Source organism: Helicobacter trogontum (genome assembly GCF_000765905.2).
Lineage (GTDB): Bacteria > Campylobacterota > Campylobacteria > Campylobacterales > Helicobacteraceae > Helicobacter_A > Helicobacter_A trogontum.
On the sequence record NZ_JRPL02000002.1, the window covers coordinates 57,672 to 173,014 of the forward strand.

Genomic DNA, 115,343 nt, shown 5'->3' on the forward strand with positions numbered 1-115,343 from the left:
TTAAATGATACTACGCTTGTTACAAGAGATGGTAATGTGTGTGTTGGAATGAAGTTGGAGGGTGCAAGTTATGCAAGTATTACACAAGCAAGAGAAATTGACTTAGCTCAAAATCGCTCTCAATTTTTTAATACACTAGATTCTAGCATTGAACTCAATATAATATGTAAAAAAGAACTGATTGATTTAGAATTTCATGAATGCACAATCAATAATAAATATGCTGAAACTATTATTAAGAAATGGGAGTGTGGAACAAAAGCCTATAAAATAAATTATTATCTCATTTTTTCTACAAAAACAAAGCGAGTTACAGGCTTTTTTGAATCCAAGAAGCGTGCTTTGACAGAAGAAGAAGCTGAACATGAAAACAAAATACAATCATACAAAGATAAAGTTGCAAAACTCACTGAAGTCATTGAAAATACAAAAGGTAGCTTAACAGAATTTAATCCTGCTGTAATGAAAAGTGATGAATTATTAAATCTTTATGCTACCTATTCTAATATGAGTGAAACAAGGCTTAAATATAGTTATGATTTAATCACTGATTGCTATATGACAAGTGATGTTGAGTTTAAAAAAGATTATATGATTTTTCACACAAATACAAATGAAACAATCTATGCAAGATTTATAAGTATAAAAGCTTATGAGACAGAATCTGTATCAAGTATTATTCCAACAGGTATTTTAAGAGAAAATACAGATTACTACTTTTTATTTAGTGTTGAAGCCTTAAAAAAACAAGATGCAATCAACAAAATAAAAAGAGTAAGAACTTTTGCAGTAGATATAGTGCAAAATAACTTAGATAATTTAGTGCAGTTAATGCAAAGTGATAGAGAAAATATTATGAAAATTTCTCTTTCCATTTTATTGATTTCTAAAGAGAGTTTAAATGACTTAAACGAAAAAACAAATAGCATGAAAGCTCTATTAGAACGACAAAGTTTAAGCACAGTGAAAGAAACACTCAATCAAAAACCTTTGTTTTTTAGTTTCTTTCCAAGCAGAAGCAATCTTAATGCTAGAAAAAGACATCAAACAAGTGCTGTATTATCTACATTATGCACATTTGAAAATGATATTTTAGGCAATAAAACAAATAGATGGGGCAATCAACCTATCACAATTTTTAAACATTTAAGCGGTAGCCCATATTTTTTTAATTTTCATGATAGTAATTCAAATTCTAGTGTGGGACATACTTTAGTGATAGGCGGCACAGGCTATGGAAAAACTACACTCATGCAATTTTTAATACTTAATCTCTTTAAATATGATATTAATATCTTTGCGATGGACAAACTAAGAGGTATGTGTGCTTTCACCGAATTTATTGGTGGAGAATATCATGATTTAGAAAAAGGTAGCTTTAGTCTCAATCCATTTTCACTCAAAGACACAAAAGAAAATAACATGTTTTTACGCATGTGGCTTTGTGAAATGGCTGGTATAAATGATAATGAACATGATTTAAAAGATATAGTAACACATACTCTAAAGCAACTAAGAGATATAGAAAAAGGTTTTATAGAAACAAATAGAGATCATGTTGTAAGTTTAAAGGATTTCTATGATTCCATGCGACTACCAAATGACACAGCAATAGATATTAAATCGCAGTTTAAAGAATATTTAGATAGTTTATTTGATAATAAAGATTGTGCCCTAAATTTTAACAGACAACTCTCAATACTCAATATGGATGCCATATTAAAAAATCCAAAAATATCTGCATTAAGTGCAATGTATTTATTTCATAAAATAAAAAACATTTCAAAGAATGCTAATAAGGGATTTTTTATATGGATTGATGAATTACGAGATTATTTAAATGATAAAAATATGCGAGATAAAATCATTGAAATGATTGTAGAAATCAGAAAAATCAATGGTGTTATCACTATGGGGTTACAGAATCTTGATTTCTTAGACGAACTTTCTAATGCAAACACTTTTATTGACAATATGAGCAATTACATTATATTTCCAACAAAAGATGAAAAAACATTAGAACAACTTCAATCAAAACTTTCTCTAAGCAATAGTGAAATTAACTTTTTATCACAGGCAAATAAAAATAAAAGACAGATTCTCTTTAAACAAAAAGAAACAGGCAGTGCAATTCTTGATATTAATTTATCAAGTCTTGGAAAAGATTATCTAAGAATTTTTTCAAGTAGCAGCGAAGATGTCAATGACTTATTAGAGTTAAAACGACAATATCCTAGTGAATGGCGTGATAGATACCTAAAAGGCTTAAAGCCCAACTCATTTGATAAGGAGCTAACATGAACATTAAAGCTTATGTAATTATTGTCTTCTGTAGTTTTTTATTTATAGCATGTAACAATAACAATAAAACACTCAAACCACCAAAGAAAAGTCCATGTGCTTGTTATGATATACAAATTGATATGGAGAACATTCATGTATAAAAAACACATCAATAGCTTTTTTATTGCAATCATGCTTACAATTACTGCATGTAATTCTGTAAAAATAGATATGGAAAAAATAAAACCGCAAGTAGCAAATGCACCTATGTTAAACATGCAACAAAAGGATAAATAATGGCATTTGATGATAGAGAATTAAAAACAGATCCAAACTATATCTTTAGGACCGAGAGAAACATAAAAGCTATTATGTTTTTATGGATACTCATACTTAGTGTTATTGTTGTCTTGCTTATTGTTGGATTTTTCATTTTATTGCCTTTAAAACAAAAAGAACCCTATCTTGTATTTTTCTCAAATGCAGATACAAACTTTGTAAGAGTGGAGCAAGGTAACTACAACATAAGAGCAGATGAAGCCTTACTTAAAAGTATTATTGCCACCTATCTTTTAAATCGTGAAACCATCAATAGAATTGATGATATAGAGCGATACGAAAAGATAAGATTGCAAAGTAGCAAGGAAGTATGGGAAGTGTTTGAAACAATTGTTAAACAAGAGGGCTCAATCTACCAAGAAAAGGACCTTTATCGTAATATAAAAATTATAAATCTCTCTATTCTTAGCAAAAATGTAGCAAATATTGACTTTATCACGGAAACAAAAAATGGTAATTCAAATAAAACCATGTTAAAGAGATATAGGGCAACTCTGCAATATGATTTTATCAATCAGGAATTAAGCTTTGATTCTGTGCCAGAGAATCCAAGTGGATTTATCGTAACAGGTTATGCCTTAACAGAAATTTTTGATGATAAATAATAGGAAATACACATGGAAACAAAACATAATGAAGCAGAAAACGATAAGATAAAAACAAAACACAAAAAACTTCTTTGCATTATCATATTTGCAATAGTGCTTTATGGATTGCATTATAAGGTGTATGCTTCATGGACTGAAGCCGATCAAACAGAATATGAAAAAAGAATGCAACAGGGCCAAGCACAAAGTCTTGAAATGGCAAAAGAATTAGCCAAAATTCAAGCCGATTCATTGCGAGAACAAGAACAAATCAAACTAGAATCAAAAAGGAGGGCAGAATCACCTCTTATGAATTCTAGTCAAAAAGATTTTAGCTCAAGTCTTGTGATTAACAAAAATGAAAAAACAAACAATATTTCAAAAAGTATAAATAGTGCAAAACCAGCACATAAAAATGTCAAAATGCCATATTACAATCTTAATAAAAAAGAGGGTGAAAGCCTTAGTAAAGAAGAAATGGAAATGCTTGCAAATGCTTATCGTTTGCAAAATCTAAAAGCATTACAACAAAACTTTTTTAATAAAGATTATGACGATAGCTCAAATACGCTTAATGTGTTAAAACCAAAAGAACATACTATTAAAATACGAACACGATATGCAATGACTTCTACAATCATTATGGAATCCAAAATTGTGGGTTATATACTTGGAGATAGTGTAGGATTTGAGGTAAAAGAATTACCACACATGGAAAATGCACTATCTATACGACCAAAACTTATCGGTATAGATACAAATCTTACCATTTTCACACAAGACAAACGCATTTATAATCTCTATATATTTAGCACAGATTACAAAAGCAAAAATCCACCAAATCTTATTGTAAATATTCAAACACCTTATACCAAAGAGGAAAAAGAGCAATTGGAGCTAGAGAAAAAGAAAACCATAGAGCTTGATAGAAAAACCTATCTAACCATTGGTGATGGCATAGATTCTTTGAAAATCAAAAGAGAAGATATAGATACAAGATACATACAAAAAACAAAGAAAAAATATGCTTTTCTATTTGCAGAACAAGTCTTTAGTGACAAACAATTCACATACTTTAAATACAACAAAGAAAACATGCCAGAAATGCCAGCAGTATGGGTAGTTGTAGATAAAAAAGATTCGCCTATTGCTTCACGTATTATAGGGGATTATCTTGTTGCAGAAACAACAGCTAATAACTTTACAATACGCATAGGAGATGCTTATGTTTGTGTAAGGAAAAAGAAATGAAAGCAAGAGTATTGAACACATTGTCTTTTTCTTTTGTGCTTTGTTTAGCATTAATGCAACAAAGTATAGCAGAAAGTCCGCTTAAAATAAGCAATAACCAAAACAATGCACAAAAAGATAACTTAGATTATTTGCTTGATGATTATAAAACCAAATTTCCTGTAAATGATTATATATGGCAGAAAGAAAAGCCACAACAAAGTGCATATGATTATTTTAATAAGCAACAAAATGATAAGTCTAATAAGTCTATTTCATTAGATCCACATCAGCAATCATTAAAAACACGAATGCTGCAAGAACAAAACAGACTACAACAAGCAATGCAATACAATAAACAAATAGTAGAACAACAAAACAAACAACAAACAAAAAATACAAAAATGACCAAGATACATACCAATCACACAAACAAACCAAAATCAAATATCAATAAAACATCACCAAAAAACATAGACATGGAAGTGTTGTTTTTAGAGGCAATGGAGGAAAAGAATCCATTGTTTGCAGAATATGGAGATGAAGACTTTAATCTCAATTATGCAACCGCTATGGGATTAGGCAATGCTAATAATATAAGTGATTATGGCAATTTATTTAGAGACTCATATCTTGGAGGGCGAGGCAATACTCAAATGCAAGAGGATAGCACGACAAAATATGGAGATTCTCATTTCTCTAATCAAGAAAACATAGATGAAGCCACAAACGAACACAAGCTATATCGCACAATAACAGCAGGTAAACTTATACCATGTATTCTACTTACACCTATTAATAGTGAGATTGAGGGATTAGTATCTGCACAAGTAGAACAAGATATATATGCACATATGGGTAGAGCAGTGCTAATTCCTAGAGGCAGTAAAGTTATAGGTTTTTATAAAAATGACAATGAAATAGGACAAAGTAGAATTCAAATTGTATGGAGAGAAATTATTACGCCACAAGGCGTAAATATTATTCTTACAAATGCAGTAGCAAGTGATAGTGAGGGGTATGCAGGAGCTAAAGGACACTTAAATAATCGTTATTGGCAACTCTATGGCATGGGAATAACAATGCAAACCTTAGCTAATGCCATTACTTTTGGAGTAGCAAATACAACACAAAAGCCTAATGCAAGTATAGGATCATCGTTCTATACAGGACAAATTCTAGCACAAAGTCAAAGTGATATAAATAATGTTTTAAGGCAAATTATCTCAAAGCAAAATGATATAAAACCTATTATTCAGATAAAAGCAGGTAGTAGGATTTATATCACGCCAACAGCACATATTTGGTTTCCAATACCAAGAAATAAAGAGACAATGGCAAGATATTTTGATGATGAATAATAATTTTAATTAAGGAGATAGTTATGCAAGATGATATACAAACACAACTAAATGAGGTAGATATTCAAAAAGAGCAAAAGAGAAGTTTAGAACAAAGAGAACAAGAGTTAGAGCAAAAAACTACTAAGGCTACACAAAAAATAACAGAAATAATGGAAGCCATAAAAGCACAAAATGTAATTAATACGAAAATCAATGAAATCAATAAACAAATAAATAAGCACAAAAATAAAATAAAAAAGCTTATTGCCAAAAAAGAATTATTGGTTGAAAAATTAGAACAATATGCAAACAATCTAAAGGACTATCATGAGTAATGTAAATGTAGTGTTGGCACATAAGTTAGAAATATTAGATAAATATTTAAGACTTGAAGCAAATGAACTAATCTTTACAAGATCATGTGAGTTTTTTGTAGATTATGGTGATAGGTGGGAGAGAATTGTAGATGAAAAGCTTGATTATGAATTTTTAACAAGCTTTTTACAACAACTTGCTACACGCAGACACCAACGCTTTAATGAGAAGTATCCAAGCTTATCATGCGAATTACCACCACCTTATTTAAGATACAGAGTGCAAGCACAACATGAAAGTATCTTATTTAATAGTGATGTATCTATTTGTATAAGGATTCCAAGTAATAAACGCTTTGAGTTAGAATCCTTTAAACTTAGTGATAAGCTGATACAACAAGGTTGGAATTATGACTTAATACGACAATTTATTAGAGATAAAAAGAATGTATTGGTCAGTGGAGGCACAGGTAGTGGTAAGACTTCATTTCTAAACTCATTAATGGGCGAAATTCCAAAAGAGGATAGAGTAGTAACTATTGAGGATAGCCAAGAGTTATTTATTGAAAATGAAAATAGAACTCAAATTGCAATACCTAAAGAGGAAGGCGTATATACCTATACCACTGCTATTAATAATGCTATGAGATTACGACCAGATAGGCTATTTTTAGGTGAAATTGATATTAGAAATACATTGGCATTTCTAAGAGTTAATAATAGCGGACATGAGGGTAATCTCTCTACACTACATGCAAACAGCACAGAAGATTCTATCAATGCAATCATTACAAATTCTATGTTTAGCGGTATGAATACAAGCAGAGAGGCAATGCTAGATTATATACGAAGTGCTATTGACTATATCATACAAATTGCAAGAGTAAAAAAAGAGAGAATAATAGTAGATATTCTTAATGTAAAAGAGTATTTAAAGCCTAGCCCACAATTAAATACACAGACATATCAAAGCAGTGCTAACAACATAAAAGCAGTAAGCGACACACATGAATGGGTAAAAAGCTATTAATCATAAGGAAATAGACATGACTAAAACAAAAAGATTATGGATAAGAATTTCAAGCAGTGATTATACATTGCTTGAAAAACAAGCAGAGAAAAATAATCTTTCTAAAAGTCAATTAATACGACTTTACATTAGAAATGAAAAGATACAAAAGCTTATCACAACGCTTAATAGAAGCAATGCTATGCACCTAAAAATACTTTTAGAAATATCTCGTGTAGCAGGGAATATCAATCAAATTGCCTATCACTTAAATAGTGAAAAAATACAAAATCAAGAAGCATTTCATTTATTCTTAAAAGAGGCACAAAACACAAAAAACATCTTTGCGTTTTTTAAGAATGAATCTAAAGAACATTTAAAAGAAATATCAAACATAATGGATTAACATGCAAGAAAACAAATCAATTACACAAACCTTTCTTCGAGGCTTAACTATTATCTTAGTTTCTATACTTATGAGCATAGTAATTTACTATATAGCAAACGCATGGATATTTGATATTAATATACTTGATTATGCACAAAACTATGAGAATTTTATAATTACCATACAAAATATAGGTAACCCATATTTAAAACTCAAAGCCTATTATCCATTAGCATATAGCTTAACACCTTTTATATGTTGTATCGTATATTGGCTTATCTCTAATGAAACAATCAAAAATAGCTATGGTAATGCAAGGTTTGCTAAAGAAAAAGACTTTAAAGAAATGGGATTTAATTTAGATTCTAAGGGAGTGCAGTTAGCATGTCTTGTAAAAGGAAAAAAGCGTATTCCTATATCTACACAAAAACCACTAGCTATTCTTATTGTGGCTCCAGCAGGAACAGGTAAAACAGCAAGTATAGCATTACCTAATCTTTTTTCATTGCCTAATTCATGCTTTGTATTAGATATTAAAGGAGAGTTATTGCAAAAGAGTGCGGGGTATAGACAAAAGCACTTCAATAATAAAATTCTAGTTTTTAGCCCCTTATCTAAGGATTCTAATACAATGTTTTTTAATCCATTTGATAATAAGATTATCAAAGATATGGATTTTGTAGAACTTATGCAGTTAGCAGATCAAGTTGCAGGAACTATCTTTGTGGGAGAAAAAGGAAAAGAAAATGATCATTGGATTGTATCAGCAAAAACACTCTTTACATTTTTTGCCTTATACAATATGCAGAAATTTAAACATACAACTTTAGGAGATTTATCACAAGCACCTAAAAAAGATTATTTTGATGAATTAGAGGGACAATGGAGAAAACAAGCAGTTATTGAACCAAATGAGGAAGACGATGACGAAAGCAATCCTTTTGGAGAAGAACAAAAAGACCCGGAAGCAGATATTTTTAAGCTATGGCTACAACAAACAGCAGAGGATACAAGCCTTGATGATATTGTAAGAAATCAAGCAAGAGCCTATTCAAAATATGCAGAAAATGAATTTGCAAGTATTAAATCTACTTATGATACTTTTATGAAAGTCTTTGCTAATCCTAGAGTAGCTAAAGCAACTTCTACAATGAGTTTTGATTATGAAGATTTGAGAGAACAAAAAATAACTTGTTATGTAGTTATACAAAGTGAGGATATGGATATTCTAGCACCACTTGTTAGAATCTTAGTCGAGAGTTTTTTCAAAAAGCTAATGAAAAATGAAAATAGCGACCCAAATAAATTTATCTACTTCATCTTAGATGAATTTATTAGGTTTGGAAAAATGAGCTATTTGCTTGAAGCACCTGCATTGTGTAGAAGCTATGGATTAATTCCTATATACATTACACAAAGCTATGAGCAAATTAAAAAGTATTATGGTGATGATGATTTAAAGATTCTAAGGGCTAATGCTGCATTCCAAGTAGTATTTAGAATGAATAGCTTTGATGATGCTAAAACTTTAAGTGATATGGTAGGTGATTTCACCAGAAAGAAATTATCTATTTCAAAGGATTCTATGGCTGTTTTGAAAAAGAATAATAGTATTAGCGAGGAGGGATACAAACTTATTACCCCACAGGATATATTATCAAGCCCAGAGGGACAAGTATATGTGTTAGCAGGTGGATATTTAAACAGACCTATCAAAACACAAGCAAATCTATGGTTTAAAAACAAAGAACTAAATGGGGCAGATAAAATTCCTTATGACTTAGAAAACAAACATTTGCAAGAACATGCACAAGCAAATGCAGAAAAAAATCAAAAAGATATAAAAACAGAAAACGAAAGCACTAAAACCACGCAATTAGAACAACAAGAAATGGAGACAAACAGCAATGATATAAACAATAATGTAGAAAAACAAATAAGTAATAATATGGAATACAATCCATTCAAATATAAGGAATATTAAGATGGCATAAATATCAGAGTTAAAAAATCTCCTTCTAAGAATTATTTTAATTTTTAGAAAGAGATTTTTAATCTCTAATTTTAACACAAAGGAAAAAACATGTTTGATGTCAAAGGCATGGGTAAAAAAGAATTTGAGGTATGGCAAGAAGGACAAATATTTGCAAATATTGATGATGGAAAACTTGATATCCAATTTTCTAAAGATCAAATTGAAAATTCATTTATTATCTCAATAGATGAAATGTTTGCAATGCCACAAGATGCTATTTTTTATGAACAAGAATTAATCTAAATTAAGGAGGACAAAATGGCAAATAATGAAATTAAAGCATGGAAAGAAAGAAGTAATGAGGAAAAACAAGAAAGTATTAATCAGTATAATAAAATGATTTTTGCTACCGCCATAAAACAAGGCAAAGAATTCTGGAAAGAAGATAAATCAATAGAGCAAATCAACAAAGATATGCCTTATAATCCAAAAACAGGAGAACCCTACATAGGAATAACTTCAGCATTATTGCAAGCAGTTGCAAAAATTAATGGCTATGAAACAAATCAATTTATCACAATGAAACAGGCTAATACGTTAGGAGGTAAATTAAAACCATTAACCAATGAAAATGGACAACAGGTTATAAGCGAAAAAACAGGGAAGCCCCAATATTCACAAGGCGTGAAAATACCTCTTATGAAAACTTATGAATTAGTTCCAAAACTTAATGATAATAAACAACCAATAAAAGAAAATGGACAACAAGTCTTTGTCAAACAATATTTATCAAAGCCTACACTAGAAACAACAACACTCTACCATGTTTCTCAATTTGATAATTTAGATCATTCTAAATTCAAGGAGAAAAATATGGAAAATGTAGAAAAACTAAGGTATGAAAACAGAAATACCGCAAAAGAACCAAAAATTGAGAAGCAGTTGCACCAAATAGGTTTGCATGATAAGACAAGAATTGCATTACATGAGTATTTAAACGCTCAAAGTAAAGGCATTGATTATAAAGTTCCATTGATTGCAAAAACTAGAACTGACATGCAATTGGAAAATCAAAAACAACAAAATAAAGCCCAACCTAAGAAAAAGGGCATGGAGAGATAATTTGTGTCTTACATGATTGATATTTAAACCATGCGTAAGGAGGAAACAATGATTTAATTTTATATATTCTTTTAAGCAATAAATTCAGCTTATTTAACATATTTATACCTTTTATACATAACTACATATAGGAATGCCTATATGTTTTAAGTATTTATCAAAAGAGATAATCTCTTTTTTGCTAAATACTTTTTGAAAGGAAGCCAATGAATAAAATGATCTTGAGTGGCAATCTTGCAAATATGGTTACGAAAAAGCATCTTAATAATGGTATGTGTGTAGCACAATCTACCTTAGCGTTAAATAATGTTATAAAAAAGAAAGATGGAAGCAAAGAAAACGAAGTTTGCTATATTGACGTTATAGCATATGAAAAAATTGCAAAATTAATGTATGAATACACCACAAAAGGGACAAAAATACTCATAGAGGGGAAATTGAAACAAGATGTATGGCAAGATAATAGCGGAAACACAAAAAGCAAACATTATATCATTATTAAACGATTAGAAGTTTTAAACAACAAAACACAACAATCTAGTCAAACATCACCAACTTTCAAATCCACAAAACCATAACATAAGGAATTGACATGCAAAATTCAATCATCATCATAGAATCACCAAATAAATGTGAGAAAATAGTACATTACAGCGGAGCTAAAGTATATGCGACAGCAGGACATTTCATGCAATTAAGAAATGATGATAGTTATGTTGATTATGACACCTATGAACCACAATTCATAATGATGAAAGAAAAAGAGAAAAGCATTAATTTCATATTACAACAATGCAAAAATAAAGAAGTCTATATTGCAACAGACCCTGATAGAGAGGGCTATGCAATAGGTTATATGATTTTTCAAAAGATTAAAAACATTGCAAAATCAATCAAAAGAGCAGAATTTCATGAGATTACAAAAGAGGGTGTAGAAAAAGGATTAAAAGAAGCAAAAGATTTTAGTGCTACCAATAAAAATCTCTATGAAGCTTTCAAAGCAAGAAGTGTAGGCGATAAAATGGTGGGCTACATTATGAGTCCTAAACTTATGCAGAAATTTGGGATATATAAAAACATTAGTGTAGGCAGAGTCCAAACTCCAGCCCTAGCCTTGATTGTTAAAAAAGAGTTAGATATACAAGCTTTTAATGAAAAGCCAAAGAATGAAAGATTAAGCCATAGAGTTACAGCAAAAGCAATCATTGAAAATAATGAATATATTCTTTCAAATGCCAATATCTTTCGAGACAAAACAGAAGCACAAGAATTTTTAGATTCTATAAAGAATGAAAAGAATGCATTAATTGCAAGTATAGAATCTAAAGAAAGCAAAAAATCACCACCAAAGCCTTTTGAAGCAGTAAGCCTTATTAAAGAAGCAAATAGTAAATTAAGTTTTAGCAGTAAGGATACTATGGATTTAGCACAAAAGCTTTTTGAAAAAGGCTTAATCACCTATCATAGAACAGATAGTCAAATGTTAAGCGAGAGCTTTATTGACTATTTAGAATCTCAACTCAAACATCATGAATGGTATGAAAAAAGAGTGTATAAAGCAGGTAAGCATTCCCAAGCAGAAGCACACGAAGCTATAAGAATAACAAACCTAGATTCTGAAGTAAGCAATCTTAATGAAAAAGAACTAAAACTCTATAATCTTATTAAAGATAACAGCATGTATTCACAAGCAAAAGATTCTCTTTATCAAACAATGAAATATGAATTTAATATTTTAGGCAGAATCTTTAACTTAAATCTTAGAATACCAACATATCTAAGTGCATTTGAAAAAAACAAAAGCACTGATGATACGGAAAGCGAAGCGGATATGGTTATCGCAAATTCTATCCCAAATCTAAAAGAAAAAGATAACATAGCCATACAAGAATTTACAATCAAAGAAATTGAAGCAAAAGCACCACAAGAATATAAAGAGAGTGATTTTATACCACTACTACAAAAAGAGGGTATAGGCAGACCAAGCACCTATGCTAGTTTTGTGCCTACTTTGCTTACTAGAGAATATATCAAAATAGACAAGAAAGGCAAAAAAGAGGTTTTAGTAGCAACACAAAAAGGCATACAAGCCATTAAATACCTAGAGGATATGCAAGATAATTGGATTACAACAAGCGAATTTACCAAAAGCATGGAGGAAATACTAGATTTAATCACAGAATCTAAAGCCACCTACCTCGACTTTATAAAGCCACTACATGCAAGAATGGGCTATGCAATCCCACAAAAAAGAGAAACTAAAAAGCCTACACCAAAACAAATTGAATTAGCCACAAAAATTGCCAAAGAAAACAATATTGAGCTACCCAGTGAGGTTTTGGAATCTATGAAAATATGTAGTGATTTTATTGATCAACACAAACAAGAAAATTCACCTACAGAAAAACAACTAGATTATGCAAAAAAAATAGCAGAAAATAAAGGCATTGCACTACCAAAAGAAGTAGAAATATCTTTTAAGGCATGTAGTGAATTTATTAATAAGCATAAATCTAACACAAATAAATCTAAGTAAGGAGATAAATATGGCAGCATATGATGAAAATGGAAATATGATACAAGATACTCAAAGTGAAGAAATTATTATAGATACAGATAATAACTTTGCAGACTATGAATATGATGATAATACAGATATTATCATAGAGCAAGAGAATCAAGAGCTTAATAAAAAAGATGAAATAGCAGTAGAAACAAAACAAAAATTCGAGCATGAGTTTCATGATATAAATGAAACGCTACAACACATGCAAGATTCTAATACAAAGGATAATCATGAACTTACGCAAGATAATACAGCTAATGCAACTATACAACCCACAAATACTAAAGAACAAGAAATTGATGAAACTAAAGAAAATCATCAAAATAATAATCTTGATTTTCTCAATAAAAAAGTAAAAAAACTTGATAATCTTAACGAAAAAGATCATGAAGCACTTACAAAAACACATCGATTTGAAACAGAATTTAAAGATATAAATGAAATCTTAGCATTATCAAATCAACTCGATAATGCACTTGATAATAATCTTGAAAATAACAATAATGATAATGGGCAAAAAAGGGATACACAAGATTTACAAACAAAGCCAACTAATCTTGAAAAAGAAAAAGAAAATCTTGATAAAGCCCTTGATAATCTTGTTAAAGTAAGAAGTCTTGCAGATTTAATAAGAGCTATATACATGCTAGATGAAGCTTTGTTTGCTATTAAGGAAAAAAGACCAAAGCCTGAAAAGAATAAAACCTTGCAATTCCTAACAAAAGAAGCAAAAAAAGGCTTTAAAATAACTAAAGAATATGCAGTAATGGCAATAAATGAGATAAAGGAGTTAAAAGGTGAACTTGATGAATACATTAAAATAAGGCAAAAAGAGTCGGAAATGCAACAAAAAATATCATCACAAACAAAATCCTATAAATTAGCAATAAGCCCCAAACAAAAAGAAAGCTATGCAATGAAAATACAAAAAAACATGGAATATGTAGATAAAGAATTGCCTAACTTTAAGAAAAACTATCCAACCACTCATCAAAGAGCAAATGAAACTCTAAAAGCCTTTGAAAAAACAAAGACTAAAGAAAAAAATGCAGATAAGGTCAGGACCTTGTAATGGAGAAATTACAAAAAGCATGGGATTGTGCCATACATAAATACGATAGTGATGATACGCATGATATAAGCAATATCCTCGATATGAGTAATATGCAAACTGAATATCATGTTATTAGAGAATGTAAAGATATTTGCACCAAAGAGGAAATTATACAGATGAATAAGACAAATAATTTACAATCAAAATACAATATGGAATTAAGAGATCTGATTAACTTCTTAGAACAGAAGAAATCAAATTTCACAATTAAGCAATTTAAGCTTATGCTTGAATCCATATGGAACTTAATCAATGAGGCAAAAAGTTTTGATGTATGTATTGATGATGATTTGCATAATAGATTATCTGCGTTAGAACAAGAATATAGCACATTGTTTATTGAAAATAATAGAAAAGTGATCAGTGCAATTCAGCATAAAGAAATAAAAAAGGAGTATAAATGAAAATATCATTATCATTAAAAAGTATGATTTTAGCAGGATTGTTAAACCTAACACCAGCTTATTCAAATTTCCCAGTATTTGACTTTTCAAACCTTTCACAAGCCATTTTAGAGTATTCAGAACAAATAAAACAAATGATAATGTTTGAAAAACAACTAAAAGAATTGGGTATTGATGTGGATAGAATTAGTGGTTTTATTAGTGAAATGCAAGGTGCATGGGATTCTATTCAAAATCTTAATGAACAAGCATTAAATCTTAGTGGAATAGAATCTCTTTTAGATGATATAAAAAACGATTGTGATTTATTTCAAAATGAAAGTGAAACATTTAAAAATTTTATTAATGAGCAAAAGAAAAAGCTAAAAGGTGTAGATTCTACAACAGCATTAAAACAAGCCTGTATGAATGCCCTTGCGAATGAAGATTTCATAAAAGAAATAAAAAACAAATATGAAAATTCTGCAAAAGAATTTCTAAGAAAAGGTGATATGGATAGTTATCGCAAAGAAATTATAAAAGCACAAGAAATAAAGGATAAACGCAGACAAAATATTGCAAAAACACAAAGTGAAAGCGTTAGTAAGGTGTTAAACGCTTATAACCTTTATACAGAGGGTAGTGCTAGTAATGGTAGTAAATATAATATGCTGTATAGAAAAGATACACAAGATATGATGGGTAAAATCCAAAAGCAATTAAGTGATACAAAAATTAAAGCCATGAATGATAAAGAAAGACAAGAGGCCTTACTAAGAACACAAAGCATGATACTGCAAGTCTTAGTTTCACAATATGAAGTTATGCAAAATATGAATGCAATGTATGCAAGTATGGCGTTGGATAAAATGAAAGAAACAAATCCTAAAAAATCAGAAACAATTAAACCTGAAAAAATTGAGAAATTTCAGCGTAACAAAATAGGACAACCAGATTTCACATCAAGCTTCTTTGAATAAAAGAAAGGAATATAGTATGGAATATATAAAAGGAACAGCAATTGACATACTAATAAATTATTATCAAAGCGAAATTTCCCTGCTCGTCATTGTTATGTTTATATTCTTAATTGCAAAAATAGGTTTCTTAAGAATATTGTTTTGGCTACTTAAAAAAATACTCTAAAAAGGATAAAAATGCCGACAATAGATAAAAATAGTGGTGATTTAATAGATAAAGCCTCTCATTTAGTGAATGAAGCAGGACAGAGTATTGCTGCAACAATATTCAAGGAAGCAGCAACAATATTCAATACTTACATAGCAGGCGTTATTTTTACTTTAATTGCATGTTTTTGGGTATATAATAAGATTGGTAAAGAATGGAATAAAGAGGATTTTTACAAAGCAGGTACATGGATTATTATGTTTGTATGCTTAAAGGCAATATTTGCAAGTCCAAACAATTATCAAGGATTTTTATACTTAGTGAATTATCCTATTTCATGGTTTTATAAGGTAATTGGAGAAATAAAACAAATAGAAACTACAAATGAATTATTAGAACATTCTATTACATTTGTCAAAGGTATATGGGATAATATTAGTTTTGATGATATTCCAAATGCCTTATTGCTCACATTATTAGGTTTAATAACATTATTGGTTATATGGCTTTACATATTATTTCTTGCAATTTTTATAATAATTATAAATTTAGCATGTGCAATCATACTTGCAGTATGTCCTATTATGTTACCATGCCTTATTATTCCTAATTTTAGAGGATACTTTTTTAGTTGGTTAAAACTTTACACATCTACTGCAATACAACCCGCATTTGCAACAATTATTGCAGGTTTTATGACGAGCATGATAGTCAATCAAACAAAAAATATCATAACACAACAACAAGCAGAAAATTTTTGGAATAATCCGGCAAATGTTTCAACAGCTACAACACAAATATTTCTTATCATAATTTTATGTCTTATTGCTATAACATTATTATCTAAAATCCCACAATGGACTCAACAATTAATAGGCAGTGGAGATGGGGAACATAAGACAGGTATAGCAGGAGCAATAGCAGGTGCAGGTGCTATGATGAAACAAGGATATAAAGGCTACACTCAAGCAAGAAGCGATATGAATTATAGAACAGGTGGACAAAATAGTATTGGCAGAAGTTTGGCAAGTGGTGCATTAAGTGCAATGGGGATGAGTGGACATGCTCAAAAAATAGCAGGACAAACAAGTGGGGACAGAGGCAAATATCAAGACAAAATGCTACAATCAACTATACAAAATGGAAGTTTCACAGCTATGCCTACACCACATATAGAATCAAGCAATGCTAATAAAAAATAACATTGTATTAAATAACTAAAAAAGTGAAATTTTATTGTTATTTAATAACTTAAATATATATAAATTGGTATTAATAAATCATTTATATATTAGTTATTTATCAATATATAAACATTTTATTAATAAAATATTATTACTTATTTAATGTTAAAAAATAATTAGTTAAAACATAAAATAACATTTATCAAACATTTATTATGTGAAAAATAAATATTATATTATTGTGAATAAGAATAATAAAGATTGCTTGAAATACAATGAATGAAAAATAGAATACCATCATTATTTTTGACAAAAGAATAAAAAGGAAAAATATTATCAAATAAAAAAATAGTGAAGAGCAATGATACATAAAAAATGAAGATAAGGATTTTTACTAAACATTAAAAAAATCACCACATTACGCAATCGCAATGAAGAATTTGCATAAAGAAGTAGATAACCTTAAGAATCCTTAAAACTTAAAGTGATAAAAGTATAGCTAAAATATTTAAAAAAAGTAAATAATATATAATTAAGATTATTTTAAGTTTATTTAATTATAATACTTCACAGCATTAAAAAAATTGCCACATTATATACTATGAATTCCTACAGTTAAGGAAATTTATAGAATCTAAAATCTAATCTTTAGTGAGGTAATATAGCAGATAGCTATAATCCTCATAGATTTGCATATTTATAAGATTCACTAAAATCTGTTTTAGTTTGAAACTCTTACAAGCCATGCACTACGGGTTGTCGCACCACAATACCATTTTGCTCTAAAAGCTTTCGTGTTGCCGAGATAAGATTGAGCGCACCAGCTGTATCACTATGAATACATACAGAATCAAAATCTACCTCGATAGTTTTACCCGTAACACTCGTCACCGTGCCTTCTTTACAAGCTTGTAATACTTTATTTGCGATTTCATCTGGTGTATAAGCCCTAGCACGTCTTACCATGACAAGTTGCCCATCATCACCATAATCCCTATCACCATAAAACTCTCGCACATAAGGGTGCCCCAACTCTTTTGCAACATCACATGTGACTGTCCCTTCCATGCAGTAAATAGGCAGTTTAGAATCTATTTTCTGCAAAGCCTGTATCAATTGCGTAGAAAATTCCCTATCTTTGGAAGCATGGATATATAGATAGCCATGTGGTTTAAAATGATGGAGGCTACCCCCTTCAATTCCAATAAATTCGCGTAATGCTCCAAGCTGATAGATACAATCATTTACCAACTCATCTGGTTTTGCGATAATAAGTCTTCTACCAAAGCCAACTAAATCCCTAAAGCCTGGATGTACACCGATAGCAACATTATTTTTTATCGCCTGCTGAACTGAATGTCGCATAATGTTTGGATCGCTTGCATGAAATCCTGCTGCAATATTGCAACTGCTAATAAGTGGCATGATCTCATCATCAACACCATCACCAATAACCCATGGACCAAAGCATTCGCCCATATCACTATTAAGATCAATTTCTTTTTTCATGGTTATTCCTTACAATAAATATTACATGATTCTCATGCTACAAACATGAATACTCTTAAAGTATAAGACAAAATGAGATAAAAGCAAAAAACAGCATAATTTTTCAATAATAGTTGTCTTATGCGTTACACAACGGCACATGTTTATATTACTTTTATAGTAATTAAAATGATAAATAAATAATTAATCTTATAACTTTTGATTATATGTTACCTTATGCAACAATAAGATATATTTGGTGGTTATATAAGTATTTTTTCAGACTATTTTTTAGAAAATATTATTACAACTAAGTTGTGAGAGAGAAAAATATGTATATCCATGTTTCTATTTTATACTTAAATGATGTGTATGTCTATGAAAAGTTACATTATTGTTTTAGATTCTTATGTAGTTATGTGTTGGAATGATCAATGTTATGTATGTTTTAGATATAAGGTTAGAGATGACAATAATTGCAACTCTTGATTCGTATAGCTAATTTAACTCCCTAAAAACATATAAATTTTTGTTATAATCTATATTTCATGATTAGAAAAGGGATTGGACTTGGAGACAGTATTAGAATTACGAGGTGTTAGTAAGCATTACGATGGAATTATTGCTCTTGATAATATCAGTTTTACACTCAATCAAGGCGATGTTTTTGGACTTTTAGGACGAAATGGTGGTGGTAAAACCACAATGCTTAAGATTATTACTTCCATGTTGGCTGATTATACTGGGGATGTGGAATTTTTGGGTTATAACTTAAGGAACAAAAAGAATCTTATATTCTTTAAGCAGCATATAGCTTATTTGCCTGATAGAGATTTCTTATATTCACATATGAATGGCTTGCAAAGCATAGCATTTTTTAACGATTTTTTTAGTGATTTTAATGAAAATAAGGCTTTAGAGATTTTTCAATTGTTAGATGTAGTTCCGATGCAAAAGATTAGCACAATGTCAAAGGGACAAGCGGAAAAGTTGGCACTCTCACTTATGCTTGCTAGAGACGCAAAACTCTATCTTTTTGATGAACCATTAGCTGGTGCTGATGTGATTAGTCGCGATGAGATTTTTAAGCTTATTGCTACATATTGTAAGGGTGGGGCAACCATCATCGCAACACATTTAATCTCTAGTGTAGAAGCCATTGTCACTAAAGCATTATTTTTAAATAAAAAAATTATGGCTTTTGGTAGTAAGGAGGAGTTATTATTTGGGTTTGATGATCTTGAGGATAGCTTTAGATATTATGCAGGTGGTGATACTGTAAAGCCACTGAAGCAAAATAATCTATATGAAGAATCTAATCAAGACTTTGAAAAATAACATGAAAGGAATACCATGCAAATAGCATACCCCACACTAAAAACACATATCACTCATGCTTTAAAGATATGCAAACATGAATTTCTCATGTCTAGAATGTTGCTTATCATTGTATGTATTATTATGGCTATTAATTTACTTATTTTTATAAATGGTAATCCAGATTCTACTACATTCTATATTTTACTAACAATACAGTATTGCGCATTTCTTGTGTGTGGTATTACTTATGTATTGAGTGCAGCCATAAGCTTTTATCAAGGTATTTTTGGTAAGCAAGCCTATTTGACACATGCTCTGCCTGTGAATATTGAGACAATTATTGGAGCAAAAATATTTATTTATTTTTTGTGGTTTTTGGTTATTTTTGCAGCTCTTATATTTACGCTCTATGTAGGCATAAATAGCACATCTTTTACACAAGAGTTGCGGCAATTGTCTGAAGCCAATTGGAGTGATATGTGGAACATCACTGCATTATTTATACTATCTGCCTTACAAGAGATTGTTTTTATATTTATGGTAGTAGCCTTGGTGCATCGTAAGAAAACATATACTTTATTGATTGGTATTTTGACATATTTTGGGATAAAAGTATTGTTGCTCATTTTTTCTGGGATACTATTGAATTTTTTGCCAGATGAAATGATGACAACCGCATCATGGCTATTGCTTTACATTTATGAGATTGCATTGCTTTGTGTATTTTATTTTATATGTCATAGAATCATAAAATATAAGTTGCAACTTTAGATTCTAAGATAAATTGCACACACTAAATAACTTGAATTATTATTTAAAACTTCTAGATTAGGATGTTAGCGTTGAAATTAGCATTCCTAATCATATAGCTTTAACTCTATAAAATTTAGCACAAAAATCTTTATAATATCAGGGTTTTGGTGATATAGCTTTGCTCATAGGTTTTTGTGGAATTTGTTTTAAAATACAAAAAAATGCAAGTAGAAGTTGTCAAAAATTTATAAGATATGAATTTCAAAATGCATTAGATGAGTTTGCTAAGATTAGAAACGAAGTAGCGCATATAAAGATTCTGAGTATAAAGTAGTCTCTAAGAGTGAAAAGTATTGTTTTGAGGTTGAAGATACAAATGTGTTAAAAGGGATTTTAAGAGAGAAGCTAGAAATAAGGAGTAGGCAATAATAAGTCTAAAATCAAATTTTAAGAAATGTCTAAGGTGTGAAAAAATACTTGTTTATGCTCTTAAAAGCGATTGCTTGAATCTTGTAGATTTTGCATGTAAGGAAATGTAGGGGCGGGGATAAAATGAGGTGTTATAGATAGTGTAATGGCATTTATTCTAGGCAGCAAAAAGAGATTCAAGCAAAGCATAAGGCAGCTTATATATAATATGAGTTTTAATACACATTAATAGAGAAGATTGAGTTGTGAGCTTGCACGATTTTAGCATGGTTATTGGGTGAGTTTTGCAACAAGTTTTTTTGTATATCTTTGTTAAGCATAAGAGAAATTGCGAAATCTTTTACATCAAAAAGTTTACATAATGATTATTGAGGTTTGTTGCTAAATTGGCAAACCCAATCTATGATCAATTAATCATGCTTTGTAAAGTGTATGAAATGCGTGTAGTTAGGACTTAAGACCAAAATTATATCAATACCCATCAATTAAGAATTTGCATTTTAGTTGTAATTCGCTAAATTCTCCTTCCACAAGAGACTCCCACACAACACCGCTACCAACCCCATAGCGATAATATGGCTCTTGTGTGTATTTATAAAGTGTGCGGATAGGCACACTCATAATACTTTCTTCTTTGCTAATTACGCCGATAGCACCGCAATACACACCTCTTTTTCGCTGTTCCAATTCACTAATGATTGTTGTGGTTTTATATTTTGGTGCACCTGTAATAGAACCACATGGAAATAATGCTTTTAGAATCTCAATGATTCCATAATGTCTGGGTAACTTTGCTTGTATTGTTGATACCATCTGATGTAATGTAGGATAGGTGTGAATAGCAAAAAGATCTTTTACACGCACACTACCTTGTAGTCCAATACGACTCAAATCATTTCTTAATAAATCAACAATCATGACATTCTCGCTGCGATTTTTAGAATCATAATGCAGAGTTTTGAGGTTATTAAAATCACCTACTTTATCGATGCCTTTTATTTTTGGAATCTTTTTATATTTTTTATAAAGATCTAGGCTTGGCTTTATCCTGCTTTTTGACACATTCTTTTGCCTATTTTTTTCTATAAACGCGCGTTTTGCTGTGCCTTTCATGGGTTGCGTTGTGATGATATGGTTTTTATAATGAAAGAAGAGTTCAGGAGAGAGTGATAGAATCTGTAGATATTTATTTGCAATATAGGCTTTATAAGGTGTGTCTTGACGGCTAGATAGTATTTTGAAGTATGTAAATGGATCTTTTTTTAGTAGTGGTTCTAGCAAGATTTCTTGCGTATAATTGACTTGATAAGTATGTCCATTCTGAATATTATCTTTAATATGTGAAAAGTTTAGTTCATATTGCTTTTTATCAAGAGATCTTGTTATCTTGAAAAGCTTTTCTTTGTTCTTTAAGTATTGTTTTTTGGCGTACTTGTTAGTGGCTTTAAGTTTTTTTCGCTTAAGAAAAAGCTCAAAGTAGAGAAGAGGCTCTTTGTCATGCTGTATTTTAGAATCTTTTTGTTTTTTGGATTGAAGGTTAGAATCTGCATTCATAGATGTATCTTGCTTTGTAGGATGTGCGTTAGAATTCAAATGGAATTCTACATTTTGTAAATTATAATAAGAATCTTGCAGAAGAATTCCACATTCATAAGTTAAATAACCAACATAATAGCCATCTTTTTTCATTTTTGTGTGGTTGTGTATGATACGCAAACACGCTGCAACCTCATCATAGTTAAAGGCTTGCAAGATGCGTTTAGAATGTGTGTAGATATAATCACCAAAAACAAACATGCAATTCACTCGATCGTAAAATAGTATGGAATCTGTGTGGCATTTATATGATTTGTTACTAAATCATGTATAAATGTATTTTGTATCCATGATATTGATATATTTTTCCAGTCATTTTGTGCGGCAAATGCAGAGAGCCAATTCATAAAAGCAAAACGCAATGGAGTCTTCACCCATGATAATGGGGCGATCTCATCGCGTATACGCCATACTTTGATGAGCTCGGCAAGAACCTGCATTTCATGTCTATATAATGTTTGTATTTCATAAAGATTAGCTTCATTATCAACCATACAAAAACCACTAAAAGATACATTAGGAGATATATTTAAAGAGTTGGATTCTAAAATATGTAATTTTAATGGGATAGATTCTAAAACTTTATATTCCATATGTGATGGGGTATTTTCTACATTTTCATATTGCATGTTATAAGTTTTCATGGAGCTGTTATTTTTATCAAAAGTGTTGGAATCTAATTTGGCTTTGTTGGTATGTAATTCTTGTTGTGATAGTGTATTATTTGCTTGAAATGTCTTGTCTGAAGCAATACACATATTGTATTTATTTATAGTTCTTATAAAGGCATGAAGTTCTGCCTCATTATTGATTGTAAACAAGATTTCTTTTGTTTTTATATGTAAGATGTCCGCAATTTTTTCCCTCTCACTTGGTGGTAGGGCTTGTGTATCTGTTTGATTGGGAAATACATCAAGCAGATACACTTCATGTTGATTTGTTTGTATGCAAAGCAAGGAGTATGATTTGTTTTTAAAATACTCTGTAAGTTTTTTTTGTTTTTCTTTGTCTTTTAAAAAAGTTGGCATTTTAGATTCAAGGATAGAATCTTTAAATACGTAAAACCCATTATTGTAAAATGAGATAATAAATTGCTTTCCAAAAAGCTTTTGTGTTATATGTAAAGGAAAACTTATATGTTTTAACACACCTTCTTTACTTGCATTAAAGTGCAGAGTCTTATCTTGATTTAAATGATAGCCCCGTGCCACAAACTGCCACTTTTTTATATCAATAACACAAGGATAAAACGCATGTATAAGTCCTGCTAGATCTTTTGGACGCTTAATTGTAGGATATTCTATGCCTACGAAATCCCCATTATTTTTTAATGTAAATTGCTTGTTGTGTAAAAGATAGTCAAAGAACTTTTGCAATTTTCTTTGTGCCTCTTTTTCTTCTTTAGTAATAAAAATACTATTTTTCAAGCTCTTGTCTATGAAACCATGTTGATTTAATTGCAATATGCGTAAATAACCGCCAAATTCTACTTGAGATTCCAAAATAAAGTTTTTGTCATTAAGCTTTATAGGTAACCCTGTTTTATTGCGATGTCCAAATACTTGATAGAAATTCTCTAGTGTATTCTGTGCAAATGCTTGAGCAATGCTACTTGCATTAAGATAGGAGCCTACACCATGTATACTCTGGGCTGCACTTAGTAAAATCAAATGTTTGGGTATATTTGAGATTCCACCATGAGTACAAATCACTCTTTTATCATGGAATCTATAAAAAAAGTATGGCTTTAATGCGAGATATAGTTTTTTTATATCATTCTTATTTAAACCTTTTTGCTCTAACTCTCTTTGTGTGCTAAAACGAAACTCTTTAGCTTCAACTTCTCTATTGTTAGCCCATTCCCACAGCCATTTCTCATGATTACCTTCAAGCAAACATACATTCTTTTTATCCATAATTTGCAGTAGAAATTGTAATACCTCATAGTTTTGGAATCCTCTATCAATATAGTCGCCAAGAAAAATATAAAATTCATCATTTTTCATTTCTTTAAAATACTGCTTTAACACATGATAAGAGCCATGTATATCACCTATGTGATGGATAATTTTATAGCCATTAAGATTATAAGCTTCTGTATCTAGCATAGTTGCAATTTTATCTGGAGTTATAGTCTTGCATTTAATCGGAATTTCCTCATTCATCATCATATCATAGAGAGTTTTTAGCTCTTCTTCTGTATAGTTATTGTCTTTTTGTGCTTTATTTCTTTCACAAATTGTTTCAAATGGCACTTGAGTGAAATCTACTACAAAGATTTCGTAAGCATAATGTTTTGCCATTCTTTTATAATTACTGCAGTATGATTTTAAGATGTGCAAATCTTCTATGATGATAAATTCACCGCGTTCCATTCGCGATTGCAATGCGGTAAAAAGCATTTGATACGCAAGTTTATCATTTTGTTTTGGTTGTGTAAAATTGCCGAAATCATCAAGCATAGGAGCGTGTAGTAGCGATTGAAAATATTTTGGATTTAATACATAAGATTCTAAGTTATATTGCTGTATCCAAGTGGTTTTTCCGCATAATGGCATACCGCGTGTTAAAAGTAAATACCGCATTATTTCATATCCTTTACTTTGCTATGAAGCAAAAAACAATAAACAATTATAACGAATTTTTAAGATGAGATTCTAAAAATTATTTCACTTTGTCTTATGTGAAAGTTAAGATTTATGCAAGCTAAATCATATAGTTTTTGTTAGGATTTTATTATTTCTGACAACCTTTAGTTTCCTTATTAATTTGTTGTCATAAATAGATGTTTCATGTAAAGTTATCACAATGTAATTTTGTAAAGTTTTTAACAATATTCTTATTCTCCATTTTTAGATTCTAGATTTAATAGCAAGCTTGATTAGATAAAAATAGAGATAGATGTATCGATAATTACATGTAAAATATGATACAATTCGGCTTTATTTGGCAGGGATTAATCGTATTTGCGTAGTGTTTGCAAAAGACATATTAATTCTAGTAGCAATAACAAAACTCCAAATGGATTAAAGTATGACAATACATAAAATCAATAAAGATGATACCAAAATACAAGCTTCTGATACAAAAACCAGTAGAGTAAGCTTACAAGATCGCAATATCTATTCATACCATTTAGATGAACTAGAGCAGTTTGTAACTCCCAAATTCAGAGCAAAGCAAATATATAATTGGCTGTATAAGCATTATGTCATAAATACAGAATCTATGAAAAATATTCCAAAAAATTTGCAGGAGATTTTGCAACAGGCTTTTAGTTTTCCCAATATAACACCTATACGTATAGAAGAAAGCAATGATGGTACAAAAAAATATCTCTTTCAAACAAACGATGGTGCAACATTTGAAAGTGTATTTATTAAAATGCGTGAGAAAGAATATGATGAAAATAACCGCGTGAAAAAGGGAGAAAAATATACTTTTTGCGTATCATCACAGGTTGGTTGTCGTGTTGGTTGTGTGTTTTGTTCTACTGCAAAAGGGGGCTTTGTTCGCAATTTAAGTGCAGGTGAGATTGTGGAACAAGTAGTAGCGCTTAAGCGTGACAATAATCTAGATGCACACAAAAGCATAAATATTGTTTTTATGGGCATGGGAGAACCGCTAGATAATCTTAATAATGTAGCAAAGGCGATAAAAATCCTAAGTCATGAAGAGGGGCTTTGTATTGCTACTCGTAGACAAACCATCTCTACAAGTGGTATTGCTCCACAAATAGAAAGGCTTGGTGCTATGAAGCTTGGTGTGCAAATTGCTCTTTCATTGCATGCAGTAGATGATGCCTTGCGTAGTCGTCTTATACCTATGAATAAAGTGTATAATATTGAGCGAGTATTGGAGGCTTTAAGAAATTTTCCACTTGATACACGGAAGCGTATTTTGTTTGAATATTTAGTGATCAAGGATATAAATGATGATTTAGGAAGTGCAAAAAAGCTTGTTAAACTTTTACATGGATTTCGAGCAAAAGTAAATCTTATCCCATTTAATCCACATGCAGAAAGTGAGTTTCAACGTCCATGTCCTGAGAGGATGCAAAACTTTGCTGATTATCTTTATAAAAAAGGTATTGTAGCAACAATACGAGAATCTAAGGGTATTGATATTAGTGCTGCATGTGGGCAATTAAGAGCAAAGCAAATAAAAATGCAATGAAGCTTTGAAATTTATGTGCATCTTGCTAAAACTTATTAGATTAATTTAAGTCTTTTGAGTGGATATGAAGGTTTACATATATCTTTAGAGCTTAGATTGGTATGATTTTCCAATGAGTTTTATTCTTGAAAAACATTAAAACTTGTATTTTATATATCTTGGTATATCTAGTTGGGATCAAAGGAGTTTAACTTGAATAGATGTTAGATTATATGTTCAACAATTCTGCTAAATCTAGAATCTAGTGATTGCATCATGCACATGCTAACTCCACCTATTCAAGGTTTAGAATTTAATTTAGGTATTTCATAAGTTGTGATAAGTTCTGATTTTTATATATTCTTGCTGTATTGTGAATAAGATTTTTAAGGATATAGTTTTTGCTCATGTTGTAAGATTTTGATTGCTCGTGAATCATGCATATATTTATCCCATAATGTTTTTCGCTCTTCTGAGAGATTATCGCAAAATTTTTGATCCAATGGTAGAATATTTCTTGCCACCTTCCTTTCTGCTTGTGTAAGGTTTGGGATATAGCCATGAAATCTCGCACAAGCACAACTTTTTGCAACAAATTCAACTAGATCATTGGGATATGAAAATGCACTTAATCGTTCTTCTTGCGGTTTTACTTTCACGCCATTAGAATCTTGTATAAAGATTGTTCGGTATGTGTAAATATAGGGCTTACATATTTCTTCTTTAGGAGTTAGTGTAATTTCTAAAGATTGTGTATTATTCCATGTAAATTTTAACGTTTGAAATGGAGTTACTTTGTTGTATTGAGCTTGCAAATCGATGCTTGTTGTAAGCATGTCTTTGAGCACATAATCGTAGTCCTTTATAATATCAAAATATGTAAAGATCTCAGTCTTTTTATCCATAATGATCGTATAGAATGCTTCTTGTATTTGCATATTTGGATAAAAATATACATCTTTTATCTTTAGTGCGCTGCAGTCTGGAAGTATGCACGAAAAAGATTTTAGAATCTGCATAACATTATCATCATATTTATATGTGTCTCGCAGCTTTACAAAGGTTTTATCTATAATTTTTGCTTCTTTTATAGAGCCTTCTTTACCTTTAATTTGTCGTTGCAAATAGGCATTATAAAGCTTTGTGTAATCGCCTACTTCTTTTGGAATCTCTTTTAACACTATGGTTGTATTGGAATTTGGCGCTTCACTATCATATGCTAAATTATCTTGATTGAAAGCACTATGTTGCTTAAATGTTTCATCTGAATCTCCTGCATTGCCATCGCAGCCATCTAAAAAGAGAAGAAATAAGAATAATAAGCAGATGCGTAGCATAATATCATAACGATTCAATTCTTATCATATAGGGCTTTTTACTAACTTCTTTAAGCTTCTCTAATGATTCTAAAGCTTTTTTTATTTGCACTTCAGCACACATGTGTGTGGCAAGTAAAAGCAGTGCAGAATGTGTATCAAGATCTTTTGGTTTTCTTTGAATAAGTGATTGTATAGAGATATTATGTGCTGCTAATATATTTGCAATATGTGCCAATACGCCTGGCTTATCATCAACTTGCAAACGAACATAGTAACGACTTATAATTTTATCCTTTGGTAAAAGCACCATATTTTGCTCTAAACCATGCTGAAAATCTGCGACATAACCTAACATAGGTGCGGTTTTACTACGCACAATTTCTATAATATCGCTTACAACCGAGCTTGCTGTCTCATTTCCACCAGCACCAGCACCATAATATACACTCTCACCAACTTTATCACCTATGACACTAATAGCATTCATTGCGCCATCTGTTTTTGCAAGCATAGAATCTTTTGGAATCATGCACAGATGTACGCGTAATTCAAGCGCATTGTCCTGTTTTTTGGCAATGCCTAATAACTTTATGCTGTAGTCATGTTCATATGCAAAACGGATATCTTCAAGGCTAATATTCTCAATGCCCTCAACGATGATGTCCTCAATTTTTGCATGTATGCCATAGGCAAGTGAGGCAAGTATCAAAAGCTTATGTGCACTATCACTACCATTAATATCAAGCGTAGGATCAGCCTCTGCGTAGCCTAGCTTTTGTGCTTGTTTTAAAGCGGTAGTAAAATCTGTATTATTGTTACTCATTTGTGTTAAGATGTAATTGCTTGTACCATTCATAATGCCGCGAATGCTTAAAATATGATTTGCACATAAACCATCACGTAAAGCCTTGATAATAGGTATACCACCGCATACACTCGCCTCAAAACCAATGGAAGATCCAGACATTTTTGATTCTAACTCATGCCTATGATATGCAAGCATAGCTTTATTTGCTGTAACAAAAGACTTTTTGTTGGCTAATGCTCTAAGAGCAATTTTGTAAGGCAGGTCTATGCCGCCCATAAGTTCTACAACAATATCAATTTCAGGATCCTCTAGTGCATCGTCGATATTTGTGCTTAATGGAATACTGACATTTTTATTATGAATATTGCGCGCGATACCAATTTTTGGCACAATCAACGCTCCAGTGCGTGCCTGTATGATGTCTTTATTTTGTTGCAAGATTTCAATAACACTACTTCCCACAACACCAACGCCAATAACTGCTACATTTATAGTTTTCATAATATACCTTAATATATGCTTTTATCTTTGGCAATATTATAACAATAAAATAACGATTTAAGAAAATTAGGGATATAACATGCCAGGTTTTACAGGCGAATTAGACTGCATTGGATTGAAGATTGCAATTACATGCACATAAGTCGACATAATTGGGGTGCTGCTTCTATATTATGCATCAGGGGCAAAGAAGTCCTTTATTGCTTCATCGGTCATATGAATCCCACGCATGTATGAATCATAATCTTTGATGGCGTGCCCTATATCTAGTACTCTAAAACCTTTTAGAAACATCTCATAGGCAAGTACTTTTCCTGCTGGACCAAGCGCAAATAGTAATGTCTCATCTCCGCTCACCTTATCACCAAGCTCTTTTCTTAGCCTATCGATACTGTTATAGGCGTGCTTTGTGGGACCGTAAATGTATTCAACCTGAGCTTCTTCTAGGATATTAAATTTTATGTTTGAAAAGACCTTGTCACCGCAAACAAGCACCAATTTCTTATTGGCAAATATCTGTTTAAACATTGCGTAGTGCTGCTTAAAATCATCATTGTTATCTGAATTCCAAGCATACAATTGTGAAATGCCGCCACATGCGTATTCTTTTGATGGTATCGTATGCTTCATGATGAGTTCATAATTTTCAACTACCCAAGAATAATCATATTCTTTTGCAATGTTGTTGGCATCTGGAGAGGGCGAATGAAAATGTCCGCCGCTAAGCCCTATAAGCAAATCATTGTGATTATATAAAATAATCTCTGACAATTTATTGGCCAATTCTTCATTGTATTCTTGAAATGGAATTCCATTCCCCCCATAATAATATATTCTCCATCCCCAAAACGAATAATACTTTTGTTTGTACCTACTAACTCTTTCATTGTTTCAACGACACCTTTTACTCGCGGTGGCTTTAGTATGTCAAAGTCATTTTTGATTTCATTGCGAATCTTGGCTGCAAAATTATATCTATGTTTTATGTATGTTAATGAATTATTGTTTAAGTCCTTTAGATTATATCTTGCAAGATAAATAATATTTCGCAAAAACCGTATTAAAGAGTATTTCATTACTTTCCTTTATTTCGAAGAAATTTTTATCCAATCAGTACAAATAATACTGTCATTATCTAAAAGCCAGGGTGTCGGAGCTATGACAATATTATTTACTTCATCGCTTAAATATGCACTCCAAAAACTGTATGAACTGTTCGCAAGTATTGCATGTTTACAATAACGCATGAGAAACATATCCTCATGCTGATTATTTTGAGTGATTGTCTTTTCACTTAGATTGAGTGAATTATTTTTATTTAATCCCATATCTCTTTGAAATTGGTCGATAAAGGCAATGTCGGTTGCACCAAAAATAAAAAACATTGGATCATGCACACGTTTTACAATGCACTGTATTGCCCTTTTGTAATAGTTCATATGGAGCTCCCAACCCAACTTGCAATAATCGCCTCTGCGAATATGAATAAAAACACTATTTTTCACTTGCAACAACTTCTCTAATCGTTGTTTGCCAGAATCGCTGAAACTATTAATATCAAAATAAAAAGCTCTCTTTAGTTCAGGTTTGAGGTCTGCTAGGTATTTTGAGTTTTGAAAAAATCCACTAAAATATGTGAAATCATTTGGCAAAAGATACTCATTATGGTAATCAAAGGCCTGACTATATGCAATATTATGTTTTTTCAGCCCAAATATCTTTCTTAAAAAACCTGGCAAATTTGTAATTCTAGCCTTTGCTCTTTCTATTTGTTCATCTGTGGCATATTCTAAATCAATATTGAAAATATCTAGACCAAATTGTGTGTGCCTATCCTGTGTGTCATACCAAGTCTTATCAAGTAGAATTGGCATCTTGAGGTGCTTTTGCAAGGCTTTTGCAAGGCTTTTGCAAAAGCATATTGAAACATTTGGTTGCCCAGTCCGCATGTAAGTTCCACAATCTTATAATCAAGCATCAATACTCCTACATAAAATTGTTTATCGATACTAATCTCAATTAAACAATATTACATGATATCACAAAATCTAGTATACTATAGAAATAAGAAAATATTATTGTTTTAATAGGGGTAATGGAGTTTTTGTATCGCTTATTCCATGTTGTTGCAGTAACAAATCAAGCTCATTTACATAAAGCATCTCATAATCCCTTAAAAGTATCTCTTTGTATTCTTTTAAGACTTGATAGGTTGCTTGTTTTGGATGTCCTATCGCTATGACATAGCCCTGTTTGTCTGCTATTCTTAAAGCCTTGTTAAGTTGCTTTCTAATCGCAGAAGTATTGACTTCATTATCTAAGAATACATTGCGTGCAAGATGGATTTTATTTTGTTTTTTCAAAAGTTTCCCTACAACGCTTTTTGAAGTTGTTAGAGAATCTACAAAAATAATACCATGTCGAGTAAGCACTTGTAATAACTCTTGCATGTCTTTTATGCTTTCTGTGTAGCGACTACCTGTATGATTATTAATGTAGGTTAATTTTGGAAAATCTTTCTTAATTTGTGTAATATAGGATTCTATTGTTTGAGGGCTATCACCTACATGCAAAGTGGTAACACCTTGTTGTTCAAAGTTATGTGCTTCAAGTGGTAAATGTATCATGTAAAAATCAAGCGTTTTTGCAACGTCTGGGTTATCTTTGCTAAAAAAATGCTTTGGAAGGAGTGATGGTGTTAATCTTAAGTGTAGAGATTCAAAGAGTTTTATATCTTTCTTGGTGGCTAGATCGTCGATAATTATTACAACCTTTGGCTTTTTGTAATATCTTTGTGGATTTTTGATATATATTGGGCTTTTATCTCTATTTTTTGTGGAGTTGAGGTGTTTGTCATTTTGTATTGCAAAATCTTGTGCTTCATTCGATTCTCTTGCATCTTGCATAATCAAACTTGTATCGATTAGAGCCGCATGATCTTTTTTGCTAGAATCTATTGAATCTATTTTGACCGCAGCCTTAGGAATTTTATTGTCTATTGCAGATTCTACAACATGCATCTGGATAGAGATTGGTGCTTTTTCATTAATTTTTAAATGCTCCATATCTTTTAAATCTAGAGATAGTGGATCAATTGGTTTGCTTTTAGAGTCTTTTTTCATGTAATACCAGGAAAACGAAAGAAGTGCAAGTGTTGTAACAATAAAGACAAAAAGTATGACAACAAATTGTTTCTTGTAAAATTGTGTATCACTCATAGAACGAGCCTCTTTTGACTACGACTAGCTTTATTGTGGCTGCTTATCATTTTGCTGCTTTGTCAACCTTAACTCTGTTACACCCCTTTTATATATGATGATAATGCGTGCAAAAAAAGCAATCAATAATGTAATAAGCAATAAATTTAAAATAAGCTCACTTTGATTTATAAAAGATTCTGAATCTGGACTTGCCATAACTTTAGGTTCTTCATTAAAAATCTTTGCAATATTTGGTGCATAAAATAAACCAAACAAAAACATAAGAATAGCATTTAGCATATTGCATGCCCACACAAAAAAGGTGCTTTTTTGGAATCTATAACTCATTGTTTCATAAAATAGTATGAAAATAGCAGATCCAATAAGGATATGCCCAACCTGTAGAAGTATTGGTGCTAGAATAATACCTTGATCATATTTTGTGATAAGTGTAGTGCTGAAATCATTGTTTCTAAACACCACATCTATGCTCATAATAATAGATTCTGAGATATTTGTAACAATAATGCTGCCAATGCAAACACCAATAAGAAGCAGATATAAACCAGCCAATATTTTTGCAATCATATGAATCCTAATGCCCTAAATAACCATAATAATGCCATGTTGCTTTGTTAAGCCATCAAAATAAGCAAGTCTTTCTGAATCATCTCTTACTTCAATGGAACAATTGAGTGCAACATACTTGCCATGACTTGAGACATGCTCCATTGGGGCAATATCTGCCTTACCATCAAATACTTTTGTAATTGCCTCCAATACAACCTCTTTGCTAAATCCTATAACGCGATAACGCCATATACATGGATAGTTAATTTGTGGTTTCATATCAATATCTATTGGCATATGATGATGCATAGTTTCTTTCCTTGAATCTTTAGTTATAAATCTATTCTTTCATATTTATCAAAATCTTTTATACATTAAAAAGTCATAAAAATGCTAAGATCATCGCATTGATTCTTAATATAACCTGCAGAATCTAGCTATATAAATTTTCTGTGCGAACATTATCTGCGTTTAATAATGGGTGCACCCACTTCATCCACCTCTTGCGTATTTTTAGAGGCTTTATTCATCTCATCGCAAGCTACTTGTAAGCCTAACTTACATGATTTTTGATAGAAATTTTTTGCTAAACTTTTATTATTTTCATATTTATCAAACCAATATGCAACATAACGGCATGACATAGCTTCATTCAATGCACAAGAGCGTTTAAAATAATCTATAGTCTGAGGTGATTGCATGGGTAGTCTTACAAAAGGCGCGATAGCATAACCTAGATCAAGCCCCTTTGTTACAAAATAATCAACATCGGCGTAATGATCTATTATGCGCAACATACGAGCGTGAAAAAAGCAAGAGGTTGCATCATCTTTTTCGCATTCTTTCTTTGTAAGGTTTAATGCTTTATCCACAATTATTTCATCATTATGGTTTTTTAAGGATGGAGCAATGAATTGCTTTAAAAATTCATTGTTATCATCTAGTGCCTCAAATGCAAAGAATAGATTTACGCAACCTAAACTCTCACCTTTTTTACACGCCTTTGCATTCTTTGCAATGCTCTCTGTAAGTTGTTTTGCAAAATCTATACTATCATAATTGCTTAATGCTCTTTCTTCTCCAACATAATAGGCATTCAAACATTCAATAACTGATCCAAGCTTACACTCCTTATAATGGAGTCCATAGGCCTTGTCGTACTCTTCATCTGCTATGGCAATATTTGCATAATAACCTGGTGTCATGCCATGTAATTTATTCATATTCGCATGTAAGGCAGCGATCTCTTCTACTGCATCTTCTTTATCGCTGTCGTTATCCACGCTAGACTTCCCAGCACAAGCAACCAAAAGCAATGCGATTAAGACAGCAAAGATAGTAACATTTATCCTTTTCATATATTCCTCGCCTATTATATTTGGAATCCAAAGTATAACTAAAAAACGTTATTTTTAGACATAAAGAGGGTAATATTTTGGTTTATTAAGTCATCTTAAGTTTAAAAATAGTAATGAAATATAGTTGTGTCCTTAGAGTACGGAATGATATAGATTTAGTAGTTTTTATTACAATAACACACGTATTATTGTAACTTTGAGCTAATTAAAATTTATTTCTATTATTTTGTCTTACATCTTGGTCTTAATATCTATGCCTAGCATATTAAATCCTGTCGTAAGACTTAGAGATACAAGTAGGAATATTTTTAGAATCTGTGCTTCATTTTGAGTTTGTAAGATTCTGTGTGCATTATAGAATGTATGCAGGGATTTTGCGAGATTTTTTAGATATTCACACAATTTTTGTAATGCTCTCTCTTCATAACTTTGATGCAGTACATGGAATAACCCAAGACTTTGCAATATAAGCTGCATACTATCTTGCCCCAAAGCATCTTCATTGCATAACAAATGCACTACATTGGCTTGATATATATCATCAAGAGATACACTAGATTTTTCTAATAAAGTATGGATTCTAGCATTCGCATAATTGATATAAAACACGGGATTAGAGGAATCCTCTTTATTTAAATCTTGCACATCAAATTCTAAATGAGTATCAAGGCTCTTGCTTAAAAAAACAAACTTCAAACTATCAGCACCAATATCATTTACTACATCTTGAATGAGGATGAAGTTCCCAGCTCTTTTGCTCATTTTATAGGGTTGACCATCTTTTAAAAGGCTTACCATTTGTGCAAGTAATACCTCTAAGTTGTTGGAATTAAAGCCTAAGAAATCAATACTTGCCTTAATACGTGCTATATAACCATGGTGATCTGCACCCCAAATATTAATATAATGATCATAGTTTCTGTCAAATTTGTCTTTGTGATAAATAATATCACCTGCCATATAGGTTGGCATACCATTATCACGCACTAAGACTCTATCTTTTTCATCACCTTTAAGGCTTGATTGTAGCCATATTGCTCCATCCTGGTGTAAAAGGGCATTATGTGCATCCAATGTTTTTAGAGTATCATCAAATCGTGCGTATAATTCTTTCTCACTTACAAAATAATCAAAGTCAATAGAGAGTGAAGAAAGATTTTGTTTGATTATTCCCAACATCATGTCTTTTGCATATATCCCAATTTCTTGTAAAATGTCGGTTTTGCCTAGAGAACTTTTGTTTGGTCTACTTGCTGTGTAAAAAAAATCTTTGCCAAAATGCTGAATTGCTGCCTGTGCTACAGAATCAATATAATCCCCTCTATAAACTTCACCATCAAGAGTTTCTAATTCTAGAATCCTTGCCACGCTATTATATACAGAGCGAGCTAACATATCTATTTGGCTACCTGCATCATTGACATAGTACTCGCCTTTTATGTCATAGCCTAGTCGTTTTCCAATTCGCTGTAACACGCTTCCAAATATCGCACCCCGAGCGTGTCCTATATGTAAAGGTCCTGTTGGATTTGCACTTACATACTCAAGTAGAACTTTCGTATTTTTGCATTCCCCTTTTGCAAAATCTTTTGGTGATGATAATGCTACTTCTAGCATATACTCAAGAAAACTAGGCGTAAGAGATAGATTCAGATAACCATTTACTGCTTGGATGGATGAAAACATGCGATTAAAAGGCTTATCTTTGTTGGAATCTAAGTCATATTGCGTAAAGAAGTCTTGCAAACTTTGTGCTAACACCTTTGGGTTTGTGCGTAAAACTTTTGTTAGTGTAAAGCAGAGTGGGGTCGCAAAGTGTCCATGTCGTTTATCTCTTGGATGTTCTAATGTGATTGCAAGAGATACAGATTTTGTTTGCATATCATTGGAATCTGTCTTAGGACTAGACGCACAAGCTGCCTTATCTGATCCTAAATCGTGTTTTGAGATGTTGCCACCTCTTTGGTTTGAAATATTGCTAGGAGTTTGCTGTATGATAATGTCTGTGCGACCTATTGATGATAAATAGGCGTTTGTAGCATGTGCAAGAAAGTCTTTTACCTTATAATACATTATATTTTCTCGGTTTGTTTTTGTTGAATGTTTGAGTTAGATTCTATAACTTGTGCTTCAATCACCTCTGGCTTCTTTTCATTCTTTTGCTGCTGCTGTGCTTGGGTAGCAGTTTGTTCTACTTTTTTCTCGTCATCATCGTCCTCTAATTCTTTTTTAAAGGTTTTAATGCCGCTACCAAGACCTTTTGCTAATTCTGGAATCTTTTTTGCACCAAACAACAACACAATCACAAGCAATACTACAAGCCAATGCCATATACTCATGCTTCCCATTATATACCTCCCTAGATATTTATTTTTTGCATATCTTGATCAAAGAAATTAACAACAACACAATCACAAGCAATATTGCAAGCTAATACCATATGCTCATACTTTCCATTTGTGCCTCCTATGTTCTTAACTTCTGCATCACACTTGAACTAAAAACTTATTTGTCACAAGGCATATTGTGCCAACAAAGTCCGCATCTTTGTCTCATGATTTACAAACATAAGACTTTTAGCGATATGTAAAATAGCTTGTTTAGAGCTTGTCATATTATCATTAATTAGCAAATAATCAAACGCATTTGCATATTTTAACTCTTCTTTTGCATTAGAAAGCCGCTTTTGTATCGTTTCCTTGCTGTCAGTTCCTCTGCTGCAAAGCCGTTCTTCTAAAACTTGTAAATTTTTTGGCACAATAAATACAGATTTTGCAAGTGGATAGTGTTTTTTAATGCTATTATGACCTCTTACATCGACATCAAAGAGGATAAACTTTTTCTCTTGTATAGCCTGTGTTATTGGCTTTATACTCGTGCCATAAAAGTTGTCATGCACTTCTTCGTGTTCTAGAAATTCACCATTCTTAATACCTTCCTTAAAAGCCTCTTTTGTGGTAAAAAAATACTCTCTGCCATGCAGTTCATGTTCTCTTGGACTTCGAGTGGTGGTTGAGATGGAGAAATAAAAGTTTGCTATATTCTCTTGTAAAACTTGTGTTAACGTGCTTTTCCCAGCTCCAGATGGTCCAGATATAATCAGCATATTGTAGAAAACATTATTCACCTAAATCCCCTTTAAATTTATTTAATCTCTTGTGTGACATAGCCTTTTATATCATGTCTTGCTATAAATGATTTTGCTTCATCATAAGTCTCAAACCCACGTAAGGCGACGCGATAACCCTTGTCTGTTAGCACAATATCGATTGAATAATTCGTATCTTTTATGATATTAAGATTGTCATTTTTAAATGATTTAGCTCGATTTTCATCGCTAAATACATTCAGTGAGATCATAAAATTACCTTTTTTAGCATGATTGGAATCTGTCATCTTGGAATCTTTGTCATTATGATTTTGAGAATCCACGTTTTCTATTTTAGTAGTCATTGTTGTTTCTTGTTGTTTGTTGAGTGCGTCTTCTTTTACTTGGTCTTTTAGTTCATTTCGTGCATTTCTAGCAAGATTCTCTGTAGAATCTTTAAGTCTTTGCATAGCATCATCTATATCTTTTATAGATTCGGTGTTATCAATATACTTTGGTGTAATGTTTGAAGTGGCAGGCTCTGGTGTTGTTGGTTTTTCTGGTTGTGTTTTTGTCTGTATTTCTTTTGTCTCATCCTTTGTTTCTTCATCAAAATCTGGCAATTCTTCTTCACTGATGACAAGCGGTGTGGAATCTACTGCTTTACTCTTACTATTTGGGTTGTTTGTGAGTGTATTGTGTGAAATCTTATCTTGTGTTTTAGAATCTTGTATAGATGCTATGTTTGTGTTGTTGTGAGTTTGTTTGGTTTGTATATTGTTTGATTGATTTATAGACGCAGAATCTTTGCCTAGCGTGTCTTCTGTGCGTGTTACTTGCGTCTCTTTTTTTGGTTTTAAGATTGTATTTTGTGGTTGCTGTGTAGTCTGTTCTTCTTTTTGTGTATGCGGGTTAGCTACAGTGCTTTTTGTCTGCTTTTGTGTGACTTGTTGCGATATTGTTTGAGATGTGGAATCTTTTGGCGGAGTATTATTGACTAAATCTCCACCAAAACCAACTACTTCAATCCGCACGTTTGCAATACCTTTGCTAACCATTGCAATATCATGTGCTGCAACATTTGATAAATCAATAATGCGTCCCTCAACAAATGGTCCCCTATCATTGATTCTCACTACAGTACTTTTACCATTGTCTTTATTATATACTTTAACGATTGTATTCATAGGGAAAGTCTTGTGAGCTGCTGTATGTGCATGCATATTGTAAGTTTCACCATTAGAAGTAGCTTTAGCATGAAAATCTGGTCCATACCAACTTGCAATACCATCAAATGTATCACCGACTTTTACAGGATGTGGGCGATAGGTTTTACCACGCACGGTATAAGGACGCATAGTGGCTCTTTGTATAGCCTCACTTTCTCGCATTCCACCTAATAGTGATTGTGTAGGAGTAAAACTCCCATCGCCTTTTACAGGAGACTCATAGGTTACATTAGCTTGACTTTTTTGCGTATATTGTGTGGTTTTGGGATTTTTTTTATTTGCAATATATTGTTGTGTTGATCTATTATTTTGTGGTGTCTGTCTAATATTATCTCGATCATTTGCAACAAGGGCACTGCCAAAGCTTGATTGTGTGGGCTGTGTGTAGTCTTGTCTGTATTTGATGGTATTGCTATTGTAGGCATCTGTAGATTCATAACTGCGTAACGCACCGCTTCCACCATTATATTTGCTTTCTGGTGCACATGCATTAAATAAAAGAGTGCCGCCTAGTATTATTGTTGTACAAATATGTTTATATGAAAAAAACAATTTAGCTCCTAGTGATTTTTTTGGTTGCAATCTGTCTTGTATTTGCAGCTGTTGTGCTCCCTCTTTTTATGTTTTGTTGCATAGGAAGTTTTAATGCTTGATTGACCATAAGCGTATTTGATTTTAGTCCATTTAATCGTTTGATTTTATCGATACTTGTGTTATGCTTTCTTGCAATACTCGAGAGGTTATCACCCTTTTGTACCCTATATACCATAAAATGTGGACGCGTGTCAAGTGCATTTTTAAAATGCTGCTTAAAATAACTTAATTTATCATAGGGAAGATATACTTGATATTCCTTTTGTGCAAAAGGTACAAAATCATATTTAAAATGGCGATTATAATGACGTAGATCATCAAGCTTCATATTTGCCCCTTTTGCAATATTGGCAAGTGAGTTCCCAGCCTTCACATTAACTATTACAAGAGAATCTCCTGCGCCACGATTAAGCATATACTCTTTATCAGCTTGTTTTAGTTCATGTGCATTTGAGAATGCAAGGGACATTGACATAATTTTGCGCAAATAATTCCTTGTTTCAAGTGGCAAGTATCGTCCTTCTTCATCAAGCAATATTTCTATGCTGTCGCTTTCTGCTTCTTTTATTGCACGATTTAAGCGCCCTAAACCACAATTGTATGCCATTGCAGCAAGATACCATTTCCCTGTTGCTTTGTAGAGGGATTGTAAGTATTTTATGGCAGCTTGTGTACTTTTTATAGGATCTTGCCTTTCGTCTATGTAATCATCTATGACTAGTCCTAGCTCCTTTGCTGTGGCAGGCATAAGCTGCCATATACCAGCAGCTTTTTTAGAGCTTAGAGCCTGCGATTGAAATTCAGATTCTGCCATAGCAAGAAATAAGAATTCTTGTGGTACATCTGCATCAGCCAACATTTTGCGTAAAATAGGGATAAATGCATATCCTTTATCAAACTGGCGTGTGAGATATTTCCATTTTGTTGTATCTACATCAATTAATCGCCCTTCAGATTCTAAGGTTGCGATGTACTCAATGGGTATGTTGAATGCATTAAGTGTTGTTGTATCAAAGCGATTAAAATACTTGTTTGTATTTGGCGTATGCATACTATACTCTAAAAAATCAATGCTATCAGGTTCTGTAGAATCTAAATCTATAGAATCTGCAAACATTTGTGTTCCACAAATCTGTATTGTTAAAACGGAAATACCACAAGCAAGAATAAATTTTTTCATTATACATTCCTTCTAGATTCTATTTTTTCACACAAAAAAGGTGGCTATAAAACACACAAATGGTAATGTTAAGCAAAAAACCACAAAAAGCAAAGGCAAAATCTTTTGCATAGAGCGAAAAAAAGTGAGAATGAACACAAAAAGAGAATAGATTAACCCGCTTGTATGGGCAAAGAGAAAATATTTGCGTATAAAATCTTGAACAGATCCGCCTAATTCTTGAGCAACGTCTGTTGTGATAAAACCCTCAAGATTAAGAAAAGCCTCTATGTCTGCAAGCAAAACATCAAGTTCTACACCTTCTACCTTAATGATAGATAGAAAAAAGAGCAAAGAATAGGTAAAACATGCTATAAGCCACACATAACCTATGAGCATTGCTGTTTTAGCAAATTGTCCTTTTTTTGTGAGAAGCATAATTCCAGCTACAATCCCAAGAGAAGAAAGCCAACTAGGGATATTTGGGATATTATAAGCTTTCCAAAAAATAAGAGCAAAAAAAACAAGCACAAAGCCTATAAATAAGCAAACTCGTTGGAATCCAAAAAATTGTTGTTCTTTATAGTTTAATGTGAAATCAAACATGATGCCCCTTATATTCCTTTTGCGAAAATGTAAAGCATGCAAAAATAATTCCCTCAATACCCCATTTTCAAAAAAATAAATCGAAATTCTACAATATATAGGCTAATAATTACCAATATTTGTTTTGAAAATGCTATCATTATAAGGATTTTTAACACATAATCGTTTAAATTAAACAAAAATCGATAGTTTTGAATTCATGCTTTTAATACCTTAAAATAACTTTAGAAAATTAAATATTTGGCATGATTGGTTGACAAAGAAGGAAGAGAGCTAAATGGATAAAGCAGATACGGATACAGGGAAACACTACAGGTTAAATGTTGCTGCTATTATTGTGTCACCGCGATATCCACGCGTTTGTGAATTTTTTATCGCTGAAAGAAGTGATTTAAAAAATGTATGGCAGTTCCCACAAGGTGGTATAGATTCTGGTGAAAGCCCAAAAGATGCATTGTTTAGAGAGTTAAAAGAAGAGATTGGTACAAATGATGTTGAAGTACTTGCTGAATATCCCACATGGCTTACTTATGACTTTCCACCAATGGTTATAGAAAAAATGCGACCTTATGCAGGACAGAGGCAAAAATATTTCCTTGTGAAATTAAAGCCTTTTGCAGGAATTAATCTGCAAACAGAAGAACCAGAGTTTTCACAATATGCGTTTATGGATTTAACATCATTGTTACAAAAGGTTACGAAATTCAAAAAGCATATTTATACGCAAGTGCTAGACTACTTTAAAAAGGAAGGTTATATTTAATGTTAATAGTTCAAAAATATGGCGGCACGAGTATGGGCAGCACAGAACGGATACAAAATGTAGCAAAACGTGTGAGTAAAAATGCAGAGGGGAATAAGCTTGTTGTAGTTGTATCTGCTATGAGTGGTGTTACTGATGAGATTCTAGGATATGGTAAGGCCTTTAGTCCAGTGCCAAATGAGCGAGATCTGGACATGGCATTAAGCAGTGGTGAGCAAATTAGTGCAGCGTTGCTAAGTATCGCATTGAATGCAATGGGTTATAAATCAATTGCATTCAATGGTAGGCAAGCAGGCATAATAACAGATTCTAACCACACAAAAGCACGCATTAAGGATATTAACACTGCTAATATTAAACAACATTTGCAAGATGGATATATCGTTGTTGTAACAGGTTTTCAAGGCTTAAGCGAGAAAGGTGAGATTACGACACTAGGACGTGGCGGCAGTGATTTATCTGCTGTGGCACTTGCTGGTGCTTTGCATGCTGATTTGTGTGAGATTTATAGTGATGTCGATGGAATTTATACAACAGATCCACGCATAGAAGAAAAAGCAAAAAAGATTGAGAGAATAAGCTATGATGAAATGCTAGAGCTTGCAAGCATGGGTGCAAAAGTTTTACTTAATCGTTCAGTTGAACTTGCAAAAAAGTGGAATGTCCCACTCTATGCAAAAAGTAGTTTTAGCGATGATCAAGGGACACTTATTACAACGGAGGAAAATATTATGGAAAAACCTATTGTTAGCGGTATAGCATTAGACAAGAATCAAGCGCGTGTGAGCCTAATAGGTATTAAAAATAAGCCTGGTATTGCAGCGGAGCTTTTTGGTAAATTAGCAAATGCAAATGTAAATGTGGATATGATTGTGCAAACTATAGGAAGAGATAGTAAGACAAATCTTGACTTTACAGTGCCAAAAAATGAGCTTGATAAGGCGAAATTGACACTCGAGGCATTTAAGGCGAATGCAGACTTGATTGATTATGATCACGAAGTAGCTATTGTATCAATCGTAGGTGTTGGCATGAAAAGCCATAGCGGTGTGGCTGCAAAAGCATTTGAAGCGATGGCAAATGATAATATTAATATTCGCATGATTAGCACAAGTGAGATTAAGATTTCTATGCTCATTGACTTAAAATATGCAGAACTAAGTGTAAGAACTCTTCATGCTGCATATGAGCTTGATAAGTAATAGCTTTTTGATATTCCTATTCCAAAGGATGGTGTTTGGCAACAAATATTAATGAATGGATGATGCATGCACTAAGGAAGGATGCTGATAAGCTTAATCGTATGCCATTACAATGGCTTGAAATTATGCGTATCAATTGGACTCCACTTGTGGCACGAGCTATTACCTTTTTGCTTAATGGCGGTACATTTTTGCTATGCACAGACAAAAAAACTGCTTGGTTGCAACACTATATTTTGAGTAGATTAAATGCTGCTGATACTAATCGTCCTTTTGTTCCTATCTATGCACTTGATGCTTCACTTATCAAGCTGATTGAAGCAAAGCAGGGTGAGAGCGTAAAAGATCTGCTTGATATGTCCTATCCAAGCTATGCCTTGTGGTATATAGGACAAAGTGATAATGTAGTGGCACAATTTAGCCTAGAGGTTAGCGAATCTTTTCTATGGATGCTTGATGAGTCTTTGGAGCATTCTTTCACTCTACATTCTGATGACTATAATCTTGATTTTAAGCTATTGCAAGCATATAGAATCTTTGAACAAGCACTTTTTGCAGGAATATTTGGCGAATTTAGTCTTGAGAATATGCAATAAACTTGGAGATTCTTATGATACAAGAATTAGCGTCTACAAGCCATATAGAATCTGATAGTATGGATTTAAAACAGATGCAAGATCTACATATAGATTCTAAAGCAGACTTTCATGCACCATCAAAGATTAATCCACAATTCATCACTGCATTCAAAAAATCATGTATCATCATCAGCAATGATTTTGAAAGTGAAAAGAATTATTTAAGTAATACCTATGCAAAAGAGGACATAAGAATCTATGACTTAGAGGAATTGAAAATAGATGATGCACATGAGATCATAGAAGAAGCACATATTGCCACAACAAAGGATAAAATTATTGCAATTTTTGCTTTTAGCTATAATCACTATGCGCAAAATGCACTTTTAAAGATTCTAGAAGAGCCACCAACACATATTATTTTTATGCTTTATATTACAGCTAGAAACAAGCTTATACCAACTATATTTTCACGCCTTGTGGTTTTTAATAAAAGCAAAAAAATACATGCAAAACCACTTGAATTAGATCTTACAAGACTTACTATCCCAATGGTGTATGAGTATGTAAATAAACTTGAAAAAGAGCATATAAGTTATGAGCAGGGTAGAAAGATTCTCTCTCAAATACTTGATTCTATGATAGCAAATAATATCCTACTTGATGAAAAAGGGTTAGAGCGATTTAATATGGCTTTACACGCATTATATAGTAAGCAAAGTGTGCATATTGCACTTTTACCAATACTTTTATCTTTAGTGAAGGGATAGTAATGAGAATTGAGCGAGTATCTAATGTCAATGAAGCTATGAGAAGTGTTGAGCCAGATAATATCGGCTATAAGATTATGAAAGAGAAAACACAGATTTTAGCTTTTAAAATAGAAGCATTGCAATTGCAAGCTATGCAGATTCTAAAGCAGGATGCCCTAAGCAATGGTGCAGAGCTTGTGACACCAAAAGATGCAGTTTTATGCAAAAAAACACATTATGATTGTCTTTTATTTGGCACACAAAAAGCTTTAAAACTTCTCATTTCAAAAATGCAAATGCAGCCTTTTGGTTTGAAAGCAATCGCACAAGATTTAAAGGTTTTTTTGCAAACACAAAAGGACTATGGCAAAAAAATTATGGGAATCATTAATGTAGATTCTAATAGTTTTTATAAAGAGTTTAATGCTAATGAAGCAATAAAGCAAATATATCATTATATAGAGCTTGGAGTAGATATTATAGACATAGGTGCAGCAAGCTCTAGACCAGGTGCAAATTATATTGAATCCAAGATTGAGTTAGAGCGTCTAGCCCCTATTTTTGATGAGATAAAAAAACTTGATACTACTACGCAATTTAGCATTGATACTTATAATGAAGAGACTGCAAAAATAGCAGTTGAATGTGGATTTAGCATTATTAATGATGTAAGCGGAAGACCAGAAACCATGGTGCAAATATTGCAAAAGAATTCCCATGTAAGCTACATATTAACGCATATACAAGGCACCCCATTAACTATGCAAGAGTGTTGTAAATATGAGAATCTCATTCTTGATATAGATACTTTTTTTACACAAAAGATTGCTTATTTAAAAGAGCATGATTGCAATAATATTATTCTTGATGTTGGTATTGGCTTTGCAAAAGATGTACAACAAAATATTGCTTTACTCAATCAACTTAAACATTTTAAACATTTTAAACTGCCACTTTTAATTGGGGCTAGTCACAAGAGTTTTTTAGCAAAGATTTTAGAATCATCTAGCACAACAATTTCAAGAAATATCAGGCATGACGCAACTACAGATTATAGTGATCATAATCTAAATCCTGCAACGCACTCAAGTTTAGTGCAAAATCTAGATTCCATAAACCCTGTCTCAAAAAGTTCAACATCTAAAGATATTTTGTCCGCCACGCTGATAGCACATTGTATAGCATGGCAAAATGGTGCAAATATAGTGCGGGTGCATGATGTGAAAGAACATATTGAAATGCTAAAGATCATGGAAGCTTTGAGAGTAAATGATATAGATGTGTTGTAGGTGATAAATATATATTTTTAAGAAAGTGTATTTGAAAGGCTTGTAGTCTATCTCAATATGTTTGTTATAACACAGATTTAGCACCCAAAAAGTTTTATATGTAATAGATCATTTTCAAGTCTTAGTGTATAGCTAATTTTACAACAAATAAATTTATTATACATAAAGCAGAGTGCTTTAAAACATGATAAAATACATACTAAATTTTTAAACTTATGGCTTGGAGAGGACATGTACCTAATAGATATTGATAGCATCAAAACTGCTAAAAGTCGTTTGCAAAATATTGTCATGCAGCATCCACTCGCTTATGCACCACGTTTAAGCAATATTGCAAAGACAAATGTGTATTTAAAAAAAGAGAATTTGCAACCTACTGGTGCATTTAAGATACGAGGTGCATTCAACAAAATTGCAGCCTTAAAAGAGCTTGATGAAAAGAATAATACGCAGATTTTAAATAAAGGTGTGATTTGTGCAAGTGCAGGTAATCACGCACAAGGCGTAGCCTTTAGTGCACAACATTTTAATACAAGAGCAGTTATTGTGATGCCTGAATCTACACCACTTTTAAAGGTTATGGGCACAAAAACTATGGGGGCTGAAGTCGTCTTAGCAGGAAATAATTACGATGAAGCATATGCACATGCACAAGTGCTTGCACAAGAAGAGAATCTTACCTTTATCCACCCTTTTGCTGATATTGATGTGATGGCAGGGCAAGGCAGCATAGCCCTTGAGATGATAGCAGAAGAAGAGCTTGATGTCGTGATAGTGCCAATAGGTGGTGGCGGGCTAATTAGCGGTATAGCAAGTGCCTATAAAGCCCTATCGCCACAAACGCGTATTATTGGTGTGAATGCAAAAGGTGCGAATGCAATGAAACAAAGTTTCTATGCACGGACAATGCAAAATTCAAGTAGCGTAAAAACTATTGCTGATGGAATTGCAGTGCGGGATGTAAATGAAATGACTTTTAACTGCATTATGTCCTGTGTCGATGGCATTGTAGAGGTAGATGATGAAGAGATAGCAAGTGCGATTTTATTCCTTTTAGAATCTCAAAAGCTAGTGGTAGAAGGGGCTGGGGCTGCAAGCGTTGCTGCCCTAATGCATCATAAAGTAAAGATTAGCCCAAATGAGAAAGTAGGTGTGATTCTAAGTGGTGGCAATATCGATGTAACCATGCTAAATATCATTATAGAAAAGGCTTTATTAAAGAGTGATAGAAAGATGAAATTTCAAGTTATCCTTGTAGATAAGCCCGGAAGTCTGCAGAATCTAACCGAGCTTTTAACAAAAGAGGGGGCAAATATCGTATTTATTAACTATTCACGCATTAGCACAAAGCTTGAATATGGTGATGCTATTGTAGAATTAGCCCTTGAAATTAAAGGAAAAGAACATAAAGATTCTGTATATAAGATTTTACTAGAGCATGGGTATCAATTCAGCGAAATGCCCTAAATATAACACAAAGGATTCTCATGTTAGCCCTATCTATAATAGTCCCTATCTATAATGTAGAAAAGTATCTAAAAGAATGCCTAGATTCTATACAAGCACAAACTTATAGTAATTTTCAAGCCATACTTATAAATGATGGTAGCAAAGATGAAAGTCCTAAAATAGCACAAGAATACACGCAAAAAGATTCTCGCTTTATCCTTATAAATCAAGAGAATAAAGGCTTAGGGGCAGCTAGAAACACGGGGTTAGAATACATTTTTTCAACACAAAACACACAAGATACTGCATACATTGGCTTAGTAGATTCTGATGATGTGATAGCAAAAGATTATTATGCTAATCTTATCTATTGCCTTGAAGCAAATAATGCCCTAATCGCAAAGAGTAGAAATATCTGCGTATTCCATGATGATAACTATAATAAAGAGATTTTCACAAAGACACAAGAGAGAGAAAAAGGCGTCATGCGTAAGGTTACAAGTAAGAATCTTACAGATAAAATCGATCCATGGCGAAGTGTCTTTTGTGCTTCACTGCTAAAAGACTTGCGATTTCCACCTGTGAGATTTGCTGAAGATGTGCCTTTTGGTGTATGTGCGAATGTCTTAGCAAAAGAGATTGCCCTGACAAAGAGTGCGATATATTTCTATCGACTAAGGGCCAATTCACTCACAAAAAAAACCCACCCGCCACAAGAGTTTTTTAACGCCTTTGCTTTTATCTATAACTTTTTTAAAGAGCATGATTTACTGCATACCTATATTTTGCCGACTCATATTTTACGCCCATCACAAAGCTATGAGTATTTAGCAAAAGATTCTAATTATTTAGGGCTTTTACAAGAGTTTATCCACTCTTTAGGGATAGAATCTAGTGTGCTTGCTAAAAATAAAGTGCTAGATTCTGCCCTTAAGGCAAAAACACTTGATGAGTTTTTAGCTAAAACGCAAACCTTTAAAGAATGGCGGCGTAAAAACTTCCGCATAAGCCTTAATAAAAAGCACAAAATCATTACTTTATTTGGCAAAACGCTCTATAACCACTAAGGGTTTGTCATGAAAAAAATTTATATTATTTTAAAAGATATTACAGAAAGCGGTGGAGGTGAACGTGTATGTGTTAATCTTGCTAATGCTTTCAATGAGGTAGGTTATAAAGTAAGCATTATTAGTTTTTTTAGATTCCAAAGTGAAGTTGTATTTTCGCTACACGAGAATATTAACATATATTTTTTATCGCATACTACGCCAAAGAGTAAGGATTTATTGAAAAAGCTTTTTATTAAAAGTGTCTATCGTAATATTTTGGGATATAAAGTAGATAAAATGATTGCAAGTGATAGGCCTGATGTGGTATTAGCAAATGATGGTTGGTATATCCCAAAGATCAAGCTAGATTCTGTAAAATATGTGCGTTTATGGCATTTAAAGGCACCAAAAAAGATAGACAAAAGGAAGCAAAGAAATTTTAACCTCTTTGATACTTTAGTGGTATTATCTAGCAAAGAGCTCCCAATTTGGCAGAAGTATCATCAAGATGTCAGGGTGATTCCAAACTTTTTGCCTGTTATTACAGAAAAAATTACAGATTTTAATCAGTGTAGAGTTATAGCAGTCGGACGAATGAGTGCAGAAAAAGGCTTTTTTCGTCTCATAGAGATTTGGGAAAAAGTGCAGGAGCAATTCAAGCAGACTTTGCAAGAAGAAAATCGAAATAAGCAAAATCTTTGGCGGCTTATTATTGTAGGTGATGGTGCATTAAAAGAACAAATAGAATCTACAATAAAAACCAAAAATTTACAAGATAGCATTATCTTGCGACCTTTCACAAAAGATATAGAATCACAATACCTTAATGCAAGTATCTATGCAATGACTAGTCATTTTGAAGGTTTTTCTATGGTGCTTTTGGAATCTTGCTCCTATGGATTATGCCCTATTGCCTTTGATATTGCAACAGGTCCAAGTGATATTATAGAGCACAATAATAGTGGCTACCTCATAAAGGATAATGATGTGCAGGAATATGTGGCTAAACTCATAAAGCTTATGAATGATAAAGAAAAAAGAGAGTCTATGGGGAAAAATGCAAAACAAAGAGTGAGTAAGACTTTTAGTAAAGAAGCAATGATAGAAAGGTGGCAGCAAATATTTGAATGAAAAATGTTTAATAACAATATATTTAGATCTTCAGTTTACAATGAAAGTTTTAGGATTAAGGAATAGTAATGCAACAAAACATTATTTTACTGGGTGGTAGCAATTCTGTCATGACGAATGGGCTGCAAAAAGGCATAAAAGATTCACTAATAAATAGAAGTGAATTTAAAATGTATAGCTTTGGGCTTGGCGCTTGTGATGTGATTCAAAATTTTTATGAATTGAAACGAAAGCGAAATAAAAAGATTTTTGAGAATGCAGCATTAATTATTACAGAATCTAATGTGAATGATGTGTATAATGTCTATGAAACTCATGAGAGAGTACCACTTGATATTTTTTATCGTAATTTGTCATGGTTTTATCAAGAACTTTATTTTTTAAATAAAAAAGTGGTGTCTTTATTATTGCCCAATGAGTTTGAAAACTATATATTGATCAATAATATGCATAAAATATTGTGTGAAAAGTATGGATTTAATTGTATTGATATGCAAGACTATTATGAAAGTAATGGACTGTGTGAGTTTGGTAAAAGGATTGACTGGGCACATCAATTAGAAAGCATTATGTATAGAGTAGGCAAAAACATTATAGAAGCCTTAGATACTTTTAAAATTTCTAGAAAAATTGCAACAACCAATGATAATCCAATATTTTTTGAATATAGCCCTAAGGACATGATAGTAAAATCTGGCAAATTGCAAGAAGATTATCTTCTCAATTCAATGTATGGTGAACAGGTGTATAGATTAGATTCCAATACTGTTTTAGTATTTCCGAAAGCTTTAAAAGATTGTTGCCTCATAGGTCTGCATACGTGGAATAACACAAGGAAGTGGAAGGAGGATTTTAAAGCACCAAAAGGTTGGGATGAATGTTGTCTAGCTTACGCTAGCTTGGAATTACATAATGGGGGGGGGGGCAAAGTATTGCCAAAGAAACAAACATGTTAAATTGTGTGATTGAAATACAGAATCCTTTTTATATTGATGACAATACTTTGTGTGGGGTTGGCGATGGGCAAGGTTGTAAAAAAGAGCATTATTATAATGCAAAAAGTTGGGATCAAAATGCTCATCAACTCTCATTTTGCGATCTTGTTGCTTTCTTCTGTGCTACAAAAGATGGTAATTATCATAATGAAAAATTGGATTATATTGCTTTGTCACAAGAAAGCATAAAAATTTCAACACAATACAATTATAATCATATACTTCCACCTATAACAGTATATAAAAAGCTTATAGATGAGGTTTTGTTGCACCGGGACGTAGTTGTTGAATATTTGATAAAAATAGGCATTAATGACCTAGAATCTAAAGACAACGTATCAACAAACATGCACGTAAATAAAGGAAATACATATTTTCAGAAGTTTTTATGTAAAATCAGACATAGAACCAATATTTTCTATCTTAAACATAAATTACGCAAAATATTTAGATGTTAGCCTCTTGCATTTATGAAGTAAGGCTAAAATACAACCCTTCATAGTTTAGCCTTTATGTTTTAAACTGTATTTCATGTAAAAACCTCACGTCAAAATTATGACAAGACTATTTTATTGTTGCATTATGCAATACGTAATTAAGAAAGCCGTATGGAGTTGTTTAGGAGCAGATATGAAGCATGTAATCTCAATATAAAATGCTACTTTGCGATTCAAAGATTAATGTAATGATAATCATACACAAATCCAAACTTTTTAAATGATCAAACCACATTATAGTAGATAAGATATATCCTAAAAGTTGAGATTTTGTTAACCCTTTTCTCTTTTCATAAATGTATATATCATAATTATATAACAATTTATAACGCTATATTCGTCATATTAAGTATAGCATATACAAATGATAATACTTTACTATTTTACTCCATAGTAATTTGACATTAGGATATTATTGTAACAAATTATTGTTATGTAGGTTAGATACAAATTGTAAAAAGTGCAACAACTACTTCCTTGTTGTTTGCACTTGATTTGTGACTACAATATCTTTTTTAATCTTATCAAAGATTGCTTGTCCTATACCTTTTACTTGTTTAATATCTTCAATCTTTTTAAATCTAGTTTTTGTGCGATATTCAATGATTGCTTTTGCTTTTGCTTCACCTATACCATTTAAAGTCATAAGTTCTTTTTGACTTGCAGTATTAATATTTACTGCTGCAAAAAGAAAGCTAGAGAATATAACAAATAGAAATAAAAGTCTTTTCATATAAAACTCCCAAGTAAGATTCAATAATATTAAAAACATTAAAACTAAGACAATATGTCTTATCCCAAACAATACAATAACATAAAAATTCTATATTATATTGTTTTATACCTATGTGTCTTGTATTTTTATTTTGTGTGTGTAGAAATGTGAGGTTATAATATTAGTAAGTATCACATCTATGGTTTTTGCTGACTTAAATATTATATAAATACATGTATATCTTTTCATTTTTTCTGCACTAGGTGTTTATTGTTTGGTCAAAGTCTTTTGTATATCCTAAACCCGCTATTCATGGGCTAAGATTGGATTATATATACATCCAAAGATACATTTTTTAAAAAACTCTCAACAAAAAAATAAAAAATGCCGATTTAGTCTTCAACAAGACAAGAAAGACCTAAAGATATCTACATTTAAGGAGCATAAAATGGCTTTTCAAGTCAATACTAATATTAATGCGTTGAACGCACATGTTAATTCAGTTGTTACCCAAAGAGGTTTGAAAGATTCTTTGGAAAAGTTAAGTTCAGGTTTGAGAATCAACAAGGCAGCAGATGATGCTTCTGGTATGATCATTGCAGATAGCTTACGTAGCCAAGCAAGTGCATTAGGTCAAGCTATTGCAAACACAAATGATGCTATGGGGATTATTCAAATTGCTGATAAAGCAATGGATGAACAACTTAAAATTCTTGATACTGTGAAAGTGAAAGCTACACAAGCAGCACAAGATGGACAAACTACTGAATCAAGAAGAGCGATTCAATCAGACATCACAAGACTTATCCAAGGTCTTGATATGATTGGAAATACTACTTCTTTCAATGGTCAGAAGTTGCTATCTGGTGCTTTTACAAACAAAGAATTCCAAGTTGGTGCTTATTCAAATGAATCTATTAAAGCTTCAATTGGTGCAACAACAAGCGATAAAATCGGGCAAGTAAGAGTTGCAACTGGTGGATTAATCACAGCGGCAAACACTGTGTCACTTACATTCAAAAACGTGGATGGTGTGAATGATGTGAAATTGCAATCTGTTAAGATTTCTACAAGCGTTGGCACAGGTCTTGGCGTATTGGCTGAAGTTATCAATAAAAACTCAGATAAAACAGGTATCAGAGCGGTAGCAAATGTTATCTCAACTTCTGATGCGATGATTAAATCTGGGACAATGTCAAGCGTGATTATCAATGGTATTACAATCGGTGATATTAATGACATTAAAGCTGGTGACTCCGATGGTCGTTTGGTGCAAGCATTTAATGCAGTGACAAACCAAACAGGTGTTGAAGCTTATACAGATGAGAGAGGACGATTAAATTTACGAAGCGTTGATGGTCGTGGTATCAAGATTTCTATGGGTAAAAATGAAAAAGGACAAGATGGCAAAGTACCACCACTTTCAGTTACCTCTATGAATGGTGGTCAAAAGCTTGAAGGTAAGGGCTCTGAAAACTATGGACGCTTATCTTTAACACGACTTGATGCTAGAGATATTGTGGTAATGTCTGCTGCTGATGCAAAAGGTGCGTATAAGGCGATTGGTTTTGATAATGCACAGGTTGCAAAAACAGTTGTGAATTTGCGTGATACTATGGGTGAGTTTAATAAAGATGTTAAAAGTGCTGCTGGTGCGAACTTCAATGCTGTTGTAGCAAGTGGTGGTGCTGCACTTGGTGCTGGTGTTATGACATTAAGAGGAGCTATGGTTGTTATGGATATTGCTGAATCTGCAACTAAGATTCTAGATAGAATTCGTGCGGATTTAGGTTCTGTTCAAGGACAAATGATTTCAACTGTGAATAACATTTCTGTAACACAAGTAAATGTTAAAGCAGCTGAAAGTCAAATCAGAGAGGTAGATTTTGCTCAAGAATCTGCAAACTTTAATAAACTCAATATCCTTGCACAATCTGGTAGCTATGCATTGAGTCAAGCAAACGCTGTGCAACAACATGTTATCCGTTTGCTCCAATAGTGCTTATTGGGTTTGGCTTGAACTTTAAGCTTACTTAATTTTTTGCTTTGTCTCCTTAAATTACCCCCTTTTTATGGGGGTAATATTATAGCTGCAAGGTATAAAACGAGACAAAATTTACTCAAAATACTCCTTACACCTACCTCATAAAATATTAAAAATATTGCAATAAATATATAAGAAAAATACTCATAATGATAATAATTATATTATGCAGTAGAGAAAAATGAATTTTCCAAAAATAATAAATTGAAACACTTTGATGTGAATAAATTATGCTATAATGCTGGACTAGAAGTTTTAGGATTTTAGAATCACAAGGAACTTATCATGATGAACGAACTATTAAGCAAGACTATTGAAAACTTGCCCCCATTGCCAGAAACGGTAGTGAAGTTGCGTAATTATATCGACAAGTCTGGTTCTGATGTGCGTGTGCAAGAAGTGGTTAATATTATCTCGCAAGATCCATTTTTAACTGCTGATTTGCTACGTTTGGCAAATTCCCCTTATTATGGCTTCTCACGAGAAATCTCTACAATTAATCAAGTAGTTGCGCTTTTAGGTGTAACAAATATAAAAAATATTGCTATTGCTAATTCATTAAAGGGTAAACTAACAATTAATGTCGCCCCTTATGGCCTAGATACACAAACCTTTCTGCGTAAATCTAGTGAGGAAGCGAATTTTGTTACTGAATGGTTGGGCGATGAAGATAAGAAGTTGGCACAAGAGCTCGTTCCTTGTGTTATGCTCTTACGTCTTGGTATGATTCTATTTTCAAGTATGCTGATACAGCAAAAAAAAGATAAGGAGTTTTTGGAGCTCATTAAACAAAACAATTACCAAAACATTTCATTTGTGGAGAATGAGTTTTTTGGCACTGATCATTTATCATTTTCGGGTTTCCTTTTTAACCATTGGAAATTTGATGAAGATTTGATTGAGAGTCTTGCATACATTACTGCACCGCATGCAGCCTCTGATCATGTTAAGAAAAATTCATATGCACTTGCTATTGCCAACCGGATCTTTGAGCCATATCAGGGTGGCAGTCCTTATAATGTGCATGAGGCAGTTGCTTTAATACGGGAAGCAGCATCGCAGGGCATAAGGTTTGATCTTGAGAACTTTAAGAGCAAATTACCTCATGAGGCTAAAATTAATCTAAGTGTTGCTATATACTAATTCCCACTTTTGGGCGGTTTTACCGCATACATTCCACGTTATCTATCTACATATTTTACAAGGTTTATTATGCAAGATTTTATTAATCCCTATCGAGATGTAAAGCATATTCAGGCGCTAAGTAATCAAATCAATAAAGTTTCACAAAATTTAGAAGAGAAGCTTTATATTATGGAGGTTTGCGGTGGACATACCCATACACTCATGAAATATGGTTTAAAAAGTCTCTTGGATTCTACAAATATGCAATTTATACATGGACCGGGTTGTCCTGTATGTATTATGCCAAAATCACGCATTTCTCAAGCTTATACGCTTGCAATGATGCCTGATGTTATCCTGCTTACATTGGGCGACATGATTAAGGTGCCAGGTAGTTCTGGTTCTCTTGCTGATGCACGTGCAATGGGTGCTGATGTGAGGTTTGTGTATTCTCCATTTGATTGTTTGCAGATTGCAAAAGAAAATCCAAACAAAAAGATAGTGTATTTTGCTATAGGGTTTGAAACAACAACGCCAATGACTGCTGCCTTACTACAACGTGCCATCAATATGGGATTAGAGAATCTTTTTTTACATGTTAATCACGTTTTGGTGCCACCACCTGTGCGTGCTATCCTTGATGACAAAAGAGCGAAAGTTAATGCTCTTATTGCGCCATCTCATGTGAGCGTTATTAGTGGATCTAAGATATATGTGCCACTTGCAAATGATTATAAGATTCCAATTGTTGTGAGTGGTTTTGAGCCTGTAGATATGCTTGAGAGTATTTTACATATTGTAGAGCAAAAACTTGCAGGAAAAAATGAAGTCATTATGCAATACTCTCGTGCCGTAACTACAGAGGGGAATCTTAAAGCACAAGAGATTGTGAATACTTATTTTGAAGTCGCGCCAAGTTTTGTTTGGAGGGGGCTTGGTGAGATTCCTAAATCAAGTTTGCAATTAAGAAAAGAATATCGCAAGTTTGATGCAGAGGTTTATTTTAATCTTGAAGAGGTAGAAGCTAAAGAATCAAAGCATTGTCTTTGTGGTGAGATTCTAAAGGGGCTTGCTATGCCAAAGGATTGTAAAGTTTTTGGTAAGGCTTGCACTCCGACAAAGCCCATGGGAAGCTGCATGGTGAGCAGCGAAGGTGCATGTGCAGCATATTATAAATATGGTGCGTTGCAATAGTTGTGCAAGAGTATAATTGTAAATATAAGAGTATAAAAGCTAAGAATATTGCAATGTGATAGTGTATGTAGGTATAATCCTTTGTGAGATTCTAAGATGAATATTTCATGTAACAATGACTGAAAAGATCATACAAAATTCTTCTTTGTTATCCTGATGTAGCTTTTATGTTTAACTAAATATTCTCAAATTTTTCAATATGAATTTATGATGATAGCATATGTGTTTGTTTTTATTTTATAAATATTTTGTGTCAATTTGGTTAGTGGTCTAACCCCTTACTTAACTATCTGCGGAATATCTTGAATTTTGCAATCCATTAAAATTCATGTATAAGAATCATGGAATAAGCTATTATTGCAACTAATATTTTCTAGTAGCTTTTTAGATGTTGTTGGATATAGCATACTTATCATTTTCTTAGAATAGAATTCAAGTTTACATTTATAGGATATCTGTATAGTTTTCAATAATCATAAAGATAATAACTAAAACTTATAGCTATATGCCACATAAGGATTATAATCTGCTACAAAGCCATCTTGCTCTATACGAAATGATTGGGTGGGTAGGAATCTAACACCAATTTCTACTCTATGATGATATGCGATTGATGCACTAAAACCACCTTGTACCATTACATTCCCACTTGCTTTATAATTGCTTCCTTCCTGTGATGATGGGGCTGTGATTGATGTCTTCATATCAAAATAAATAAATGCACCAGCTCCAATACCAGCGAAAAATCCTAGAGTATTTTTGTAGTTTTTATCGATAAAAAAATCTATCATGATATCAAGTCCAAGACTTGCCATGAGAAAAGTGCCATTATATACATTTATTTCTGCGTGTAATGGAGATAAATTATCACTTGTAAAATCTAGTGCAAAATATCCACGCATACCTATATATTCATCAAGATAGCTAATAACGCCACCCCTAATACCAAATCCCATACCAGCTATATATAATGGCTCGTTATTGAGCAATCTTTGAATGGGCACCATATTAAGTGAAGCCATGATATACATTCCATTGCGTTCTTTGTTTGCCTGTTTTAGTAATGAGATTTGTTTGGGGGTTTTTTGTGGCAGATTAGTGGCTCTTTGCACAGCGATGTCTGTTTGCTGCTGTGCTGTGCTTAGTGGTTGCAAATAAGTAGCAGTCGTATCTTTTGGAAAGGCATCAAAATCGTTACTATAGCAACATGCACTAAAGCTAAGACAGCATAATAACTTTGCAATAAGGATTTTTGCTACAAAAGTGGGATTGTATTGCTTTTTTTGGAAAATTATATTATAGACACACATTTTAAAGTAAGCTTTCTTCATAACTAATAATTCCATCTTTAAATAATTTTTCACTTTGTTTTTCTAGTGTTGGCGTGTTGCAATGAAGAGATTTTATAAATTCCTTATTTTCAAGCATTGAAGTATTGGAATCTAGACCTTTATGTATACTAAAATCAAATATTTCTTGCAATAATATTCTCTTTCCATAACCTTGTCCATAGCATTCATGGCAACCTAATGCATGAAATCTGCCTTGTATTTCCTCCTTGCATATAGGGCAAAGTGTTTGTATTAATCTTTGAGAAATTATAAGTTTGAGTGTAGTTCGCAAAATATATTCCTTCGCGCCAAGATCATAAAGCCTTGCAAGAGTGCTTTTGCAGTCCCTTGAATGAATGCTTGCTAAAACTAAATGTCCTGTTAGGGCTGCACGAAGTGCAATATCTAGTGTTGCATTATCACGTATTTCGCCTACCATGATAATATCTGGATCTTGACGTAATATATATTTTAGTGCCTTCGCGAAGTCAAATGATAATTCTTCATTGACTTGCACTTGTGTAATACCTTCTATTTCTTGCTCAATTGGATCTTCTATTGTTACAATTTTTTTTGTGCCATTATGTAAAAATCTAAGACAATTGTACAGCAGTGTGCTTTTACCGCTTCCTGTTGGACCACTCATAAGGATAAGCCCACTTTTTGCAAGTAAAATCCGTTCTAGAATCTGCAAAATTTGTGAAGACATCCCCAAAGTTTCTAGACTTTCAAATCGTTTATTTGCATGTGGGACACGTAATACAATGCTTTCTCCGTGTGATGTTGGCAAAAAAGACAATCGCACATCGCAGTTTTGCGTGTCATTTTTGTAAACAAGATTTTTTACATGTAAATGCCCATCTTGAGGCAATCGCATTTCATTAATATCAAGTTTGCATAAAAGTTTCAATTTTTGTGATATTTTTGCAAATAAAAATGGATTTATATCTAGAAAATGCACCAAAATCCCATCAATGCGTAATAGACAAGCTGCTTTAGAGTTTTGTAAAAATAAATGAATATCGCTTGCGTGCATGGTAAGCCCAAATGTAACTAATAAATCTATAAAACCTGCGTGTAACTCTTCTTTTTGACAATATTGTTGTAACTGCAAAGCAAGGCTTATCTCGCGTAAAAAAACTTGTCTACATAGATAAAAGCGTAAATTTTCTTTATAGCGTTCTTGCAACTTTCTTGTAAGTGTATCTCTATAGCCTGCACTAAAAGGTTCATAAAGTAGCACACCTAATACATGTGGAGATTGTGAGGTATAATTATCTCTGTCATAAAAAATTATATTTGGGAGATAGTGTTGCTGCACTTGCAAAGCTAAATGAATAATATGATAGCTACTTGATAATAGAAATAAATGTTTGTCTTTTAAATCTTTTTTCATAAGATAGGATTCAAAATAGGGATGAGATTCTATAAATTTAGAAAAGATTAATGCTTTTTGTGTGGTGAGTAATGTATAAAGAGATTCTAAAAATATTTGTTTGCCTTCTGAATCTAGCATATCGTAGTATGTTTGTGAGTGAGTATAGGGGTTAGTCTGTAGGATTTCTATCATACATCACTTCACTTAGATTATTTTGTTGCATATCACACTGCACATTCGGGTTCATGCAGATATTCTTCAAATAAGTATTTATGTTCCTCTGGTAAAGCTTTGAAGATACTATGTGCTAGTTCTTGTATTTCTTTTAGCGCAGTTTTTGCACTCCTTAATTCTAAAAAGTTTTGCAAACTTCTAGCATTGATGCTCCATACAAGCTCAGTTTTATAGCATTCAGGGATTATATACTTAGCTACATCATTAGCAATTTTTTCTTTGAGTGCCAAACGTAGGTTTTCTAAGGCTTTTAGGCTTTGCTCTCTTATTGTATTGTTATTTGATAATGTGATGTATTTACTCGCACGAATAATATTAGAATCATTTATTGGTAAAAAACTTTCTTCTTTATTAAGCTCTTTTAATGTATAACGTGTGCTTTTTACAGACATGCTTGCCATTCTATGCCTTGCTAATTCTTGCAGACACGCTCGAGTTATACCTTTGATTTCGAAATTGTAAAATAAGTGTTCTAGTGTGGATTTATGCTTGTTGATATTTCCTACACGATATATTAAGCCCTTATCAATATCGCCACCACCATCACTCTTAGCATGGCTATCCCAACATGTGCGTATAGCCCTACTACAAACACTCAAGGGCGTAAAATGCAATAGACTTACTTGTATACCAGATTGCATATCAATGCAAGTTGCATTAACCTGTTGTTCTAAATTATTTTGTGTCATTGCGATCCTTAAGTTATGCCTAGCCTAAATATATCATTACTACAGCCCAAGTTTGCCATAATATAATTTTCAGTGTGGGGCTTGTAAAAATTGGTAAGATTATAGCAAAAAATTACCAAAAATAATATATTGATATTTTTTGTTAGATTTTCATATTTACAAGAAAAATGTCTAAAAGAATTTATTTTTTAAGTATAATCAGACTTTTACATTGATGGAAGGCTGTGTATGTATTCGCACTTGTTTTATATCATTATGTGGGCGGTTTGCCTTGTGCTTGTTGTGCCAGTGCTTATCGTAGGCGTGATTTATGTCTTTATGAGCAATAAACCGCCAAAAAAAGTTGAAAATGTAATGCAAATTATGCTTAGTATAATAAAGGGTGCACAGACAAAAACTGCATTTACTGCTTCATTAGAGCAGTTTAAAGGCAAATATAGCGTGTTGCCTAATGAAAAAGACTTTGATATATGGATTCAATGTATTAAAGAACTTGCAAATTCAACACATTGGGATACAGATGCAATAGCAAAGTTTGGACAAGAGTTAGAAGACAAAAATGCAGCACATGCAAAGAAAATAGCTGTAGCAATAGCAACTGCATTAAAAACAAAAGATCAAAAAAAATAAGATTCCAAGAGTAGATATGAATAAACTAGCAATTTATCCAGGGACATTTGACCCACTTACAAATGGACATTTAGATATCATAAAACGTAGTAGTAAGATGTTCCAACAAGTAATTGTTGCGGTAGCTAATTCTGAAAGTAAGAATCCGCTTTATAGTCTAGAACAAAGGGAGAGAATGATAAACCTTGCACTAGAAGAACATAAGCATGAGATTCCAAATGTAAGTTGCATTACTTTTAGCAATCTACTTGCAAATTTAGCTGCGGACATGCAGGCAAAGGTAATTATACGCGGATTGCGTGTAGTAAGTGATTTTGAGTATGAATTGCAAATGGGTTATGCAAATGCCTCACTCAATGATTCGCTTGATACAATATATTTTATGCCAACTTTGCAAAATGCTTTTATAAGTTCATCTATTGTGCGTAGCATTATTATACATGGGGGTAAATTTAGCCATCTTGTGCCAAAAAGCATTCATTCTTATATACAGCAACTACGGACAAAAGAGTAGTGCAATGGATTACTATGTTATAGAAGGAATTGATACAAGTGGGAAAACAACACAATGTAATCTTATAAGGCAAAACTTTCATTGTGTTAAGCTAGATGATTATAAAGATTCTATGCAAGATGCGATTGTTTTATTAAATGAGCCAGGTGCAACAGGGCTTGGTGGCTTTGTGCGAGAGATTTTGCTGGATAGTCAAACAAAAGTCAATGAACGAAGTGCGTTTTTATTATTTTTAGCGCAAAGAGCAGAGCTGTTCTTGCGTATCAAAAATATACCAAATACAATTATTGCTGATAGAAGTCTTATTTCTGGCGTAGCATATGCTCAAACGATAAATATGTATGAGGCTTTGAGATTCAATCTTTTTGCAACAGGGGGAGTATTGCCTAAAAAGATTGTTTTTTTAGAATCATCAAAAGATACGTTAGAAGATCGTTTAAATCAAAAGCGACTTGATAGTATAGAGCAAAGAGGTATACAATATTTACTTGATGTGCAAGAATACTTTAAAGAAATATTAGCATGTTTGCAAGCTGAAAATACTCTATATGATTTATATAAAAGTGTTGCACAAGAGTGTGATTTGGATTCCAAGTCTATTCAGAGCATATATAAACCAGAAGTATTAATACTTGATTCTGCTTTACCTAAAGAAGAGATACATAAAGAAATCTGTATTTTCTTTGGAATTTAAAATGTATTGTTCTGTATGTGGCAAACTCAAATGGCATATTATTTGCAATAAATGTTTGAGTCATTTAGAGTATATAGATTCCAAACGTGTGCTTGACAATGGTGTGAAGGTGTTTAGTAATTTTGCATTTAGTGAATTAAAGCTGTTATTAACAAGTAAAAATAATATCATTGGTAGTCGCATTTTTAAGAGACTAGGTGTATATGCGATCTCCATGTTTTTTAAAAGATATAAAGATTTGGCTACATTAAAGAATCAAAAAATTGCAGTTCTTTCTATACGTAATAAGACTATTGGGGTGTATTCTCATAGTGCGATTTTAGCACAATGTTTTAGAATGTATGGGTTTAAAGTATTTCATAATGCTTTAATTATTGGCAATGACAGCCATTTTTCTCATTTGAAACGTGAGGAAAGACAGAGGATTGGCAGAAATTTTACCTTTCATTTTAAGCGTGATTATATGGGCGTTATTATTGTTGATGATATTATCACAACAGGACAAACATTGTTTGAAGCAAGCAATATTATCATGCAAAATGATTATACGCCACTCTTTGCATGGACACTTTGTGATTCTAAATATTAATAGAGCACTAAACTATTGTATAATGTTTATAGGCAATCAAAACAAATGATAAAATATCGTTTTGACTCTGTGTGGTGTGATTATCAGCGAGTATAGAAATCAAAAAATATAGAAAATGTCGTGCTGTTATCTATAGAATTTCAGATTAAGTTTGATATTTTAGATTCTGAATATTGAAGTGTTAAATACGTAATTATATGATACAGATCTAAAATATCTTGGTAGTCAATATTTGAGGTATCCTACAAGATTTTTAGCCTTTTAGTTTTTGTTGATCTTTAAGATAGTTAAAGAGCAATTCGCTATATCCAAAACTCCCGCTTAAATTTTCTGAAAGCTGCTCTTTAAACATAGCGTTATAAATATCGCTACCAGGTTGTTTAGGATACAATGGATTATCAAGGTTTAATGCTGTATCAAGCAAGGTTTTGATGAATATTGCTTCAAATTTATCTGTCTGCTCTCGTAATGCTTTATCGCTTTCAAGAGTTTTGTTATCAACCTTTGCTTTTAGATTCTTGATTAAGTTTGTTTCCTTGGATTGAGCTAATGAAGTCATTGTGCTACTTGTATCAAGTTTCATCATATCTCCTTATGCTTTTTATATATCGATCCTGCGTTGTCAAAGAAGTCAAGCAAAATAAATTCCCAAAATAACTTTATACATGTTAGATCTTAACATAACATAACTATTGTAGTAAAAAACAAACAAGATAAACAACAAAAGCTTTATTTTGTTTTTATTGCATTATAATTGTGTAAAATTTTAGCTAAGGAAATGGAATGTTGCAAAGAGCTATAGCTTTACAAAAGTTTCTTATAATTATTTACATTGCTTGTTCTCTTCATGCGTTTGCTAATGACAATGTTTCTACGCTAAAAAACTATATTGCTAGCGAATATAAACGCCTATATCCCGAGCTTACCATAGAATCTATATCACTGATTACGCGAAATACGCTTGATCTGTATACAATTACAATTATCTCAAAACAGATTAATACAATAAAAAGTGCAAATGGCTATCTCACTTTGCAGTATAAACACAATGGTAGAGTCTTGCAAGATTCTATACGCTATACAATACATGGACATATGCAAGTTTATGTAACTACAGAGAACATTAAAGCAGGTAGCAACATAAATGCAAATAGTTTTATCGGCAAGACCCAAGATTTTTCATCACTAGCTTTAGTTCCTGCAAGTAAGCATGAGATACTGCAATCAAGTGCAAAAGTATATATCCCCATGAATGCAGTTATTTACCGCAATAAGCTTGCCAAACGAATGCTTGTAGCTAAGGATTCTAATGTAAAAATTTTATTTCGTGAATATGGTATTGAAGCAAGTGCGAGTGGCAGAGCACTAGAAAATGGTGTGCAAGGTGATATCATCAAGGTTGAGAATCTTGAAAGCAAACGCATAGTCAATGCAAAAGTGATAGCCGAAAACATTGTGCAGATATATTAGGATTCTTACTTGAAGGATCTATAAAATGCTCTGCCCTATATAACACCCATCATATTAAGATACATTTGCAAAATTTTAGTATGTAAATACACTTAAAGCTTTTGCAATGCAACAAATAACTATACACAAAAATATTTTAGACATGAGGTAATATGCTTTGCAGAGTATGTTATTTATGTAGCTTATGGGTGCTAAGTTGTATATGATATAGATTATACAAAAATATACAAATTGCATGTTATATTATTTTAATCTTTTAATCTATGTGTGTAGCATTTGATTTTATATTTCTGACTTGTTTAGGCATAAAGTCTTAACCAACATTATGATATTTTTCATACACCTGTTTTACATTTAATACTAGATTTATCGCGTGATTATTAATTTTAGCTTTTTATATTTTCGCAAAAAGATTCTGTACTTTGTAAAACACCTTCCATAAAGGTATTTGAGCAATTGCATTATCACGTGCTTCTTCATACTCATCTTTTGGATATGCTTTATCCCATGCTTCCATGAGCTTTCTCTCTTGATCGCTTAAACGGATATTATAAGTTTCACTCATATAAAGATATGTACGAGCGATAAGCCCTTTAGAATAGTGTGCAGGATAGAATCTTTTTGCTTTGAAGTCTGTATAAACCCTGCAGTTTCCATATTGATTATAGACTATACTTTTTGGGGCTTCTGCATATCTAAAATTGCTCCTATCAGCATTTATCTCCCCAATTGCTGGGACAAGATTTCTTGGATCTGCTTCCATGAGATTAAACGTTTTATCGTTATGACAAGCTTTTCTACCGCCTTTTTGCCAACATGGGAGATGACGCCCAAAGTTATGTGCTGGCATAATGTGTTCAAACTCGATGTTTTGCGTGCGTTCATTTATCGTTTGTTTTTTTGTGAGTGCTTTTCTTGGTGTGTATTGTGCAGATTGTATCACCTTTATACCATTGTCTGTAATTTGAAAGGGTGCTTTGCAGTAAAACTCCGTTGTAAAGTCTTTAGATCGCCAAATATCTGTCAATATCTTTTTGGTTTCACGGAATGTTTGCGGTGGCTGCGTAGCTTCAAAGAATAGTAATGCCAATAAGGTAAGTATGGTGCCACCACCAAGAAATTTTACTTTTGTGCCAAAATTCTTCTTGTGCATCTGCGATCACCTATCCATTGTCATATCGCTTATGTTGTGTAATTAATGCTAATGCTAAACAATATTTTACATTGACTCTTAAACGCGTTCATCAAAAATATTGCCAACCATGTCACGCATTTTCATCATAAGCTCGATAGCTTCTGGTGATGGAATCTCTCGTATAATCCTTTTTCCTGTCGCTTCACGTACAGTTACTACAAGTGCTTTGATCTCATCATTATAAGAAAAGTCAATATCTGTGTTTGTCTTACGCATTTCTTCTTGTAACTTACGTGATAACTCTGTCATTTGTTCCCTTAGTTGAGAGTCATTGTAAGCAGCTATTTGCTTTTCTTCATACGCTTTTGCTGGGGTCTGCGATCTTCCTTGCTCGTGTCCCCCGTTGCTAATAAAAGCCATAATTTGGTGTTGCAATGATGATAATGAACTTCCTTGTGTTTCCATCATAGCCTCCTTAAAACAAAATATAATTACCTCTACATCATAAAAATTAGGGGCAATTATACCAAACTATCGACAAATCACAATATTTTCTCAATAAAGTTTCAAAGAATTTCTATACTTATTTTCATACGCTTTATTTCCCATGAATATATCATTTTATATCGCATTGTTGCATATTGTTATAAATTTGCTATAATCTAGGGCTTGTTGAAAAACGAGACACTAAGACTTTTTAAGATTTCTGTAAAAAAAGGTGGAAGGGTAATGAATTTCTCTAAAATTGGCTTTATTATGGCAACACTTGGGAGTTCCATAGGACTAGGGCATATTTGGCGTTTTCCGACGATGGCAGGACAAAATGGTGGTGCTGCTTTTATTCTCTTGTTTCTTGTTATCTCGGTGGTCATTGGTGTTTCTATGCTCATCGCTGAGATGCTTGTTGGGAATCGCACACGTAAGAATGCACAAGATGCATTTTACGAGCTTGATGAGAGCAGTCACAAGAGATGGCATTGGGTTGGTCTAACTATTATTGGTGGTCCTATTATCCTCACTTTTTATTGTATTGTTTTGGGTTGGGTGGTATATTATCTTGGTGCAATAAGCTTTCATTTACCCACAAATATGAGTGATTCTAAGATATTATTTGAGAATCTCACTCAAAACATTACTTCACAAGTCATAAGTTTTGCAATTGTTATGATTTTAACTGCGTATTTTGTCGCAAAAGGTGTAAAAAGCGGGATTGAAAAGCTAAACTTTGTGCTTATGCCCTTACTCTTTATTATCTTTTTTGGGTTGCTTATCTATGCTATGACATTACCTTCTTTCGATAAAAGTGTGAATTTTATGTTTGCGATCGATTTTAGTAAGATTACATCAAAAGTGCTTATAGAGGCTATGGGGCAAGTCTTTTTCTCGCTTTCTCTAGGGATAGGGATTATTGTTACCTATGCAGCTTTTACAGAAAAAAAACAAAATCTTTTTAGTGCGGCTATGTGGGTGCTTATCCCCGGCATCATTATTTCTATTGTTGCAGGGCTTATGATTTTTACTTTTGTATTTGAGTATGGCACTGCAAAGGATGTTGGAGAGGGAACTGGTCTTGTGTTTAAGACACTTCCTGTTTTATTTGGCAAGATGGGATCAATAGGTAGCGTGATTTGCGTATTGTTTATGATTGGACTAGGTTTTGCAGGTCTTTCAAGCACAATTTCCCTACTTGAGCCAGCAGTGAAATGGCTTGAGGATAAAACTGGTAAAAATAGAGTGATGTTGTCATGGGGGGTTAGCCTCGTGATATTTTTAGTGGGTTTTGTACTCATTCTTTCGCTCAACGAGGGCTATAAAGAGCTAACCATTGCAGGAAAGAATTTATTTAAATGGATGGATTGGCTTAGTGCTAATATTATTATGACGCTTGGCGGACTTTTAGCAGCAATCTTTGTGGGCTATGCAATTAAAACAGAGCATTTGAGAGAATGGACAAGCCATTACTTTACACCTATCATGTTTAAATTTTGGCTTTTTGCAATTAGAGTCTTGGCTCCACTCATGGTGGGTGCTATTTTTATTTATAATATTTATGACTTGCTGAATCCAAAACCAGCCGAACATACAAAAGCACCTCAACAGCAAGAACAAAATGTGCATAATAAAGATCAGACAGATCAACATTAATTGTTGGGGAATATTTAGAATCTAAAAGCCTTAGGGCAAAGTATAAGTTATGCAATACGTATTATGAGGGCACGATGACTTGGTTAAAAAAATGGTTTTTTACAATTGTTTTGTGTATCTGGGCGTTATGTGTTGGTATAGGAAGCTATTTTGTTATAAAAGAGAATGCAGCATCTATTGATTTTACAACTCTTGTAAATATGCTGCAACGTGACCGTGTAGAAACAATACTTATTGGAAAACATCACACATATTTCTATATGGCGGATGAAAGGATATATAAACTGCCAACAACACAGCTGTATGGTTGTATAAACAAAGTTTTTATCGCTAAAATATCTAATAAAGATATTAATTATAATAAAGATATTAATTATAATAAGGTATCTAATAAAGAAACTTGCGGCATTTATCTCTCGTTTATTGAGAATGGATTACCCATTATCGCACCCAAGACTTCGCCTCAAGAAAAAATAGTGTATGCGATAATTGTATTTTTAATAGGGTGGGTTATTTTTTATATATTGTGTGAAGAGATTGAGTCAAAGATATGGACTGAAAAAAATGCAATTATGGAAACAAACTCGTATAGCAATGAAGATGCAGATGATAATATGTCGCTTGCATTAGAGCCTATGAGAAGCTCAATAAGATTCCGTGATGTCGCTGGAATTAAAGAGGCAAAAGATGACCTATTAGAGATTATTGACTACCTAAAGAATCCAAAGAAATATCAAGATTTGGGGATATATTTGCCAAGAGGGGTTTTGCTTGTAGGGCCTCCTGGTGTTGGCAAAACTATGATTGCAAAGGCAATTGCAGGGGAGAGTGGTGTGCCTTTTTTTTATCATAGTGGTTCATCTTTTGTGCAAATTTATGTAGGGGTTGGTGCACAGAGAGTAAGAGAGCTGTTTGCTAGAGCTAGAGCGTGTGCCCCAGCTATTATTTTTATTGATGAGATAGATGCGATTGGTAAGGCAAGGGGTGCAGACAATCATCAAGAATGGGAGAGCACACTCAATGAGTTGTTGATTGAGCTTGATGGTTTTAGTGATCAGAGCGGTGTTATTGTTATTGGTGCGACAAATCAAGTTGATGTTATGGATCATGCTCTTTTGCGTAGTGGGCGATTTGATAGACGCATTTATGTTGATTTACCAGATTTAAATGAACGTATAGAGATTCTAAAAGTGCATTTACGCAATCGTGCACATATGCTTGATTTGCATGAGACTGCAAAGCTTTGCGTCGGTTTTAGCGGAGCAAATATAGCATCACTTGTAAATGAAGCTGCTATCAACGCCCTACGCCATAATCGCAACACAATTACTATGCAGGATATAACAGATACAAGCCACAAAGTGTTATTTGGAAAAAGGCGACAAAATACCCTAAGCAAGCACGAAAAACAAATGCTTGCAATTTATAATGCTGCAAAGGGTTTGTCGCAGTATTGGCTTTTACCAGATTTTCAAAAGATTACGCTTATTGATACAACTATAGAATCCCAGTCGCCAAACAATAACTATGACTATTATACAAGGGATAATCTCATTGCAGAAATAAAAATTGCTCTAAGTGGTAATCTAGCTCTTGAGGTACATAATATAGGCATATCAACAATTGCACAACATGATGTTGAAAAAGCAAAATTTATTGCTAAAAAAATGTGTGAAGATTATGGCATGGGAGAGCGTTTGCTCACTGATTATGAAGATATATTAGAGATTTTAGAAACTACAAAGCAAGAACATAAAGAATTTATCATTGCAAATAAACATTCTATTGAACGCATTGCTACCACTCTTATAGAACATGAAAAAATCACAAAGGAAGATATACAAAAGATATTGGAAAGTATATCATAGAGTTATGGTTATACCAATTATATAAGTTTCTTAAGATTTCAGTCTTTAACATAAAGATAAATAATTACATGGATGCAGGTAAATGCTGCTTAATCAATTTATTACAAAATTAAACATATTTGATGTCTACAGACAGAAAAATAAGTTTTTTTATCCAAAATATACATAATATGATATTCTATAACCATAGAATTATAATTTTTTATTAAAAAAATAAAAAATTTAGATTCTGCATGTAAATAAAACTAAAAATAAAATAAGTTAATGGCTATATGTGACTTTTTATGAGAATCTGATCACAGTTTCCACAAACTTGAAGCTAGTTTTTCAGAAAACATAAACATATGGCTAAAAATAAGGGGAGGATATGCAGCAACAATTGACTAAAGATCTCACAAAAGCACAGAGGATACGCTCCATTTTGGCTGCGAGTTCGGGTAACTTTGTAGAGTGGTTTGATTTTTACATTTATGTTTCATTGGCATCATATTTTACGCACCATTTTTTTGATTCTGGAGATGAAACTTCAAATCTGATAAAATCGTTTGGTGTATTTGCTTTTGGATTTTTTATGCGACCTATTGGGAGTTTGATTTTTGGTTCCTTAGCAGATAAGGTTGGCAGACAAAAAGTAATGGTTTATGCAATTATTTTAATGTCAATTGGTAATTTTTTAATTGCATCAATACCCACAAAGGAACAAATTGGAATCTGGGCACCAGTACTACTAGTGTTTGCACGATGTTTGCAGGGATTATCAGTAGGTGGAGAGGGCGGATTAGTCGCTACTTATATATCTGAAATATCTACAAAGGGTAATCGCGGCTTTTTCTCATCATTTCAATATGTTACATTGATTATGGCTCAGTTTGTGGCATTGGGTTGTGTTTGGCTAGCTGTTGAATACTTGGGTAACGATGTGATGCAAGATTATGGCTGGAGATATTTATTCATTTTGGCTGGAATCTTAGCTCTTGGTTCACTATTCTTGCGGGCAAATATGCATGAGAGCGCAAAGGAACTGCATAAGAAAGATGCAGAAAAAGGCACATTAAAATCTCTTTGGACATACAGAAAATATTGTCTTCTTGTGTTTGGGCTAACAGCGGCTGGTAGTATGTGTTATTATAATTTTACTGCCTATATGATAACATTTTTGAAAACAAGTGCTGGATTTAAATCTGAAACAGCCTACATGATAGCAATGTGTGGATTAGCTTTTGGTATGATTATACAGCCATTTATGGGAATGATAGGTGATAAAATTGGTATCAAGAAGATGTTGGCTTTATTTTCTGGTGTTGGTTTTATTACTGTAGCACCTTTGATGAATGCAATAGTCCAATCTGGTCCTAGTGGCAGTATCAATAGTCCTGTTTTAGCATTCTTGTTTATTGCTATCGGACTTATTATATCTGGATTCTATACTTCTATCGCTGGTATTGCAAAAGCTGCTTTATTTCCTGAGAAGGTTAGAGCACTTGGCACTGGATTACCCTATGCTATGGCGGTTGCATGCTTTGGCGGAACTGTGCCTAGCATAGCATTGTGGTTTAAACAAAGCGGGATTGAATGGGGATATTATATTTATATGATGGTATTCTTGTTCTTTTGTTTCTTGGTAGCAATTGGCATCCCTAAGGAAACAGAACTAGAAAAGCAAAATGATTAGCAGTGTTGTTTGTCTAGTCATTTTTTGACCTTTTAATATTTTTAATATGCATATACACAATAATTCTTTTGGGGATTACTTTGTATAGAGAGGTGTGACAAAGCATTCCTACCGCAGGTCTTTAAGTCCTGCCTATGATAACGATGAAATGCTTCATTTTTTGCTACATATTTTTACACAGGTATTTTTTTTGGCGTCTTGATACAATTAGTATAATTCTTGCTCATTAAAACTTTTTAATCAAGAATAACAATGTTATGAATTCCGTGTTTTGAGCCTAGTATATATTTTTCCAATAATACATAATGTTTAGTAGAAGATAAATTTTGTAATTTTACTTTAATATACTCTCACAGCAAATATCCAAATTTATGTTACTTCTGATTAAACACTTTGTAGATAAACATGTAAGAGGCACAGCAATAGTTTTAAAACAAAATAGAGCTATGACTGTGATTCTGTGTCTTGTGGATAGTAATTGGCTATTGGCTCTGCAAGTTTGTAATGTGGATACTTAATGCTATCAAGGACTATTTGTGCCATAGAGAGATTGTCAAAATTAAAGACCAAAGGTGCAAGAAAGTTAATTGTTGAGCGTTCAATTGGGTTTTGCATAACCATGATATTGGCGGTCAAAATATTTTTGCTATTTTCTAAATCAAGTAGCAACTTTAACGCCATAGGCACTTCAAACTCATAAGTTTCGCGTAAAACAAATGGATTCACTAGGGTGAAAATAGGTGTTGCATCATCAGCATTTGTTAATCGCAGAAAGACCTCATCAAGCTTCTCTAGCTTCATTTTATTAACATGCTCAAAACCTAAAATTGGCGATTTGACTTCAAAAATCATAACACTCTCCGAGATTAACATTTAAGTTGTGAATGCCAACAGCATTGCGTTCTTATGCTCCCTTAAGCCCTAAATATCCTAAAATTTGCAAGATCTTATAAAGCTATATAGCAAAATGAATATTCTACCAAAAAGTTTATAAATATGCAAACATAACACGAATTTTTTATATAATATCATTTATTTTTTCAAGCGGAGTTTATTTTGCAAAATAAAACACTTTATAATATATTTTTGTCTTATTTTAATGTGTTGCTATGTTTATTTTTATCATATTTATTCATAGCATGTAGCGATAAAGATAAAGAGGTTGTATACAATCAACCAGCAAGTTTTTGGTATGAAGGAATATTTAAAAATATTCGACTTGGAAATCTAGAGACTGCTGATAGCTATTTTTCTTCTTTGCAGAGCGAACATTTAAATTCACCATTGATACCAGAAGCAATGCTTGCGTTAGGGCAAGCCCACTTAAGTAATGAAGAATATATTTTATCTGATTTTTATTTCAAAGAATATCTAAAGCGATATGGTAATGCAAATAATGCGGACTACATTAGTTTTTTGAGATTAAAATCCCATTTGTATGCATTTAAAAATGCGTCAAAAGATCAGCAATTTATGACAGATTCTATTATCTTAATACAAGATTTTATGGAAAAATATCCAAATAGTAGGTATATGCCTTTTGTGCATGAGATGGAAGTAAAATTTGTGCTTGGGCAAAATGAGTTAAATAAGGCTATTGCGAGAGTGTATGAAAAAAATAATCAAACAGAAGCAGAACAAATATATCTTGATAGAATAGATTCTGATTTACAAGAAGCTACAAAGCCAACACCCTCAAAAGTGCCATGGTATATGGTATTACTGAATTGGTAGAATAAATATTTAACAAAGAAAGGAATTATTATGGATAGAGAAAATGAAGCATTAGTTACATTACCCATCGTTGTAGAAGAAGAAATGTTTGTATTTCCTTTTATCATTGCACCGATTTTTATCTCTGATAAAGCTAATATAGCAGCTGTACAAAAAGCTCAAAAGACTAATGAGAATATCTTTGTGGTTTGTGCAAAAAATAATCCAAAGAGCGATGATGTGCCATTTTATGATGTGGGCGTTATTGGTAAAATCATGCGTAAAGTAAGCTTACCTGATGGACGTATAAAGATTTTATTTCAAGGTATATCAAAGGGCAAGATAACAGAGATTATAAATGTGGAGCCACTGGAGGCACAAATTGAAGTTATTACGTATAAGCCAAGTAATAAACAAACCGTGGATGCACTGTTGGCTGTATTTATGGAAAAAATTAATGCCCTAGCACATTTAAGTCAAAACATTTCTCCTGATTTATTACGCAATATTGAAAATGCTGATGATCCAAACAAGGTTGTTGATTTGGTAACTTCTACATTGCGATTAAAAAAGGAGCAAAGCTATACGTTATTTTCTAGCAATGATACTGAAGATCGACTTATGCTTGCTACTCAAATGGTATTAGAAGAGATTGAAACTCAAAAATTACAAAAAGATATAAAATCAAAAGTACATACAAAAATGGATCAAATTAACCGCGAGTTTTTCTTAAAAGAGCAGTTAAAACAGATTCAAAAAGAACTCGGTATTGATAAACAAAGAGATGAGGAAATAGATCAATATTATAGTAAGTTAGAGGAATTAAAAAGTGGTATGCATGAAGATGCATATAAGGAGATTAAAAAGCAAATTGATCGATTATCACGTGCTCATCCTGATAGCTCTGATGCAAACATGGTGCAAAACTATGTAGAATGGATGTTAGAGATTCCATTTACAAGTGTCAGCAATAAAAAGCTAAGTATTAAGAATGTTGAGAGGCAATTAAGCAGTGATCATTATTCTCTTGTTGATGCCAAGCAGAGAATTGTAGAATATTTTGCAGTCAAACAACTTTTAGAACAAAGGGCAAAAGATAACAAAGAAGATGAATCAAAAAAACATGGCAAAAATGAGCAAACTTCAGTTGATACGATAAAAAAGACAGAATCTAAAAAAGATGATTTGAAAGAGGATTCTAAAAATCACGAAGCTACACACATGAGTGAGAAGCATAAGGGAACGATTTTATGCTTTTATGGTGCACCTGGTGTGGGGAAAACAAGCCTTGCAAATTCTATAGCAACTGCATTGAATAGACCGCTTGTAAGAATTGCATTGGGTGGGTTAGAAGATGTTAATGAACTGCGTGGACACAGACGCACATATCTTGGATCAATGCCTGGTAGGATCGTACAAGGCTTAATAGATTCTAAAAAGATGAATCCCGTTGTTGTGCTTGATGAAATTGATAAAATTGTAAGGGGCGTAAGAGGAGATCCTACAAGTGTGCTTTTAGAAATTTTAGATCCTGAACAAAATGTGAGTTTTAGGGATTATTATGCAAACTTTAGCATAGACTTATCACAAGTTGTATTTATTGCAACTGCAAATGATATTTCATTAATCCCAGCACCACTCCGAGATAGAATGGAGTTTATAGAAATTAGTAGTTACACGCCCCAAGAAAAATATGAAATTGCAAAAAAATATCTCATTCCGCAAGAGATTAAAAATCATGGTTTGCGACCAGATGAGATAAAGATTTCTAAAGATGCGATAGAGACTATTATCCATAATTACACAAGAGAAGCGGGTGTTAGGAATCTTCGCAGAAAAATTGCACAAATTATGCGTAAAGCAGCAGTTGAGATTCTAAATAATAAGACAAAAACAATGCAAGTGGGTGTCAAAGATCTTACACGATTACTGAAAAAAAGTGTTTTTGAGATTGATAAGGCGGAGAGAAAACCTAGACTTGGTGTTGTCAATGGACTTGCATGGACTGCCGTTGGTGGCGATGTGTTAAAGATTGAGGCAATATCATTATTAGGTAAAGGTAACCTAAAACTCACGGGACAATTGGGTGATGTCATGAAAGAATCAGCATATATCGCGTATTCCGTTGTTAAAAATAGGCTTGATAATACATTGCAAAAAGATTTCAATAATGCTCAAGATTCTAGAAAGCAAAGTCTAAGTAAATTAAACACAGAATCTAAGGATGCAGATAGCACACAATCACCTACATATAAAAGTCCAACAGAAACTCTTGATATTCACCTGCATGTTCCAGAAGGCGCAACGCCAAAAGATGGTCCTAGTGCGGGTATCACTATGGCTTGTGCTATCGCTTCAATCTTGTTTAATAAAGATGTGCGTCAAGATGTAGCGATGACAGGTGAGCTTAATCTTAGTGGTGAAGTGCTTCCTATAGGCGGACTTAAGGAAAAGCTTATTGCAGCATATAAAGCAGATATTAAAAAAGCTTTAATTCCAATTAAAAACTACAAAAGAGATTTAGACGATATACCAAAAGAAGTGCAGCAAAATGTAGAAATAGTTGCAGTGCAAAACATTGATGAAGTATTTAAACATGTGTTATTATAAACTATGTTAAAGCTGTTTATGAGAGTTGTGTTAAAAAAGTTGATGTGATTGTATTTCATATTATGAAGTTGTATTGTTAGTGGATATATGTGTGACTTACAACCCCAATATAAACTTGCAGGGTCATGTATGACTATGCCTAATCCTTGCCATTATTTGGTGTGATGATTGCTGTTGGTGTGTAATTTGTAGAATGATAGACAAAGCTTTGAAAACTTCGTGCATAATATTTTATAATCATTTGTTGCATAAAGCTTTGTGTTGAGGGATAAAACCACGCATTATTGCTTAACATGAGAATATATTTTGCTCCAGTTGTATATGGCAATGTCATAGTTCCTTCATAGCAGTTTGCAATAGCGACATGTAGGCTTTGAGTGGAGAATGATATTATTTCATGCCCTTTATTGAATCCAAAGTCATTACCAAATATTTTTTTAAAAAGGGGTGATAAAATGGCATTAAATGGCAGGGTTTCTCCAAATGGCACAAGAATATTTTTATCAGCGATTAAGCTATATCCCTTTGAGAAAATATACACACTATTGTAATAGCCATTTTGCATAGTCGGCATATTTATATAGCTTTCTTCTATTGAATCTAGATGTTTGTCTCTTTGTTTTAGGCTATCAAGCATAAAAAGAGAGGATCTTTTTGTATGTGTATTAACAGATTCTATGCTTTGCATACGTATAGCCCCAACTACAATCGTAATATGCTTACTTAGGTCAAGCAATGTATTGTAGATCTCTGTTTGTGCATTGAGGACTAGAGGGAAACTTGTTTCTGGTAGGATAACGAGTGGGTAGCCTTCATCTATTGCTTGTTGTATGGCTTCTAAATTATTAGCAATTATACTTTCCCGATTTACTTTTTCCCAACGCATATCTTGTGGATACTGCGTTTCTACAATTTTTGCATGTAGTTTTGGTGTATGCTTGGTGGTACCATATTCCAAGGATATAAGCAACAGTAATGGGGCAAGTAGTTGCAAAGCACTTTTTACAATAATAAAGTAATATGAAAATGCTATACAGAGTAAGCTAATTAATGAAGCCTCAAAAACGCTATATGAGCTTAAATACGCAAGATTAAGCCAATTGAAATCAAATGGGTGGATAATAAAGAGTAATGCCGCCATAGTAATACGCCATGCAAGATTCTGAAAATATAAAAGAATCCATAATAACACGCCATAAATAATACCTACACATACTATGATGAATGGTGTGAGTAGGCTTAAGCTCTCGACAAAACGAAGCGCAAGTGCTATCCAATAGAATCCAAAAACACCGATAAAAAATCCAAACCAAAACCTATACATACGTGGTATAAATAGAAATATAGCGATACTTAATGGATAAAATAAGCTAACACCAATATAGATATTTTTATGAAGTAGGGAAAATATACAGATACAAAGCACCATAAATACGATGAAATAGGGCAATGCCATATCAACAATATGTCTCTTGGTGCAATATGCAGACATTTTACAAAGCTTTTTATTGTGTGTTTCTATTTGCAAACATACAAAAGTAGCGCAGACATAAAGCACAAAGCACATCAAAAGAAAACATAGGATTCCATATAAAAGGGGTGGCATAATCGATTCAAGTATAAACCACCAAAATGGCAACCAAAACAAAAAGCCAAAAAACATACCAATCAATGCTTTATGTAAAGTAGCCTTAAGTTTTGTATATTTTTTTGTGGATTGTGTGGGCAACATTTGTTTTGTATGCCCTTGCATAATTTTAAAAAGTAGGCGTGGATGAAAGATGTAAAATGGATAACAAAATAAGGCTTGCAACAATGAGGTAATATGCAGATATGTAGTTGCATGTCGCAATATGCTAAAATGTTCTGTTTTACAAGTTGTGAAAAATAGTTTTAAAAAGTTGTATATTTTGTTGCTTGTGTGTTGTTGCAAGTTTTTTTTCAAAATAGCCTCTCTTTTTTGATAGTTTTGCAAACGCTACAATGAGTTTACTATCATATTGCACTTTGTGCGGTATTTTATCATAAATGCAAGATTTTAGATAGGTATTTTCATGATCGTATCGCTGCATAGGGGTTTATAACGTCATAAACCATATATAAGCAGATAGCAAATTACGTATGCAATACAGAATTGTGATACAATACAATAAGCATAGATTCTAAATATGATTAGCTACAGGGAGAAATAATGGCAGCATTACAAAAAGAAGAAATTGAGACAAAATTGCAAGCTCGTTTGCAGTCTTTATCACACACAGCAAAAAGCACAATGTTGCAAAATGATTCTACAAAGACATGGTTAAAAGATCAGCTCTCACTTATTAATGTGCCAAAAACTATGCTTGATGTTTGTATAGAAATTTTAGAACACATGAGTGATTTAAAGGTAGTTTGGTTGCATTTACAAGAATGCACAGGTTGTAGTGAAAGTTTGCTAAGGACAGAAGCACCAAGCTTTGAAGTTTTGCTTTTTGATATTTTTAAAATTGTATATCATGATTTAGTGATGGTATCAAGTGGGCATGGGGCTACTGCGGCATTAGAGTATGCAAGTTCACATGAAAAATATGTGCTGCTTGTTGAGGGAAGTGTGCCTATGGGTTTTGCAAAAGATTATATTACACTTGGCAATAGAAATGGATATGATGAGGTTTCTCATCTCTTGCATAATGCAGAAGCAGTATTTGCAGTTGGGACATGTTCTAGTTTTGGTGGAATCCAGAGTGCTTACCCAAATCCTACAAATGGACATGCTTTAAGTGAGATTTTTGAAAGAGAAGTTATTAATATCCCAGGTTGTCCACCTAGTGATAAAAATATTGTAGCAACATTGCTTTATTACTATCTCTTTGGAGAATCCCCAAGTCTTGATTCACTTAAAAGACCATTGTGGGCGTATGGTAAAAGTGTGCATGACTTGTGTGAGCGAAAGAGTTTTTTTATGTCTGGTGACTTTGTAGAATCCTTTGATGATCCCAATATGAAAGAAGGTTATTGTCTATATAAGGTTGGGTGCAAGGGTCCATACACTTATAATAATTGTCCAAAAGTAAAGTTTAATGCAAAAACAAGTTGGCCTGTGCAGGGCGGACATGGATGTATTGGTTGTAGTGAGCCAAATTTCTGGGATAATTTTGGCAATATTGAAAAACCCTTAAGCAATAAAAGTTTTTTTACTCTTAACGAAAAGTTTGTGCCAAAGATACTCCCTTTAAGCTATAAGAAACTCCAAGCTCCTATACAAAATACACAAGAATACATGCAATTTGCAAATACGCTTAAAAGCACAAAAAATCTTTTTATTAATCTAGGTGTAGATGAAAGCAGTGTTGTATTGTATGAGGATGGTGAATGCAAACCATTGATCTCTTGTGCTATTTCGCTCAATCCAAAACTTGTATTGCAAAGCTATGAAAGCAAAAACAAGCAAGGGAAAAAGCTTTATGCAAATTATCAAAATAAAATGAAAGATCGTTATATTGAATTAATGAAACTTTGTGATAAAGAGAGGATAAGTAGCAATATTAATGATGCATTTAGCCTTTTTGCAATGATTTTAGATGATAAAACATTGATTGATGAGGAAATAAACATGATTAATATGTGGTTAGAATCTAGCCTTAATCCTTTAGGAGGAAATTTTCAAACTACACATATTTTACAGCTTGCAAAGAGTTTTAAATTTCCACATGTAAGTGAGTTGGGATTTAAGTTTAAAAAGGACAATGATTATTATATGCTTGATTATGCAAAGGCACTCTCCATTGCTATGTCGTATCGTATAGGTGGGTTGGACATGCATGGATTGGCGTATAGCATGGCGTGTGATTTGGCGAATGCGTTTGTTGAAATTATAGATACAACATGTGATACTATCGTATTGCAAGGCGAGATGTTTAATTTATCGTTTATTCAGCAAATCTTTACTAGACGTTTAAAAGATAAAACGATAGTGGTGCTTACTTACTAGGCTATATCTATACATGAGATTTGTTGCTTGGATAAATGGATTTCTAGATTCTGCATGTTTGTATTATAAGAAGAAGTAGTTGTAAGCAAAAAGCTATACTTAAGCCTTTAGACTTTTCCCAATTTATGAGTGTTTTTGTATAAGCTGTATACATGCCATAAATAATCAACATATAGATTGTTGGGTGTATCATATAGTTTTCTCTATTCTATTTGTAGCAAATCAATATAGCCTCATTAAAAAGCTACATTTATGTTTATGCAGTTTAGTATTTGATTATGTCGTTAGGTAATAGGCTTGTTGGTTGTGTAGATTAGTGTTTCAGGATTAAGATTTTGATGCGTTTTATTTGGTTAAGATTATTAACAAGGCAATTTAAGAAGTGAGGTCAAAGAAGAGATATGGGCTTGGTCCCAAATTGTTTGAACTTTTAAGCTAGAGGGTTTATCATTTGTGTTTTTAGAGGTAGGTAGAGCATCTTTCTTTATTGATAGTTAAGGTATTGCAGGATTATTTCTGTATGGGTGTCTTTTTGTGTGAAAACAATCGTGCATGATTGCTCTTGTGCTTCATTTCTATATAAAATCCACAGCTGCTTTAAATCATTATCTTTTTTGTTAATCCTTTGTTGGTTGCTTTCTTTCCAAAGAGTTGTTATGGTGCTTTGATTGTTTTGTATAATTTCATTTCTAAAAGATGGAGTGTTAGTTAGAAAATTTAAGAATTTTAATTTTTTCATGATGGCAAAACTTTGTTTTATATTTTTGTTATAGATAAAATACTTTTTCGCACCACTATTTTCATTACATGTAAATGGCAAGTCATTAATCTTTTCCCCTTTAAATCTTCCATTTTCTAATGCTCCAAAAACAAGGCTTCTATCTGGTGGATATTCACAAAAATCAATGTATGGAGCCCCTGTTATAGAATCTTTTTTTAGCTTAAAAGATTCTATTTGTTGTGCAAAAGCTTCTTTAAAAAATGGCTCAAAATCTTTTATTATAATCTGTGCTTGTTTTGAATCTAGCATATGGTTTTTTGATACACCTTTTGCTAAATTTTGTGCTTCTATGCTGCTACAAGCCATCAATGTCAATATCGCAAAAATGCGTTGCATGTAATATCCTTTATTTTATAAGACAAAACCCATTTATTTATAAAAAATACTTCCCCATGTATATTTCAATGTATTAAATCCAGCTCTTTTTGCTGCTTCAAGTACAACTCGTGCCTTTGCATAGGTTGTGATAATACATGGAGTTTTTGTAATTTTATAGAGTGTTTGAAAGTATTTTGTGTCCCATAACTCCTCATTGTATGCTTGACTAAAGGCATCTTGAAATACAATGTCAAAAAAGCCCGTGCGAAATTGTAAAAGATATGTAAGTGCGTTACCATGCAAATAATAGAGTGTTTGTTGTTTGTTGTGATAATATGATTGCTTATAGAGCATATGCAGGATTGTTTTACTTTGAGGAATATTTTGGTATGGGAAATCACTGAGCTCTTGTAAAAACAAATCTTTCTCAGGTGAATAGATCTCACATGTCTTAAAATAAGTTAAAGCCAACATTGCATTGTATCCAAGCCCAAAACATATATCCAATATACGCACAGGACGTGTGAGATTTTGTGTTTGCAAAGATTGTATAAGAGTGCTGATATTGTGTTGTAGTGGTGTTAAATCTGCATAGATTTTATAATGTTTCTGTATAGAATCTACTTGTTGCAAAAAAGTTTCACGTGTATTGATATCGCAAAAATTACCATTATTTTGAAAAAAAATCGCAGGATAAATATGCTTTAATAATGTTTCAGTGTAAGCACCCAAGCTTTTTGAGTGATAGCTTTGCTTATAGGTATTGTTGTAGACACTAAAGCTTTTATCTAAACCTTGCACTATATTGTCGTAAATGGGTGCTGCGTCATTATAAATTGCCATAACTTGGAATCCGAATTAATTAATTTGATGTTTTAGGTAAATCTAAAATTAGAGGTTTCAATATGGAGTATTTAAAAACCCTTCCAGCCAGGAACCAATGGCACACAAACTTTGCAAGTGCTCTGCTATGTTCCCATCCTGAAGCGTTGCTCACAAAGCCTATTGCATAGGGCTAACTAGAAAGGCGTTCTCATTATATCTTATTTTATTTTAAATAATGCTTAAATTTAGCATAATACCTCTTTTGCTTCAGTATATGCTATACCGAATGCATCACTCACGCCTTTATACGTGCATTTACCATTATAGGTGTTAAGCCCCTCTAAAATCCCACTATCTTTTAATGCTGCCTCTTTTACACCGAGTTTTGCTATGTTTAACCCAAAGTTAAGTGTAGAATCAGTTAAAGCCAGAGTTGCAGTTTTTGCCACAGCACCAGGCATATTCGCTACACAATAATGCAAGATTCCATCAATATCAAATATAGGATTATCATGTGTTGTTGGTCTTGAGGTTTCAAAGCAACCCCCTTGATCGATTGCCACATCAGTAAGGATTGAGCCTACTTTCATGCATTGTAAATCATCTTTTTTTACAAGTTTTGGTGCTTTTGCACCCGGTATCAATACTGCACCAATCACAACATCAGAATCAGCAATACTAGAGAGTAAGTTAGCACGAGAGCTAAAGAGCGTATGGATACGCATATTAAATATTTGATCTACATAGGCAAGTCTAGCAGTATCAATATCAAGTATTGTTACATCCGCACCCATACCCACTGCAAGTTGTGCTGCATTTAATCCCACTACACCAGCACCAATAATTGTGACTTTGCCTTTTGGAGTACCTGGAATCCCACTAAGAAGTGTGCCATTGCCGCCAAAAGTTTTTTGAATATATTTTGCAGATTCTATAACTGCAAGTCGTCCAGCAATAGAACTCATAGGTGCTAAACAAGGTAATACGTTACGCACCTTAATCGTCTCGTATGCCACTGCATTAATCTTTTTTTCAAGCAGCATATCAGTTAATTTTCGATCAGCAGCTAAATGTAAATAAGTGAAAAGTGTTTGCCCTTCTTTGAAATAGTTGTATTCGCTTTCAATAGGTTCTTTTACTTTTATAATCATATCGCTTTGCTTAAATAAAGTTTCTTTATCGACAATCTCAGCACCAGCCTTATGATACTCTTCATCGCTAAAACCAATCGCACTCCCAGCATCATGTTCAATAAAGATTTTGTGCCCAGCTTCTTTATATTCATGCACATTGGATGGTGTCAAACCAACACGATATTCATGCACTTTTATTTCTTTTGGACAGCCAATAACCATAATGTCTCCTTAAAGTATATATGTCGTAGCCCTTTGCAATGCCTCATAAATACATGCTTTATCGGTAAATATGCAGGGTTACCTAGAAAATATAAGTTATCATAATAAATAAAAGCAATATAGTTTATATTTTAGTCAAATAAATAAGCATATGTTACATTATGTAATATCATATAAGTATGATGATGCATTTTATATCATTTTGAAACATATTTTGTAATGATTGGGCTTATTCTAGCATACTGAGCTGTTGTGTGTAGGCATGAGTTATAAAAGCATAGGTTAGCAGGGAAGTAAGAAGTTTATTTATCATAAACACTCCTTGCATTTTCCTTACTAATTCAGAGTTGAAATCAAGGTAATATTGGCAGTAGAATATATCAGAAATACATAGATTGTTACATCTATCTAGTTTATATATAACCATACAACACAAGAACTCCCATTTTGAAAAAATGGGTGACTTACTGACTTGTAAAATAAGGAGAAAGACTACTTAAGTTTAAAATATTATATATTACACTAGAAGATATAAGAATAACCCACATTAATTACATGTGTATTCATGAGGAATTCTATTGTGCCAATTCTTTCTTTAATATTGTATCCAGCGGCTAATGTTTGGATTTTTGCACCTATTTCCACTTTATGCGAACTTGCAAAAGTTGCTGCAATACCAACATTTATAGGGATATTAAAGCCATTGTATTGTTGACTCTTAAATTCATCAATTCCCGACTTGCTACCAGTTAACCCAGTGATACCATAGCCAAGTCCAAATCCCACATACGCACCAAGTGTAAAGTTGCCTGTATTTAAGAAATTTATTAACGCATCAACATTGAATGTAATATTTTGAAAAGATGTGTGAAGTTCTTGATCTGTTGGAGTTTCTGAGAAGAATAGTCTATTGCCATTAAAATCATAACCTAGATAACCTCTAATGCCTACTATTGGTATAAAGAAATACTGATACCCAACATTTAAGCCAACATTGAATGTAGCAATATTTGCTTTATCAATTCTCACCATTTGATAGCCCTGATCGTCCAAGGCCTTATTATCTACATATACACCTATGCCAAATAGTGAAACACCGCCATGCACACCTACAAAGGCACCACTTTTTTCTCCACTACTATCTGCTGCTAAAGCATTATTGCTAAGTCCTAGTGTAAGTAGTGTGCTCATAGCCATTATACTAAGGGTTTTTCTCATGATTCATCCTTTAAAATAAAACCTTTAACTTATGAGAGTTAAAAAGTAGCCCACGTTCTAGTGAAAATAAACAAACTTCACTCCATAAAAACAAAAAAAATAATTTTTATTATTTTTAAAGAATAAATGTAACATTTTGATGAGTTTTTTATAGTTTTATATAAAATGAGATGGTATGTGGTTGTGTTAAGTGTTTGAAATCTAGATGTATCCATATCTTGGTGGCTTAGTGGGCTTATGGTATAAACAATAAGGCTTTAGTATCTATGTTAAAAGATGTATGCCTTGAGGAATCTGGACTTCTTTAAAATGCAATGCTAAGTATAATGCAAGTTGAATGTGGATTCTAGAAAAATTAGATTTGTTAAAAGTTTAAACTCACAGATACTTTATATAAGTTAGTTTGTATTTTTGCTATTGCGAAGTGATCGTGCCTTAATAAGCAACAACTCTTCATACAATTATATGAATTAAATCCATCTTTATATAATAAAGGTGTTTAGACTCTAAGATCTATTATTTTACACAGAGTTTTTATAACTCCCACTCATCTTTCATTTGCAAGTGTCCTTGCACCTGTGTCCTAATGTCATCATATATAAAACTTTCTCTAAAGCTATCAATACGTCCACCACTTGCATTTTTATGTCCACCACCATTAAAGCACATTTGGCTTAATGCACTCACATCGCAATTTCCATTTGAACGTAAACTCACATTACCTCTATTGCTGACATCCATGTAGAAATCAAATTCCTCATTATCTTGTAAGAATTTATTTGCTACAACAGAAATACCCCCCATACCATAGCTTAGAAAGCCTACTTTATTTTCAAAATACACCTTGCATTGTTCTTTCTTTGCTTCAAGTAATCTAACTTGTGCGCGTGAGACGATATTATCCATCGTTTCATTATCTTTATTTCCACCTAGCACTTCTTTTTTAATAAAAAATAACGCATTATCAAACCCTACTTCATCAAAAGCTTTTCCATCTATGCACCCACCACTTTTTTCTGTATCACATTCAACAAAGAAACTACGACTAGATTCTAGCAACTTAAGCTTATAGTTTCTATTTTCATCATCAAACATAAAACGATTAAATTCATTACTTGATGCAATAAGGCTCATAGCAACCTTACCACATTCAAAGCCAAAGCCATCTTCAAGCCATATATCCACGGAGTTAATCATTTCAACTATAGGTTTTAGCCATTGTTGCACTGAAGTTTCTAGACCAAAACGCTCTAATAGATATTCATATGTAATTTTTGTAGCACAACGATTGATGTCAAGGTAATACCAATTATACATGTTTGCACTCTCTTCACCTGTTGCGTGATGATCTAGCAACACAATTTCAACATCAACCTGTGTCATCTTTAGCTCTTTGACTTGTTCGCTTAGAAATTTTGATTCATTTAGGGTGAGGTTTAAATCTGTGATAAGGATGATAAATTGCTCTTTTTGCTGGGTTTTATTGTGTTCTCGTTCCATTTTTATGGGTTTGCCAAACAACATGCTTGTATTATCTGTCTGTATTTTGTGAGATTCTATATCACGCAAAATAGCCTGTAATCGCACCATAACTTCTCTGCCATAATTTGCGTTATAGAATGTAATGTTTTGGAAAAATTCACGTGAAACAAATTGACAGCCATAGCCGTCTAAGTCAATATGTGAGAGATGATAAACTTTCATAATAGCTCTTTCTGTGGAAAAATGTATTGTAATTAATCAACACAATTATAGCAAAAAACTTTCTATTGCAAACATAAATGAGCATTAAGCAAAAGACTATTTGCTTCTTTTTGTAGGTTTCTAAAAGGTTTAATAAACATTGGGCAAAATTTAATGTATTATTGTGAGCAAACTAGAGTAATTATTGGGGAATCTTTTTATTCTATATAGAAGGGAGTAACACGATATGATAGCTATCTTATTTGATTGCGAAAATGTATCATCTACACACATTCCGTTTGTTCTAAAGAGACTAGAGCAATTTGGTAGGGTGATTCTTAAATATGCTTTTAAAGATTGGAGTAAGCAAAGTGATTGGACACAAAAAGTGATTGAGAGGTATGGCATGATACCTATTCAAGTTTTTCGACATAAGTACTTTAAAAATACAAGTGATTTACGAATCCAGGCGAGTGCTTATAAGATTTTGTATGAAAGCAATATTCAACATATTTGTATTGTTTCAAGTGATAGTGATTTTAGAGATATAGCATTAGAGATTCAGGCAAAAGGTAGAATCTCAATTGGCTTTGGTGAGGTAAAAACACCTCAATCATTACAAAATGCCTATACGCATTTTATCTGTTTGCCGAGTAAAAGTCCAATGATAAGCAACAATGTAATAAGCACAAATAAAACATTTGTTGCTGCTCGTAATCATAATAATAAAATATCTACAGCTAAAACCCTGCAGACAAAGCCAACAGAACTCATTATCCTAGAAAATGCTATTAGGGTTTTACAAAATGCACAAGGATTTTGTCACGTTGCAAAACTTGCTAGGTATTTATTAAAACAAGATGTTAGTTATAGCTTAGATGGAATTTTTAGGGCAAAAAAATGGATAAATGTTTTTGAGCGATATCCAAATGCCTTGCATTATGAATACACAGGTGCAAATAATAGCACTCTTATTGTAAGCCTAAAGAGCAAATCTTAAAATCTGTTGAGGTTATGGATTATTATATATTCTTATTGTGCATTGCATGAGTATGTAGGATGGTTAGAGTGACATGCGTAGTATCGTGTTGTATATCTTTAAGCACACTGCAAACACTTTAATATCCTGCAATAACATATCAATACATTTTTTAGTGTTGTTGTGTAAAAGTTTGAAATAATGCGTTTGTGTGGGTTGTACCCACAACATAACCTTGAGATAAGACACTCTCGCCTAATTAGAGCTACAAGGATTATATATCATGTATTACTTTGTAAAAATAACCATATCAGCAGTAATTTCACTACCAAATTCATTAGCTAAAGTTGCCTCATAAGCCTCTTTGAAAAACCCTTCTTTTCGCAAAGTATCAATTTCTGCATTAAGCCAATCAAGCAACTCTTTATTGCCTTGTTTAACTGCCGGAGCAATTACATCCTGTTCGCCAAGAGATTGGATTCCAACCTTGTAATCTGGATTATGTTTTACCCATGCATAAAGCATTGTAGAATCATGAGCTAAGGCGTCGCCTTTCCCTTGTTGGAATGCTTGAAATGTTTCTGTATTTTGCTCAAATTTGAGTAAATTTATACCGCTCTGTTTGCTAAAGTAAATATCAGCAGTTGTGCCTTTATTTACTATTAAGGTTTTACCTTGCAGCTGCTCCTCACTCGTGATGGTTCCACCTTTGCTTACAACACCTAATGTTACTTTCATGTAAGGTTGTGCAAAATCTACTTGTTTTTCTCGCTCGGGTGTCTTTGTAAAGTTTGCCATGATAATATCAACTTTGTTTGCTTTCAGAGCACTTGCACGCGCCGCAGCTTCAACAGGCACAAACTCAATCTTATTTTCATCGCCCAGCAAATCTTTTGCAAAACGTTTTGCAATATATACATCAAAGCCTTTATACTCATTATCTGCATAATATCCAAATGGCGGTTTATCGCTAAATACACCTATGCGAATCTTGCCATTATTCTTGATTGTTTCAATGGCACTTTCTTGCTGTTTTGCTTCTTTCTGCTTAGAATCTCCGCATGCAAGCAATCCAAACATAATTGCACCACCTAAGACTAATGCCATACTAGAACGAAATATTCCCTTATAATTAAAAGCCATACAATGCTCCCTTTCAAAATAAAAATACTAGAGTTGCAAGTGTAGCATATTTATTGCCTATGTGTAATAAAATTATAAAAATATTGCATTATGGTAAGACATTGTAAATATGAACTCTATAATTTATAGTTTATTACTAATATAGTTATAACATATTAGAACATAAAACGCAACCCAGCATTAATCTCAAGTGTATTTGGTACACCTTTGCTAAAATGTGTGCTGCTTATGTGTGTAATTGCACTTAGAGTTTGCGTGATACCAAACTCAAGCATAGCATTAAATTCATTTTGCATAAGATTTTTTTGATTGCCACCATAATAACTTGAACCATTAAAAAAAGTTGCACCATAGGCAAAATACATATTCAACTTATTATCAAGTAATCCAAGCCTTGTTGCTGCATAGATTAAATGAGCATTGTTTCCCATTTTTATAGCACGACCACCCCATACAAAAAAAGGCTGAATGTTTGTATAAAAAGTGCTTGACATATCTGCTTGTGTACCATTGCCAACACCTAAAATCCCAAGACTACCCATACCCGCATTACCACTTGCAACATAGCCAATCATAGCATCAATATTTTTATATCCAATTGTAATTTTTGAATCAAAAAGAAATGTGTTATTGTGGAAAGATTTTAAGCTCTTGTGATCTTCAAAACTTCCAGCAAAGCCCAAATCAGCACCAAGCCACCACACATTACCGCCATTAAACCTTGTAGCAAAATGCCCTCTTATGCCAGCAGTTGCAAACACATTTGGTATAAAAGTGCTAAAACCATTGATATATGAACTATTTTTTATATCCTTTTGATCTCCGTTGAAATAATATCTTAATCCAACGTTAAACCAACCTGTTTTATCAAGGGGCATGAATTTTGTTATTTCATAATAACTTACACGACCATAATTATACGCCCATATAGCTTCAATGACAAGATTTCGAATACTCCCATTCCTTACCCAAATTCCATCAATTAGATGGTTAATCCATGGGCTAATGGGTTGAAATCTCCCAGCCTTAATCGCAGTATCACCATCAAAGTATTCTACAAATGATTCTCCTAGTGCGACGCTACTACCACCTAGTATCTCATTTCCTGTATTATTGTAAAAGTATCGTTTTACACCATCATTGTAATTGAGTAAACCTTGAGAAGCACGAAAGGATATTGCCGCACGTAGATTGTAATAAAACCCAGTTGTATAACCAAGTCCAACAGAAGCATTTAATAATCCTGTATTACCTAAAAAACGATTTGATCCATATAAATTATTAGCATAGTACCCACCGCCACCACTTGACATGTAATGTCCGTATAATACAATGTCAACTTGTTTTGTACCATTTAATAACGCAGAATCAAGAGTCTTATATTGCCCAAAGGCTAAAGCAATTGCAAAAAAAAGTAGAATAAAAATACGCATAACACTCCTTGTTGCATATAGAATCTAGAAAGTAAGATTGTGTAAAGCGGAATAAAATAAAGTTTGCTATTCTATCCAAAGATTATCAAGCAATCGTATCTTCCCAATACGAACTACAAGTAAAAAAATACAATTCTTTGCTGTTGTGGCAAAAGTTAAATCATGGTTATAAAAATCCATGTAATCTATTGATAGATTCTCTAATATTTGCATTGCTTCTTGCTTTAATATAGCAATATCTCTTTGGTTGTGTTGTGTGATGAGGTTTTGCAAGTGTAGTATCGTCCTTGGTATAGCAAGAGCAAGCTTTCTCTCATCCTCATTTAAGTATATATTTCTTGAGCTTAGAGCTAGGTTGTCATGATCGCGCACTATCGGCATACCTATAATTTCTATTGGTAAGCATAAGTGTTGTACCATTTTTTTTATAATGAGTAGTTGTTGTGCATCTTTTTGTCCAAAATATGCTCTTGTTGGTGTTATAAGATTAAAGAGCTTTAGTACAACTTGCAAGACACCCCTAAAATGTGTTGGGCGATAATAACCCTCAAGAATGTAGCCCATTTTTCTTGGTGGCTCTATCGTGACTTCGTCATCTTCTGTGTATAGAATATTAGCTGATGGGGCAAACACAATATCAGCTCCGATTTCTCTACACATTTCAATATCTTTTTCAAGTGTGCGTGGGTAGGTTGATAGATCTTCTGTGGGACCAAATTGTGTTGGATTAACAAAAATGGATGCAACTGCTATGTGATTTTGTGCTACGTTGGCTTTTATAAGACTTTTATGTCCATTATGTAATGCACCCATAGTTGGTGTTAATCCAATATCAAGCATTGTGAAATGGAGCTTGGAATTTTTATCTTCGTTTTGTAGTATTGCATGATTCATACCTGTTTGGATGCAATGTATAGTTTGTGTATTATTTGTCTCAATCTTTGTTTGCAAAAACGCAAGATATTCTTGTTGTTTTATCTGTAAGGCTTGTTTTAATTCTTCTTTTGTTGTTGCGATAATGCAATCTTTATTGTTTTGCTTAAACTCCCTGTAATCTTGCAACATAATATAGTTCCTCTGTTGTTATGAAATAAAACGTTATTGTAGCGATTTCTTCAAACCTTTTGTGGATTTGGTGACAAAAAACATCAGATTTTATTTTATAACTCTAGATTCTAAATTATTTCAATTTATTGCACAAATATACTTCAAATATTCACATTATTATATTTCTTGGTGTATAATCTTGTTGGCAAGATACTTTATGTGTTACTTAATAATACAATTATATAATAGGCTTGTATATTTAAGTAACATATTGTTTATTGCAAAAAAATCTATGGAATCTTTTTATGGAATGCTTGTGTAACCGCATTTTTATCATTAAAATTTTCTTTTTAATTTTCACACATTAAAAATTTATGTGTATTTCCCAAGTCTATCTAACAAAAATAAAATCTGATAAGTAAATAAATATTGTGTAAAAAAGTAATCATAAGATAATTAAAATGCAAAACATTGTATGTTTTTTATATTTTTTTCCTTTTGTTGTGTTACATTTTAGCCAAGCATTTTGCAAGACAAGATGATTTTTACAATTTTTGATATAAAGGATGGATTCTATGAGTGACTTAATGAAACGCAGAGAAGAAGCAACACCAAAGGGTATTGGTGTGTTGTGTGACTGGTTTGTAGAGAAAGCAGAAAACGCAACGCTTTGGGATACAAACGGTAAAGAGTATATTGACTTTGCCGCTGGTATTGCAGTGCTTAATGTTGGACATCGGCATCCAAGAATAATTGAAGCGGTAAAAAAACAACTTGCCTATTTTACACATACAGCATATCAAGTAACACCTTATGAAAGTTACATTGAACTAGCAGAAAAAATTAATGAATTAGCACCAATTAGCGGCAAAAAAAAGACTTGCTTTTTTACTACAGGTGGAGAGGCTACAGAAAATGCTATCAAGGTGGCAAAGGCAAAAACAAAAAGATATGGTATTATCGCTTTTGGCGGAAGCTTCCATGGTAGAACAGCAGCAGCAGTGGGTATGACAGGTAAAGTTGTACCTTATAAGGCTGAACTTGGTATAGGTATGGTTGGAATCTATCATGGACTTTATCCAAATAAATTGCATAACATCAGTGTAGAAGACGCGTTAAAAAGCCTTGATCATATTTGTAAAAGTTCTATATCACCTTATGATGTTGCAGCTATTATCTTTGAACCAGTACAAGGTGAAGGTGGATTTAATCCTGCACCTAAAGAGTTTGTTGAAGGTTTGCGTGCGTTTGCTGATAAATATGGTATTGTCTTAATTGCTGATGAAGTGCAAACAGGATTTGGCAGAACTGGTAAGTTGTTTGCAATGGAATATCATAGTGTTTCACCTGATATCATTTGTATGGCAAAAAGCCTTGGTGGTGGATTCCCTATCTCTGGAATCGTGGGCAAGGCTGAGATTATGGATTGTGTAAGTGCTGGTGGTATGGGCGGAACTTATGCAGGTAGCCCTCTTGCAACTGCAGCTGGACTTGAAGTATTAAAGATTATAAAAGAAGAAAATTTGCTTGATAGATCAAACAAACTTGGAGAGCAACTCAAGAATTTCTTGCAAGGATTGGGACATAAAGAGATTGCTGAAGTGCGTGCAGTAGGCTCTATGGTAGCAGTCGAATTTTTCAAAAATAATGAGCCAAGCAGTGATATTGCGAAAAAGGTGCAAACACTTGCTATGTCAAAAGGCTTGTTGTTGCTTACTTGTGGTAGTTATGGCAATGTTATTCGCTTCCTTTATCCACTTACTATTCCACAAGAGCAATTTGATAAAGCGTTGAATATCCTTAAAGAAGTTATTGCGGAGGCGGTAAAATGAGTTTGAACGCACAGCATTTAGCACTTTTGGAGCATGAATTTGTCTCTCAAAGTAAAAAGGATGGATTTATAGCGGTTAATAATCCTGCAACAGGTGAAGATTTAGCATTTGTGTATGATGTAAAAGAGCAAGAACTGCAAGATATTATTGTAAAGTCTCAGGCTGCGCAAAAAAAATGGGCAGCTCTTTTAGCCGTCGAGAGAGCAAATATTCTTTTGAAGTGGTATGATTTAATGCTTGAACATAAACAAGCATTAGCTGAAATTCTTACGCAAGAGATGGGTAAACCACTCGCTGAAGCAAGTGGTGAGATTGTATATGCAGCTAACTTTATCCGTTGGTTTGCTGAAGAATGTAGACGTATTGATGGTGATATTTTACAATCTGCACAACAAAATCAGAAGCTACTTGTACTTAAGCAGCCTATAGGTGTTTGTGGGGCGATTACTCCGTGGAATTTTCCTTCAGCTATGATTACAAGAAAAGCTGCACCAGCTCTTGCGAGCGGTTGTTCTATGATTGTAAAACCTGCTACACAGACGCCTTTAAGTGCGTATGCACTTTTAGTGCTTGCATATAAAGCTGGGATTCCAAAAGATTTATTACAGGTTGTAACGGGTAAAGCTAGTATGATCAGCAAGGTGCTTTGTGAATCTGATATCGTGAGAAAAATCACTTTCACAGGTTCAACAGAAGTTGGCAGAACCCTCATGGCTCAAAGTGCAAATACGATTAAAAAACTTTCATTGGAGCTAGGTGGTAATGCTCCATTTATTGTTTTTGATGATGCTAATGTTGATGAAGCTGTGAAGGGTATGCTTGCTTCTAAATTCCGCAATAGTGGACAAACTTGTGTATGTGCAAATAGAATCTATGTGCAAAGTGGAATCTATGATAAAGTGGCACAAGCATTAAAACAAGAAGTAGAGAAGTTGCAAGTTGGTAACGGCTTGGAGTCTGGAACGACACAAGGTCCTCTTATTGATACAAAGGCTGTTGCAAAGGTGGAAGAACATATTGCTGATGCAACAAGTAAGGGTGCAAAAATATTAAGCGGTGGTAAAGCACATGCTAAGGGGTTAAGCTTTTTTGAACCTACGATTTTGACTGGTGTTACAAAAGATATGGCGGTAGCAAGAGAAGAGACTTTTGGTCCGTTAGCACCACTCTTTAAGTTTGATACAGAGGAAGAAGTTATTGCTATGGCAAACAATACGGAATTTGGATTAGCAGCATATCTTTACACAAATAATGCAGCAAGACAATGGCGTGTTGGTGAAGCATTGGAGTATGGTATCGTTGGTATTAATACTGGGATTATCTCAACTGAAGTTGCACCATTTGGTGGCGTAAAACAAAGTGGCTTAGGTAGAGAAGGTTCAAAGTATGGTATCGATGATTACCTTGAAATTAAATATATGTGTGTGAATCTAGGTAATTAATAATCACACACTTTGATGGCTTTGCAATAAGGTATTGCAAAGCCATTTTAATCTATAACAATTTTTTATACAAAGCAATGTATTCTCATGTTAGTTTAGAATTAATGTTTGATATATATCTCAACATTGGCTTATAGGTCAATGTTGTCATTGCATTAAATCTTAGTGTAAAACACAAATTTATCACTACTTTATTGTAGTCAAAAAATAAGAATAGTTGAGGAGCATATATTGAAATTAGAAGACGCTAAACAGGAATTTATTGCCGAACTTAAAGGGCATCCGAAAACAAAAAAGCTCACATTTCTTGAGGGTGTAGCAATGCTTGTTGGGACGAATATAGGTATTGGGGTTTTAAGTATAGCTAATACTGCAAAGGGGGCAGGTTTTTTCCCACTTTTGTTTTGGCTTGTTGTTGGTGGTATTCTCTCAACTATTACTATGCTTTATATTGCTGAAGCTACATTGCGGACAAAAGCGCATTTACAGCTTACAGGGCTTTCTGTCCGTTATATTGGACCAGTGGCAAAACATCTTATGTTTATTTCTGTGGCAGTTACTGCTGTTGGAGCATTAATTGCCTACGAAGCCGCTGCGGGTAGAATCATACATGAAATATTCAATATTCCAGAGAAATGGGGTAGCATTTTGTTTTTTATCCCCGCATCAGGTGTGTTATGGCTTGGATTAAAAGCAATTGGGCGTGGGGAAAAACAAATTATTGGTATAATGTTTGGCATTCTTGTGGCTCTTGTTATAGCAACTTTTTTTAAAGGAAATCTTAATTTTAATAATGCTCTTGAGATGCACTGGAATTTAGTTGCCATTTTACCTATATTTAACACTGTGGTTTTTGTGTATTCTTCACAATATATTGTTCCAGAAATGGCTAGGGGATTTTCACATAAACCAGAAATGCTTCCAAAAGCTATTGTGCTTGGAAATTTTATCACATTTGCATTGCTTGCTCTTGTTCCACTTTCTGCTATTGTTTTAGAAGGGCTAGAAAATATCTCGGATGTTGTTACAATATCTTGGGGTAAAGCTATTGGCGATTGGGCTTTTTTAGTTGCGAATTTGTTTGGTTTATTTGCGGTATTGACCTCATATTGGGGACTTGGTGGTATGTTTATTACTAATATTGCAGACCAAATCAATAAAGATGCGGACAACAATTTATCTTTACGTTTTATTATATTGCTTTTTGTAGCTGTTCCACCGTTAGCTATTGTATTGCTTAAAGTTGTTGATTCTATAGATCAGGCATTATATTGGCCTGGTGTCGTGGGTGCATTAATTCTTAGCTTTTTCCCAATACTCATTTTACAAAATGCTCGTAAAAGGGGCGATTGTCCCGCAACGTGGGTATGTCCTACTATACTTACTAATTGGGGAGCAAAGCTAACTATTGTTTGTGTGTATTTGTGTGCCACATTCTTTAGTATCGCAGCAAAATATGGTTTCTTGGATGACAACATTGAAACGATTAAAAAAATTCTTGAAATGATCGGTAGGGTGATACTTAAAATAATTAAAGTGTGATTATCTGTTTTGGATAATGAGCGTGTTAAGTGCTAAGATTTGTTTTTATCCCATTGATAAATAGATAATACATTATATTTGTCATAGCTGTATTGTTTTTTGTTGTTACATTTGCTTTTTTTAACCAAAAGTCTGTAAGTGTTAGCGTGTGTGCTAGTGTATATTGATTTTGTTTTGTATTGGTATGAGATTTTATCATAGCTTTATGTAGCACATTTTTACCAAGATGAAAAATGGGGGCGATATAGCCCATGATACAATCAATTTGTGCAGTATTAGTTCCCTCCATATCTTGCAATAATGAATTAAGGAGTGTAAATCCTCCTTCAATCACTTTAAAGCCATCGCGTGGAATCTCTGCTATAGAGCGAATAATGGATACATTTCTATGTGCTATATTGTAGTTTTTGAGATCTTTGTCTTGCATAGTTTTGCTAAGAATTAGAATCTTTGGAATTGGGGTGCCTTGTTTGTAAAATGGCAGTGAAAAGCGTGTATCAAGCAGAGGATTATCATCTCTTAGTGTAGCCCCAGATACGATAATATAATCAGCAATGCAACGCATATTGTGTGTAAAGATTCTAGAATCTTCATTGCTAATCACACCATTCTTATATTCACCATGCAATTTGTGCGCAATTTTAAACAGAGTGAAACTTTGCTTCTTTTGCCATTGTAAAAATGGAAAAAGAAGCATGTGTGCCTCATCTCTTAAGATTCCATGTGTCATAGGAATATGTGATAGTGTATTTGACCCACCACGTGCGTTTGGCGTATTATCTTCATGCGCTATAACAATGCGTTTTGGTTGTATTGTTTTTAAAAGCTCTGCACAAGGTGGAGTTTTACCATAATGATTACAGGGCTCTAATGTTACAAAAAATTCGCATTCATGAAATATACCACTATGGTACATTGTAATAAAATCATGTATATGCTTAGAATCTTGTATATTTTGCAATGTCTCTGTAAGATATAATAATGGATTATCCTTATTTAATCCTTGCTTCTTGCAAGTTTCTAGGATTGCACTCTTTGCTATTTCATCGTGTGTGATCTTATAGAGAAATGCTTCTTTACATGCAAGTACTTCAGCATGTGATGTACCAGCTTTTTCATGTGCCTGCAATGCAATGATTGTGTTATTGCAAAGTATAAGTGCACCAACACAAGGATTTGGCAGTGTCAATGTTTGGAAATTCCAGGCATAATCGAGTGCGATACGCATAAAATGAGAATCTGAATCATATTTCATATAACACGCTCCATGTTAGTTTTATAAAACAAATTCTATCTAAAAACAATGACCTCATATTATAATACTTCGTTTTAATACATAAATTTTATTTTTGTGTATTTTTAGCTTGTGCTAATTATGCTCAATTTTATATTGCAGAGAATAGCACCATAAGGTTTTTACTTAAACACAAAAGTCAAGATAATTGCAGCATAAGTTCAATTAATCTTTTGCACGTTTATGTCTAACCTTGCAATTATGTAAAATGATGTTAGTGTTGTATCTCTTTGTGTGCCTAGCTATAACGCTTTAACTCTTCATTCAAAGATTCTACAAAAGCATTTTTATATGGTGCATCTTCGGGTAAAGATGATTTCATCGCTGTAAGATTTGCTAAATAGTCATTCATTTGCAGCATACCTTTTGTAAGCTCAAACTTTAAGAAAAGCCAATAGGTATTTAACACATCACTTTGACAATAAAAGTCAACTCTTGCTAAATCATTATCTTGAAAAATAAGCTCATATACTTGGGAACCACTTACCTCATACTTTCCCATAATACCTGCCATTTTGCAAAGTGCATCAAGACTAAGCGATCTTGTTGCGCCATAATTTCCTAGTGTGTCAAAGAGATCAAGATGGAATTTTTCACTATATCTTTGGCGATAATTTTCCCATTTATTTTTCCCAAATTGATGATTATCAACTTCATAATACCCAGATAAGTTGATATTATATTTCAATGATCGAATGCCAATAAGTGGCATGTCATACCCCCTACCATTAAAGCTTATAAGTCGTGGATTTTTCTTATTTAAAAAGCTACTAAACTCTTGTAATAGGGCTGATTCTCTATCTTCTAGAGGAACATTTTTTGCAAAATGTCCAACCTTAATAAAGTTGCCATAATCATCTGCTAACACACTTGCAATCGATATGATTTTATGAAAGCTAAGAGGCAAAAATTCACTACCACTATTTTCCTTTTGTTCTGCAAAGGCTTGTTTGCATATTTCCATAGCACTGCCCTCATAATGATAGATTGATTGAAGCAACTCTATATCTGGCACACTTTCAATATCAAAAACACAAATCATGCATAATACCTCTGTAATCGAATTTGCTATACACTAAAACACATCGTATATTTTATAAAATATTTTATCATTTTTTGGGAATCACATATGTACTCAACGCTTGGAAACATTTTAAAAGATTTGAAGCTCAATAGCACATTTTACCCATTGTAACGATTGATATTACTTTTATGTTTTTGTTTATTATCTGCAGGTAAAAGTGTCTTTATGTTCGTGTAATAACAATCCCTTGGAGCTAAACTTATTTGCTTTATCAGGTTCTATCGTATTAATATCTTCTTGTTTACATTTTTGCTTACTATATAATATTTCTTGTTGCAATCATGGCTATTTCTATGACATTGTATAGAAATAATATTTTATCATTGCTAGGTCTGTTCTGCAATATTATTTTAATTGAAAATTCCCTAGTTTTAAGGATTAAAAGAGTGAAATTATTAATAAATCAAAACTCATCACTTTGTCATATCATTGTTTGAAGCAACAAAACGCCTTAATCTCCTTGATTTAGGTTAATGGTTGTTTTACAATATTGTAAACACATAAGGTTTTGTAAAAATCTATGGAGCGTTCTCAAGATGGCCTATCTCTAGATTGGAATATATTCCTAACTATCTATACCATTTCAGATCTGTATGCAGTATATAATCTTTTCACTTTCTTGTTATAACTCATGCTACAATCTACAAAAAAAATAATTCATAGCTATTTTAATTTTCATAAGATATCAATGTTGCATATATATCTATGGAATAATATATATTTCACACTTGGATAATGCTATATGTATTTTTTGAGAAATATATGGAAGTGCCACTATATGGTTTTGTGAAACATTGCAGGAGATGGGTTAAATATATTACATATAAAGTATTATAAAGTGTTTTAGATAGGAGAAACTATTAGATTATAGAGATTATGTTTGTTGTGTAATATACTCTGCTAGATTGCACAATGCAATTATATTAAGCCATATTTGCGAGATTTTAGCCTGCAATATGACTAATTATTGATATCTTTGAAACTATACATAGATCTTATACACAAAAAATATTGAATAACACATGTTTTAAGGCTTTTATCTTTGTGGAATCCTTTAGGTGTTTGGAGTAAGTGTGTAAGGATTCATTGCCCCGTTATTTCATGTTTGCATCAATGGCGTAAGCTTGAATATTGCACATTGTGTTTATGATTATTTGCTGTTGCAATCACGGGCGACAAAAGGTGCTTGTGTATTATAATTTTGCATTAGTCTATACAATCTTTGCTTAATAGTATAAAATTGTTCTGAATTTAGGTTGTGTGTTTTTGTGTCGCAGTATGGTGTTTTAATAGGTATTTTTTGGAGTGTTACTACCATATGGCTTATCTGTGATATTGTAGATTTGTAAAGTGTCTTGTGAATGTTGTGTTTGCAGATTTTTTATGTGTTTGCGTCGTAGTTTAATGATAGCACGAATATCTTCAAAAATGGTGTGTAGTGTTGGATTTGTGGCATGATTGATGAAGTTCCCTTCCGCATACTCATGTAAGTCTTCAGGATTTACATACTGGATTTGATAGACATCAAGGAGATTTTTTGGGACATAGCCTTTGATTTTTGTATAGGATTCTAAAGACATGGTTTGATTTAGTGCTGCATGTTTTTTGATAGTTTTTAACAATATTTTCGCATGAAATTTATTGAATTCTGTGCATGCAGGATAATTATTGAAAGTAAAAAGTAACTCTTCTTTATCTCGCCTAGAAGGTGTTATGGCAATAATATACTGACGCATTTGTGGTATAATGAAGTTTTTTAATAAATGCAGATTATATGAGTTTTGTAGAAAGAGCAGGGTGCTAGGATCTATGCAGCCCTCTTTATTTTTATTAGTATTATCTGTAAGCAATATGTCTTTAAAGGTTTTCATAATGCGTATTATAATATATTTTCTTACTATATTCTTGTTCTGCAATATAACATTTTCTTTGTATGGATGTGGATACAAGAGTGATCCGTTTTGGAATGAAAGTGAGAAACAGGATTTATTGCTTCCTTAACATATGGTGGTGTTTCTAAATCATCATCTACCTTTATGTGCTTTTAAATACTTGTCTTTACAAATATATTTTATTGATTTAGGAAAATGCGAATAGTCAAAAAGGATGTTATAGTAATAGTCTATTTCAGTACACAAATATACTTCAAATATGGTTGGACATTTATAATTGCAAGATCTACACAATAAAATAAATTTAATATGAAATACAGAAAGTTTAAAATAATTAATAAGAAGTAAAATAAGAATCATTTAAGTTAAAAATACAAACCCACAAACAACATGTCGTGCCACAAAAATCTAGATTTTTTAAAAAAATCTAGACAAATGAAGGTGAATCAACAAGTCATAAAATGGGTGATAGTGAGAGGATTACTTTGTACCACACTCAAATACGTTAGCATGAATTCTATAAGAAAGAATCTTGCCGTTTTGTGGGATTTTTTCCCAAGCTGTACAATCCTTTTCTTCGTATTTACCATCACTTACTCTCATTTCACAAGTCATGGCTTCTTTTGTTAACTTAAGCAATATTCTGCTGTCTTCATTTACTAATTCAGACGCATGATTTCTTAAGTCATTTGTAGCACCTTCTCTAATATCTTCGAAAGAAGGAGGAACTTTACCATCAGAGCTATCTTTCCCTTCAACTTCACCGAGTAATTTACAAGTATAAGGGATGCTATACGCAACAGCAATACCTCTTGCTTCCTCGTTTAGTTTCTTTGGTTCATAAGCTGGAAGTTGAGGAACCTTGATATAAGGTGCAACTTTTGTTACTGTAATCTCTCTCGCAGCATTTACAGTAACTTCAACTTCCTTACTATAATTTACTTTACCTTTTGAACCGCTGTAATCTCTACTCTTCTGTTTTGGTTGAGAAGAACAAGCCACCAAAAGAGAAACAGCACCTACTGCCAAACCTACTTTAGCAAAACCATTAACTAACTTTAACATTTTTCCACCTTATAAAAATAAAATCAAGGATTACCTTGCACCACAATCAAAAACATTAGCATGGATTCTGTAGTACAAAATTTTTCCATTACTTGGTATCTGTGTCCATGTTGTGCAATCTTTTTCGTCAAATTGATCACCCTCATTGCGAATCTCACAAGTCATAGCTTCTTTCACAGGAGTGAGTACGATTCTATCTCTAGAATCTACAAGATCCATGGTTCCATTTCTTAAGTCATTTAAAGCACCCTCTCTGATAAGTTCAAAAGAAGGAGCAGCTTTACCATCAGAACTATCGATACCTTCAGCCTCACCCAAAAGTTTACAATTTAGGGGAACACCATTTACAACAGCGATGCCCTTTGCATCATCTATAAGTGGTTTTGGTGTATATTGTGGTAATCTAGGCAACTTGTAGTATGCATCACTTGAACTTTTTGTGATTGTAAGCTCTCTAGCAACATCAATATTTTCATTTCTTTCTCTTAAGAACTTTGAATCTGTTGTTTGAGTAGAGTATGATTGTGCATCATTATCTGCCTCGACGCTAACAACTTCATCTGCCACAGCAACACAAGAAACGACACTTGCAATCAAACCAGCTTTTAGCAAATCTTTAACCAACATATTAACCCTTTATATTAAATTTCCAAGCATATTACCTACAACTAGCACCCCCATGATTATTGGGAATACACGTAGCTAAACAAAAGAATGCTTACTTTTCACCACACTCAAATACATTAGCATGAATTCTGTAAGACAAAATTTGCCCATTATCTGGTAACTTATTCCAAAGAGTACAATCCTCTTCTTGGTACTTATCTTTCTTTGTTCTCATTTGGCAAATCATAGCTTCTTTAGTGATTGAAAGCATCAATCTTTGACCACCTCTTACAAGATCAGCAGCCTGATTCCTAAGGTCATTAGTTGCACCTTCTCTGATTTGTTCAAAAGTTGGTCCAGCTTTTCCACTTGCTTCATCTTTACCTTCAACTTCACCCAATACCTTACAGTTATAAGGAACACTATAAGCAACTGCAATACCTCTTGCATTCTCATTAAGAGTCTTTGGCTCGTATGGAGGATGCTGAGGATCGATAGCGTAACCTACCGATTTATAAACAGCAAACTGACGAGCGTTAGGCTCAAGCTCTTGAGAAGCATATTTAGCATGTTTGCTTTTCTTTGGCTCACCAGAACAAGCCGCTAACATCAAAACAGAACCTGCCACTAAACCAACTTTTACAGAATGGTTCAAGACTTGTTTGTAATTCAACATTTTTACACCTTCTTTAGTAAAATTAAAAACACGATAAGCATAATTAGCATGCGACACAATGTTTTTTATGCCGTTATGCTATCAAAAAAAATAAAAAAAATCAAGTAAAAGCTACAAAAATATACGGAATAGCTTAATTTTGCAACCGATTGATACAAAATATATTTGAAGCATGAAAGAGCGATTTTTCAAGATTATTGATATGATATGTTACACATTAAAATTGTCATAAAGATAGATAGCAAAAGTGAATATATTCTAGCATAAGTCTTAATACTATATTATCTTGATTGTCATTGGGAATAAAACTTAAACTAGTGTTATTGGATAGTAGCATTAGGACTAAAATTTAGAGAGTATAACCAATACATCCTATAAAATTATAGAATCGCAATAAACTTATAGCAGCCTCTTCCCATTTATGTTTTATTAGTTGTGGCACTTATAAATTGCAGTTTTTAAAGAATTATTGCTTGTTGATGCTTTTTATTGAAAATATAAAATTGTTATGTATAATGGTGGAATCTTAATTGGACAAAAACATAGCAAAAAAGGACATTAAATGTTTCGGAGAAAAAGGCGATTACGTTTGAACAGTGTGATGAGGAATCTTGTGCGTGAAAACACCTTAAATATTCACGATTTTATATATCCCCTTTTTATAGTAGAAGGCAGAGACATTAAAAATGAGATAGATTCTATGCCAGGAGTCTTTCAGATGAGTCTTGATAACATTTTGAGAGAATGTGAGTCCTTGCAGAATCTTGGTATAGAAGCTATTTTATTGTTTGGTGTACCACCACAATACAAAAAAGATTCTAATGGATCGTATGCGTGGAATAGTGATGGTATTATCCCTCAGAGCATACGTGAGATAAAAAAGCATTTCCCACAGTTATATGTCATTGCAGATGTTTGTTTTTGTGAATACACTGATCATGGACATTGCGGTATTTTAGATTCAAAAACACAATCTGTTGATAATGATGCTACACTTTTAAATCTTGCAAGACAAAGCATAGTGTTGGCACAAAGTGGGGTTGATATGCTTGCTCCGAGTGCCATGATGGATGGACAAATTATAACTATGCGTAATGCTTTAGACGCTGATGGTTTTGTAAATTTACCTATCATGAGTTATTCTACGAAGTTTGCTAGTGCGTATTATGGTCCTTTTAGAGAAGTTGCACAAAGTAGCCCAAATTTTGGCGATAGAAAAAGCTATCAAGAAGATGGAGCAAACGCTAGGGAGGCTATCCTTGAAAGTTTGAATGATGAGAGCGAAGGGGCTGATATTCTTATGGTAAAACCTGCTTTAGCGTATCTTGATATTGTGAAGTCAATACGAGAAAAAAGTTTATTGCCACTTGCAGTCTATAATGTAAGTGGTGAATATGCTTTGCTTAAAGCAGGACAAAAGCTTGGCATTATTGATTATGAAAAGGTTATGCTTGAAACTTTGCTTAGCTTTAAAAGAGCAGGGGCTGATATTATCATTACTTATCATGCAAAAGAAGCAGCAAAACTTTTAGCTGCAAAGTGATTGAAATATAATAAACACTATAATACTTTTAATATTCAAATATTGTATATTTTTACTGAAAGATACTACTTTTTAAAGAATATGCAAACGAAAATGTTATAAAATTTTGTTTTATGATATCAATTGTTTTACATAGAAAGAAAGGAAGAAATTATGACTACAACAAGCACATGGGATAAGAGCAGCTGGAGAGCGTTTCCAATCAAACAACATCCAACTTATGCAGATAAGAATGCCATAGAATCTGTGGAGAAAGAACTATCAGGTATGCCACCACTAGTATTTGCCAAAGAAGCAGATAGTCTAAAAGAAAAGATCGCAAAGGCAAGTCGTGGAGAGGCATTTGTATTGCAGGGTGGTGATTGTGCGGAGAGTTTCTCACAATTTAATGCAAACAATATTAGAGATATGTTTAAGATTATTTTACAAATGAGTGTAATTTTAACCTTTGCATCAGGTTGTCCAATAGTAAAGGTCGGTCGTTTGGCAGGACAATTTGCAAAACCTAGAAGTAGCGATATAGAAACTATAGATGGCGTGAATTATCCTAGTTATAGAGGTGATTTGATTAACTCACAAGATCTTGACAAAAGAGAGCCAGATCCAACTCGCCTGTTAAAGGGATATCATCAAAGTGCAAGTACGCTTAATCTTTTGCGTGCATTTTCTCAAGGTGGATTTGCGAATTTAGAACAGGTGCATTTATGGAATCTTAGCTTTGTCGAAAATAATAACTTTGGTAAAAAATACGCTGAACTAGCAAGTGATATAGCAAAATCATTGCGTTTTATGAAGGCATGTGGTATTGATACAAGTAATACTCGCCAACTTAAAGAAGTATCATTTTATACATCGCATGAAGCACTTGTGTTGCATTATGAAGAAGCTCTAACAAGACAAGATTCACTTAGTGGTAATTGGTATGACTGCTCTGCACATATGTTGTGGATAGGGGAGCGTACACGAGATATTGATCATGCGCATTTGGAGTTTTTGCGTGGCGTTAGAAATCCACTTGGAGTAAAAATCGGACCCAATGCTACAAAAGATGATATATTGAAAATTTGTGATATTTTAAACCCAAATAATGAAGCAGGTCGATTAAGCCTTATTGTACGTATGGGAGCCGATAAAATTGGAAATAAATTTCCAAAATTGCTTAAAGAAATATGTAATGCTGGACGCAATGTTTTATGGAGTTGCGATCCAATGCATGGTAACACAAGAGTAGCAAGCAATGGTTATAAAACTCGTGCATTTGAAGATATTGTAAGCGAGATTGAACAATTTTTTGCTATACATGCTGCACAGGGCAGCATTGCAGGTGGTGTGCATTTGGAAATGACTGGTGCCGATGTGACAGAATGCGTGGGGGGAATACAAGCTATTGCGGAAGATAAGCTGCATACAAATTATCACACGCAATGCGATCCAAGGCTAAATGCTACACAGGCACTTGAGCTAAGCTTTATGTTAGCACAAATACTTGCTAATCGAGCTGTATGATATTTCATATAAAATGTTATATAAGTGCATAAAAATTATAATAAGAATTAGATGGGTTATATGCTTATGTTTGTAGTCGTTGCGATCAAAAACAATGAGATGTATCTTAATGCACTTTAGATATGTGGGGTTAAAATGCTAAGATACTTTGTCTTTCCTGCATACTTATTTTATAAATATGAAGTTTGTGTATCTATATGTAAGATAAGATATATTTTTATTGAAAGGTGATTAATGGATACAGAAGATGAGCGGAGGTTAGAAGAGTTTGTTGCACAAAGTTTTGATTTTGCAAGGCAAAATGATAGGGAGGCATTAGAGATTATGATTAAAGCTGGATTAAATGTTAATTTGGCTAATCATCATGGAAACACCTTGCTTATGCTTGCTGCCTATAATAATAGCTTGGAAACTGCAAAAATGCTCTTAGAATATGGGGCAGATGTCGATAAAAGAAATGATAAGAATCAAACGCCTTTGGCTGGAGTGTGTTTTAAGGGATATTATGAGATGGCTGAACTTCTCATACAATATGGTGCAGATGTAGACGCAGATAATGGGCGAGGACTAACTCCTATTAATTGCGCCATTATGTTTAGAAGAAAGAATATCATTGAACTTTTGCTTAAATACAAAAAACAAAGATTGTCTTTTATGCAAAAGATTGCTATTTTTCTCTTCAATAGATGAATGTTTTGAACAACTTTGATTTTGTTAATTTGCATTTATTTTAATATGATAGTGTGTCTAGCAGAGTAATATGGTTATAGACTATATGCTCTGAAAGGATTTAATATGAGCAAAAAGCTTACAACAGCAACAGGCACACCAATCGGTGACAATCAAAACTCGATTACAGCAGGTAGTAGAGGTCCCACACTTTTACAGGATACTTGGCTTTTAGAAAAGTTGGCACATTTTGATCGGGAGAGAATTCCAGAGCGTGTCGTGCATGCTAAAGGAAGTGCAGCTTATGGAGAACTTACAATCACTAACGATATTACCATGTATTCCAAAGCAGATATTTTTAGTCAAGTAGGTAAGAAGACAAAAGCATTTTTACGTTTTTCGACTGTCGCAGGAGAAAGAGGAGCGGCTGATGCAGAACGCGATGTGCGTGGATTTGCATTAAAATTTTATACAAATGAAGGCAATTGGGATATTGTAGGAAATAACACACCAGTCTTTTTTATTAAAGATGCAGTAAAATTTCCTGATTTTATTCATACGCAAAAAAGGGATCCAAAGACAAACTTACGATCTGCAACGGCAGCGTGGGATTTTTGGAGTTTGCATCCAGAATCACTTCATCAAGTAACAATTCTTATGAGTGATAGAGGGATCCCAAGAAGCTATAGGGAGATGCATGGATTTGGTAGTCATACCTATAGTTTTATTAATGCAAAAAATGAGCGTTTTTGGGTAAAGTTTCACTTTAAATCTATGCAAGGGATCCATAACCTAACCAATGCAGAAGCAGAGGCAATTATAGCAAAAGATAGAGAGTCTCATCAAAAAGACTTGTTTGAAAACATTGAAAAAGGAAATTTCCCTAAATGGAGATTCTGTGTGCAGGTTATGCCTGAAAAAGAAGCCCAGAATTACAAGGTAAATCCTTTTGATTTGACAAAGGTATGGAGTCACAAGGATTATCCACTTATTGAAGTGGGAATTTTAGAGCTAAATAAGAATCCAGAAAATTATTTTGCCGAGGTAGAACAAGCCGCATTTAATCCAGCCAACATTGTCCCAGGTGTTGGATATAGTCCAGATAAGATGTTACAAGGAAGACTTTTTAGCTATGGTGACACGCAGAGATATAGGCTTGGAATCAATCATTCCCAACTTCCTGTAAATGCTGCTATTGCATCCGTGAGTAACACACACAGAGACGGCTACATGCAAAGAGGAAGTTTTGGTGGAGAGAGAAACTATAATCCAAGTATATTTAATGATTATGTGGAAGATTCTAAAGCAATCGAGCCTCCATTACATATTCAAGAGGGCAATGTTATAACAAGATATAATCATAGAGATGATGACAATGACTACTATAGTCAAGCAGGAGATTTGTATCGTCTTATGGATGCTAGTCAAAAAGAAGTGCTTTGTCAAAATATTAAGGAAGCAATGGAAGGTGTGCCAGTTGATATTCAAAGACGACAGATTGAGCATTTCACGAAAGCAGATGCAGCCTATGGTAAGAGAGTGGCCGAACTTTTAGGCTTATAGCCTAAATTCTCTGTGAGCTTGCATGAAACATGACGCAGTGTCTTTAGATATGTGCAGATTATTTGAGTTTCATTGCACTCACATAGAATATAAACCTATTGCAATGGGAAGCAATTTAGGAATATGAAGATTTCTGCTATGTGTTTTTTATGATTAAACTTAGCCCTTAGTTGGCTGCATTAATTTTATACAACAAGACGTATGATTATTTAGTAACAATTAAGATTATAATGAGGTTATAGCCCAAGAGCTTGTAAATGCAGGCAGATTTCTAAACTTACTTCAAGCTTTGTGCCTTGTATATATTTTTCAGAATCTTTTGTAATAAGATAAAGTTTATTATGTGTAGCTCCAAAACCCATATTAGATTCACTAATAATATTTAGACACATCATTGCACATTGCTTCTTGATAAGCGCATTTTTTGCATGTACTTTTGCATTGATTTCATCACACTCTGCTTTAAAGCCTATTTTCACAAGGTTGTTTGCTTGTAGTGTTGCTAAAATATCTTTGTTTTCATAGAGTTCTAAAGTCATTGCATTGCCTAGATCTTTCTTTTTTAGCTTACCTTCTCTTTTGTGTGGAATATAATCGCTTATTGCAGCCGTCATAAAAAGATAAATTTTGTCACTTGCGTGTATAGACTTTATTGTATGATGTATTGCATTTTCATAGTCATTTGAACTTTTTACCTGTATTTGTTTTATATTAAGTGGTAGATTCATGGGGAATTTGGAGCTAATAAGTGTAACCTTAGCTCCTAAATAATAAAGTGCTAAAGCAAGATTGCCTGCCTGAATACCGCTTGAATGATTACTAACACAACGTACAGAATCAATATCTTCAATACTGCCGCCACCTGTGACAATTACATATCTATCTTTCCAATATAAATTGTGAAAGCATGCTTGTCTTATGGCAAAAAGTATAGTTTCAATGTCTGCCATTGCCCCATTGCCTACATCGCCGCATGCAAGCATACCACAAGTAGATTCAATAAATGTGTAACCATTATCCTTTAGAATCTGTATATTTTCCTGTGTGATAGGATTCTCCAACATCAGTGTATTTGCACTTGGTGCTAAGAGTTTTGGAATATTTGGCAGAGCGAGGGCACTTGATAGATAGATATTATCAGCAATACCATTTGCTAACTTGTTAAGACTATTTGCAGTTAATGGAGCAAATAGTGCAATATCCGCCCATTTGGCATAGCCTATGTGGTTTCTAGGTGGATCACCCAAATCTACTTGTATTTGCGTATCCAATGTGTGCTTATTCGTAGAATCTCTATAAGGCATACTTGCCCAACATTCATTGCCATCATGTAATAATGGTGTATTACTTAGTGTTTCAAAGCTTAAAGGTGTTATGAATTTTAAGGCACTTTGTGTGGCAATAACTCGGACTAATGCCCCCTCTTTACGCAAAGAACGAATAAGGGATAAAGTCTTATATATAGCAATTGAACCACTTACAAAAATGAGAATCTTTTTATTTTGTAGCATAGTTTTCCTTTTATATATGATTATACTTGATAATAAAGGAGAATTCAACTATATGTTTGTTGTGACTAAATTCTGCACTTTACCTCTTTCTGATATATGATTGATGATAACTATCAAAAAATATTAGATTTGCTACAATACAACACAGTATTTTACATACTTGAATGATTGAGTTGGTGTATTTGAATAACAACAATATTTAAAGCTACGATCAGGTATAATATGATTATTATGTATCAACACATGCTTGTTTGCTTGTAGTTTCGATATTTTTTCAAAGAAATAGTGAATCATAGTGCTATGCCTCAATTTGAGATAAGGTTATATTAACTTCAAGCAATATAAGAGCTAGAGTATCCACAACATAACCCATGACTAAAGGATAAAATTTTATTGTTATGCTTGAAGAAACTTACAAGATTAGGTAAGCGCAAAAGCATGAACAATCTCAATCATATTGTTAAGGTTGGACATTATATCTCTCATCCACAAATGTTTAAGCCTATTGCTTATAATGTATATAGGTTATCTGTGAGTTAGATTATTGCGTAATTGTCATACAACATTCTTAATTAGGTTTGTTAAAGATATCCCCACAAGGAGTAAGACAATAAAAATTATCACCCATTTTCTTTGCGACATCTATATCATGTGTAATGAGTAATATTCCTAGCTCATAAGTTTTTTGCAGACGTTTTAGGAGCTTTAATATTCTGTATTGCACGATAATATCAAGATCTGTTGTGGGTTCATCTGCGATAAGAAAGGGAGCCTTTGTGAGTAGGGCAAGAGCTATCATAGCACGCTGCAGCATACCACCACTCATTTCAAATGGATAAAGTGCTAATATGTCTTTTTGCAATCCAACTTCATGCAACATGGATTCTATAGTTGCTGTATCCCAATGCGTTTTAAGTGCATTTGCACTCTCTTTGATATGCGTGTGAAGCGAGTAAAGTGGATTAAAACAAGTGCGAGGATTCTGCATAATGCTTGCAAAGACTTTTGCACGTGAAGTTTGTGGATTAATAGGGATACCATCAAGCAATAATTCACCACTTTTTTGTTTTATGTTTTGTGGGAGTAGACCCTGCAAAGCAAGAGTTGTAAGTGTTTTTCCGCTACCACTTTTACCAAATAAAATAGTAGTTTGTCCCGTCTTTATTTCAAGATTTATATCATTTAGCAGAACTTTATCATTGCATAATAAAGTAAGATTTTTGAGTGCCAATACCATAGGATTTCCTTGCATTTAGTGTAAATTCCCTAAATCGCAATCAAAATAATCACGCAAACTATCACCTAGCATATTGAATAAAGCCACTGCGATAAAAAGTGCTAGTCCTGGATAGAAGAGTAATTCAGGATTACTAAAAATATAGTCTTTAGAATCACTAAGCATGATACCCCACTCTGCCTGTGGTGGTTGCACACCAAGTCCCAAAAATGATAGCCCAGCAATATGCAGCATAATATGTCCTATATCTATGGTGGCAAGTACAAGACATTGTGTACTAATAGGTGTGAGCATATTGCGTTTAAAAATTTGCCAGTTACTTGCTCCATATACTTGTGAAAGGAGCACAAACTCGCGATGTTTTAACCCAAGCACAATACTTCGAATAATCCTTGCATACCACGCCCAATGTGTCAAAGCAATAGCAAGTAAAACATTTTCTAAACCCGCACCTAGTATGCCAACCAAAAAAAGTGATAGCACAATAGTAGGTAGGCTTAAAAATAGATCACACACACGCATGATAAACTTATCAATTTTTCCACCAAAAAAACCAGCAATCCCACCAATACTTATCCCTAACACAATGATATATAATAGAATAATTGCCACAGAGGATAATGAGATTCTAGCTCCAAAAACTAAGCGTGTAAAAATATCCCTACCAAGATGATCTGTACCTAAAAAATGTGCTGTACTTATTGGTGCAAATTTATTATTTAGGTCAATTTCATTTGGTGCATAAGGTAAAAAAAGTGGTCCAATGACTGCAACAAGCAATAAACATACAATCATGATACTTGCAAATTTCCCCATAAAAGAAAGCTTTTTGCTATAGGGTTTAGAATCTACTTGGGTCATCATCATATCTTTCCGACTTGATAAGGTTTATAACACATGAGAATCCTCCATATTTTTTCGTATGCGTGGATCAAGTGCAGCATAGCATATGTCAATAATCAAATTACATAGAGAAAAAACAAGACACATAACAAGCACAAAGCATTGAATAATAGGATAGTCATGGTTTGCAATTCCCTGTAAGCTGTAATATCCAATGCCTGGTATAGCAAAAATGCTTTCTATAATGAGTGCACCACCAATGAGTTCGCCAAAGTGCATACCAAGTGCAGTTATAATAGGCAACATTGCATTATAAAAAATGTGCTTGTAGGTTATATGTTTCTTGTTTAATCCACGTAGATATGCATAAAGTATATGCCTCTCTTTTGACACTTCAAGCATATTCATGCGAATAAGTCTAATATTAACACATATTGACATGAATGCGATACTTATTGCTGGTAGAATAAAAGAGTGAAGCCCATCTGCACCTAGTGCAGGTAGCCAACCAAGTGTAAGAGAGAAAAGCATGATAAGTAAAAATGCAAACCAAAAATTAGGTATACAAACACCAATAAAGCAGATAAAGCGAATGAGAAAATCAGGGATTCTATCCCTATAATATGCAGCTATTATGCCCAATGGAATAGACGTGAGAATTGTAAGTAAGAATGCAAAACATGCGAGTAAAAGCGTATTGGGTAGATAATGGACAAAATCACCCCACACATCCCTATCGCTCATATATGATTTGCCAAAATCAAGTACAACTGCTTTTTGTAACCATAACATATATTGTTCAAATATGGGTTTATCTAGCCCAAACTCATGACGAACTGCCGCAATAACTTCAGGCGTTGATGGTAGATTTGAGTTGATAAGATATTGCGCTACTGGATCTGTATTATTTAATCTTAAAAGATAGAAAATAATAAATGAAGCAAGAAGAAGTATGGGGATAATCATACAGATTCTATAAAGAATATAACGAAGCATTACTCATAAAACTCCCAAAATGGAATCTCAAATGCCCTTACATCTGGTGCGATACCTTTTATGCCAAATCTTGCAACTACCTTATTTGTGTCGTAGGTGAGTGGTATGTAGATTTGTGTATTATAAAGCATATCAAGAAAATCTTGCGTACGTTTGCTTAATATCTGCCTTGTTTTTGCAGAATCTGCATGTATGTCGTATGGACTTTTAATCAGATTTTCAATAGCCTCATCGATTACACCTTTTTCTGGTAATGCCTTTTGTGCCATATAATCAGCATGACCATGATGACGCATAGAATTGATAAAGGTGAATGGCTCATAAGGTACACCCCATGTTTGACTAAAGCATAATTCAAACTGCCCTTGAGTTTGTTTCTTTCGATATATTGTTACTTCATTTGGGATCAACTCCAAAAAAATTCCGATATCCTTAAGCTGTGCTTGTATGATTGTAGCAATAGATTTTTGTGTTGGATTATTTGCAATGAAGTGCAGTTGTATTTGTAGTCGTTGATTATCCTTATAAAAATATCCATCACTATTTCTTGTATAACCCATTTGTTCTAAAATCTTCAAGGCTTTGTCTCTATTGTAAGAGAGTGGTATATAGTTTGCTACTTTTGTGTAGGGTATACTTTGATTAAATAAGAAAAGAGCCTCTTTTTGATAGCCATAATATACAGACTCCACAATCTTTGCTTTATCTATACCTAAGGCTATTGCTTCACGCATATTTTTGTTTTGCAAGGTTTTGTTTGATGGGTTAATAATAAGAAAGGTTGTAAAAACAGGTGGACTAACAAAGCTTTGAAATTCCTTTGTTTTTGCAATATTATGAAAAATATCGACCGGGATGGAATCTGATCCATAAATCATATCGACTTGCTTTGTTTTAAGTGCCACAAGCTTTGCATTTGGATCAATAATGACTTTTGTGATAATAGTGTCATAATAAATTCCATTATATTTATCCTTGTCCCAATAGTGTGGATTTTTACTAAAAGTATCGCTAATGCCAATTTTTGTGTCAGTTAGCATATAAGGACCAGTGCCAATTGGCTTTTTAGGGTTATTTTTTGCTAAATCCAAATCACTTGGAATCATGCTTGGAGCAATAAAACGAAAAGGACGCACAAGGGCTAACTCATTTAACGTTGCAATATATGGGTGGTACAAGGTTAGCTTAATAGTATAATTATCAAGGGCCACTACATTATCTATTGTCATAACGAGGGCTGACCATGAATGCCTTACTTTGTTTTTTAAGATCGAATGAAAATTTTTCACAACTGCTTGAGCATCAAATGGTTCCCCATTAGAAAAGACAACATTTTTACGTAAATGAAAAATATAACTTTTACCAGAATCTTTAACCTCCCATGATTGTGCTAGAGAGGGTATGATATTGCCTTTATGATCAGTCTTTACTAAGCCTTCATAAATCATATTTTGTGCGTACAGCTGATTGAGATTATAGCCTTGTGGATTCATATCACCAACATTTTGTGATACTGCTACACGCAAGATATTTGCACCAAAGACATAGTGTAAGTTGCACATCAATAAAACAGATAACAAGATTCTATTCATAGCCATTTCCTTGAATATTCCCAACGGATTGAAATGCGGTGTTTTTAGCCTAAATATTTATATTGAAACTTCATCGTATTTTCTGAATATCTATTTCTTGAATATCTTAGATTCTAAGAATTTGTAATCCTAATATAACTTTACGCACAAACCTATAGAATGATAGCATGAAATGATAAACTATGCTATCTTAATATTATTGATATGTCATAAGTAATACCTAGAACTTATGACTAGGCTTTGATATTTAATTGATATTGTGTGTAAATTTTTATCATTGCAGTTTGATAAGTTTGGCATTATGTAGCATTGTAGACACACTTGCATGATGTGCTGGTGGCGCTATACCTGTGTTTATGTCAGCATATTCAATTTTTCGTTGTGCCCCACCAATTATGGCGGCAAGATTTGCACGATTATAATGCTCAAAATGATTGGCAATATAGATATTTTCCCAAGATTTTATATATTGTGGACGATGGGTGATTTTAAAATGTCCTACGCAATCAAGCGTTATAAGATTCTCCAAATGCACTGCATCAGAATCTAGGCAACAACGCACGATATTTTTTGCACCCCAACTATGTGCTATCACAGAGACGCAGTATCCTGCCTTATTTAGGTTTGGTATAAAATCAAGCAAAAAAGCATAGCAATTAAAACTCATGTAAAGTATGCTGAAATGCTTAGTATCATTTATGTATTGTCTTTTCTGGGATATAAGGCTTTCAGAGAATGCTCTCCATACTACTTTGTAATAAGTATCACAGAATCCACCAATAAAAATCAATACATCTTTTGTATGATAAAGCTCTATAGCATGTTGTATAGATTCTATATCATAATGTGTGATATTCCCGCCATATGTGTGATATGGCATATGTGTATATTGCATGAGAAATTGCGGCATGACAACAAGTGGTGTTTTAAGCATGAGTTCCCTTATATTGTTTTAATAATTGATAATAGAATGTAGTTTATCATCAATTATAATATATTGATTGCTCTTATAAAGATTTAGATTGCCTACAAGATTGCCTTTTTCATGCAATGTGATTTCTAATCTATCTTTATTGTGCCAAGTATATTTTATAATAGTTTGTTCATTTGTATATTCGTAATTCTCATTGGGTAAAGTTTGCAGTAGATATTCCATTTTTGTAAGCTCTAGCCACGTAGCATATGCACTCTCAAGCTCATTAGATTCTATTATATAACGATTAAACCTTATATCATTTATGTCGCATATGTAAATACAAATACCATTTTTACACTGCTCCATTGTGCAAACCAAATTATTGGAGTATGTTGCAAGGTTGTTGTTTTTTGTGGTGGCTAGTGCGTGGGCCACCAATATAAACATGGAAAAAAAGATACAAAAAGTGATCAGTAAAAACCTAGACATCAATACTGCCTTTTTAACATAGAGTTTTTAGGAAAATATCCTGTAATTGCGTATTATAAGTTTCAAGTTTTGCTTCATCATCACCTTCAAGTAAAATGCGAATCTTATTTTCTGTGCCAGAATAGCGGACTAAATGACGGATTTGATGAGATTCTATATCTTTTAAAATCTCCTTTAATCCTTGTATGGAATCTAAAGGTAATTTTTGTTTTATTTGTAGATTACTTTGCTTTTGTGGTGCAAGATCAAATGGATTAAGTGCTTCTTTGCTTGTCTTTCTGCTTTCTAATACAAGGGCTGCCACTTGCAGGGCTGAGACTAGGCCATCACCTGTTTTTGCAAAATCGGAAAAAATGATGTGTCCACTTTGCTCCCCACCAAAGTTAAAACCATGCGTAAGCATTGCTTGTAGTACATATTTATCACCGACATTACAACGCTCTAGCTTAATATCATGTTGTTTCAAAAAATTTTCTAATGCAATGTTACTCATAAGCGTTGCCACAACGCCATTATTAAGTAATAGCTTGTTTTTCTTTTGGTATAGTGCTAGTGCACCAATGAGTTTATCTCCATCAACGAGATTCCCTTCATTATCAACCACTATTAATCTGTCTGCATCACCATCAAGCCCAAAACCAATGTCTGCACGAAGCCTTTTTACTTCACTAGCCAATATGTTTGGATACATTGCACCACAATTTTCATTGATATTTGAACCATTTGGAGAGTCGCTTAGGACGATTACGTCTGCACCAAGTTCTTCAAATACGCTTGGAGCGACTTTATAGGCTGCACCATTTGCACAATCTAGCACAATTCTTACACCTTGCAAGGTTAAATGTTTGGGAAAAGAGTTTTTAATATGCACAATATAGCGACCTATTACATCATCAATTCTTCTACTTGAACCAATTTCAGTACCGATTTTATAATGTTCTTCTAAATTTTTACTGTGATATAAAGATTCAATTTCTGATTCTTTGACTTCATCAAGTTTAAAACCATGTGTATCAAAGAATTTAATACCATTGTCATAATAGGGGTTATGACTGGCACTAATCATAATACCTGCATCACAACGCATATCTTCAGTCAGAAATGCAATAGCAGGTGTTGGCATAGGACCTACTTGTATTACATCCATACCAACAGCAGTAAGCCCAGATACAAGTGCATTTTCAACCATATAACCACTTCGTCTTGTATCCTTGCCAACAAGGATTCTGTTTCCAACAGAATCCTTTTGGAAATATAACCCAGCGGCAATACCAAGTCGCAATGCAACCATAGCGGTAATATCCACACCAGCTTTACCCCTTACGCCATCTGTGCCAAAAATCTTCATAACTGCCTTCCTTACAAACAATAATAAATCACAAAATTTTAACATACTTTAAAGATTTTATGTTAAAATTAAGGTTTTTAATTTTTTGTTATTTTATCTAAAGGAAAAACATGGCAAATCATAAATCTGCAGAAAAACGCATTCGTCAAACAGAGAAGAGGACAGAACGCAATAGATATTATCGCACAAGACTTAAAAATATTACAAAGGCAGTACGTGAAGCTGTAGCGAGCAAAGATCTTGATAAGGCAAACGAAGCGTTTAAAATCGCAAATAAAGAGATTCATAAGTTTGTAAGTAAAGGTATTTTAAAGAAGAATACTGCAGCACGAAAAGTGAGCCGACTAAA

Annotated in this window: 103 protein-coding genes and 1 other RNA gene (2 of these 104 cut by a window edge); 53 read left to right on the forward strand and 51 right to left on the reverse strand. The window is 33.1% G+C overall.

Annotated elements, in window-relative coordinates:
- The 17 genes from LS81_RS01275 to LS81_RS01350 form a co-directional block, all read left to right on the forward strand.
- Positions 1 to 2,301: the 3' portion of a VirB4 family type IV secretion/conjugal transfer ATPase gene (locus LS81_RS01275; RefSeq protein WP_052096471.1), read on the forward strand. 594 nt of this gene lie to the left of the window's left edge; the window shows 2,301 of its 2,895 coding nt (coding positions 595-2,895); its start codon lies beyond the left edge, outside the window; its stop codon occupies positions 2,299 to 2,301.
- Positions 2,302 to 2,436: 135 nt separating this feature from the next.
- Entirely contained in the window at positions 2,437 to 2,580 is a 144-nt protein-coding gene (locus LS81_RS11175; protein ID WP_158659052.1) for a hypothetical protein, read from the forward strand.
- Entirely contained in the window at positions 2,580 to 3,227 is a 648-nt protein-coding gene (locus LS81_RS01280; protein ID WP_034345007.1) for a VirB8 family type IV secretion system protein, read from the forward strand. The genes LS81_RS11175 and LS81_RS01280 overlap by 1 nt, the downstream gene beginning before the upstream one ends.
- 12 nt (positions 3,228 to 3,239) lie before the next feature.
- The gene (locus tag LS81_RS01285; RefSeq protein ID WP_052096470.1) at positions 3,240 to 4,460 is read left to right on the forward strand and encodes a TrbG/VirB9 family P-type conjugative transfer protein; all 1,221 of its coding nucleotides are present in this window, start codon (positions 3,240 to 3,242) and stop codon (positions 4,458 to 4,460) included.
- Positions 4,457 to 5,800 (forward strand): DNA type IV secretion system protein ComB10, encoded by a 1,344-nt coding sequence (locus LS81_RS01290; protein ID WP_233715931.1) that lies wholly within the window; start codon positions 4,457 to 4,459, stop codon positions 5,798 to 5,800. The genes LS81_RS01285 and LS81_RS01290 overlap by 4 nt, the downstream gene beginning before the upstream one ends.
- A 23-nt stretch (positions 5,801 to 5,823) precedes the next feature.
- Entirely contained in the window at positions 5,824 to 6,117 is a 294-nt protein-coding gene (locus LS81_RS01295) for a hypothetical protein (RefSeq protein ID WP_034345003.1), read from the forward strand.
- Complete coding sequence (locus tag LS81_RS01300; protein ID WP_081955889.1) at positions 6,110 to 7,126, forward strand: ATPase, T2SS/T4P/T4SS family; 1,017 nt, start codon at positions 6,110 to 6,112, stop codon at positions 7,124 to 7,126. The genes LS81_RS01295 and LS81_RS01300 overlap by 8 nt, the downstream gene beginning before the upstream one ends.
- A 16-nt stretch (positions 7,127 to 7,142) precedes the next feature.
- A complete protein-coding gene (locus LS81_RS01305) occupies positions 7,143 to 7,511 on the forward strand; it encodes a plasmid mobilization protein (protein ID WP_034345001.1) in 369 nt (122 codons plus the stop codon).
- A 1-nt stretch (position 7,512) separates the two neighbouring features.
- Positions 7,513 to 9,477, forward strand: coding sequence for a type IV secretory system conjugative DNA transfer family protein (locus tag LS81_RS01310; protein WP_034344998.1), 1,965 nt, complete (start codon positions 7,513 to 7,515; stop codon positions 9,475 to 9,477).
- 99 nt (positions 9,478 to 9,576) lie between these two features.
- Entirely contained in the window at positions 9,577 to 9,771 is a 195-nt protein-coding gene (locus LS81_RS01315) for a hypothetical protein (RefSeq protein WP_034344995.1), read from the forward strand.
- A 15-nt stretch (positions 9,772 to 9,786) separates the two neighbouring features.
- Positions 9,787 to 10,590 carry an ArdC-like ssDNA-binding domain-containing protein gene (locus LS81_RS01320; protein WP_034344993.1) on the forward strand — a complete coding sequence of 268 codons (804 nt, stop codon included), beginning with the start codon at positions 9,787 to 9,789 and terminating at the stop codon, positions 10,588 to 10,590.
- 206 nt (positions 10,591 to 10,796) lie between these two features.
- Positions 10,797 to 11,168: a single-stranded DNA-binding protein gene (gene ssb / locus LS81_RS01325; protein WP_052096621.1), complete on the forward strand. Its 372-nt coding sequence runs from the start codon at positions 10,797 to 10,799 to the stop codon at positions 11,166 to 11,168.
- 14 nt (positions 11,169 to 11,182) lie between these two features.
- Positions 11,183 to 13,126 carry a type IA DNA topoisomerase gene (locus tag LS81_RS01330; RefSeq protein WP_034344989.1) on the forward strand — a complete coding sequence of 648 codons (1,944 nt, stop codon included), beginning with the start codon at positions 11,183 to 11,185 and terminating at the stop codon, positions 13,124 to 13,126.
- A gap of 10 nt (positions 13,127 to 13,136) precedes the next feature.
- Positions 13,137 to 14,228, forward strand: a complete 1,092-nt coding sequence (locus tag LS81_RS01335; RefSeq protein WP_138069864.1) for a hypothetical protein — start codon at positions 13,137 to 13,139, stop codon at positions 14,226 to 14,228.
- Positions 14,228 to 14,674 (forward strand): hypothetical protein, encoded by a 447-nt coding sequence (locus LS81_RS01340; RefSeq protein WP_034344984.1) that lies wholly within the window; start codon positions 14,228 to 14,230, stop codon positions 14,672 to 14,674. Before LS81_RS01335 ends, LS81_RS01340 begins: the two co-directional genes overlap by 1 nt.
- Complete coding sequence (locus tag LS81_RS11820) at positions 14,671 to 15,633, forward strand: hypothetical protein (protein WP_233715930.1); 963 nt, start codon at positions 14,671 to 14,673, stop codon at positions 15,631 to 15,633. Before LS81_RS01340 ends, LS81_RS11820 begins: the two co-directional genes overlap by 4 nt.
- A gap of 177 nt (positions 15,634 to 15,810) precedes the next feature.
- Positions 15,811 to 16,983, forward strand: a complete 1,173-nt coding sequence (locus LS81_RS01350) for a type IV secretion system protein (RefSeq protein WP_081955887.1) — start codon at positions 15,811 to 15,813, stop codon at positions 16,981 to 16,983.
- A 717-nt stretch (positions 16,984 to 17,700) separates the two neighbouring features.
- On the opposite strand, the gene pxpA is transcribed toward LS81_RS01350, so the two are convergent.
- The gene (pxpA, locus tag LS81_RS01355) at positions 17,701 to 18,474 is read right to left on the reverse strand and encodes a 5-oxoprolinase subunit PxpA (RefSeq protein WP_034344982.1); all 774 of its coding nucleotides are present in this window, start codon (positions 18,472 to 18,474) and stop codon (positions 17,701 to 17,703) included.
- A gap of 549 nt (positions 18,475 to 19,023) precedes the next feature.
- Between pxpA and LS81_RS01360 the strand changes: the two genes are divergently transcribed.
- Together LS81_RS01360 and LS81_RS01365 are read left to right on the forward strand one after the other, a co-directional pair.
- Entirely contained in the window at positions 19,024 to 19,791 is a 768-nt protein-coding gene (locus tag LS81_RS01360; RefSeq protein ID WP_052096468.1) for an ABC transporter ATP-binding protein, read from the forward strand.
- A gap of 15 nt (positions 19,792 to 19,806) precedes the next feature.
- The gene (locus LS81_RS01365) at positions 19,807 to 20,544 is read left to right on the forward strand and encodes a hypothetical protein (RefSeq protein ID WP_034344980.1); all 738 of its coding nucleotides are present in this window, start codon (positions 19,807 to 19,809) and stop codon (positions 20,542 to 20,544) included.
- Positions 20,545 to 21,426: 882 nt separating this feature from the next.
- On the opposite strand, the gene LS81_RS01370 is transcribed toward LS81_RS01365, so the two are convergent.
- Positions 21,427 to 22,752, reverse strand: coding sequence for a chorismate-binding protein (locus tag LS81_RS01370; RefSeq protein ID WP_034344977.1), 1,326 nt, complete (start codon positions 22,750 to 22,752; stop codon positions 21,427 to 21,429).
- 5 nt (positions 22,753 to 22,757) lie between these two features.
- Positions 22,758 to 25,136: a metallophosphoesterase gene (locus LS81_RS01375; protein WP_034344974.1), complete on the reverse strand. Its 2,379-nt coding sequence runs from the start codon at positions 25,134 to 25,136 to the stop codon at positions 22,758 to 22,760.
- A gap of 448 nt (positions 25,137 to 25,584) precedes the next feature.
- Between LS81_RS01375 and rlmN the strand changes: the two genes are divergently transcribed.
- Positions 25,585 to 26,727, forward strand: a complete 1,143-nt coding sequence (gene rlmN / locus LS81_RS01380) for a dual-specificity RNA methyltransferase RlmN (protein ID WP_233715863.1) — start codon at positions 25,585 to 25,587, stop codon at positions 26,725 to 26,727.
- Between the two features lie 365 nt (positions 26,728 to 27,092).
- Here the strand turns inward: rlmN and LS81_RS01385 are convergent, their stop codons facing one another.
- The 15 genes from LS81_RS01385 to LS81_RS01455 all read right to left on the reverse strand — a co-directional run bounded on the left by LS81_RS01385 (position 27,093) and on the right by LS81_RS01455 (position 41,138).
- Positions 27,093 to 28,061 (reverse strand): hypothetical protein, encoded by a 969-nt coding sequence (locus LS81_RS01385; RefSeq protein ID WP_233715862.1) that lies wholly within the window; start codon positions 28,059 to 28,061, stop codon positions 27,093 to 27,095.
- On the reverse strand, positions 28,048 to 29,334 hold the full coding sequence (locus LS81_RS01390; RefSeq protein ID WP_034344973.1) for a homoserine dehydrogenase: 1,287 nt from the start codon (positions 29,332 to 29,334) through the stop codon (positions 28,048 to 28,050). The genes LS81_RS01385 and LS81_RS01390 overlap by 14 nt, the downstream gene beginning before the upstream one ends.
- Positions 29,335 to 29,505: 171 nt before the next feature.
- On the reverse strand, positions 29,506 to 30,105 hold the full coding sequence (locus LS81_RS01395) for a GT-D fold domain-containing glycosyltransferase (protein WP_034344971.1): 600 nt from the start codon (positions 30,103 to 30,105) through the stop codon (positions 29,506 to 29,508).
- Complete coding sequence (locus LS81_RS01400) at positions 30,063 to 30,410, reverse strand: hypothetical protein (protein WP_034344968.1); 348 nt, start codon at positions 30,408 to 30,410, stop codon at positions 30,063 to 30,065. Before LS81_RS01400 ends, LS81_RS01395 begins: the two co-directional genes overlap by 43 nt.
- 9 nt (positions 30,411 to 30,419) lie before the next feature.
- On the reverse strand, positions 30,420 to 31,283 hold the full coding sequence (locus LS81_RS01405; protein WP_233715861.1) for an alpha-1,2-fucosyltransferase: 864 nt from the start codon (positions 31,281 to 31,283) through the stop codon (positions 30,420 to 30,422).
- A 126-nt stretch (positions 31,284 to 31,409) separates the two neighbouring features.
- A complete protein-coding gene (locus tag LS81_RS01410) occupies positions 31,410 to 32,552 on the reverse strand; it encodes a divergent polysaccharide deacetylase family protein (protein WP_034344967.1) in 1,143 nt (380 codons plus the stop codon).
- A 30-nt stretch (positions 32,553 to 32,582) separates the two neighbouring features.
- Complete coding sequence (locus LS81_RS01415; protein ID WP_034318018.1) at positions 32,583 to 33,122, reverse strand: hypothetical protein; 540 nt, start codon at positions 33,120 to 33,122, stop codon at positions 32,583 to 32,585.
- A gap of 15 nt (positions 33,123 to 33,137) precedes the next feature.
- Positions 33,138 to 33,401, reverse strand: coding sequence for an HP0495 family protein (locus LS81_RS01420; RefSeq protein WP_237022186.1), 264 nt, complete (start codon positions 33,399 to 33,401; stop codon positions 33,138 to 33,140).
- 164 nt (positions 33,402 to 33,565) lie between these two features.
- The gene (locus LS81_RS01425; RefSeq protein ID WP_034318023.1) at positions 33,566 to 34,462 is read right to left on the reverse strand and encodes a hypothetical protein; all 897 of its coding nucleotides are present in this window, start codon (positions 34,460 to 34,462) and stop codon (positions 33,566 to 33,568) included.
- A gap of 231 nt (positions 34,463 to 34,693) precedes the next feature.
- Complete coding sequence (gene argS, locus LS81_RS01430) at positions 34,694 to 36,343, reverse strand: arginine--tRNA ligase (RefSeq protein WP_034346994.1); 1,650 nt, start codon at positions 36,341 to 36,343, stop codon at positions 34,694 to 34,696.
- A 191-nt stretch (positions 36,344 to 36,534) separates the two neighbouring features.
- Positions 36,535 to 36,810: a Sec-independent protein translocase subunit TatA gene (gene tatA, locus LS81_RS01435; protein ID WP_162846239.1), complete on the reverse strand. Its 276-nt coding sequence runs from the start codon at positions 36,808 to 36,810 to the stop codon at positions 36,535 to 36,537.
- A gap of 164 nt (positions 36,811 to 36,974) precedes the next feature.
- Entirely contained in the window at positions 36,975 to 37,589 is a 615-nt protein-coding gene (gene gmk / locus LS81_RS01440; protein ID WP_034344962.1) for a guanylate kinase, read from the reverse strand.
- Between the two features lie 17 nt (positions 37,590 to 37,606).
- Positions 37,607 to 39,064: a septal ring lytic transglycosylase RlpA family protein gene (locus tag LS81_RS12295; RefSeq protein ID WP_411710167.1), complete on the reverse strand. Its 1,458-nt coding sequence runs from the start codon at positions 39,062 to 39,064 to the stop codon at positions 37,607 to 37,609.
- Between the two features lie 268 nt (positions 39,065 to 39,332).
- Positions 39,333 to 40,553: a lytic transglycosylase domain-containing protein gene (locus LS81_RS01450; protein ID WP_034344957.1), complete on the reverse strand. Its 1,221-nt coding sequence runs from the start codon at positions 40,551 to 40,553 to the stop codon at positions 39,333 to 39,335.
- Positions 40,554 to 40,580: 27 nt separating this feature from the next.
- Entirely contained in the window at positions 40,581 to 41,138 is a 558-nt protein-coding gene (locus LS81_RS01455) for a hypothetical protein (RefSeq protein ID WP_034344954.1), read from the reverse strand.
- A gap of 277 nt (positions 41,139 to 41,415) precedes the next feature.
- On the opposite strand from LS81_RS01455, the gene LS81_RS01460 reads away from it, so the two are divergent.
- The 10 genes from LS81_RS01460 to LS81_RS01505 all read left to right on the forward strand — a co-directional run bounded on the left by LS81_RS01460 (position 41,416) and on the right by LS81_RS01505 (position 50,804).
- Complete coding sequence (locus tag LS81_RS01460) at positions 41,416 to 41,901, forward strand: RNA pyrophosphohydrolase (RefSeq protein ID WP_034344951.1); 486 nt, start codon at positions 41,416 to 41,418, stop codon at positions 41,899 to 41,901.
- Positions 41,901 to 43,103: an aspartate kinase gene (locus LS81_RS01465; RefSeq protein WP_034344948.1), complete on the forward strand. Its 1,203-nt coding sequence runs from the start codon at positions 41,901 to 41,903 to the stop codon at positions 43,101 to 43,103. The genes LS81_RS01460 and LS81_RS01465 overlap by 1 nt, the downstream gene beginning before the upstream one ends.
- Positions 43,104 to 43,138: 35 nt before the next feature.
- The gene (locus LS81_RS01470; protein ID WP_233714250.1) at positions 43,139 to 43,699 is read left to right on the forward strand and encodes a HobA family DNA replication regulator; all 561 of its coding nucleotides are present in this window, start codon (positions 43,139 to 43,141) and stop codon (positions 43,697 to 43,699) included.
- A gap of 14 nt (positions 43,700 to 43,713) precedes the next feature.
- Complete coding sequence (locus LS81_RS01475) at positions 43,714 to 44,451, forward strand: DNA polymerase III subunit delta' (RefSeq protein WP_233715860.1); 738 nt, start codon at positions 43,714 to 43,716, stop codon at positions 44,449 to 44,451.
- A gap of 2 nt (positions 44,452 to 44,453) precedes the next feature.
- On the forward strand, positions 44,454 to 45,722 hold the full coding sequence (folP, locus tag LS81_RS01480; RefSeq protein ID WP_034344945.1) for a dihydropteroate synthase: 1,269 nt from the start codon (positions 44,454 to 44,456) through the stop codon (positions 45,720 to 45,722).
- A 231-nt stretch (positions 45,723 to 45,953) separates the two neighbouring features.
- Entirely contained in the window at positions 45,954 to 47,189 is a 1,236-nt protein-coding gene (ilvA, locus tag LS81_RS01485) for a threonine ammonia-lyase (protein WP_034344942.1), read from the forward strand.
- 20 nt (positions 47,190 to 47,209) lie between these two features.
- Positions 47,210 to 48,238: a glycosyltransferase family 2 protein gene (locus LS81_RS01490; protein WP_034344940.1), complete on the forward strand. Its 1,029-nt coding sequence runs from the start codon at positions 47,210 to 47,212 to the stop codon at positions 48,236 to 48,238.
- A gap of 9 nt (positions 48,239 to 48,247) precedes the next feature.
- Positions 48,248 to 49,351 carry a glycosyltransferase family 4 protein gene (locus LS81_RS01495; protein WP_034344937.1) on the forward strand — a complete coding sequence of 368 codons (1,104 nt, stop codon included), beginning with the start codon at positions 48,248 to 48,250 and terminating at the stop codon, positions 49,349 to 49,351.
- 68 nt (positions 49,352 to 49,419) lie between these two features.
- Complete coding sequence (locus tag LS81_RS01500; RefSeq protein WP_034344935.1) at positions 49,420 to 50,307, forward strand: hypothetical protein; 888 nt, start codon at positions 49,420 to 49,422, stop codon at positions 50,305 to 50,307.
- Positions 50,301 to 50,804 (forward strand): hypothetical protein, encoded by a 504-nt coding sequence (locus tag LS81_RS01505; protein WP_034344934.1) that lies wholly within the window; start codon positions 50,301 to 50,303, stop codon positions 50,802 to 50,804. The genes LS81_RS01500 and LS81_RS01505 overlap by 7 nt, the downstream gene beginning before the upstream one ends.
- A 508-nt stretch (positions 50,805 to 51,312) precedes the next feature.
- Here the strand turns inward: LS81_RS01505 and LS81_RS01510 are convergent.
- Entirely contained in the window at positions 51,313 to 51,576 is a 264-nt protein-coding gene (locus tag LS81_RS01510; RefSeq protein ID WP_034344223.1) for a ComEA family DNA-binding protein, read from the reverse strand.
- 430 nt (positions 51,577 to 52,006) lie between these two features.
- Between LS81_RS01510 and LS81_RS01515 the strand changes: the two genes are divergently transcribed.
- The 3 genes from LS81_RS01515 to hypD all read left to right on the forward strand — a co-directional run bounded on the left by LS81_RS01515 (position 52,007) and on the right by hypD (position 55,921).
- Positions 52,007 to 53,557, forward strand: coding sequence for a flagellin A (locus tag LS81_RS01515; protein WP_104696448.1), 1,551 nt, complete (start codon positions 52,007 to 52,009; stop codon positions 53,555 to 53,557).
- Positions 53,558 to 53,887: 330 nt separating this feature from the next.
- Positions 53,888 to 54,745 (forward strand): cheVAW transcriptional regulator CheP, encoded by an 858-nt coding sequence (cheP, locus tag LS81_RS01520; RefSeq protein ID WP_081955923.1) that lies wholly within the window; start codon positions 53,888 to 53,890, stop codon positions 54,743 to 54,745.
- Between the two features lie 69 nt (positions 54,746 to 54,814).
- Positions 54,815 to 55,921, forward strand: a complete 1,107-nt coding sequence (gene hypD, locus LS81_RS01525; RefSeq protein ID WP_034346413.1) for a hydrogenase formation protein HypD — start codon at positions 54,815 to 54,817, stop codon at positions 55,919 to 55,921.
- 488 nt (positions 55,922 to 56,409) lie between these two features.
- Here hypD and LS81_RS01530 read toward each other — a convergent pair whose 3' ends face one another.
- From LS81_RS01530 to thyX, 3 genes are read right to left on the reverse strand one after another with little or no spacing between them, the layout of a single operon-like run.
- Positions 56,410 to 57,231, reverse strand: a complete 822-nt coding sequence (locus tag LS81_RS01530) for an outer membrane beta-barrel protein (protein WP_081955968.1) — start codon at positions 57,229 to 57,231, stop codon at positions 56,410 to 56,412.
- Between the two features lies 1 nt (position 57,232).
- A complete protein-coding gene (locus LS81_RS01535; protein WP_034346411.1) occupies positions 57,233 to 58,822 on the reverse strand; it encodes a GspE/PulE family protein in 1,590 nt (529 codons plus the stop codon).
- 32 nt (positions 58,823 to 58,854) lie between these two features.
- Positions 58,855 to 59,553 carry an FAD-dependent thymidylate synthase gene (gene thyX / locus LS81_RS01540; protein ID WP_081955922.1) on the reverse strand — a complete coding sequence of 233 codons (699 nt, stop codon included), beginning with the start codon at positions 59,551 to 59,553 and terminating at the stop codon, positions 58,855 to 58,857.
- 228 nt (positions 59,554 to 59,781) lie between these two features.
- On the opposite strand from thyX, the gene LS81_RS11180 reads away from it, so the two are divergent.
- From LS81_RS11180 to LS81_RS01560, 4 genes are read left to right on the forward strand one after another with little or no spacing between them, the layout of a single operon-like run.
- A complete protein-coding gene (locus tag LS81_RS11180; RefSeq protein ID WP_034318057.1) occupies positions 59,782 to 60,183 on the forward strand; it encodes a hypothetical protein in 402 nt (133 codons plus the stop codon).
- A 16-nt stretch (positions 60,184 to 60,199) separates the two neighbouring features.
- Positions 60,200 to 60,697: a pantetheine-phosphate adenylyltransferase gene (gene coaD / locus LS81_RS01550; protein ID WP_034318062.1), complete on the forward strand. Its 498-nt coding sequence runs from the start codon at positions 60,200 to 60,202 to the stop codon at positions 60,695 to 60,697.
- Positions 60,698 to 60,701: 4 nt separating this feature from the next.
- Positions 60,702 to 61,391 (forward strand): dTMP kinase, encoded by a 690-nt coding sequence (gene tmk, locus LS81_RS01555; RefSeq protein WP_034346409.1) that lies wholly within the window; start codon positions 60,702 to 60,704, stop codon positions 61,389 to 61,391.
- Complete coding sequence (locus LS81_RS01560; protein WP_237022187.1) at positions 61,381 to 61,980, forward strand: type I phosphoribosyltransferase; 600 nt, start codon at positions 61,381 to 61,383, stop codon at positions 61,978 to 61,980. Before tmk ends, LS81_RS01560 begins: the two co-directional genes overlap by 11 nt.
- A gap of 253 nt (positions 61,981 to 62,233) precedes the next feature.
- Here the strand turns inward: LS81_RS01560 and LS81_RS01565 are convergent, their stop codons facing one another.
- Positions 62,234 to 62,563 carry a hypothetical protein gene (locus LS81_RS01565; RefSeq protein ID WP_034346405.1) on the reverse strand — a complete coding sequence of 110 codons (330 nt, stop codon included), beginning with the start codon at positions 62,561 to 62,563 and terminating at the stop codon, positions 62,234 to 62,236.
- A gap of 200 nt (positions 62,564 to 62,763) precedes the next feature.
- On the opposite strand from LS81_RS01565, the gene flgA reads away from it, so the two are divergent.
- A complete protein-coding gene (gene flgA, locus LS81_RS01570) occupies positions 62,764 to 63,450 on the forward strand; it encodes a flagellar basal body P-ring formation chaperone FlgA (RefSeq protein ID WP_034346402.1) in 687 nt (228 codons plus the stop codon).
- A 394-nt stretch (positions 63,451 to 63,844) separates the two neighbouring features.
- On the opposite strand, the gene LS81_RS01575 is transcribed toward flgA, so the two are convergent.
- Together LS81_RS01575 and LS81_RS01580 are read right to left on the reverse strand one after the other, a co-directional pair.
- Complete coding sequence (locus tag LS81_RS01575; protein WP_052096540.1) at positions 63,845 to 64,603, reverse strand: endonuclease; 759 nt, start codon at positions 64,601 to 64,603, stop codon at positions 63,845 to 63,847.
- Positions 64,604 to 64,681: 78 nt separating this feature from the next.
- The gene (locus LS81_RS01580; RefSeq protein WP_034317718.1) at positions 64,682 to 65,050 is read right to left on the reverse strand and encodes a flagellar protein FlaG; all 369 of its coding nucleotides are present in this window, start codon (positions 65,048 to 65,050) and stop codon (positions 64,682 to 64,684) included.
- A gap of 264 nt (positions 65,051 to 65,314) precedes the next feature.
- On the opposite strand from LS81_RS01580, the gene LS81_RS01585 reads away from it, so the two are divergent.
- The 3 genes from LS81_RS01585 (at position 65,315) to LS81_RS01595 (ending at position 70,270) form a co-directional block, all read left to right on the forward strand.
- Positions 65,315 to 66,730 (forward strand): sodium-dependent transporter, encoded by a 1,416-nt coding sequence (locus LS81_RS01585; protein ID WP_034346401.1) that lies wholly within the window; start codon positions 65,315 to 65,317, stop codon positions 66,728 to 66,730.
- Positions 66,731 to 66,804: 74 nt separating this feature from the next.
- Entirely contained in the window at positions 66,805 to 68,598 is a 1,794-nt protein-coding gene (locus tag LS81_RS01590; RefSeq protein WP_034346399.1) for an AAA family ATPase, read from the forward strand.
- Between the two features lie 367 nt (positions 68,599 to 68,965).
- Complete coding sequence (locus tag LS81_RS01595) at positions 68,966 to 70,270, forward strand: MFS transporter (RefSeq protein WP_034346398.1); 1,305 nt, start codon at positions 68,966 to 68,968, stop codon at positions 70,268 to 70,270.
- 444 nt (positions 70,271 to 70,714) lie between these two features.
- Here LS81_RS01595 and fliW read toward each other — a convergent pair whose 3' ends face one another.
- Positions 70,715 to 71,122 carry a flagellar assembly protein FliW gene (gene fliW / locus LS81_RS01600; RefSeq protein WP_034346396.1) on the reverse strand — a complete coding sequence of 136 codons (408 nt, stop codon included), beginning with the start codon at positions 71,120 to 71,122 and terminating at the stop codon, positions 70,715 to 70,717.
- A 228-nt stretch (positions 71,123 to 71,350) separates the two neighbouring features.
- Here fliW and LS81_RS01605 point away from each other — a divergent pair, with 228 nt between their 5' ends.
- Positions 71,351 to 72,004, forward strand: a complete 654-nt coding sequence (locus tag LS81_RS01605) for an outer membrane protein assembly factor BamD (RefSeq protein WP_034347182.1) — start codon at positions 71,351 to 71,353, stop codon at positions 72,002 to 72,004.
- Between the two features lie 30 nt (positions 72,005 to 72,034).
- The gene (lon, locus tag LS81_RS01610) at positions 72,035 to 74,593 is read left to right on the forward strand and encodes an endopeptidase La (RefSeq protein WP_199769742.1); all 2,559 of its coding nucleotides are present in this window, start codon (positions 72,035 to 72,037) and stop codon (positions 74,591 to 74,593) included.
- 139 nt (positions 74,594 to 74,732) lie between these two features.
- On the opposite strand, the gene lnt is transcribed toward lon, so the two are convergent.
- A complete protein-coding gene (lnt, locus tag LS81_RS01615; RefSeq protein WP_034346392.1) occupies positions 74,733 to 76,538 on the reverse strand; it encodes an apolipoprotein N-acyltransferase in 1,806 nt (601 codons plus the stop codon).
- A 246-nt stretch (positions 76,539 to 76,784) separates the two neighbouring features.
- Here lnt and LS81_RS01620 point away from each other — a divergent pair, with 246 nt between their 5' ends.
- Positions 76,785 to 78,566 (forward strand): hydrogenase small subunit, encoded by a 1,782-nt coding sequence (locus tag LS81_RS01620; RefSeq protein WP_034346389.1) that lies wholly within the window; start codon positions 76,785 to 76,787, stop codon positions 78,564 to 78,566.
- A gap of 484 nt (positions 78,567 to 79,050) precedes the next feature.
- Here the strand turns inward: LS81_RS01620 and LS81_RS01625 are convergent, their stop codons facing one another.
- The 6 genes from LS81_RS01625 to LS81_RS01650 all read right to left on the reverse strand — a co-directional run bounded on the left by LS81_RS01625 (position 79,051) and on the right by LS81_RS01650 (position 84,767).
- A complete protein-coding gene (locus tag LS81_RS01625) occupies positions 79,051 to 79,683 on the reverse strand; it encodes a hypothetical protein (protein ID WP_034346388.1) in 633 nt (210 codons plus the stop codon).
- 33 nt (positions 79,684 to 79,716) lie between these two features.
- The gene (locus tag LS81_RS01630; RefSeq protein WP_034346386.1) at positions 79,717 to 80,508 is read right to left on the reverse strand and encodes an MnmC family methyltransferase; all 792 of its coding nucleotides are present in this window, start codon (positions 80,506 to 80,508) and stop codon (positions 79,717 to 79,719) included.
- Between the two features lie 81 nt (positions 80,509 to 80,589).
- Positions 80,590 to 80,687, reverse strand: an RNA gene (ffs, locus tag LS81_RS01635) — signal recognition particle sRNA small type.
- Positions 80,688 to 80,735: 48 nt separating this feature from the next.
- Positions 80,736 to 81,845, reverse strand: a complete 1,110-nt coding sequence (gene ald, locus LS81_RS01640; RefSeq protein ID WP_034346384.1) for an alanine dehydrogenase — start codon at positions 81,843 to 81,845, stop codon at positions 80,736 to 80,738.
- Positions 81,846 to 82,367: 522 nt separating this feature from the next.
- Positions 82,368 to 83,063 carry an outer membrane beta-barrel protein gene (locus tag LS81_RS01645; protein WP_034346382.1) on the reverse strand — a complete coding sequence of 232 codons (696 nt, stop codon included), beginning with the start codon at positions 83,061 to 83,063 and terminating at the stop codon, positions 82,368 to 82,370.
- Between the two features lie 534 nt (positions 83,064 to 83,597).
- Complete coding sequence (locus LS81_RS01650; protein ID WP_034346380.1) at positions 83,598 to 84,767, reverse strand: DHH family phosphoesterase; 1,170 nt, start codon at positions 84,765 to 84,767, stop codon at positions 83,598 to 83,600.
- 226 nt (positions 84,768 to 84,993) lie between these two features.
- Between LS81_RS01650 and LS81_RS01655 the strand changes: the two genes are divergently transcribed.
- On the forward strand, positions 84,994 to 85,746 hold the full coding sequence (locus tag LS81_RS01655; RefSeq protein WP_034346377.1) for an NYN domain-containing protein: 753 nt from the start codon (positions 84,994 to 84,996) through the stop codon (positions 85,744 to 85,746).
- Positions 85,747 to 85,809: 63 nt separating this feature from the next.
- Here the strand turns inward: LS81_RS01655 and LS81_RS11185 are convergent, their stop codons facing one another.
- The 4 genes from LS81_RS11185 to panC all read right to left on the reverse strand — a co-directional run bounded on the left by LS81_RS11185 (position 85,810) and on the right by panC (position 89,195).
- Positions 85,810 to 85,956 carry a hypothetical protein gene (locus LS81_RS11185; protein WP_161976737.1) on the reverse strand — a complete coding sequence of 49 codons (147 nt, stop codon included), beginning with the start codon at positions 85,954 to 85,956 and terminating at the stop codon, positions 85,810 to 85,812.
- A gap of 57 nt (positions 85,957 to 86,013) precedes the next feature.
- Positions 86,014 to 86,868: a transporter substrate-binding domain-containing protein gene (locus tag LS81_RS01660; RefSeq protein WP_104696446.1), complete on the reverse strand. Its 855-nt coding sequence runs from the start codon at positions 86,866 to 86,868 to the stop codon at positions 86,014 to 86,016.
- 155 nt (positions 86,869 to 87,023) lie between these two features.
- Entirely contained in the window at positions 87,024 to 88,301 is a 1,278-nt protein-coding gene (locus LS81_RS01665) for a hypothetical protein (protein WP_034346376.1), read from the reverse strand.
- 66 nt (positions 88,302 to 88,367) lie between these two features.
- The gene (gene panC / locus LS81_RS01670) at positions 88,368 to 89,195 is read right to left on the reverse strand and encodes a pantoate--beta-alanine ligase (protein WP_081955967.1); all 828 of its coding nucleotides are present in this window, start codon (positions 89,193 to 89,195) and stop codon (positions 88,368 to 88,370) included.
- Positions 89,196 to 89,923: 728 nt separating this feature from the next.
- On the opposite strand from panC, the gene gabT reads away from it, so the two are divergent.
- The 3 genes from gabT (at position 89,924) to LS81_RS01685 (ending at position 94,164) form a co-directional block, all read left to right on the forward strand.
- On the forward strand, positions 89,924 to 91,180 hold the full coding sequence (gabT, locus tag LS81_RS01675) for a 4-aminobutyrate--2-oxoglutarate transaminase (RefSeq protein ID WP_034346373.1): 1,257 nt from the start codon (positions 89,924 to 89,926) through the stop codon (positions 91,178 to 91,180).
- Entirely contained in the window at positions 91,177 to 92,622 is a 1,446-nt protein-coding gene (locus tag LS81_RS01680; protein WP_034346372.1) for an NAD-dependent succinate-semialdehyde dehydrogenase, read from the forward strand. The genes gabT and LS81_RS01680 overlap by 4 nt, the downstream gene beginning before the upstream one ends.
- A 231-nt stretch (positions 92,623 to 92,853) precedes the next feature.
- Positions 92,854 to 94,164 carry an aromatic amino acid transport family protein gene (locus LS81_RS01685; protein ID WP_034346369.1) on the forward strand — a complete coding sequence of 437 codons (1,311 nt, stop codon included), beginning with the start codon at positions 92,854 to 92,856 and terminating at the stop codon, positions 94,162 to 94,164.
- 25 nt (positions 94,165 to 94,189) lie between these two features.
- On the opposite strand, the gene ribD is transcribed toward LS81_RS01685, so the two are convergent.
- From ribD to LS81_RS01715, 6 genes are all read right to left on the reverse strand, one after another.
- Positions 94,190 to 95,419: a bifunctional diaminohydroxyphosphoribosylaminopyrimidine deaminase/5-amino-6-(5-phosphoribosylamino)uracil reductase RibD gene (ribD, locus tag LS81_RS01690; RefSeq protein WP_034346367.1), complete on the reverse strand. Its 1,230-nt coding sequence runs from the start codon at positions 95,417 to 95,419 to the stop codon at positions 94,190 to 94,192.
- 277 nt (positions 95,420 to 95,696) lie between these two features.
- The gene (locus LS81_RS01695; RefSeq protein ID WP_034346365.1) at positions 95,697 to 96,500 is read right to left on the reverse strand and encodes a 3'-5' exonuclease; all 804 of its coding nucleotides are present in this window, start codon (positions 96,498 to 96,500) and stop codon (positions 95,697 to 95,699) included.
- A gap of 1,328 nt (positions 96,501 to 97,828) precedes the next feature.
- Entirely contained in the window at positions 97,829 to 98,413 is a 585-nt protein-coding gene (locus LS81_RS01700) for a hypothetical protein (protein ID WP_034347180.1), read from the reverse strand.
- Positions 98,414 to 98,914: 501 nt separating this feature from the next.
- Entirely contained in the window at positions 98,915 to 99,499 is a 585-nt protein-coding gene (locus LS81_RS01705; RefSeq protein ID WP_034317781.1) for a DUF4156 domain-containing protein, read from the reverse strand.
- 30 nt (positions 99,500 to 99,529) lie between these two features.
- On the reverse strand, positions 99,530 to 100,126 hold the full coding sequence (locus LS81_RS01710; protein ID WP_034346362.1) for a DUF4156 domain-containing protein: 597 nt from the start codon (positions 100,124 to 100,126) through the stop codon (positions 99,530 to 99,532).
- A gap of 91 nt (positions 100,127 to 100,217) precedes the next feature.
- Entirely contained in the window at positions 100,218 to 100,838 is a 621-nt protein-coding gene (locus LS81_RS01715; protein WP_237022188.1) for a DUF4156 domain-containing protein, read from the reverse strand.
- Between the two features lie 505 nt (positions 100,839 to 101,343).
- On the opposite strand from LS81_RS01715, the gene hemB reads away from it, so the two are divergent.
- The 4 genes from hemB (at position 101,344) to LS81_RS01735 (ending at position 106,062) form a co-directional block, all read left to right on the forward strand.
- Complete coding sequence (gene hemB, locus LS81_RS01720) at positions 101,344 to 102,324, forward strand: porphobilinogen synthase (protein WP_034346359.1); 981 nt, start codon at positions 101,344 to 101,346, stop codon at positions 102,322 to 102,324.
- Positions 102,325 to 102,477: 153 nt separating this feature from the next.
- Positions 102,478 to 103,830 carry a class II 3-deoxy-7-phosphoheptulonate synthase gene (locus tag LS81_RS01725; protein ID WP_034346356.1) on the forward strand — a complete coding sequence of 451 codons (1,353 nt, stop codon included), beginning with the start codon at positions 102,478 to 102,480 and terminating at the stop codon, positions 103,828 to 103,830.
- A 234-nt stretch (positions 103,831 to 104,064) separates the two neighbouring features.
- Positions 104,065 to 104,520, forward strand: a complete 456-nt coding sequence (locus tag LS81_RS01730) for an ankyrin repeat domain-containing protein (protein ID WP_034346354.1) — start codon at positions 104,065 to 104,067, stop codon at positions 104,518 to 104,520.
- Between the two features lie 105 nt (positions 104,521 to 104,625).
- Positions 104,626 to 106,062, forward strand: a complete 1,437-nt coding sequence (locus LS81_RS01735; protein WP_034346352.1) for a catalase — start codon at positions 104,626 to 104,628, stop codon at positions 106,060 to 106,062.
- A gap of 236 nt (positions 106,063 to 106,298) precedes the next feature.
- On the opposite strand, the gene coaBC is transcribed toward LS81_RS01735, so the two are convergent.
- From coaBC to glmM, 8 genes are all read right to left on the reverse strand, one after another.
- Positions 106,299 to 107,573, reverse strand: coding sequence for a bifunctional phosphopantothenoylcysteine decarboxylase/phosphopantothenate--cysteine ligase CoaBC (gene coaBC, locus LS81_RS01740; RefSeq protein WP_034346349.1), 1,275 nt, complete (start codon positions 107,571 to 107,573; stop codon positions 106,299 to 106,301).
- A 568-nt stretch (positions 107,574 to 108,141) separates the two neighbouring features.
- Positions 108,142 to 108,825, reverse strand: coding sequence for an ATP-binding cassette domain-containing protein (locus tag LS81_RS01745; RefSeq protein ID WP_081955921.1), 684 nt, complete (start codon positions 108,823 to 108,825; stop codon positions 108,142 to 108,144).
- Positions 108,826 to 109,677: a nickel ABC transporter permease subunit NikC gene (gene nikC / locus LS81_RS01750; protein WP_233715856.1), complete on the reverse strand. Its 852-nt coding sequence runs from the start codon at positions 109,675 to 109,677 to the stop codon at positions 108,826 to 108,828.
- 21 nt (positions 109,678 to 109,698) lie between these two features.
- The gene (gene nikB / locus LS81_RS01755) at positions 109,699 to 110,649 is read right to left on the reverse strand and encodes a nickel ABC transporter permease subunit NikB (protein ID WP_034346343.1); all 951 of its coding nucleotides are present in this window, start codon (positions 110,647 to 110,649) and stop codon (positions 109,699 to 109,701) included.
- The gene (nikA, locus tag LS81_RS01760) at positions 110,649 to 112,241 is read right to left on the reverse strand and encodes a nickel ABC transporter substrate-binding protein (protein ID WP_034346340.1); all 1,593 of its coding nucleotides are present in this window, start codon (positions 112,239 to 112,241) and stop codon (positions 110,649 to 110,651) included. Before nikA ends, nikB begins: the two co-directional genes overlap by 1 nt.
- A gap of 274 nt (positions 112,242 to 112,515) precedes the next feature.
- Positions 112,516 to 113,175: a hypothetical protein gene (locus LS81_RS01765; RefSeq protein ID WP_034346338.1), complete on the reverse strand. Its 660-nt coding sequence runs from the start codon at positions 113,173 to 113,175 to the stop codon at positions 112,516 to 112,518.
- 18 nt (positions 113,176 to 113,193) lie between these two features.
- A complete protein-coding gene (locus LS81_RS01770) occupies positions 113,194 to 113,646 on the reverse strand; it encodes a hypothetical protein (RefSeq protein ID WP_034346335.1) in 453 nt (150 codons plus the stop codon).
- Positions 113,647 to 113,659: 13 nt separating this feature from the next.
- A complete protein-coding gene (gene glmM, locus LS81_RS01775; protein ID WP_034346332.1) occupies positions 113,660 to 114,994 on the reverse strand; it encodes a phosphoglucosamine mutase in 1,335 nt (444 codons plus the stop codon).
- A gap of 110 nt (positions 114,995 to 115,104) precedes the next feature.
- On the opposite strand from glmM, the gene rpsT reads away from it, so the two are divergent.
- Positions 115,105 to 115,343, forward strand: partial view of a 30S ribosomal protein S20 gene (gene rpsT, locus LS81_RS01780; protein WP_005217510.1) — the 5' portion only. It continues 34 nt past the right edge of the window; 239 of the gene's 273 nt are visible here — the first part of the coding sequence; it begins with the start codon at positions 115,105 to 115,107; its stop codon lies beyond the right edge, outside the window.

Coding starts and splice junctions, on each gene's coding strand:
- LS81_RS01535 (WP_034346411.1), bottom strand. CDS start 58,822: ATGATAGAAATCCTACAGACTAACCCCTATACTCACTCACAAACATAC.
- LS81_RS01595 (WP_034346398.1), top strand. CDS start 68,966: ATGCAGCAACAATTGACTAAAGATCTCACAAAAGCACAGAGGATACGC.
- LS81_RS01400 (WP_034344968.1), bottom strand. CDS start 30,410: ATGAAATACTCTTTAATACGGTTTTTGCGAAATATTATTTATCTTGCA.
- LS81_RS01475 (WP_233715860.1), top strand. CDS start 43,714: ATGATACAAGAATTAGCGTCTACAAGCCATATAGAATCTGATAGTATG.
- LS81_RS01575 (WP_052096540.1), bottom strand. CDS start 64,603: ATGCACAAGAAGAATTTTGGCACAAAAGTAAAATTTCTTGGTGGTGGC.
- LS81_RS01450 (WP_034344957.1), bottom strand. CDS start 40,553: ATGAAAAAATTTATTCTTGCTTGTGGTATTTCCGTTTTAACAATACAG.
- LS81_RS01735 (WP_034346352.1), top strand. CDS start 104,626: ATGAGCAAAAAGCTTACAACAGCAACAGGCACACCAATCGGTGACAAT.
- coaBC (WP_034346349.1), bottom strand. CDS start 107,573: ATGCTACAAAATAAAAAGATTCTCATTTTTGTAAGTGGTTCAATTGCT.
- ilvA (WP_034344942.1), top strand. CDS start 45,954: ATGTACCTAATAGATATTGATAGCATCAAAACTGCTAAAAGTCGTTTG.
- LS81_RS01460 (WP_034344951.1), top strand. CDS start 41,416: ATGGATAAAGCAGATACGGATACAGGGAAACACTACAGGTTAAATGTT.
- LS81_RS01710 (WP_034346362.1), bottom strand. CDS start 100,126: ATGTTGGTTAAAGATTTGCTAAAAGCTGGTTTGATTGCAAGTGTCGTT.
- LS81_RS11820 (WP_233715930.1), top strand. CDS start 14,671: ATGAAAATATCATTATCATTAAAAAGTATGATTTTAGCAGGATTGTTA.
- LS81_RS01425 (WP_034318023.1), bottom strand. CDS start 34,462: ATGAAAAGGATAAATGTTACTATCTTTGCTGTCTTAATCGCATTGCTT.
- LS81_RS01280 (WP_034345007.1), top strand. CDS start 2,580: ATGGCATTTGATGATAGAGAATTAAAAACAGATCCAAACTATATCTTT.
- LS81_RS01285 (WP_052096470.1), top strand. CDS start 3,240: ATGGAAACAAAACATAATGAAGCAGAAAACGATAAGATAAAAACAAAA.
- LS81_RS01745 (WP_081955921.1), bottom strand. CDS start 108,825: ATGCAAGGAAATCCTATGGTATTGGCACTCAAAAATCTTACTTTATTA.
- LS81_RS01375 (WP_034344974.1), bottom strand. CDS start 25,136: ATGCGGTATTTACTTTTAACACGCGGTATGCCATTATGCGGAAAAACC.
- LS81_RS11180 (WP_034318057.1), top strand. CDS start 59,782: ATGTATTCGCACTTGTTTTATATCATTATGTGGGCGGTTTGCCTTGTG.
- nikC (WP_233715856.1), bottom strand. CDS start 109,677: ATGATGATGACCCAAGTAGATTCTAAACCCTATAGCAAAAAGCTTTCT.
- LS81_RS01655 (WP_034346377.1), top strand. CDS start 84,994: ATGATAGCTATCTTATTTGATTGCGAAAATGTATCATCTACACACATT.
- LS81_RS01505 (WP_034344934.1), top strand. CDS start 50,301: ATGTTAAATTGTGTGATTGAAATACAGAATCCTTTTTATATTGATGAC.
- tatA (WP_162846239.1), bottom strand. CDS start 36,810: ATGGGAAGCATGAGTATATGGCATTGGCTTGTAGTATTGCTTGTGATT.
- LS81_RS01350 (WP_081955887.1), top strand. CDS start 15,811: ATGCCGACAATAGATAAAAATAGTGGTGATTTAATAGATAAAGCCTCT.
- nikA (WP_034346340.1), bottom strand. CDS start 112,241: ATGAATAGAATCTTGTTATCTGTTTTATTGATGTGCAACTTACACTAT.
- LS81_RS01770 (WP_034346335.1), bottom strand. CDS start 113,646: ATGTCTAGGTTTTTACTGATCACTTTTTGTATCTTTTTTTCCATGTTT.
- fliW (WP_034346396.1), bottom strand. CDS start 71,122: ATGATTTTTGAAGTCAAATCGCCAATTTTAGGTTTTGAGCATGTTAAT.
- ald (WP_034346384.1), bottom strand. CDS start 81,845: ATGGTTATTGGCTGTCCAAAAGAAATAAAAGTGCATGAATATCGTGTT.
- LS81_RS01530 (WP_081955968.1), bottom strand. CDS start 57,231: ATGTGTGTCTATAATATAATTTTCCAAAAAAAGCAATACAATCCCACT.
- LS81_RS01665 (WP_034346376.1), bottom strand. CDS start 88,301: ATGCGTATTTTTATTCTACTTTTTTTTGCAATTGCTTTAGCCTTTGGG.
- LS81_RS01415 (WP_034318018.1), bottom strand. CDS start 33,122: ATGATTGCAAAAATATTGGCTGGTTTATATCTGCTTCTTATTGGTGTT.
- LS81_RS01405 (WP_233715861.1), bottom strand. CDS start 31,283: ATGCGGACTGGGCAACCAAATGTTTCAATATGCTTTTGCAAAAGCCTT.
- LS81_RS11175 (WP_158659052.1), top strand. CDS start 2,437: ATGTATAAAAAACACATCAATAGCTTTTTTATTGCAATCATGCTTACA.
- hypD (WP_034346413.1), top strand. CDS start 54,815: ATGCAAGATTTTATTAATCCCTATCGAGATGTAAAGCATATTCAGGCG.
- LS81_RS01500 (WP_034344935.1), top strand. CDS start 49,420: ATGCAACAAAACATTATTTTACTGGGTGGTAGCAATTCTGTCATGACG.
- LS81_RS01290 (WP_233715931.1), top strand. CDS start 4,457: ATGAAAGCAAGAGTATTGAACACATTGTCTTTTTCTTTTGTGCTTTGT.
- LS81_RS01705 (WP_034317781.1), bottom strand. CDS start 99,499: ATGTTAAAGTTAGTTAATGGTTTTGCTAAAGTAGGTTTGGCAGTAGGT.
- LS81_RS01340 (WP_034344984.1), top strand. CDS start 14,228: ATGGAGAAATTACAAAAAGCATGGGATTGTGCCATACATAAATACGAT.
- LS81_RS01620 (WP_034346389.1), top strand. CDS start 76,785: ATGGCAGCATTACAAAAAGAAGAAATTGAGACAAAATTGCAAGCTCGT.
- LS81_RS01725 (WP_034346356.1), top strand. CDS start 102,478: ATGACTACAACAAGCACATGGGATAAGAGCAGCTGGAGAGCGTTTCCA.
- LS81_RS01660 (WP_104696446.1), bottom strand. CDS start 86,868: ATGGCTTTTAATTATAAGGGAATATTTCGTTCTAGTATGGCATTAGTC.
- pxpA (WP_034344982.1), bottom strand. CDS start 18,474: ATGAAAAAAGAAATTGATCTTAATAGTGATATGGGCGAATGCTTTGGT.
- LS81_RS11185 (WP_161976737.1), bottom strand. CDS start 85,956: ATGTTGTGGGTACAACCCACACAAACGCATTATTTCAAACTTTTACAC.
- LS81_RS01320 (WP_034344993.1), top strand. CDS start 9,787: ATGGCAAATAATGAAATTAAAGCATGGAAAGAAAGAAGTAATGAGGAA.
- argS (WP_034346994.1), bottom strand. CDS start 36,343: ATGCAAACAAAATCTGTATCTCTTGCAATCACATTAGAACATCCAAGA.
- rlmN (WP_233715863.1), top strand. CDS start 25,585: ATGACAATACATAAAATCAATAAAGATGATACCAAAATACAAGCTTCT.
- LS81_RS01695 (WP_034346365.1), bottom strand. CDS start 96,500: ATGATTTGTGTTTTTGATATTGAAAGTGTGCCAGATATAGAGTTGCTT.
- LS81_RS01365 (WP_034344980.1), top strand. CDS start 19,807: ATGCAAATAGCATACCCCACACTAAAAACACATATCACTCATGCTTTA.
- LS81_RS01305 (WP_034345001.1), top strand. CDS start 7,143: ATGACTAAAACAAAAAGATTATGGATAAGAATTTCAAGCAGTGATTAT.
- LS81_RS01495 (WP_034344937.1), top strand. CDS start 48,248: ATGAAAAAAATTTATATTATTTTAAAAGATATTACAGAAAGCGGTGGA.
- gabT (WP_034346373.1), top strand. CDS start 89,924: ATGAGTGACTTAATGAAACGCAGAGAAGAAGCAACACCAAAGGGTATT.
- LS81_RS01730 (WP_034346354.1), top strand. CDS start 104,065: ATGGATACAGAAGATGAGCGGAGGTTAGAAGAGTTTGTTGCACAAAGT.
- LS81_RS01590 (WP_034346399.1), top strand. CDS start 66,805: ATGACTTGGTTAAAAAAATGGTTTTTTACAATTGTTTTGTGTATCTGG.
- LS81_RS01565 (WP_034346405.1), bottom strand. CDS start 62,563: ATGAAACTTGATACAAGTAGCACAATGACTTCATTAGCTCAATCCAAG.
- LS81_RS01410 (WP_034344967.1), bottom strand. CDS start 32,552: ATGAGTGATACACAATTTTACAAGAAACAATTTGTTGTCATACTTTTT.
- tmk (WP_034346409.1), top strand. CDS start 60,702: ATGGATTACTATGTTATAGAAGGAATTGATACAAGTGGGAAAACAACA.
- LS81_RS01645 (WP_034346382.1), bottom strand. CDS start 83,063: ATGAGAAAAACCCTTAGTATAATGGCTATGAGCACACTACTTACACTA.
- LS81_RS01765 (WP_034346338.1), bottom strand. CDS start 113,175: ATGCTTAAAACACCACTTGTTGTCATGCCGCAATTTCTCATGCAATAT.
- LS81_RS01300 (WP_081955889.1), top strand. CDS start 6,110: ATGAGTAATGTAAATGTAGTGTTGGCACATAAGTTAGAAATATTAGAT.
- LS81_RS01650 (WP_034346380.1), bottom strand. CDS start 84,767: ATGAAAGTTTATCATCTCTCACATATTGACTTAGACGGCTATGGCTGT.
- LS81_RS01455 (WP_034344954.1), bottom strand. CDS start 41,138: ATGTTTGATTTCACATTAAACTATAAAGAACAACAATTTTTTGGATTC.
- LS81_RS01420 (WP_237022186.1), bottom strand. CDS start 33,401: ATGCCAATAGATATTGATATGAAACCACAAATTAACTATCCATGTATA.
- lon (WP_199769742.1), top strand. CDS start 72,035: ATGGATAGAGAAAATGAAGCATTAGTTACATTACCCATCGTTGTAGAA.
- ribD (WP_034346367.1), bottom strand. CDS start 95,419: ATGAAATATGATTCAGATTCTCATTTTATGCGTATCGCACTCGATTAT.
- LS81_RS01630 (WP_034346386.1), bottom strand. CDS start 80,508: ATGGCAATTTATAATGACGCAGCACCCATTTACGACAATATAGTGCAA.
- nikB (WP_034346343.1), bottom strand. CDS start 110,649: ATGCTTCGTTATATTCTTTATAGAATCTGTATGATTATCCCCATACTT.
- LS81_RS01585 (WP_034346401.1), top strand. CDS start 65,315: ATGAATTTCTCTAAAATTGGCTTTATTATGGCAACACTTGGGAGTTCC.
- LS81_RS01515 (WP_104696448.1), top strand. CDS start 52,007: ATGGCTTTTCAAGTCAATACTAATATTAATGCGTTGAACGCACATGTT.
- cheP (WP_081955923.1), top strand. CDS start 53,888: ATGATGAACGAACTATTAAGCAAGACTATTGAAAACTTGCCCCCATTG.
- LS81_RS01465 (WP_034344948.1), top strand. CDS start 41,901: ATGTTAATAGTTCAAAAATATGGCGGCACGAGTATGGGCAGCACAGAA.
- ssb (WP_052096621.1), top strand. CDS start 10,797: ATGAATAAAATGATCTTGAGTGGCAATCTTGCAAATATGGTTACGAAA.
- LS81_RS01295 (WP_034345003.1), top strand. CDS start 5,824: ATGCAAGATGATATACAAACACAACTAAATGAGGTAGATATTCAAAAA.
- LS81_RS01510 (WP_034344223.1), bottom strand. CDS start 51,576: ATGAAAAGACTTTTATTTCTATTTGTTATATTCTCTAGCTTTCTTTTT.
- LS81_RS01580 (WP_034317718.1), bottom strand. CDS start 65,050: ATGGAAACACAAGGAAGTTCATTATCATCATTGCAACACCAAATTATG.
- LS81_RS01390 (WP_034344973.1), bottom strand. CDS start 29,334: ATGAAAACTATAAATGTAGCAGTTATTGGCGTTGGTGTTGTGGGAAGT.
- LS81_RS01370 (WP_034344977.1), bottom strand. CDS start 22,752: ATGTTTGTTTTTGGTGATTATATCTACACACATTCTAAACGCATCTTG.
- LS81_RS01310 (WP_034344998.1), top strand. CDS start 7,513: ATGCAAGAAAACAAATCAATTACACAAACCTTTCTTCGAGGCTTAACT.
- hemB (WP_034346359.1), top strand. CDS start 101,344: ATGTTTCGGAGAAAAAGGCGATTACGTTTGAACAGTGTGATGAGGAAT.
- thyX (WP_081955922.1), bottom strand. CDS start 59,553: ATGACACAAAATAATTTAGAACAACAGGTTAATGCAACTTGCATTGAT.
- LS81_RS01680 (WP_034346372.1), top strand. CDS start 91,177: ATGAGTTTGAACGCACAGCATTTAGCACTTTTGGAGCATGAATTTGTC.
- LS81_RS01490 (WP_034344940.1), top strand. CDS start 47,210: ATGTTAGCCCTATCTATAATAGTCCCTATCTATAATGTAGAAAAGTAT.
- coaD (WP_034318062.1), top strand. CDS start 60,200: ATGAATAAACTAGCAATTTATCCAGGGACATTTGACCCACTTACAAAT.
- folP (WP_034344945.1), top strand. CDS start 44,454: ATGAGAATTGAGCGAGTATCTAATGTCAATGAAGCTATGAGAAGTGTT.
- LS81_RS01625 (WP_034346388.1), bottom strand. CDS start 79,683: ATGCAACGCATTTTTGCGATATTGACATTGATGGCTTGTAGCAGCATA.
- panC (WP_081955967.1), bottom strand. CDS start 89,195: ATGAATCATGCAATACTACAAAACGAAGATAAAAATTCCAAGCTCCAT.
- flgA (WP_034346402.1), top strand. CDS start 62,764: ATGTTGCAAAGAGCTATAGCTTTACAAAAGTTTCTTATAATTATTTAC.
- LS81_RS01335 (WP_138069864.1), top strand. CDS start 13,137: ATGGCAGCATATGATGAAAATGGAAATATGATACAAGATACTCAAAGT.
- glmM (WP_034346332.1), bottom strand. CDS start 114,994: ATGAAGATTTTTGGCACAGATGGCGTAAGGGGTAAAGCTGGTGTGGAT.
- LS81_RS01700 (WP_034347180.1), bottom strand. CDS start 98,413: ATGAAAACCTTTAAAGACATATTGCTTACAGATAATACTAATAAAAAT.
- LS81_RS01315 (WP_034344995.1), top strand. CDS start 9,577: ATGTTTGATGTCAAAGGCATGGGTAAAAAAGAATTTGAGGTATGGCAA.
- LS81_RS01330 (WP_034344989.1), top strand. CDS start 11,183: ATGCAAAATTCAATCATCATCATAGAATCACCAAATAAATGTGAGAAA.